General features: G+C 68.9%; 108 protein-coding genes (2 of these 108 cut by a window edge). 59 read left to right on the top strand and 49 right to left on the bottom strand.

Annotated elements, in window-relative coordinates:
* Positions 1-1,708: the 3' portion of an ATP-dependent chaperone ClpB gene (gene clpB, locus NQK81_RS24490; RefSeq protein ID WP_126736116.1), read on the top strand. 890 nt of this gene lie to the left of the window's left edge; 1,708 of the gene's 2,598 nt are visible here — the last part of the coding sequence; its start codon lies beyond the left edge, outside the window; it ends in the stop codon at positions 1,706-1,708.
* A 505-nt stretch (positions 1,709-2,213) separates the two neighbouring features.
* On the top strand, positions 2,214-2,924 hold the full coding sequence (locus NQK81_RS24485) for a TtfA family protein (RefSeq protein ID WP_126736115.1): 711 nt from the start codon (positions 2,214-2,216) through the stop codon (positions 2,922-2,924).
* 41 nt (positions 2,925-2,965) lie between these two features.
* Here the strand turns inward: NQK81_RS24485 and NQK81_RS24480 are convergent, their stop codons facing one another.
* Positions 2,966-4,099 carry a hypothetical protein gene (locus tag NQK81_RS24480; RefSeq protein ID WP_257483415.1) on the bottom strand — a complete coding sequence of 378 codons (1,134 nt, stop codon included), beginning with the start codon at positions 4,097-4,099 and terminating at the stop codon, positions 2,966-2,968.
* Between the two features lie 120 nt (positions 4,100-4,219).
* On the opposite strand from NQK81_RS24480, the gene NQK81_RS24475 reads away from it, so the two are divergent.
* Positions 4,220-4,987, top strand: a complete 768-nt coding sequence (locus NQK81_RS24475) for an SDR family NAD(P)-dependent oxidoreductase (RefSeq protein ID WP_126736113.1) — start codon at positions 4,220-4,222, stop codon at positions 4,985-4,987.
* A gap of 128 nt (positions 4,988-5,115) precedes the next feature.
* On the opposite strand, the gene NQK81_RS24470 is transcribed toward NQK81_RS24475, so the two are convergent.
* Positions 5,116-5,796, bottom strand: a complete 681-nt coding sequence (locus tag NQK81_RS24470) for an MgtC/SapB family protein (RefSeq protein ID WP_126736112.1) — start codon at positions 5,794-5,796, stop codon at positions 5,116-5,118.
* 60 nt (positions 5,797-5,856) lie between these two features.
* Here NQK81_RS24470 and NQK81_RS24465 point away from each other — a divergent pair, with 60 nt between their 5' ends.
* The 6 genes from NQK81_RS24465 (at position 5,857) to NQK81_RS24440 (ending at position 11,630) form a co-directional block, all read left to right on the top strand.
* The gene (locus tag NQK81_RS24465) at positions 5,857-6,339 is read left to right on the top strand and encodes a PepSY domain-containing protein (protein WP_257483414.1); all 483 of its coding nucleotides are present in this window, start codon (positions 5,857-5,859) and stop codon (positions 6,337-6,339) included.
* Positions 6,340-6,410: 71 nt separating this feature from the next.
* Positions 6,411-7,169, top strand: a complete 759-nt coding sequence (locus NQK81_RS24460; RefSeq protein ID WP_126736110.1) for an ABC transporter ATP-binding protein — start codon at positions 6,411-6,413, stop codon at positions 7,167-7,169.
* On the top strand, positions 7,169-9,703 hold the full coding sequence (locus NQK81_RS24455) for an FtsX-like permease family protein (RefSeq protein ID WP_257483413.1): 2,535 nt from the start codon (positions 7,169-7,171) through the stop codon (positions 9,701-9,703). Before NQK81_RS24460 ends, NQK81_RS24455 begins: the two co-directional genes overlap by 1 nt.
* A gap of 46 nt (positions 9,704-9,749) precedes the next feature.
* Positions 9,750-10,313 (top strand): orotate phosphoribosyltransferase, encoded by a 564-nt coding sequence (gene pyrE / locus NQK81_RS24450; RefSeq protein WP_016338130.1) that lies wholly within the window; start codon positions 9,750-9,752, stop codon positions 10,311-10,313.
* A gap of 256 nt (positions 10,314-10,569) precedes the next feature.
* A complete protein-coding gene (locus NQK81_RS24445; RefSeq protein ID WP_257483412.1) occupies positions 10,570-10,962 on the top strand; it encodes a DUF2784 domain-containing protein in 393 nt (130 codons plus the stop codon).
* A 14-nt stretch (positions 10,963-10,976) separates the two neighbouring features.
* Positions 10,977-11,630, top strand: coding sequence for a TrmH family RNA methyltransferase (locus NQK81_RS24440; protein WP_257483411.1), 654 nt, complete (start codon positions 10,977-10,979; stop codon positions 11,628-11,630).
* A gap of 28 nt (positions 11,631-11,658) precedes the next feature.
* Here NQK81_RS24440 and NQK81_RS24435 read toward each other — a convergent pair whose 3' ends face one another.
* The gene (locus NQK81_RS24435; RefSeq protein ID WP_257483410.1) at positions 11,659-13,794 is read right to left on the bottom strand and encodes a molybdopterin-dependent oxidoreductase; all 2,136 of its coding nucleotides are present in this window, start codon (positions 13,792-13,794) and stop codon (positions 11,659-11,661) included.
* Positions 13,795-13,867: 73 nt separating this feature from the next.
* Between NQK81_RS24435 and NQK81_RS24430 the strand changes: the two genes are divergently transcribed.
* On the top strand, positions 13,868-14,884 hold the full coding sequence (locus NQK81_RS24430; protein ID WP_257483408.1) for a glycoside hydrolase family 76 protein: 1,017 nt from the start codon (positions 13,868-13,870) through the stop codon (positions 14,882-14,884).
* 197 nt (positions 14,885-15,081) lie between these two features.
* Here the strand turns inward: NQK81_RS24430 and NQK81_RS24425 are convergent, their stop codons facing one another.
* The 3 genes from NQK81_RS24425 to NQK81_RS24415 form a co-directional block, all read right to left on the bottom strand.
* The gene (locus NQK81_RS24425) at positions 15,082-15,615 is read right to left on the bottom strand and encodes a GNAT family N-acetyltransferase (protein ID WP_257483406.1); all 534 of its coding nucleotides are present in this window, start codon (positions 15,613-15,615) and stop codon (positions 15,082-15,084) included.
* Positions 15,616-15,702: 87 nt separating this feature from the next.
* Positions 15,703-16,572, bottom strand: a complete 870-nt coding sequence (locus tag NQK81_RS24420; RefSeq protein WP_257483405.1) for a LacI family DNA-binding transcriptional regulator — start codon at positions 16,570-16,572, stop codon at positions 15,703-15,705.
* 88 nt (positions 16,573-16,660) lie between these two features.
* A complete protein-coding gene (locus NQK81_RS24415; RefSeq protein ID WP_126736104.1) occupies positions 16,661-17,695 on the bottom strand; it encodes a LacI family DNA-binding transcriptional regulator in 1,035 nt (344 codons plus the stop codon).
* Between the two features lie 112 nt (positions 17,696-17,807).
* Between NQK81_RS24415 and NQK81_RS24410 the strand changes: the two genes are divergently transcribed.
* The 7 genes from NQK81_RS24410 (at position 17,808) to NQK81_RS24380 (ending at position 23,468) form a co-directional block, all read left to right on the top strand.
* Positions 17,808-18,824, top strand: coding sequence for a substrate-binding domain-containing protein (locus NQK81_RS24410; RefSeq protein ID WP_257483403.1), 1,017 nt, complete (start codon positions 17,808-17,810; stop codon positions 18,822-18,824).
* Entirely contained in the window at positions 18,821-19,810 is a 990-nt protein-coding gene (locus NQK81_RS24405) for an ABC transporter permease (RefSeq protein ID WP_257483402.1), read from the top strand. Before NQK81_RS24410 ends, NQK81_RS24405 begins: the two co-directional genes overlap by 4 nt.
* Positions 19,807-20,613: an ATP-binding cassette domain-containing protein gene (locus NQK81_RS24400; protein ID WP_257483401.1), complete on the top strand. Its 807-nt coding sequence runs from the start codon at positions 19,807-19,809 to the stop codon at positions 20,611-20,613. The genes NQK81_RS24405 and NQK81_RS24400 overlap by 4 nt, the downstream gene beginning before the upstream one ends.
* A 6-nt stretch (positions 20,614-20,619) precedes the next feature.
* Complete coding sequence (locus NQK81_RS24395) at positions 20,620-21,483, top strand: PfkB family carbohydrate kinase (protein ID WP_257489830.1); 864 nt, start codon at positions 20,620-20,622, stop codon at positions 21,481-21,483.
* Positions 21,480-22,127 carry a nucleoside/nucleotide kinase family protein gene (locus NQK81_RS24390; RefSeq protein ID WP_126736098.1) on the top strand — a complete coding sequence of 216 codons (648 nt, stop codon included), beginning with the start codon at positions 21,480-21,482 and terminating at the stop codon, positions 22,125-22,127. Before NQK81_RS24395 ends, NQK81_RS24390 begins: the two co-directional genes overlap by 4 nt.
* The gene (locus NQK81_RS24385) at positions 22,124-22,870 is read left to right on the top strand and encodes an SDR family oxidoreductase (protein WP_257483400.1); all 747 of its coding nucleotides are present in this window, start codon (positions 22,124-22,126) and stop codon (positions 22,868-22,870) included. The genes NQK81_RS24390 and NQK81_RS24385 overlap by 4 nt, the downstream gene beginning before the upstream one ends.
* Before the next feature lie 184 nt (positions 22,871-23,054).
* Positions 23,055-23,468, top strand: coding sequence for a VOC family protein (locus NQK81_RS24380; protein ID WP_257483399.1), 414 nt, complete (start codon positions 23,055-23,057; stop codon positions 23,466-23,468).
* Here NQK81_RS24380 and NQK81_RS24375 read toward each other — a convergent pair.
* The 3 genes from NQK81_RS24375 to NQK81_RS24365 all read right to left on the bottom strand — a co-directional run bounded on the left by NQK81_RS24375 (position 23,465) and on the right by NQK81_RS24365 (position 27,310).
* Positions 23,465-24,133 carry a DedA family protein gene (locus NQK81_RS24375; protein ID WP_034312411.1) on the bottom strand — a complete coding sequence of 223 codons (669 nt, stop codon included), beginning with the start codon at positions 24,131-24,133 and terminating at the stop codon, positions 23,465-23,467. The two genes, NQK81_RS24380 and NQK81_RS24375, sit on opposite strands and share 4 nt — an antisense overlap.
* Positions 24,134-24,525: 392 nt before the next feature.
* Complete coding sequence (locus tag NQK81_RS24370) at positions 24,526-26,787, bottom strand: MFS transporter (protein ID WP_257483397.1); 2,262 nt, start codon at positions 26,785-26,787, stop codon at positions 24,526-24,528.
* 4 nt (positions 26,788-26,791) lie between these two features.
* The gene (locus NQK81_RS24365; RefSeq protein ID WP_125679560.1) at positions 26,792-27,310 is read right to left on the bottom strand and encodes a MarR family winged helix-turn-helix transcriptional regulator; all 519 of its coding nucleotides are present in this window, start codon (positions 27,308-27,310) and stop codon (positions 26,792-26,794) included.
* Positions 27,311-27,503: 193 nt separating this feature from the next.
* On the opposite strand from NQK81_RS24365, the gene NQK81_RS24360 reads away from it, so the two are divergent.
* Positions 27,504-27,926 (top strand): PPOX class F420-dependent oxidoreductase, encoded by a 423-nt coding sequence (locus tag NQK81_RS24360; RefSeq protein ID WP_257483396.1) that lies wholly within the window; start codon positions 27,504-27,506, stop codon positions 27,924-27,926.
* Between the two features lie 70 nt (positions 27,927-27,996).
* Here NQK81_RS24360 and NQK81_RS24355 read toward each other — a convergent pair whose 3' ends face one another.
* Positions 27,997-28,524 carry a TetR/AcrR family transcriptional regulator gene (locus NQK81_RS24355; protein ID WP_257483395.1) on the bottom strand — a complete coding sequence of 176 codons (528 nt, stop codon included), beginning with the start codon at positions 28,522-28,524 and terminating at the stop codon, positions 27,997-27,999.
* An 89-nt stretch (positions 28,525-28,613) separates the two neighbouring features.
* On the opposite strand from NQK81_RS24355, the gene NQK81_RS24350 reads away from it, so the two are divergent.
* Together NQK81_RS24350 and NQK81_RS24345 are read left to right on the top strand one after the other, a co-directional pair.
* Positions 28,614-30,098, top strand: coding sequence for an MFS transporter (locus tag NQK81_RS24350; protein WP_257483393.1), 1,485 nt, complete (start codon positions 28,614-28,616; stop codon positions 30,096-30,098).
* 19 nt (positions 30,099-30,117) lie between these two features.
* Positions 30,118-31,506 carry an FAD-binding oxidoreductase gene (locus tag NQK81_RS24345; protein ID WP_126736295.1) on the top strand — a complete coding sequence of 463 codons (1,389 nt, stop codon included), beginning with the start codon at positions 30,118-30,120 and terminating at the stop codon, positions 31,504-31,506.
* A gap of 218 nt (positions 31,507-31,724) precedes the next feature.
* Here the strand turns inward: NQK81_RS24345 and NQK81_RS24340 are convergent, their stop codons facing one another.
* The 4 genes from NQK81_RS24340 to NQK81_RS24325 all read right to left on the bottom strand — a co-directional run bounded on the left by NQK81_RS24340 (position 31,725) and on the right by NQK81_RS24325 (position 34,770).
* Entirely contained in the window at positions 31,725-32,447 is a 723-nt protein-coding gene (locus tag NQK81_RS24340; RefSeq protein ID WP_126736294.1) for a DedA family protein, read from the bottom strand.
* Positions 32,448-32,501: 54 nt separating this feature from the next.
* Complete coding sequence (locus NQK81_RS24335; protein WP_257483392.1) at positions 32,502-32,882, bottom strand: hypothetical protein; 381 nt, start codon at positions 32,880-32,882, stop codon at positions 32,502-32,504.
* 18 nt (positions 32,883-32,900) lie between these two features.
* Positions 32,901-34,103, bottom strand: coding sequence for an N-acetylglucosamine-6-phosphate deacetylase (nagA, locus tag NQK81_RS24330; protein ID WP_257489829.1), 1,203 nt, complete (start codon positions 34,101-34,103; stop codon positions 32,901-32,903).
* Between the two features lie 91 nt (positions 34,104-34,194).
* Positions 34,195-34,770 carry a SigE family RNA polymerase sigma factor gene (locus tag NQK81_RS24325; RefSeq protein WP_007032484.1) on the bottom strand — a complete coding sequence of 192 codons (576 nt, stop codon included), beginning with the start codon at positions 34,768-34,770 and terminating at the stop codon, positions 34,195-34,197.
* A 140-nt stretch (positions 34,771-34,910) separates the two neighbouring features.
* On the opposite strand from NQK81_RS24325, the gene NQK81_RS24320 reads away from it, so the two are divergent.
* Positions 34,911-35,195 (top strand): YciI family protein, encoded by a 285-nt coding sequence (locus tag NQK81_RS24320; RefSeq protein WP_126736292.1) that lies wholly within the window; start codon positions 34,911-34,913, stop codon positions 35,193-35,195.
* A 4-nt stretch (positions 35,196-35,199) separates the two neighbouring features.
* Here NQK81_RS24320 and NQK81_RS24315 read toward each other — a convergent pair whose 3' ends face one another.
* From NQK81_RS24315 to NQK81_RS24290, 6 genes are all read right to left on the bottom strand, one after another.
* A complete protein-coding gene (locus tag NQK81_RS24315) occupies positions 35,200-36,204 on the bottom strand; it encodes a PDR/VanB family oxidoreductase (RefSeq protein ID WP_257483391.1) in 1,005 nt (334 codons plus the stop codon).
* Positions 36,201-37,067, bottom strand: a complete 867-nt coding sequence (locus NQK81_RS24310; RefSeq protein ID WP_257483390.1) for a metal-dependent hydrolase — start codon at positions 37,065-37,067, stop codon at positions 36,201-36,203. Before NQK81_RS24310 ends, NQK81_RS24315 begins: the two co-directional genes overlap by 4 nt.
* Complete coding sequence (locus tag NQK81_RS24305) at positions 37,064-38,533, bottom strand: flavin-containing monooxygenase (RefSeq protein WP_257483389.1); 1,470 nt, start codon at positions 38,531-38,533, stop codon at positions 37,064-37,066. The genes NQK81_RS24310 and NQK81_RS24305 overlap by 4 nt, the downstream gene beginning before the upstream one ends.
* A gap of 81 nt (positions 38,534-38,614) precedes the next feature.
* Entirely contained in the window at positions 38,615-39,088 is a 474-nt protein-coding gene (locus NQK81_RS24300; RefSeq protein ID WP_192747122.1) for a pyridoxamine 5'-phosphate oxidase family protein, read from the bottom strand.
* Positions 39,089-39,092: 4 nt separating this feature from the next.
* Complete coding sequence (locus tag NQK81_RS24295; RefSeq protein WP_257483388.1) at positions 39,093-39,983, bottom strand: SDR family oxidoreductase; 891 nt, start codon at positions 39,981-39,983, stop codon at positions 39,093-39,095.
* 150 nt (positions 39,984-40,133) lie between these two features.
* On the bottom strand, positions 40,134-41,045 hold the full coding sequence (locus NQK81_RS24290) for an aldo/keto reductase (RefSeq protein ID WP_257483387.1): 912 nt from the start codon (positions 41,043-41,045) through the stop codon (positions 40,134-40,136).
* Between the two features lie 50 nt (positions 41,046-41,095).
* Between NQK81_RS24290 and NQK81_RS24285 the strand changes: the two genes are divergently transcribed.
* The 3 genes from NQK81_RS24285 to NQK81_RS24275 all read left to right on the top strand — a co-directional run bounded on the left by NQK81_RS24285 (position 41,096) and on the right by NQK81_RS24275 (position 43,428).
* Positions 41,096-41,917 carry an LLM class F420-dependent oxidoreductase gene (locus tag NQK81_RS24285; RefSeq protein WP_126736285.1) on the top strand — a complete coding sequence of 274 codons (822 nt, stop codon included), beginning with the start codon at positions 41,096-41,098 and terminating at the stop codon, positions 41,915-41,917.
* 83 nt (positions 41,918-42,000) lie between these two features.
* Positions 42,001-43,029, top strand: a complete 1,029-nt coding sequence (fbaA, locus tag NQK81_RS24280; RefSeq protein WP_034312446.1) for a class II fructose-bisphosphate aldolase — start codon at positions 42,001-42,003, stop codon at positions 43,027-43,029.
* A gap of 225 nt (positions 43,030-43,254) precedes the next feature.
* A complete protein-coding gene (locus NQK81_RS24275) occupies positions 43,255-43,428 on the top strand; it encodes a hypothetical protein (protein ID WP_257483386.1) in 174 nt (57 codons plus the stop codon).
* A gap of 3 nt (positions 43,429-43,431) precedes the next feature.
* Here NQK81_RS24275 and NQK81_RS24270 read toward each other — a convergent pair whose 3' ends face one another.
* Positions 43,432-44,649, bottom strand: a complete 1,218-nt coding sequence (locus NQK81_RS24270; protein ID WP_257483385.1) for a hypothetical protein — start codon at positions 44,647-44,649, stop codon at positions 43,432-43,434.
* Between the two features lie 232 nt (positions 44,650-44,881).
* Between NQK81_RS24270 and NQK81_RS24265 the strand changes: the two genes are divergently transcribed.
* Positions 44,882-45,289: a DUF3151 domain-containing protein gene (locus tag NQK81_RS24265; protein WP_257483384.1), complete on the top strand. Its 408-nt coding sequence runs from the start codon at positions 44,882-44,884 to the stop codon at positions 45,287-45,289.
* 344 nt (positions 45,290-45,633) lie between these two features.
* Here the strand turns inward: NQK81_RS24265 and NQK81_RS24260 are convergent, their stop codons facing one another.
* Positions 45,634-46,860: a lipase family protein gene (locus tag NQK81_RS24260; protein WP_257483383.1), complete on the bottom strand. Its 1,227-nt coding sequence runs from the start codon at positions 46,858-46,860 to the stop codon at positions 45,634-45,636.
* A gap of 134 nt (positions 46,861-46,994) precedes the next feature.
* On the opposite strand from NQK81_RS24260, the gene NQK81_RS24255 reads away from it, so the two are divergent.
* Positions 46,995-47,576 carry a TetR/AcrR family transcriptional regulator gene (locus tag NQK81_RS24255; RefSeq protein ID WP_192742638.1) on the top strand — a complete coding sequence of 194 codons (582 nt, stop codon included), beginning with the start codon at positions 46,995-46,997 and terminating at the stop codon, positions 47,574-47,576.
* On the opposite strand, the gene NQK81_RS24250 is transcribed toward NQK81_RS24255, so the two are convergent.
* From NQK81_RS24250 to NQK81_RS24240, 3 genes are all read right to left on the bottom strand, one after another.
* Positions 47,573-48,883 carry a GGDEF domain-containing protein gene (locus NQK81_RS24250; protein WP_257483382.1) on the bottom strand — a complete coding sequence of 437 codons (1,311 nt, stop codon included), beginning with the start codon at positions 48,881-48,883 and terminating at the stop codon, positions 47,573-47,575. The genes NQK81_RS24255 and NQK81_RS24250 overlap by 4 nt on opposite strands.
* 202 nt (positions 48,884-49,085) lie before the next feature.
* Complete coding sequence (locus NQK81_RS24245) at positions 49,086-50,339, bottom strand: MFS transporter (protein ID WP_126736278.1); 1,254 nt, start codon at positions 50,337-50,339, stop codon at positions 49,086-49,088.
* Between the two features lie 435 nt (positions 50,340-50,774).
* Complete coding sequence (locus NQK81_RS24240; protein ID WP_257483381.1) at positions 50,775-51,896, bottom strand: LLM class flavin-dependent oxidoreductase; 1,122 nt, start codon at positions 51,894-51,896, stop codon at positions 50,775-50,777.
* A 123-nt stretch (positions 51,897-52,019) separates the two neighbouring features.
* Between NQK81_RS24240 and NQK81_RS24235 the strand changes: the two genes are divergently transcribed.
* Positions 52,020-53,918, top strand: a complete 1,899-nt coding sequence (locus NQK81_RS24235) for an FAD/NAD(P)-binding protein (RefSeq protein WP_257483380.1) — start codon at positions 52,020-52,022, stop codon at positions 53,916-53,918.
* A 100-nt stretch (positions 53,919-54,018) separates the two neighbouring features.
* On the opposite strand, the gene NQK81_RS24230 is transcribed toward NQK81_RS24235, so the two are convergent.
* The 7 genes from NQK81_RS24230 to NQK81_RS24200 form a co-directional block, all read right to left on the bottom strand.
* The gene (locus NQK81_RS24230) at positions 54,019-55,071 is read right to left on the bottom strand and encodes an LLM class flavin-dependent oxidoreductase (protein WP_257483379.1); all 1,053 of its coding nucleotides are present in this window, start codon (positions 55,069-55,071) and stop codon (positions 54,019-54,021) included.
* Positions 55,068-56,645, bottom strand: a complete 1,578-nt coding sequence (locus NQK81_RS24225) for a dipeptide ABC transporter ATP-binding protein (RefSeq protein WP_257483378.1) — start codon at positions 56,643-56,645, stop codon at positions 55,068-55,070. The genes NQK81_RS24230 and NQK81_RS24225 overlap by 4 nt, the downstream gene beginning before the upstream one ends.
* Positions 56,642-57,457 carry an ABC transporter permease gene (locus NQK81_RS24220; protein WP_126736275.1) on the bottom strand — a complete coding sequence of 272 codons (816 nt, stop codon included), beginning with the start codon at positions 57,455-57,457 and terminating at the stop codon, positions 56,642-56,644. The genes NQK81_RS24225 and NQK81_RS24220 overlap by 4 nt, the downstream gene beginning before the upstream one ends.
* Positions 57,450-58,400 carry an ABC transporter permease gene (locus tag NQK81_RS24215; RefSeq protein WP_257483377.1) on the bottom strand — a complete coding sequence of 317 codons (951 nt, stop codon included), beginning with the start codon at positions 58,398-58,400 and terminating at the stop codon, positions 57,450-57,452. Before NQK81_RS24215 ends, NQK81_RS24220 begins: the two co-directional genes overlap by 8 nt.
* Complete coding sequence (locus NQK81_RS24210) at positions 58,397-60,004, bottom strand: ABC transporter substrate-binding protein (protein ID WP_257483376.1); 1,608 nt, start codon at positions 60,002-60,004, stop codon at positions 58,397-58,399. The genes NQK81_RS24215 and NQK81_RS24210 overlap by 4 nt, the downstream gene beginning before the upstream one ends.
* 207 nt (positions 60,005-60,211) lie before the next feature.
* Positions 60,212-60,850 carry a GmrSD restriction endonuclease domain-containing protein gene (locus NQK81_RS24205; RefSeq protein WP_126736272.1) on the bottom strand — a complete coding sequence of 213 codons (639 nt, stop codon included), beginning with the start codon at positions 60,848-60,850 and terminating at the stop codon, positions 60,212-60,214.
* Between the two features lie 197 nt (positions 60,851-61,047).
* On the bottom strand, positions 61,048-61,728 hold the full coding sequence (locus NQK81_RS24200) for a hypothetical protein (protein ID WP_257483375.1): 681 nt from the start codon (positions 61,726-61,728) through the stop codon (positions 61,048-61,050).
* 54 nt (positions 61,729-61,782) lie between these two features.
* Between NQK81_RS24200 and NQK81_RS24195 the strand changes: the two genes are divergently transcribed.
* Positions 61,783-63,069 (top strand): adenylosuccinate synthase, encoded by a 1,287-nt coding sequence (locus NQK81_RS24195; RefSeq protein WP_126736271.1) that lies wholly within the window; start codon positions 61,783-61,785, stop codon positions 63,067-63,069.
* 47 nt (positions 63,070-63,116) lie between these two features.
* Here the strand turns inward: NQK81_RS24195 and NQK81_RS24190 are convergent, their stop codons facing one another.
* Positions 63,117-63,611: an OsmC family protein gene (locus NQK81_RS24190; protein ID WP_126736270.1), complete on the bottom strand. Its 495-nt coding sequence runs from the start codon at positions 63,609-63,611 to the stop codon at positions 63,117-63,119.
* A 122-nt stretch (positions 63,612-63,733) separates the two neighbouring features.
* Between NQK81_RS24190 and NQK81_RS24185 the strand changes: the two genes are divergently transcribed.
* Both NQK81_RS24185 and NQK81_RS24180 read left to right on the top strand, forming a co-directional pair.
* Positions 63,734-64,669, top strand: a complete 936-nt coding sequence (locus tag NQK81_RS24185; protein WP_257483374.1) for an LLM class F420-dependent oxidoreductase — start codon at positions 63,734-63,736, stop codon at positions 64,667-64,669.
* 142 nt (positions 64,670-64,811) lie between these two features.
* A complete protein-coding gene (locus NQK81_RS24180; protein WP_257483373.1) occupies positions 64,812-66,032 on the top strand; it encodes an MFS transporter in 1,221 nt (406 codons plus the stop codon).
* Here the strand turns inward: NQK81_RS24180 and NQK81_RS24175 are convergent.
* Positions 66,016-67,554 (bottom strand): amino acid permease, encoded by a 1,539-nt coding sequence (locus NQK81_RS24175; protein WP_257483372.1) that lies wholly within the window; start codon positions 67,552-67,554, stop codon positions 66,016-66,018. The genes NQK81_RS24180 and NQK81_RS24175 overlap by 17 nt on opposite strands.
* A gap of 422 nt (positions 67,555-67,976) precedes the next feature.
* Complete coding sequence (locus NQK81_RS24170) at positions 67,977-69,095, bottom strand: glycerophosphodiester phosphodiesterase (protein WP_257483371.1); 1,119 nt, start codon at positions 69,093-69,095, stop codon at positions 67,977-67,979.
* Between the two features lie 176 nt (positions 69,096-69,271).
* Here NQK81_RS24170 and purD point away from each other — a divergent pair, with 176 nt between their 5' ends.
* From purD to NQK81_RS24135, 7 genes are all read left to right on the top strand, one after another.
* Positions 69,272-70,534: a phosphoribosylamine--glycine ligase gene (gene purD, locus NQK81_RS24165; RefSeq protein WP_257483370.1), complete on the top strand. Its 1,263-nt coding sequence runs from the start codon at positions 69,272-69,274 to the stop codon at positions 70,532-70,534.
* 134 nt (positions 70,535-70,668) lie between these two features.
* Positions 70,669-71,055, top strand: a complete 387-nt coding sequence (locus NQK81_RS24160) for a PE domain-containing protein (RefSeq protein ID WP_257483369.1) — start codon at positions 70,669-70,671, stop codon at positions 71,053-71,055.
* Positions 71,006-71,647: a DUF3558 domain-containing protein gene (locus NQK81_RS24155; RefSeq protein ID WP_257483368.1), complete on the top strand. Its 642-nt coding sequence runs from the start codon at positions 71,006-71,008 to the stop codon at positions 71,645-71,647. Before NQK81_RS24160 ends, NQK81_RS24155 begins: the two co-directional genes overlap by 50 nt.
* Positions 71,648-71,657: 10 nt before the next feature.
* Positions 71,658-73,316, top strand: coding sequence for a hypothetical protein (locus NQK81_RS24150; RefSeq protein ID WP_257483367.1), 1,659 nt, complete (start codon positions 71,658-71,660; stop codon positions 73,314-73,316).
* 4 nt (positions 73,317-73,320) lie between these two features.
* On the top strand, positions 73,321-74,091 hold the full coding sequence (locus tag NQK81_RS24145) for an ESX secretion-associated protein EspG (protein WP_257483366.1): 771 nt from the start codon (positions 73,321-73,323) through the stop codon (positions 74,089-74,091).
* Positions 74,092-74,239: 148 nt separating this feature from the next.
* Positions 74,240-74,551, top strand: a complete 312-nt coding sequence (locus NQK81_RS24140; RefSeq protein ID WP_185927309.1) for a hypothetical protein — start codon at positions 74,240-74,242, stop codon at positions 74,549-74,551.
* A 44-nt stretch (positions 74,552-74,595) separates the two neighbouring features.
* Positions 74,596-75,717, top strand: coding sequence for a transglycosylase SLT domain-containing protein (locus NQK81_RS24135; protein WP_126736261.1), 1,122 nt, complete (start codon positions 74,596-74,598; stop codon positions 75,715-75,717).
* Between the two features lie 426 nt (positions 75,718-76,143).
* Here NQK81_RS24135 and NQK81_RS24130 read toward each other — a convergent pair whose 3' ends face one another.
* On the bottom strand, positions 76,144-77,328 hold the full coding sequence (locus NQK81_RS24130) for an FAD-dependent monooxygenase (protein ID WP_257483365.1): 1,185 nt from the start codon (positions 77,326-77,328) through the stop codon (positions 76,144-76,146).
* 160 nt (positions 77,329-77,488) lie between these two features.
* Between NQK81_RS24130 and NQK81_RS24125 the strand changes: the two genes are divergently transcribed.
* The 3 genes from NQK81_RS24125 (at position 77,489) to NQK81_RS24115 (ending at position 79,857) form a co-directional block, all read left to right on the top strand.
* Complete coding sequence (locus tag NQK81_RS24125) at positions 77,489-78,391, top strand: TetR/AcrR family transcriptional regulator C-terminal domain-containing protein (RefSeq protein WP_257483364.1); 903 nt, start codon at positions 77,489-77,491, stop codon at positions 78,389-78,391.
* 10 nt (positions 78,392-78,401) lie between these two features.
* A complete protein-coding gene (locus NQK81_RS24120; RefSeq protein WP_257483363.1) occupies positions 78,402-79,586 on the top strand; it encodes a pyridoxal phosphate-dependent aminotransferase in 1,185 nt (394 codons plus the stop codon).
* A gap of 85 nt (positions 79,587-79,671) precedes the next feature.
* Positions 79,672-79,857, top strand: coding sequence for a hypothetical protein (locus tag NQK81_RS24115; protein ID WP_007032516.1), 186 nt, complete (start codon positions 79,672-79,674; stop codon positions 79,855-79,857).
* Here NQK81_RS24115 and NQK81_RS24110 read toward each other — a convergent pair.
* The 3 genes from NQK81_RS24110 to NQK81_RS24100 form a co-directional block, all read right to left on the bottom strand.
* Positions 79,854-80,675 carry an SAM-dependent methyltransferase gene (locus tag NQK81_RS24110; protein ID WP_257483362.1) on the bottom strand — a complete coding sequence of 274 codons (822 nt, stop codon included), beginning with the start codon at positions 80,673-80,675 and terminating at the stop codon, positions 79,854-79,856. The two genes, NQK81_RS24115 and NQK81_RS24110, sit on opposite strands and share 4 nt — an antisense overlap.
* Before the next feature lie 89 nt (positions 80,676-80,764).
* The gene (locus tag NQK81_RS24105; protein ID WP_257483361.1) at positions 80,765-81,355 is read right to left on the bottom strand and encodes an HAD family hydrolase; all 591 of its coding nucleotides are present in this window, start codon (positions 81,353-81,355) and stop codon (positions 80,765-80,767) included.
* Positions 81,356-81,357: 2 nt separating this feature from the next.
* Complete coding sequence (locus NQK81_RS24100) at positions 81,358-82,386, bottom strand: threonine aldolase family protein (RefSeq protein WP_257483360.1); 1,029 nt, start codon at positions 82,384-82,386, stop codon at positions 81,358-81,360.
* Between the two features lie 135 nt (positions 82,387-82,521).
* On the opposite strand from NQK81_RS24100, the gene NQK81_RS24095 reads away from it, so the two are divergent.
* From NQK81_RS24095 to NQK81_RS24050, 10 genes are all read left to right on the top strand, one after another.
* On the top strand, positions 82,522-83,040 hold the full coding sequence (locus NQK81_RS24095) for a SigE family RNA polymerase sigma factor (protein ID WP_257483359.1): 519 nt from the start codon (positions 82,522-82,524) through the stop codon (positions 83,038-83,040).
* Positions 83,027-83,731 carry a hypothetical protein gene (locus NQK81_RS24090; protein ID WP_257483358.1) on the top strand — a complete coding sequence of 235 codons (705 nt, stop codon included), beginning with the start codon at positions 83,027-83,029 and terminating at the stop codon, positions 83,729-83,731. Before NQK81_RS24095 ends, NQK81_RS24090 begins: the two co-directional genes overlap by 14 nt.
* Positions 83,732-83,754: 23 nt before the next feature.
* Positions 83,755-84,348: a TetR/AcrR family transcriptional regulator gene (locus NQK81_RS24085; RefSeq protein ID WP_126736253.1), complete on the top strand. Its 594-nt coding sequence runs from the start codon at positions 83,755-83,757 to the stop codon at positions 84,346-84,348.
* A 20-nt stretch (positions 84,349-84,368) separates the two neighbouring features.
* Complete coding sequence (purB, locus tag NQK81_RS24080) at positions 84,369-85,799, top strand: adenylosuccinate lyase (RefSeq protein WP_257483357.1); 1,431 nt, start codon at positions 84,369-84,371, stop codon at positions 85,797-85,799.
* A 219-nt stretch (positions 85,800-86,018) separates the two neighbouring features.
* Positions 86,019-86,846, top strand: a complete 828-nt coding sequence (locus NQK81_RS24075; protein WP_257483356.1) for a substrate-binding periplasmic protein — start codon at positions 86,019-86,021, stop codon at positions 86,844-86,846.
* Positions 86,847-86,851: 5 nt separating this feature from the next.
* Entirely contained in the window at positions 86,852-87,625 is a 774-nt protein-coding gene (locus NQK81_RS24070) for an ABC transporter substrate-binding protein (protein WP_257483355.1), read from the top strand.
* Between the two features lie 8 nt (positions 87,626-87,633).
* A complete protein-coding gene (locus NQK81_RS24065) occupies positions 87,634-88,416 on the top strand; it encodes an ABC transporter substrate-binding protein (protein WP_257483354.1) in 783 nt (260 codons plus the stop codon).
* Positions 88,417-89,175 (top strand): amino acid ABC transporter permease, encoded by a 759-nt coding sequence (locus tag NQK81_RS24060; RefSeq protein WP_016338057.1) that lies wholly within the window; start codon positions 88,417-88,419, stop codon positions 89,173-89,175. It begins immediately after the preceding gene.
* On the top strand, positions 89,172-89,912 hold the full coding sequence (locus tag NQK81_RS24055) for an amino acid ABC transporter ATP-binding protein (protein ID WP_037334665.1): 741 nt from the start codon (positions 89,172-89,174) through the stop codon (positions 89,910-89,912). The genes NQK81_RS24060 and NQK81_RS24055 overlap by 4 nt, the downstream gene beginning before the upstream one ends.
* A 325-nt stretch (positions 89,913-90,237) precedes the next feature.
* Positions 90,238-91,125, top strand: a complete 888-nt coding sequence (locus tag NQK81_RS24050; protein ID WP_257483353.1) for an MOSC domain-containing protein — start codon at positions 90,238-90,240, stop codon at positions 91,123-91,125.
* On the opposite strand, the gene NQK81_RS24045 is transcribed toward NQK81_RS24050, so the two are convergent.
* Positions 91,008-91,814 (bottom strand): SAM hydrolase/SAM-dependent halogenase family protein, encoded by an 807-nt coding sequence (locus tag NQK81_RS24045; RefSeq protein WP_257483352.1) that lies wholly within the window; start codon positions 91,812-91,814, stop codon positions 91,008-91,010. The two genes, NQK81_RS24050 and NQK81_RS24045, sit on opposite strands and share 118 nt — an antisense overlap.
* Before the next feature lie 35 nt (positions 91,815-91,849).
* On the opposite strand from NQK81_RS24045, the gene NQK81_RS24040 reads away from it, so the two are divergent.
* From NQK81_RS24040 to NQK81_RS24025, 4 genes are all read left to right on the top strand, one after another.
* On the top strand, positions 91,850-92,731 hold the full coding sequence (locus tag NQK81_RS24040; RefSeq protein ID WP_257483351.1) for a phosphoribosylaminoimidazolesuccinocarboxamide synthase: 882 nt from the start codon (positions 91,850-91,852) through the stop codon (positions 92,729-92,731).
* 58 nt (positions 92,732-92,789) lie between these two features.
* Entirely contained in the window at positions 92,790-93,497 is a 708-nt protein-coding gene (locus NQK81_RS24035; RefSeq protein WP_257483350.1) for a DUF2334 domain-containing protein, read from the top strand.
* Positions 93,494-94,225 carry a TetR/AcrR family transcriptional regulator gene (locus tag NQK81_RS24030; protein ID WP_257483349.1) on the top strand — a complete coding sequence of 244 codons (732 nt, stop codon included), beginning with the start codon at positions 93,494-93,496 and terminating at the stop codon, positions 94,223-94,225. The genes NQK81_RS24035 and NQK81_RS24030 overlap by 4 nt, the downstream gene beginning before the upstream one ends.
* A gap of 70 nt (positions 94,226-94,295) precedes the next feature.
* Positions 94,296-95,471: a DUF418 domain-containing protein gene (locus NQK81_RS24025; protein ID WP_257483348.1), complete on the top strand. Its 1,176-nt coding sequence runs from the start codon at positions 94,296-94,298 to the stop codon at positions 95,469-95,471.
* A gap of 143 nt (positions 95,472-95,614) precedes the next feature.
* Here the strand turns inward: NQK81_RS24025 and NQK81_RS24020 are convergent, their stop codons facing one another.
* Both NQK81_RS24020 and NQK81_RS24015 read right to left on the bottom strand, forming a co-directional pair.
* A complete protein-coding gene (locus NQK81_RS24020; RefSeq protein WP_257483347.1) occupies positions 95,615-96,250 on the bottom strand; it encodes an MBL fold metallo-hydrolase in 636 nt (211 codons plus the stop codon).
* A 33-nt stretch (positions 96,251-96,283) separates the two neighbouring features.
* Complete coding sequence (locus NQK81_RS24015) at positions 96,284-97,228, bottom strand: DUF5937 family protein (RefSeq protein ID WP_257483346.1); 945 nt, start codon at positions 97,226-97,228, stop codon at positions 96,284-96,286.
* Between the two features lie 61 nt (positions 97,229-97,289).
* Between NQK81_RS24015 and NQK81_RS24010 the strand changes: the two genes are divergently transcribed.
* Together NQK81_RS24010 and NQK81_RS24005 are read left to right on the top strand one after the other, a co-directional pair.
* A complete protein-coding gene (locus NQK81_RS24010; protein ID WP_257483345.1) occupies positions 97,290-98,432 on the top strand; it encodes an MFS transporter in 1,143 nt (380 codons plus the stop codon).
* Positions 98,433-98,465: 33 nt separating this feature from the next.
* Positions 98,466-99,968, top strand: a complete 1,503-nt coding sequence (locus tag NQK81_RS24005) for an aldehyde dehydrogenase family protein (protein WP_257483344.1) — start codon at positions 98,466-98,468, stop codon at positions 99,966-99,968.
* Between the two features lie 52 nt (positions 99,969-100,020).
* Here NQK81_RS24005 and NQK81_RS24000 read toward each other — a convergent pair whose 3' ends face one another.
* A complete protein-coding gene (locus NQK81_RS24000) occupies positions 100,021-101,601 on the bottom strand; it encodes a GMC family oxidoreductase (RefSeq protein ID WP_126736239.1) in 1,581 nt (526 codons plus the stop codon).
* Positions 101,602-101,702: 101 nt separating this feature from the next.
* Complete coding sequence (locus tag NQK81_RS23995) at positions 101,703-102,476, bottom strand: hypothetical protein (protein WP_257483343.1); 774 nt, start codon at positions 102,474-102,476, stop codon at positions 101,703-101,705.
* Between the two features lie 66 nt (positions 102,477-102,542).
* Here NQK81_RS23995 and purS point away from each other — a divergent pair, with 66 nt between their 5' ends.
* The gene (gene purS / locus NQK81_RS23990) at positions 102,543-102,782 is read left to right on the top strand and encodes a phosphoribosylformylglycinamidine synthase subunit PurS (protein WP_257483342.1); all 240 of its coding nucleotides are present in this window, start codon (positions 102,543-102,545) and stop codon (positions 102,780-102,782) included.
* A complete protein-coding gene (gene purQ / locus NQK81_RS23985) occupies positions 102,779-103,456 on the top strand; it encodes a phosphoribosylformylglycinamidine synthase subunit PurQ (RefSeq protein ID WP_257483341.1) in 678 nt (225 codons plus the stop codon). Before purS ends, purQ begins: the two co-directional genes overlap by 4 nt.
* 48 nt (positions 103,457-103,504) lie before the next feature.
* Here the strand turns inward: purQ and NQK81_RS23980 are convergent, their stop codons facing one another.
* Both NQK81_RS23980 and NQK81_RS23975 read right to left on the bottom strand, forming a co-directional pair.
* Positions 103,505-105,232, bottom strand: a complete 1,728-nt coding sequence (locus tag NQK81_RS23980) for an ABC transporter ATP-binding protein (RefSeq protein ID WP_257483340.1) — start codon at positions 105,230-105,232, stop codon at positions 103,505-103,507.
* Positions 105,229-106,854 carry an ABC transporter ATP-binding protein gene (locus NQK81_RS23975; protein WP_257483339.1) on the bottom strand — a complete coding sequence of 542 codons (1,626 nt, stop codon included), beginning with the start codon at positions 106,852-106,854 and terminating at the stop codon, positions 105,229-105,231. The genes NQK81_RS23980 and NQK81_RS23975 overlap by 4 nt, the downstream gene beginning before the upstream one ends.
* Before the next feature lie 119 nt (positions 106,855-106,973).
* Here NQK81_RS23975 and purL point away from each other — a divergent pair, with 119 nt between their 5' ends.
* On the top strand, positions 106,974-109,256 hold the full coding sequence (purL, locus tag NQK81_RS23970) for a phosphoribosylformylglycinamidine synthase subunit PurL (RefSeq protein ID WP_257483338.1): 2,283 nt from the start codon (positions 106,974-106,976) through the stop codon (positions 109,254-109,256).
* Positions 109,257-109,462: 206 nt separating this feature from the next.
* Here purL and NQK81_RS23965 read toward each other — a convergent pair whose 3' ends face one another.
* The 3 genes in view from NQK81_RS23965 to NQK81_RS23955 are tightly spaced (at most 4 nt apart) and all read right to left on the bottom strand, a layout consistent with a single transcriptional unit that may run on beyond the window.
* The gene (locus tag NQK81_RS23965) at positions 109,463-110,311 is read right to left on the bottom strand and encodes a hypothetical protein (protein WP_257483337.1); all 849 of its coding nucleotides are present in this window, start codon (positions 110,309-110,311) and stop codon (positions 109,463-109,465) included.
* Positions 110,311-111,414 carry a pentapeptide repeat-containing protein gene (locus NQK81_RS23960; RefSeq protein ID WP_257483336.1) on the bottom strand — a complete coding sequence of 368 codons (1,104 nt, stop codon included), beginning with the start codon at positions 111,412-111,414 and terminating at the stop codon, positions 110,311-110,313. The genes NQK81_RS23965 and NQK81_RS23960 overlap by 1 nt, the downstream gene beginning before the upstream one ends.
* 4 nt (positions 111,415-111,418) lie before the next feature.
* Positions 111,419-112,221 carry the 3' portion of a flagellar basal body-associated FliL family protein gene (locus NQK81_RS23955; RefSeq protein ID WP_126736232.1) on the bottom strand. Its footprint extends 13 nt past the window's final position, so the window shows 803 of its 816 coding nt (coding positions 14-816); the start codon falls outside the window, past its right edge; the stop codon is at positions 111,419-111,421.

The following is a 112,221-nucleotide window of genomic DNA, read 5'->3' as shown; positions in this document are numbered from 1 at the left end:
CGGCAACATGATCAAGCCGATGCTCGCCCGCGGTGAGCTGCGGATGGTCGGCGCGACCACGCTCGACGAGTACCGCCAGCACATCGAGAAGGACGCCGCGCTGGAGCGGCGCTTCCAGCAGGTGCTGGTCGGCGAACCGTCCACTGAGGACACCATCGGCATCCTGCGCGGGCTCAAGGAGCGGTACGAGGTGCACCACGGTGTGCGCATCACCGACGCCGCGCTGGTCGCCGCCGCGACCCTGTCCGATCGCTACATCACCGCCCGGTTCCTGCCGGACAAGGCGATCGACCTGGTCGACGAGGCCGCGTCGAAGCTCCGCATGGAGATCGACTCGCGGCCGGTCGAGATCGACGAGGTCGAGCGCGCCGTGCGGCGGATGGAGATCGAGGAGATGGCGTTGTCCAAAGAGGACGACGCCGCCTCCAAGGAACGCCTTGCCGCGCTGCGCTCGGAGCTGGCCGAGAAGCGGGAGACGCTGACGGCGCTGACCGCGCGCTGGCAGAACGAAAAGGGCTCGATCGAACGCGTCCGCGAACTTCAGGAGCAGCTGGAGCAGCTGCGCGGCGAGTCCGAACGCGCCGAACGCGACGGTGATCTCGGCAAGGCCGCCGAACTCCGCTACGGCCGGATTCCCGCGCTGGAGAAGGAGTTCGAGGCCGCGACCGCGGCCAGCGAGGTCAGCCAGCAGAACGTCATGCTCAAGGAAGAGGTCGGCGCGGACGACGTCGCCGACGTGGTCAGCGCGTGGACCGGCATCCCGGCCGGGCGGCTGCTGGAAGGCGAGACGGGCAAGCTGCTCCGGATGGAGGAGGAGCTCGGCAAGCGGGTCGTCGGGCAGAAGGAGGCCGTGCAGGTCGTCTCGGACGCGGTGCGCCGCACCCGGGCGGGCGTCGCCGACCCCGACCGGCCGACCGGTTCGTTCCTGTTCCTCGGCCCGACCGGTGTCGGCAAGACCGAGCTGGCGAAGGCGCTGGCCGAGTTCCTGTTCGACGACGAGCGCGCGATGCTGCGGATCGACATGAGCGAGTACGCCGAGAAGCATTCGGTGGCGCGCCTGGTCGGGGCGCCTCCGGGCTACGTCGGCTACGACCAGGGCGGCCAGCTGACCGAGTCGGTGCGCAGGCGGCCGTATTCGGTGGTGCTGCTGGACGAGGTCGAGAAGGCGCACCCGGACGTGTTCGACGTGCTGCTTCAGGTGCTCGACGACGGGCGCCTCACCGACGGCCAGGGCCGCACGGTCGACTTCCGCAACACGATCCTGGTGCTGACGTCGAACCTGGGCTCGCAGGCCATCGCCGACCCGTCGCTCGACGAGCGTCAGCGCAACGACGCGGTGATGTCGGTGGTGCAGCGGCAGTTCAAACCGGAGTTCCTGAACCGGCTGGACGACATCGTGGTCTTCCACGCGCTGGGCACCGACGAGCTGACGTCCATTGTGGACATCCAGATCGAGCGGCTCGCCACGCGGCTGTCGCGGCGCCGCCTGACGCTGGAGGTCACCGACGGGGCCCGCGAGTGGCTCGCGCTGAACGGCTTCGACCCGATCTACGGCGCACGGCCGCTGCGGCGGCTGGTGCAGTCGGCGATCGGCGACAAGCTGGCGAAACAGCTGCTGGCCGGTGAGATCCGGGACGGCGACACGGTCCGGGTGGACATCCCGGCCCAGGAGGCGTCGGAGGCGCTGACGGTCACGCGGGTGGACTGAGTCCTCGTGAGTGGGGCCGGGATCACCTGGCCCGGCCGCGGCCGACGTTGCGAAAGCCACTTTCGCAACCTTCAACGTTGCGAAAGTGGCTTTCGCAACGCGGCGGGGCGCGTCGCCCAGCAGGACCCCGCAGTACATGAAGGCCCCCTTCTTTGCGCCAGGCGCAAAGAAGGGGGCCTTCATGTACTCGGGTGAGCAAGGACGGATGGACGACACGCCGCGGTCAGGGTTCCAGCCGCGAGTCGTCCGTCCGTCACGCGAGTCGTCCATCCCCGCACGCGTGTCGTCCGCCCGATCACGCGAGTCGTCCATCCCCGCACGCGTGTCGTCCGTCCGGTCACGCGTGCGCGGAGGAACGGACCGTTCCCAGCCTTGGCGACACGGCGATTTGTCGACCTTTCACCGCGTCTTTCGTGGTCTTTCCCGGGCGCGGCACCGAAAGGGGTGGCGCGACACGGCGCCCGGCGGTCACATCCGGTGAGGGCAGGGGGATACCCTGACCGGCGTGGGTATTCCGGCGTGGATCTGGTTCGTCATCGCCGCCGTCGCCTTGGTGGCGGGGCTGGCGCTGCTCGCGGCCGACCGGGCGAAGGAGGGCTCGCGCAATCGCGAGCGCATGCGCTGGGCCGAGCTGCGCGGCTGGCAGTTCGTCGAAGAGGACGAACGGTTGCCGCGGCAGTGGTCCAACGGCGCGATCGGGTACTTCGGTGCCCAGCTGGCGGTCAACGTCGTCGCCGGGTCGACCTTCACCTCCGACGGGCGGCGTCCCGTCTTCATCTTCGACATCGAGACCGAGGGCCAGATCCCGGCGGTCGTGGTCGCCGTGCGGTGCAACCGCGTGCACGAGGTGCCGCTGGAGATGTGGCTGTCCAGCGTGCCGTTCCAGCGCCAGGACATGCCCGAGATGCTCGGCCCGATCGGTCAGCGGTACGCCTTCGCGGACGACTCCGAGGGCGCCCGCAAGGTGATCACGCAGGATCTCGTCGACGCGGCGGACTCGCTCGGCGGCGACGTCGGCGTGGCGTGGCTGGAGAACGAGTGGGTGCTCGCGAGCGTCGCCCCGAACGCCGGGCCGTCGCGGCTCGAGCGGCTGCTGCGCGACCTCGGCGAGATCGCCGACATCGTGGACCCGTTCGACGAGGAGTACGACAACGCCTCGACCCCTGGCCGCCACTGGCAGGCCGAGGCCGCCGACGACATCGAGCCCGGAAATTAGTCAGCCTGGCCTTTGAGGGTGGCGGTGGGGCGGGGTCCGGGCTAGGCCGGTTCGAGCTCCAGCGGGAGCGCCCCGGCGAGGAAACCGGTGTGCGCCGGCTGGCCGAGCAGGGTCAGGTCGAGCGTCCCGGACTGCGTCAGCTGCCCTGCCTGTGCGGGATCGGCGGTCGGCAGGACCCCGCGCACGGTGGACGTCGAGGTGCCGCGGACGGACGCGACGTCACCGATACCGAGGTCGCCGCTGATCGTGTGCGAACCCGAGCCGGTGAATCCGGCGCCGTGCTGCGCCAGATTCACGTCCTGATCGGTGGTGACCAGCCCGGTCGACGGGCCGATGGTGCCGCCGAGGGCGTGCTCCTGGCCGTAACCCGCGCCCGAGCCGACGCCGAGCGGCAGGACCCCGCTGAACCGGCCGTTGCCGTGCTGCGCCGAAGTCGACCCGACGGCGGCGAAATCGCCGACGTCGACCGCGTGCCCGGACGACCGCCCGGCCTCCAGCACGCCGCCGAGGTCACCGGAGAAACCGCCGTCGAGCCGAAGAGCCCGGTCGAGCGTGCCGCCGGTGTGCTGTTCGGACTCGTTGATGACGCCGACCCCGGGCAGCGGGCGAACGGCGTGATAGGTCCCCTCGGCCACGCGAAGGGCGCGGCTGTCCTCGGACACAAGGGTCGGGACGCCGGTGCGCGGGTCGAGCGCGACCTCGGTCAGGCGTGCACCGGTCCGTTCGAGCTCGGTCTCGTTCCCGGCGACGACGCTGCCGTAGCGGTCGACCTTCACCGCTTCCCGCTGGCCCTGCTTGACGGCCTCGGACGTCTTCGCCGCGGCGAGGGCGCCGACCTTGTCCGGACCGGCCGTGACCCGGTCGCGGGTCTCGATGGTCTCGCTCACCGAGCGGCGGATGTCCGCGATGGCCTTCGCGTCGCCGACGTCCTTGCTGAAGACGTTCCGTTCGGTGTTGGTCAAGAAGCCGCGAAAGACGGTCGTGTCGTCTTCGCTGGTGAAGCCGACTCCGCGATCCAGGCTGCCTTCGCGCTGGTGATCGAGAGGAAGCGGGATCGACGGATCGGTCTGGGTGGCGAGCGCGGTGGCCGGGCCGGCGAACAACAGCGCCAGCGGCGCCGCGCCGACCGCGACTTTGGGCAGGTAGCTCGGCTTTCGCCTGCTGTGCTTCCCCATGGGGGCGGACGATACTTCCCGACTCCGGCGGTTGCACGTCAAATCCCCACGGTGGGTGACCCCCACGCCTGTCCCAGCCGAGCGTCTTCCCCGGACCCGACCGAGGAGTAGGTTCCCGATATGACACAGACCGCCCTGATCACCGGCGCCACCGCCGGCATCGGCGCGCAGTTCGCGCGCAGGCTCGCCGACGAGGGCTACGACCTCGTGCTCGTCGCCCGCGACGTCGACCGGCTGGAGGGTTTCGCCGCGGAACTGGTCGAGGCGCACGGCGTCGACGTCGTGGTCCTGCCCGCCGATCTGTCCGAAGTGGACGGACGGACCCTTGTCGAGGACCGCCTGGCCGAAGCGCCGGTGGACCTGCTGGTGAACAACGCGGGCTTCGGGCTCAACGGCGATTTCTGGACCATCCCGCCGGACGCGCTGCAGCGTCAGCTGGACGTCAACGTCACCGCCGTCCTGCGGCTGACCCGCGCGGCGCTGCCGGGGATGATCGACCGCGGCGAGGGCGCGATCATCAACGTCAGCTCGGTCGCCGGCTTCTTCAGCGGCCGCGGTTCGACGTACACGGCCAGCAAGAACTGGGTCACCTCGTTCACCGAGGGCATCGCCGCCTCGCTGCCGGACGGCGTCCGCATGATGGCACTCTGCCCCGGGTTCACCAGCACCGAGTTCCACGAGCGGGCCGGACTGGACAAGCCGGGCCCGAAGGCGTTCTGGCTCGGCGTCGAACAGGTCGTGGACGAGGCGCTCGCGGATCTGCGCCGCGGCAAAGTGATCTCGGTGCCCAGCCTGCAGTACAAGGTGCTCGTCGCGGTCGGCGGGCTGCTGCCGAGGGCGGTGCTGCGCAAGCTCGGCGGCGGTTTCGGCGGCAAGGGCCGCACCTGATCGTCGTCGGCGGTTTCGACGTTGCGAAAGCCACTTTCGCAAAGTTGAAGGTTGCCAAAGTGGCTTTCGCGACCTGCTGCCTTGCCTCGACACGACAGTGCCTGATTGGGCCGCCTACCGGGCGCCGCCTAATCGTCGTCGGCGGTTTCGATCGACCGAACGCCGTCGGTCGCGGCGAGCACGGTGGGCGCGGCGGCGTGATCGGGTCCGGTGAGGTCGAGCGACACCGTCACCTCACCGTCGCGGTCGTCGGTGATCCGCAGGGACGTGATCGACCATCGGCGGCTCGTGCACAGCGCCAGCAGGTCGCGCAGGACACCCTGCCCGTCCACGTAACTCACGCGGAGCCTGGTCGTGCCCGTGCCGCCGGGCAGGTGCCCGGTCAGCCAGGTGAAACCGAGCACCACCACGAAATGCAGCGCCGTCACCACGACCGCCAGCAGCAGCAGACCGGCGCCCGCCGCCATGCCGATGGCCGCGGTCTCCCAGACGGCGGCGGCCGTGGTGAGCCCGTGGATCGCGCCCTGCCTGGTGATGATCAGCCCGGCGCCGAGGAACCCGACACCGGAGACGATCTGCGCCGCGATCCGGGACGGGTCCAGGACGATCTGCCCGCTCGTGAGGATGTCGCCGAAACCGTACTTACTGACCAAAAGGATCAACGCGGACGCGGTGCCCACGATGGTCTGGGTCCGCAGTCCGGCGCTCTTGCCCCTGAGCTGCCGTTCCAGCCCGATCGCCGCCGAAAGCGCGAACGCCGTCGTCAGCTCACCGATCTGGAGCCAGCCCTGTCCGTTCGAGACCATCACCCCACAGTGCCATCGGCCTGACGACGGTTCGAGCCCGTGCCGGGCGGGTACGCGTGGATCATGAAGTCATCACGTGTTGTCATCGCGGGAGTGCTGGCGCTGGCCGCGTGTTCCACCGAACCGGCGCCCGCCCCGGCGGCACCGGGGCCGGTCACGGCCCAGCCGGTGAAGGCGATCCAAACGGCGGCAGGCGCATTGCCCGACGGGCGGGTGTTCGACGTGGAGCCCGCGAACGACGGGTGGGAGATCAAGGTCGCGTCACACGGGCAGGAACACAAGGTGCGCGTGAGCCCGGACGGCGGCCAGGTCCTCGGCAAGCAGCAGGCCGCCAAGCCGAGCGACGACTTGGCGAAGGTCGGACAGGCGGCCGTCGACGCGGTCAAGGCGCTCCAGGCCGCGCAGCAACGTCAGCCGGGCGAACTCGACGAGCTGGAGGTCGACTACGCCGCCGACGGCACCCTCGTCTGGGAGGTCGGGCTCCGCGACGGCAAGGGGATCGAGCACGACCTCGACGTCGATGCCAGGACCGGCGCGGTCAGGTAGGGCCCGCCCTACCGGAGAGACGGACGCTCGCCCCAGGGTGCTTCCGGCCTGGGATTCCTAGTGTTTTCCCCATGAACACTGGGTGGAACGGTGACGCGGTCCGGCTCGACGGCGTCCGCAAGGAATACGGCAAGGGCGTCGTCGCTCTGGACGGGGTGACGCTGGCGTTCCCGCGCGGCGGTTTCACCGCGGTGATGGGCCCGTCGGGGTCAGGCAAGAGCACCTTCCTGCACTGCGCGGCCGGGCTGGACCGGCCGACGTCGGGGTCCGTCGTGCTCGACGGGCAGGAGCTGGCCGGGATGAGCGAGACGAAGCTGACGAAGCTGCGCCGCGACCGGGTCGGCTTCATCTTCCAGGCCTTCAACCTGCTCCCGGCACTGACCGTCGAGCAGAACGTCACGCTCCCGCAGCAGCTCGCCGGCGCCAAGCCGGACCGCCGCGTGGTCGAGGAGATGCTGGCCCGCGTCGGCCTTTCCGGCCGTCGCAAGCACCTGCCCGGCGAACTTTCCGGCGGGCAGGCGCAGCGCGTCGCGATCGCGCGGGCGCTGGTCACCCGGCCCGCGGTGGTCTTCGCCGACGAGCCGACCGGCGCGCTCGACACCCGCACCGCCGCCGAGGTCCTGGCGCTGCTGCGCGACTCGGTCCGCAGCACCGGCCAGACGGTGATCATGGTGACCCACGACCCGATGGCCGCCTCCTACGCCGACCGCGTCATCTTCCTCGCCGACGGCCGGATCGCGGACGAACTGCACGCGCCGACCGCGGACGTCGTCGCCGAACGCATGACCCACCTGGGTGCCTGGGGCGGCTCGGTCAGGGCGGGTGCGTGATGCTGCGACTCGCCTTCCGGACCTTGCGCCTGCGCAAGGGCGGCTTCATCGGCACCTTCATCGCCGTCTTCTTCGGCGCGCTGATCGTCGCCTCCTGCGGTGGCCTGATGGAGACCGGGATCCGCAGCAACGCGGAGCCGCAGCGGCTCGCGGCCGCGCCGATCCTCGTCACCGGCGGCCAGACCTTCGCGCTGCCCAAGGAGGATCCGGCCTCCCTCGAAGCCGACGACAAGCGCAAGTTCGAAGACGCGCGTCTTCCCGAACGCGTCCGGCTCGACAACGGGCTGGTCTCCCGGCTGCGGTCCGTTCCCGGCGTCTCGAACGTCGTCGGTGAAGTGAGCTTCCCGCTCGCGGCGGGCGGGAAGCCCGGCCTCGGCCACGCTTGGGACTCCGCCGTCCTGACCCCGTATTCGCTGGCCGCGGGTGCCCCGCCGGCCGCGGGCGAGGTGGTCGTCGAATCCACGTCGGGGGCCAAGCCCGGTGACGTCGTCGAGGTCGCCGCGCGCGGCAAGACCGAAACGTTCCGCGTCGCGGGTGTGGCCGGTGCGCCGCGTTCGATCACGCAGGCCGCCGTGTTCTTCTCCGCCGCCGACGCCGCCCGGCTCTCCGGACACCCCGGCAAGGCCGACGTCATCGGCGTCTTCACCACGCCGGGCGCGGACGTCGAAGCGGTGCGGGCGAAGGTCGCCGAGGTGGCGGCCGGGGCGAACGTCCTGACCGGCATCGACCGCGGCGTCGCGGAATTCCCCGAAGCCGATTCGAGCGGCTCCAACCTGATCGTCATCGCCGCGGTGTCCGGCGGGCTTTCGGTGATGGTCGCGATGTTCGTCGTCGCCAGCACGCTGAGCCTGTCCACCCAGCAGCGTTCACGGGAACTCGCGTTGATGCGGGCGATCGGGACGACCCCGCGCCAGCTGCGGCGCATGGTGCTCGGCGAAGCGCTGGCCGTCGGCCTGCTCGCCACCGCGCTCGCCGCGGTACTGGGCCCGTTCCTCGGCGAATGGTTGTTCGGGCAGCTCGTCGAGAACGGTGTGGTGCCCGCGGTGCTGCGGTTCTACCAGGGCTGGTTGCCCGCCGTCGTCGGCGCGGGGGCCGCGATGCTCGCGGTGTTCATCGCCGCCTTCTTCGCGGGCCGCCGCGCCGGGAAGATCCGGCCGACCGAGGCGCTCGCCGAAGCCGCGGTGACCCGCCGCTGGCTGACCCCGACGCGCGTCATCGTCGCCGCGCTCTGCTTCGGCGGCGGCACCGCGCTGGCCATCGTGACCGTCGCTGTGATGACCGGCCCGATCGCGGCCAGCACCGCCGGACCCGCGGTGATCCTCTGGGCGCTCGGCGTCGCGATGATCACCCCCGGCGTCGCGAAGGTGATGACGGCGATCCTGCAGTGGCCGATGCGCCTGCTCGGCGGGATCGACGCCCGGCTCGCGGTGCTCAACACCCGGGCGGGCATCGTCCGGGCGGCGGGCGCGGTCACCCCGATCATGCTCGCCGTCGGGATCGCGACCGCGAACATCTACCTGCAGACCACCCAGCAGGAGCTGGCGAACCAGGCCTTCACCGAAGACGTCCGCGCCGACGCCGTGATCGCCTCCGCGGCCGGCGGGCTGTCCCCGGACCTCGTCCAGCGGATCCAGGCCGTGCCCGGTGTCGCCGGAGCGTCCGAGTACGTCACCAGCAGCGTGTTCCTCGAAAACCCGTACGACTCCTCCGACGAGGGGCGACCGGCGGTCGGCCTCACGGCCTCCGGGGCGGGCGCGACGACCGACACCAAGGTGGTCCAGGGCGACCTGAAGGCGCTGACCGGCATGACCGTCGCGCTCCCCGAGGTCTTCGCGAAGGACTTCGGCCGCGGCGTCGGCGACACCGTGGGCCTGCGGCTCGGGGACGGCACGCCGGTCGACGTCAAGGTCGTCGCGGTGACCGGCCAGCGCCCCGGTTTCGAGAGCCTGCTGCTCCCGGCCGGTCTCCTCGCGCCGCACACCACCGCCGGGCTCGCCCCGCAGATGCTGGTCCGCGCCGCTCCGGACGTCGACCCGGCGGCGCTCACCGACCGGCTTCGCGAGGCGACGGCCGGGCTGCCGGTGTCCGTCGGCGACCGGGCGGCGCTCGTCGCGGCGCACGACAAGGACCAGGCCGTCGGCGCGTGGGTGAACTACCTGCTGGTCGGGATGATCATCGCGTACACGGTGATTTCGGTCGCGAACACGCTCGTGATGGCGACCGTCCGGCGGCGCCGGGAGTTCGGCCTCCAGCGGCTCACCGGCTCGACCAGGGCGCAGGTGCTGCGGATGGCCGGGTACGAAGGCGGGCTCGTCGCCCTGGTCGGGATCGTGCTCGGCACCATCGTCGCGGCCGGCTCGATCGTCCCGTTCTGCCTGGTGGCGGCCGATTCCCTGCTGCCGATGGGATCCCCGCTGATCTACCTGACCATCATCGGGCTCGCCGCGGCGCTCGCGCTGGCGGCGACCCTGGTCCCGGCCTGGGCGGCGACCCGCGGCCAGGCCGTCGACGCGGCGACGGCCGGCAATGACTAGAGCTACCTTCGAAGGACCCGGCGGGCCGTGTGTAAGACTCTCGGCCGTGGCGTACCCCGGTGTTGATCAAGCGGCGAAACTCGAACTGGCGAGACTGGTCGGTGAACTGGCCGTCGTGCACGGCAAGGTGACCTTGTCCTCTGGCAAGGAAGCCGACTACTACATCGACCTCCGGCGGGCGACGCTGCATCACGCGGCCGCCCCGCTCATCGGGAAGCTGCTCCGCCAGCTCACGCACGACTGGGACTACGTCGCCGCCGGCGGCCTGACCCTCGGCGCGGACCCGGTGGCGCTGGCGATGCTGCACTCCGCGGCGACCGACGGCGTCGTGCTCGACGCGTTCGTCGTCCGGAAGGCCGTCAAGGAACACGGCATGCAGCGCCGGATCGAAGGCGTCGAGGTGCTGGGGCAGCGCGTGCTGGCCGTCGAGGACACCTCGACCACCGGCGGCAGCGTGCTCACCGCCGTCGAGGCGCTGCGCGAGGCCGGAGCGAACGTGGTCGGCGTCGCGACCGTCGTCGACAGGGACACCGGAGCGCGCGAGGCCATCGAGAAGGAAGGCCTCGAATACCGTTACATTCTGAACAAGGACGATCTCGGTCTGTCCTGACCGTTTGACGGTGCACCCGCGTCCGCGATCGACGTCGGCAGGGCGCCCTGCCACCGCGATAGCGGGGCCTTCGGCGGGCGGGTTCACGTGTTCGGTTGCTATCGGCCACGTCTTCCAGCTCCGCCTGCTGTCCTGAGAGTAAAGCCTCCCGAACGGGGCATCCTCTGTGCGAACGGAGGATGCCCCGTTTTTTCGTGAGCGTTTCTCAATACGAGAGGGGTAACGTCGCAGGTAGGGGTGTGAAAGGGGGCTTGAGGTGACGGGTTTCCTGGCGAACGTGACAGTCGCGGTGCATATTTTCGCGCTGTTGTTCATCGGATTCGGTGGTTTCCTCGCGTGGCGGTGGCCAAAGGTGATCTTCGTGCATGTGTTCTTCGCCGCATGGGGGGTCCTCGTCAACGTCTTTCCGTGGCCCTGCCCGCTGACGGCGGCGGAGAACTACTTCCGGCACCAGCAGGGTCTCGGCGATCTGCCCGGCGGCTTCAACGCCTACTACCTCTACGACACCGTGTTCCCGCGCTCGTCGCTGCCGGTCGTCGTCGTGATCGCGATGGCGACGGTGATCATCTCCTACATCGGCGCGTACCAGCGCTGGCGTCACCGCCACCACGACGGGGACGCACCGGCGCACCGCGTCAGCATGGGCTGAGTGACAATCACCGGGTGACTGAGAACGAGGCCGGCCCCACCGAATGGGTGGCGAAGGAAGAGGTCGGCGTCGGTCCGTGGGAGGGCGAGTGGCCCTCGGACGAGCGCTACGACCCCGAACTCCTGGCCAACGGTGACCGCCGCAACGTCGTCGACCCGTACCGCTACTGGCGGCGCGAGGCCATCGTGTCCGATGTGGACAGCCGTCGGCACCCGTTCCACGTGGCGATCGAGAACTTCCAGCACGACCACAACATCGGCACCGTGGTCCGGACGGCGAACGCCTTCGCCGCCGCCGCGGTGCACATCGTCGGACGGCGGCGCTGGAACCGGCGCGGTGCCATGGTCACCGACCGCTACCAGCACCTTCTCCACCATGAAGACGTCGACGGGCTGCTGACCTTCGCCGCGACGGAGGGGCTCGCCGTGGTCGCCGTCGACAACACCCCCGGCTCTCAGCCCGTCGAGACCGCCGAGCTGCCGCGCGAGTGTGTCCTGCTGTTCGGCCAGGAAGGGCCGGGTCTGTCGGCCGAGGCGCAGAAGACGGCGTCACTGGTGGTCTCGATCGCGCAGTTCGGCACGACCCGATCGATCAACGCCGGTGTCGCCGCCGGGATCGTCATGCACGCCTGGGTCCGGCAGCACGCCGACCTCTCCCAGGCCTGGTGACCTCTCGCGTCCAGAGGGCGAAATGCGGCTAGACGGGGGTCACCTCGACCGGGATCCCGTTCAGCACGGCGTTCCCCGACGGGACGTCGAGCAGGGTCTCGTCGGCGACCAGGTTCGAGTTGACCCCGGCGTGCGCGGCGGCGACCTTCGTCCGCGTTCCGTCGATGTCGTGACCCCAGCCGTGCGGCATGCTCACCACCCCTGGCCGGACGTCGGCCGTGACCTCCACCGGCGCTTCGAGCTTCCCGGCCCGCGACGTCACCGCCGCGAGCCCGCCGTCGGTCAGTCCGAGGCGGGAGGCGTCGTCCGGGTGAACCTGGACGGTGCACCGGTTCCCGCCGCGTACCAGCGGCGTCAGGTTGTGCATCCACGAGTTGTTCGAGCTCAGGTGCCGACGTCCGATCAGCAGCAGCCCGCCGTTCGGCGTCTTGTCCAGCTCCGCGCGCAGGCGTGGGACGTCCTTCGTGATCGCTTCCGGCGCCAGCTCGACCTTCCCGCTCGCGGTGGCGAGCGCCTCCGGCAGCCGCGGTTTCAGCGCCCCGAGGTCGATGCCGTGCGGGGCGGCTTCGAGGTCGGCCAGGCTCAGCCCGTACGGCCCGCCGCGCAGCATCAGGTCGATCATCCGCTCCGGTCCCGTGCGGCCTTCGGCGAGCGCCAGGTCGACGCCGGTGCGCCGCGCCGTCTCGCCCGCGACCATCGTGTCGAACGTGGCGACGTCGACGTCCGGGCCCTGGCCGGCGGCGATCCCCGCCAGCCGCAGCAGCGTCACCCACTCCTGCGGCATCTCGGTCTCCAGCGCCTGCGGTGTCCAGTTCGCGACGTTGCGGACGGCGAGCGCGTACAGCGCGACGTCGTAATGCGGCCGCTCCAGCGGTGACGGCCCGGGCAGGATGACGTCGGCGTGCCGCGTTGTCTCGTTGAGGTACACGTCGAGCGAGACCATGAAGTCCAGCTGCCGCAACGCTTCCGTGAGCCGCGCGGAGTTGGGCGTGCTCAGCGCCGGGTTGCCGCTGATGGTCACCAGCGCCCGCACCTGGCCTTCGCCGGGCGTCTCGATCTCGTCCGCGAGCGTGGCCACCGGCAGTTCGCCGAGCACCTCGGGATACCCGCGCACCCGGCTCGTCCAGCGGCCGCTGGTGAACGGCGAGGACCGGCGCGGCCGCCAGAGCGCGGGCAGCGGGAACATCACGCCGCCTTCGCGATCGAGGTTGCCGGTCAGCGTGTTGACGACGTCGACCAGCCAGCTCGCGACCGTGCCGAACGACTGCGTCGTCGTCCCCATCCGGCCGTACACCGCGGCGCGTTCGGCGTCCGCGAGTTCGAGCGCGATGCGGCGGATCTCGGCGGCGTCGATCCCGGTCGCGGGCGCGACCGCCTCCGGCGTGAAGGGCTCCGCGAGTGCTCGGACCTCGTCGACACCGTCGACATGCTCGCCGGGACGGACGCGGTTCTCCGCGAACAGGACGTTGACCAGCGCGAACAGGAACAAAGCGTCGGTGCCCGGCCGGATCGCGTGGTGCTCGTCGGCGAGCTGCGCCGTCCGGGTGCGGCGCGGGTCGAGGACGACGATCTTGCCGCCGCGCTTCTGGATCCCGCGCAGTCTCCCGCGGGTGTCCGGGGCGGTCATCAGGCTTCCGTTGGACACCAACGGGTTCGCACCGAGGATGAGCAGGTGCTCGGTGCGGTCGAGGTCGGCGACGGGAATGGTCTGCGGGTCGCCGAAGAGGTAGCCGGAGGAGAAGTGCTTCGGCATCTGGTCGACCGTGGTCGCGGTGTAGAAGTTCCTGGTGCCCAAGGCTTTGAAGAACACGCGGCCGTAGAGCACCAGCGCCGCGTTGTGCACCGTCGGGTTGCCGGAGTAGACGGCGACGGCGTTCTTGCCGTGCTCGTCGATGATGGGCCGGAGCCGCCGGTCGATCTCGGCGAACGCCTCGTCCCAGGTGACCTCGACGAACTCGCCGTCGCGTTTCACCAGCGGCGCGGTGAGCCTGTCCGGATCATGATGCAGCGCGCCGAGCGAAGCGCCCTTCGGGCAGATGTAGCCCTGGGAGAAGACGTCCTCGCGGTCCCCCTGCACGCGGGTGACCAGGCTCTTCTCGTCGATCGTCACCTCCAGCCCACAGGTGGCTTCGCAGAGCGGGCAGGTCACGTGCGCCGTGGTCATGCAGCACCTCGCGGGTTCGGGAGTCCTCCCAACATACTGAGCGGTATGTCACCGGGCAAGGGATGATGGCGCGATGACTGCTCTCGCCGACCGGGCCGCGATCGCCGAGCGCGCGATCCGCGACCGGCATCTGCGCCGCGTGTGGGGGCTGCCCGGGACCGTGCTCGGCCGGAGCGGCTGGCCGCCGTCGGCGGGACAACGCGTCCACTGGCACTGGAACTACTGGTGGCAGGCGCATCTGCTGGACACCCTCGTCGACGCCCAGCTGCGGGACCCTTCACCGGATCGGCTGAAGCTGATCGACCGGTTCGTGGTGTCCGTGCGGCTGCGCAACTTCGGCAAGTGGATCAACGACTACTACGACGACATCGCCTGGCTCGGCCTCGCGCTGCAACGCGTCGGACATCTCGGGCTGGACGTCCGCGGCGGGCTGGAGGCGATCAGTTCGCGGCTGCGCGAAGGCTGGACCGACGACGCGGGCGGCGGGATCTGGTGGCGCGTCGGCGACGACTTCAAGAACGCGCCCGCGAACGGCCCGGCCGCGATCTTCCACGCGCGCGAAGGCGCCGCCGAACATGCGCGTGGTCTGACCGGCTGGATGACCGAGCGGCTCGTCGACCCGGATTCCGGACTCGTGTGGGACGGCCTGCGGGTCGGCAGCGGCGAACTGGTCAAGCATATTTTCACGTACTGCCAAGGGGTTTACCTCGGCGCCTGCCTCGAACTGTCCGAAATGGACAGAGTCGAGCGGACGATCCACGCGGTCGCGGAACACGTCGCCCCGAACGGCGTGATCCGGGGGCAGGAAGGCGGCGACGGCGGATTGTTCGCCGGGATCCTCGCCCGGTACCTGGCGCTCGCGGCGCCGCTGCTGCCGAGCGGGATCGCGCGCGAACTGGTCATCCGGTCGGCTGACGCGTGCTGGTCCGGTGCCACCGAGACGCCGCACGGGCCGCTCTTCAGTGCCGACTGGGCGACTCCGGCGCCTTCGCTGCCGCTCGCGGGTGATGCCCCCGAACGCGACTTGTCCGTCCAGGTGAGCGCGTGGATGCTGCTGGAGGCCGCCGCGACCCTCGACGCCCGCATTTAGTCCTCTGAATGCGTCACCAGACGCCCTGAACGACCCGGTCCTGACCCCTGGGCTCGCCCCCCACGGCCGGGCGCACGTGTCGCGAAAGCCACTTTCGGGACATCAGGCGTCGCGAAAGTGGCTTTCGCGACGTCAGCGGTGGGCGGGAGCGTGACTTGGCCCGCCGATGTCTGACCGCATTTAGAGGACTGAATGCGTCACCAGACGTCGCCGGACCGCCAGTCGCAGGTGATCTCCCCGTCCAGATCCAGGGTGACCCCCACCGGCAGCACGTGGATCGACCCGTCGTCCTCCTTCGTCGCCTCGATACCCGAAGGCGTCATGGCCGACGAAGTACCGCGCCACAGCAGCCAGCCCCGCGACGCGTAGAACTCCAGCGCCTCGTCGGACGCCGAAAGCGCCCCGAGGTCGTATGCCTTCCGCAGGACCCGCTCCAGCGCGTCCATCATCGCGGCGCCGTGCCCGCGCCGCCGGTGGTCCGACCGGACGGCGACCGCCTCGATATAACCCGTGCGGAGGACCCGTCCGTCGTGCACGAGCCGTCGCTGGACCAGTGACGCGTGCCCGATCAGCTCGCCGCTCTCCCAGACGAGCGTGTGCATGCCGCCGAGCGAGTTCTCCCAGTCGTGGTCGCTGAAATCGCCGTCGAAGGCGTCGTCCAGCAGAGCGCGTGCCGCCCTCAGCACGCCTGCTTCGAGGTCGGCGGTGTGCACGGTCCACAGGTCGGTCATTCCGCCATCATCACCCGGCGGCGGGCTTCTCACCAGCGAGATCCGAAGCACTCTTCACCGCTGAGGATCAATCGGCGCTGTAGTGATTCAGCAGCCGCACGAGTGCCGGTGGATGAAGCGCGGCGCGAGCCGTACGGATTCGGGTCGTCGCTCCGGGTCGGTGATCCGGGCCAGCAGGAGTTCGACGGCCTTGCGCCCGATCTCCTCGATCGGCTGCGCCATCGTGGTGACCGCCGGGGTCACCTGTCCCGCCCACTCCATGTCGCCGTAGCCGACGATCGCGAGATCCCGCCCGATCCGGATGCCGAGCCGGTGCGCCTCGTACTGGACGCCGATCATCATCGCCTCGCTCGCCACCACGAGCGCGGTCGGCGACGGCCAGCTGTCGAGCAGCTTCGCCGTCGCGGCGGCGGCCCCGCCCGGCGTCGACTGCCCGCACGCGACCAGTTGCGACGTCCACCGGAGGCCGGAGCGGCCGAGGCCGAGGCGGTAGCCCAGCGCCCGCTCCTCGTAGGTGGTCATGTCCTCTTCGCCCGAGATGAAGCCGATCTTGCGGTGCCGCAGTCCGGCGAGGTGCCGCACGAGCGCGCACACGGCCTGGATGTTCTCGGAGCCGACCTGGTCGACGTCGTTGCGGCCGGCCATCCGGTCGACGAGCACGGTCGGCACGCCCATCCGGACCAGCCCGTTGATCACCGCTTCGTCGCCGGCCGCCGGGACGAGCAAGACCCCGTCGACGCGGTCCGCCCGCAGCGCGCGGATGACCGCGGCTTCTTCGGCGACGCTGTCTCCGGTGTCCGCGAGGGTGATCTCGCAGCCGTGACGGCGTGCGGCGCGGCGGATGGCGCGGACCAGTTCACCCGAATACGGGTTCGCGTGCATCGCCATGGCCACCCCGAACCGGTGGGTGACAGGGGTGTCCTCCCACAGGGGTAACGCCGGGGACAGTGCGGTCATCGCTCCACGCCTTCATTCGAGCTTGAATGACGGTAACGGCTGACCGAGCGTCACTCGGCGGCAAGACCGGAAAGTCTCCCAACAATCATCAATGTGAGTGAACGAGAGCGCATCCGCAGGACGCGCGATGGCGGAGCGTAGGCGGAATCCGCATCGTCTGGGCCTTGCGTGCCGGATCGTTGATCCTGGCCAGCAGCAGACGCACCGCCTGTGTGCCTATCTCCTCGATCGGCTGCGCCATCGTGGTCAGCGGCGGATCGACCAGATCGGCCCATTCGACGTCGTCGTAGACCACCACCGGCAGGTCGACGCCCGCCCGCAGCCCTCGGCGCCGAAGCTCGTGCAGCACTCCGACCATCATGGTGTCGTTGGCGACCACCAGCGCCGTCGGCGGCTCCGGCAGCGCGAGCAGCGTGCTCAGCGCGAGCGCCCCACCGGCCTGCGAGGACTGGCCGCACGCGACCAGCTCCTCCGACCAGGTCAAACCCGAGCGGCCGAGCCCCAGCCGGTAGCCGAGGATGCGCTCTTCGCTCGTGCTGAGCCCGGCGGTGCCGCTGATCATGCCGATCCGCTGATGCCCGAGCGACGCCAGATGCGCGGTCAGCGCGGACGTCGATTGGATGTTCTCCGCGCCGACCTGGTCGACGTCGGTGCGGGTGGAGAGCCGGTCGATGAGCACGGTCGGGACGTCGAGCGAGACGAGTTCACCGATCACCGATCCGTCGCCGGGCGACGGCGTGATCAGCAGCCCGTCGACCCGGCGCGAACGCAGCGTCCGCACGGTCTCGCGCTCGGTGTCGACGGTGTCGTGCGTGTCCGCGAGCAAGACCGTGTACCCGGCCAGCGCGGCTTCGCGTTCGATCGCCTGGATCAGGACGGCGAAGTACGGGTTCGCGATGAGGGAGATCGCGACGCCGATCGACCGCGTCCCGCCGGTGACCAGCGAGCGGGCGATGGCGTCGCCGGTGTAGCCGGTCTGCTCGATCGCGCGGAGGACCGCCAGCTTGGTGTCCTCGGCCACCGCCCTCGTCCCGTTGACCACGTGGGACACGGTGGTGATCGAGACGCCGGCCAGTTCGGCGATGTCGCGTTGGGTGGGGCGGGACGAGCGAGACGGCGGCATTACCAATCCTCGGGAGTCAGCTGGCAAGCGTTTGCGCAAACGCTTGCGACTGAGCATAACCCTGTCTACCTTCCGGTCCATCACGGACAGCCTTGAATCGGAGGGCATCCCCATGAGACAGCGCAGTCTCGCCGCGCTCGCCATGGCCACCGCACTCGCGGTGACCTCGGCAGGGTGCACCGTCGAACGCCACTGGGGTGGCGGATCGAACGCGGGCGGTGGTGGCAAGGCCAAGGTCGGCCTGGTCACGAAGACCGACACCAATCCCTACTTCGTGGAGCTGAGAGCGGCCGCCAAGGCCGCCGCCGAGGCGAACGGCGCGGAGTTCAGCGCGCTCGCCGGCCAGTTCGACGGCGACAACGACGGCCAGGTCCGGGCCATCGAGAACCTCATGCAGCAGGGCGCGAACACCATCCTGATCACGCCGAGTTCCTCGACCGGCGTGCTCGACGCCATCGACCGCGCCCGCAAGGCGGGGGTGCTGGTGATCGCGCTCGACACGGCGACCGAACCGGACACCGCCGTCGACGCCACCTTCGCCACGGACAACTTCGAGGCCGGACGTCAGCAGGGCGCGTACGTCAAGGCCGCGCTGGCGGGCAAGCCACCGAAGCTGTTCATGGTGGACGGCACCGCCGGGTCCACAGTGGACACCCAGCGGCACACCGGGTTCCTCAAGGGCATCGGGCTGACCGACGCGTCGCCGGAGATCAAGGGCAAGACGCCGGCGAACGGCGACCAGAGCCTCGCTCAGCAGGGCGTGGAGAACCTGTTGCAGCGCACCACCGACATCAACGCCGTCTACACGATGAACGAGCCGATGGGCCGCGGCACGTACGCCGCGCTCCAGGCCCGCGGCCTGGTGAACCAGATCGTGATGGGCTCGATCGACGGCGGCTGCGAAGGCGTCAAGAACGTGCGCGACGGCCAGTACGCCGCGACGGTCATGCAGTTCCCCAAGAAGATGGCCGAGCAGGGCGTCCTCGCCGCCGTCGAATACGCCAAGACCGGCAAGAAGCCGAGCGGGTTCGTGAACACCGGTTCCGCGGTGATCACGGACAAGCCGATCCCCGGCGTGGAAAGCCAGGACACCAAGTGGGGCCTCGAGAACTGCTGGGGGACGAAATGACCACTGCGACCCTCAAGAGCAACGAACGGCCGTCGATCGGTGAGTTCTTCCTGCGCGCGCCCGCCGTCGGGCCGGCGCTGGCCCTGCTCGTCGCGATCGTGGTGTTCTCGCTGTCGACGGACACCTTCCTCGATCTCGACAACCTTTCCCTTGTGGTGCAACAGTCCCTGGTGATCGGCACGCTCGCCCTCGGGCAGACGCTGATCATCCTGACCGCGGGCATCGATCTTGCCAACGCGGCCGCGATGGTGCTCGCGACGCTGATCATGGCGAAACTCGTGGTCGGCGGCGTCTCCGGGATCTGGGCGCTGCTGCTGGGGATCGTGGCGACCGTGGTGATCGGCATGGTCACCGGTTCGCTGGTCACCCGGATCAAACTGCCGCCGTTCATCGTCACGCTCGGCCTGCTGACCGTGCTCACCGCGGCCGCGAAACTGTTCGCGAGCGGGCAGGCCGTCCCGGTCGCCGACGAACTGCTCAAATGGCTCGGCACCCGCCGGTACCTGTTCGGCGGCATCCCGATCACCTACGGCATGACGCTCGCTTTGCTGATGTACCTGGGACTTTGGTACGCGCTCACGCGGACGCCCTGGGGCAAGCACGTCTACGCGGTCGGCAACGCGCCGGAATCCGCGCGGCTCTCCGGGATCAAGGTCAACCGCACGATCCTTTCGGTGTACATCGTCGCCGGCGTGATCGTCGGGATCGCGGCCTGGCAGGCGCTCGGCCGCGTGCCGAACGCCGACCCGAACGCCTTCCAGCTCGGCAACCTCGACTCCATCACCGCGGTGGTGCTCGGCGGCGCGAGCCTGTTCGGCGGCCGGGGTTCGGTACTCGGCACGATGATGGGCGCGCTGGTCGTCGCGGTCCTGCGGTCCGGGCTGACGCAGCTCGGAGTGGACGCGCTCTACCAGGACGTCGCCACCGGCGCCCTGCTCATCGGCGCGGTCTGCGTCGACCGGTTCGCGAGGAGGCAGCAGTCATGACGACGCCCACGTTGTCCGCTCAAGGGCTGGTCAAACGCTACGGCCGGGTCACCGCCATCGAGGGCGCCGACTTCGAGCTGTTCCCCGGTGAGGTGCTCGCCGTCGTCGGCGACAACGGCGCCGGGAAGTCGAGCCTCATCAAAGCCCTTTCGGGCGCGGTGATCCCGGACGCCGGAGAGATCAAAGTGGACGGTCAGACCGTCCACTTCAGGTCCCCTTTGGACGCTCGCCACTACGGGATCGAGACGGTGTACCAGGATCTCGCCGTCGCGCCCGCGCTCGACATCGCTTCGAACATGTTCCTCGGCCGGGAAAGGCGGCGCACGGATCTCTTCGGGCAGCTGTTCCGGAAGCTGGACACCGCGGCCATGCGGGCCGACGCGCAGCGGATCCTCGACGAACTCGGCATCAACATCAAGTCCATCACGCAACCGGTGGAGACGTTGTCCGGTGGGCAACGGCAAGGTGTCGCGGTCGCGCGGGCGGCGGCCTTCGGGACCAAGGCGGTGATCATGGACGAGCCCACCGCCGCGCTCGGCGTCGCCGAATCCGGCAAGGTGCTCGACCTGATCAACCGCATCCGCGAACGCGGCCTGCCGGTGGTGCTGATCAGCCACAACATGCCGCACGTGTTCGACATCGCCGACCGCATCCACGTGCACCGCCTCGGCAAGCGCGTCGCGGTGGTCTCGCCGAAGACGCACACCATGAACCAGGTCGTCGGCCTGCTCACGGGTGCGTTGAAGATCGGTGAGAACGGCGAGGTCGAAGAGGTCGCGTCGGCCGTCCACACAGGACTGTAGTTGAGAGTGCTGCTGGCGGGCCTGTGCACCGTCGACCAGGTTCAGCGCGTCGCCGAGATCCCGGCGCCGGGCGAGAAGGTGCGTTCGCTGTCGATGGACGTCGCCGCCGGGGGGCCGGCGACGAACGCGGCGGTGACCGTGGCCGCGCTCGGCGCCGGGGCGACGCTCCTGACGGTCGCCGGTGCGCACCCGCTGGCGGCGCTCGCGCGCGCGGACCTCGAAACGCACGGCGTCGACCTGGTCGACCTCGATCCCGGACGGCCCGACCCGCCCGCGATCAGCGCCATCGTCGTCCGTGACTCCGACGGCGAGCGCACCGTCGTCTCGCGCAACGCCCACGCTTCCTCGCGATTCGTCCTCTCGATGCGGTCCTTGCACGCGCAACTACCGCATTCAGAGGACGAAATGCCCGGGTGTGTGCTTCTCGACGGGCACCATCCGGAGGTGGCGCTGGAGGTCGCGCGCTGGGCGAAGAAGCGCGCGATACCGGTGGTGCTCGACGCCGGGAGCTGGAAGCCGGTCTTCCCCGAACTCCTCCCGCTGGTCGACATCGCGGCGTGCTCGTTGCTGTACCGCGGGGGCGACCCGCGCGAGCACGGCGTGCCGGTGGTCATCACGACCGCCGGGCCCGATCCGGTCCGCTGGTCGACGGCGGACGAATCCGGTGCCGTCCCCGTCCCGGTCGCCCGGGCGCGTGACACGCTGGGCGCGGGCGACGTGTGGCACGGGGCTTTCGCGTACGCGGTCGCCCAGGACCGAGGGGACGTCCCGGGCTGGATCGAGTTCGCCAACGAGGTGGCCGCCGAACGGGTGCGGCATGAAGGACCGAGGTCGTGGACGGCCGCGGTCGCGAAGATGGGAGAAGGATGACTGCCATGCCTCCGGTGTTCGAGGACCTGTTGAACAGGGCGCAGGCGCTGGCGAAGCCGGGACAGCGCAGCGTGCTCGGGATCGTCGGCGCCCCCGCGTCCGGCAAGACGACGCTGGCCTGGGGACTGGCGAAGGCGCTGGGCACGAGGGCCGCGGTGGTCGGGATGGACGGCTTCCACCTGGCGCAGGTGGAACTGCAGCGGCTCGGGCGGGTGGAGCGCAAGGGCGCGCCGGACACCTTCGACGCCGCCGGGTACGTACACCTGCTGCGTAGGCTCGCCGAAGGCCGCGAGACGGTCTACGCGCCCGAGTTCCGCCGGGAGATCGAAGAGCCGATCGCCGGCGCCGTCGCGGTCACGCCGGACGTCCCGCTGGTCATCACCGAGGGCAACTACCTGCTCATGCAGGACGACCCGTGGAGCGGCGTGAAGCCGATCCTCGCCGAGTCGTGGTTCCTCGCGCCGGACGAACCCGAGCGCATCGAGCGGCTCGTTTCCCGGCACCGCCGCTACGGCCGTTCCCTGGTCGAAGCGCGTCGCCGCGCGCTGGGTTCCGACCAGCGCAACGCCGATCTGATCGCGTCCACCAGCGGCCGGGCCGACCTGGTCCTCGAGAACCTCCCGCTGGTTAACTTCGCCATATGACAGGTGTTCTCATCGTCACCGGCGGCAGCAAGGGCATCGGCGCGGCGGTCTGCGAACTGGCCGCCGCGCGCGGTTACGACGTCGTCGTCAACTACGCGGGTGACGCCGAAGCGGCCGAGGACGTCGCCTCGCGCGTCCGGAAGCACGGCGTCCGGGCGATCACCCGGCGCGGTGACGTCGCGTCCGAAGAAGACGTGGTGGCCCTGTTCGACGCCGCCGTCGAGCTCGGTCCGCTCGCCGGGCTGGTCGCGAACGCGGCCATCACCGGCAACACCCCCGGCCGCTTCGACGAATATGACGTCGACGTGGTCCGTCGTGTCGTCGATGTCAACATCACGGGTGTCTTCCTGTGCGTCCGCGAGGGCATCCGACGGATGTCCACCCGGTACGGCGGTGAGGGCGGCTCGATCGTGACGCTGTCCTCCACCGCCGCGCGGACCGGTTCGCCGGGGGAATGGGTGCATTACGCGGGCACCAAGGCCGCGGTCGAAACGATGACCTACGGCGTGGCGCAAGAAGTGGCGAAAGAAGCCGTCCGGGTGAACGCCGTCGCACCAGGGATGATCCACACCGGACTGCACGCCGCGGCGGGCTTGCCCGACCGGATGGAGCGGATCGCGCCGACCATCCCGATGGGACGGGCGGGCGAACCCGGCGAAGTCGCGGAAGCCGTGCTGTGGCTGCTTTCCCCGGCCGCGTCGTACACCACCGGGACGGTGCTGACCGTCGGCGGAGGACGTTGACACCCAGGGCCACGAGGCGGTCACGAGGCGATATCGGCTCCGCGTGCGGTTCAGCCACTTTTTAACACTGTTTCCCGGCGGATATCACGATTCATGTGGGAAGTCGGCGGATCGCCTCGTGGCTCCAGGCGCCTGTGTCACCCTGGTGGCGCCCCCAAGCTCTTGATCAGGACGGTCATCCCCGATGTCCAAGCTCATGTCTGTGCACCACCTGGCACTCACCGTGACCGACGTGGACCGGAGCGTGCCGTGGTACGCCCGAGTGCTCGAACTCGAGGAGTTCACGCGTCGTGAGGACCCCGAAACGGGGCTGCGGAAGGTCGTGCTCAGGTCGCCCAGCGAGGGTTTCGCGGTGGTGCTCGTCGAGCACCAGGACACCGAGCGGCCGCGGTTCGACGAACGACGCACAGGTCTGGACCACGTGGCGTTCAAGGTCTCTTCGCGCTCGGAGCTGGCCGAATGGGAAGCGCGGCTTTCGGAATACGGCGTTTTCTACACGCCGTCGACGGGCTCCCGGACCTTGGCGGGCTCGTCGGTCATCGTGTTCCGTGACCCCGACGGGATCCAGCTGGAGATCTGGGCCGACCCCGAGGTCTAGGCAGTGCTCTCTTCGGTCTCTTCGGCGGGCCGCCGCATCTCCTGGCGGTAGCGGATCACGCCGTACGCCGTGCCCACCACGAAGAACGCGACGCTCACCCAGAGCGCGACCGTCTTCACCCACGGAAGCTGGTCCAGCAGACCGGCGCCGTAGTAGCCGAGCAGCACCAGCGTCGGCACCCAGAGCAGCCCGCCGAGCGCGGTCGCGAGCGCGAACCGGCGCGGATCCATCCGCGCGGTCCCGGCGATGAGCGGCGCGAGCGTGCGGATCCACGGGATCCAGCGCGCGGCGACGATGGCGAAGAAACCCTTGCGATCCAGGAAGGCCCTGGCGCGGTCCAGGTTGTGCCGGTTCAGCACCTTGCCGCCGCGGCGCGCGATCAGTTTCGTGCCCGTCGACCGGCCGATGTAATACCCCACCTGGTTGCCGAGGATCGCGACGAGCAGCGCGGCGGCCGACAGCAGCCACGCGTTCAGGTCGGAGCCGTGCTGCGCGAGGACGACCCCGGCCGCGAACAGCAGGGAGTCGCCGGGCAGGAAAAGGCCGATGATCAGCGCGCACTCCACGAAGATGAAGCTCAGCACGATCACCCAGACGAGCACCGGCCCGGCGGTGTCGAGCCAGCTCACGCCGATGCCCGCGGCCTCGGTGTACACCTCAGTCACGACGCGAGCCTACGTGTACTTCGCGAACCGCATGCGGCCGAACCGTGGAATCGGGGTGTCAACGGCCCGGTCACCCGCGGCGAGATGGTCGTGAGTGGCGCTTCGGGTCAGGACAAAGGGGTGTCTTGGGTACCTACTGAATGTGGCGGCCAGGTGGACTACACGATCGTCACCAGCCTCACCAGTCACGGCTGCTGCGCGTGAAGGCCCCCTTCCCTCGGCTCAGCCGAGGAAACTCGACCTTCACTCCTACCCCAAGTACATGAAGGCCCCCTTCCTTGTACTGCAGGGGCGACCAACCCGACCCAGGCCGCACCGCCGCCCCACCCGCGCGATGAAGGGGCCTTTCCTCGCGAAATTCGCGAGAAAAGGCCCCTTCGCAGCGCTTGTGACTAGTGCTCGACAAGCTCGTCGAGCGCCTGGTCGTAACTCAGCCGGACGTCGTGTTCGGCCTGCTCACCGCCCAGGAGATCGACCCGGCTGGTCGCCGGCGGATAGCCGCTGGCGATCACCGTGTAGGTCCCGGCGGGCAGGTCGCTGACCGTGTAGTTGCCCTCCGCGTCGGTCCTCGCCACGGCGGCGACGCCACCCGAGGAATCGAGCACGGTGATCCGCGCGTCCGGCACCACCCGGTCGCCGTCGGTGCGGGCGACCCCGCTCAGCAGGATCGTGCTGACCAGCTCGAAGTCGTGGCGCAGCACCCCGGCCCCGGTGGCGGTCAGCGTCGCCGCGACCGGCCGGAACCAGCGGCCGCTGGCGACGAGCGTGTACCGCCCGCCCACGATGCCGGCGAACGAATAGGCGCCGTTCTCGTTCGTGTGCGTCCTGGCCACCTGATTGCCGTTGTGGTCGATCAGGGTCAGCGCCGCACCCGCGACGTTCGTGGCGTCGTCCCGGCGGACATGCCCGCTGATCTGGGCGGATCCGGCCCGGTACGCCCCGTTCCCGTTGGTCATCGCGTGCTTCCCGGCCTCGACGGGCGCGGTCACGACCGTCTTCTCCGACGCCGTTTCGACAGGCGCGTCGTCCTCTTCGAGGAGTGCTTCGCCGCCTTCGAGGGCCGAAGCCGCCGAAGGAGCGGAGCCGCCGAGAAGCGGGATCTCCTTCATGAACATCAGGACCAGCGTCGCCAGCAGCGCGACCGCGCCCGCCACGTAGAACACCGTGGTGATCGACTCGGTGAAGCCGATCAGCACCGGGGTCTTGATGGCCTCGGGCAGATTCGCGATACCGCTCGTGTTCGTGGTGAGGTCACCCAGCGCCGCGGCGCCCTCACCGGTCGGCGCGTTGCCGCCGAACGCCTTGGTGATGTTGCCCGGCAGGACGTTGAACAGGATCGTCAGGAACACCGCGACACCCGCGGTACCACCGATCTGCCGGAAGAACGTCGCCGAAGCGGTCGAGACGCCCATGTCACTGCGCGGGCCCGCGTTCTGCACCGCGATGATCAGCGTCTGCATGCAGGAACCGAGGCCGAGCCCGATGATCGCGGCCGCGACGAGCGGGTGCCACAGCGCGCTGTTGTACTCGACCTGCGCGAAGAAGAACGCGCCGCCCGCGATCAGCAGCGTGCCGATCACCGGGAACACCTTGTAGCGTCCGGTTTTGCTGGTGATCTGGCCCGAGATGATGGAGGCGCTCATGATGCCCGCCATCAGCGGGATCATCAGCAGCCCCGACTCGGTCGGCGAGAACTCCTGCACCACCTGCATGTACTGCGGGATCATCATGATCGCGCCGAACATCGCGACACCGACGATGACGCCGCCGATGATCGCCACCGTGAAGGTCGAGTTCTTGAACAGCCGCAACGGGATCAGCGCCGCGTCCTTCATCAGCTTCTCGATGAAGATGAAGGCGACCACGCCGACACCGCCGATGATGTAGCAGAGGATCGCGTTCTGCGAGCCCCAGCCCCACTTGTTGCCCTGCTCGGCGACGATCAGGAACGGGACGACGGCGACGATGAGCGCGAGCCCGCCCCACCAGTCGATCTTGTGGTCGTGGCGCTGGTGCGGCACGTTGAGCACGCGGGCGACGACGAACAGCGCGACGATCGCGATCGGCACGTTGATCAGGAACACCCAGCGCCAGCCGGCGATGTCGTAGCCGAAGACGCTGCCGAGCTTGTCGAAGTCGGCGAAGAACCCGCCGAGCACCGGGCCGAGCACGGTGGAGATACCGAACACGGCCAGGAAGTAACCCTGGTAGCGGGCGCGTTCCCGCGGCGGCACGATGTCGCCCATGATCGTCATCGCCAGCGACATCAGGCCGCCGGCGCCGAGACCCTGGATCGCACGGAACGCGGCCAGCTCGTACATCGACGTCGCGAAGGCCGAGGCGACCGAGCCGATCAGGAAGATCGAGATTGCGGCGATGTAGAACGGCTTGCGCCCGTAGATGTCGGACAGCTTGCCGTAGATCGGCGTGACGATCGTCGAGGTGATCAGGTAGGCCGTGGTGATCCAGGCCTGCAGGTCGAACCCGTTGAGGTCGTTGGCGATCCGGACGATCGAGGTGCCGACGATGGTCTGGTCGAGCGCGGCGAGGAACATGCCCGACATCAGGCCGATCAGGATCGTGACGATCTGACGGTGACTGAGCCGGGGACCATCTTCTTGGATGGCTGGCGGACTTTCTACTGCGGAACTCATTGCTTCAGGCCCCCTTGGCCTTCGACGCCGACGCGGGGTCGGCGAACTGTGGAGATGTTTTTTCGAGGTCGTCGTTCAGCCGGTGGAACAGCGAGTTGAGGGTCTTCCGGTCTTCGTCGGACCAGTCACCGAGCACCTCGGCGAGCCACTGGTTCCGTTGCTTGCGGTTCTCCTCGAACACCCGATGCCCCTCGGCGGTCGGTGCGAGCAGGCAGGCACGGCCGTCTTCGGGGTCGGCCAGGCGCTCGACCAGCCCGTGCTGGACGAGCGAGCTCGACTGCCTGCTGATGGTCGAGATCTCGGAGTGCAGGAACTCGGCGAGTTTGCTGGTCCGCTGGGGGCCGACGTGGATGAGGCAGAAGAGGATCGCGTACGCGGCCCGCTCGATACCGTCCGGTCCCTGCTTGGACACCTGGGACTTCGCCCGGTTGACCAGGCGCACGAGCCGCACGAGCTCGTGCCCGAGGGTGTCGGCCAGATCGAGGTCGGCCTTCGACCTGGTGCCGGGTGTCGTGGGTGTCATGGTGGTCTCTCTCGCCGGTTGCTTGGTCACTGCAACTAGTTGCCTAGAGCAAGGATGTTCCTCCCAGGGCTCGCCTCGCAAGGAGAAAGTGACGTTGTGTGTCCGATGACACTTTAGTTGCCGCATGCAAGCACATTTATTCGTGCATGTTTGTCCGATTCGCCCTGAGCTGCACTTTTGCTTTGATGGAGGCATGACCGACTCCGCGCTCTACGCGATCCTCGCCGCCCGCAACTTCGGCACCCTCGCCACCATCAAGCGGGACGGCAGGCCTCAGTTGTCCACCGTCAACTACCTCTACGACGCGGACGCCGGCGCGATCCTGATCTCGATCACCGCTCCGCGCGCCAAGACCAAGAACCTCCAGCGCGACCCGCGGGCGACGTTCCACGTGTCGACCGAGAGCGGCGACGGCTACGTCGTCGTCGAAGGGACGGCGGTGCTCACGCCGGCCGCCGCTTCGCGCGACGACGCGACCGTCGACGCGCTCGTGGACCACTACCGGCGGGCGCGGGGCGAGCACCCGGACTGGGACGAGTTCCGCGACGCCATGGTCGCCGACCAGCGTGTTCTGCTCACCATCCCGATCGAGCGCGTCTACGGGATCCAGATGTAGGTCTCCCGCGTTTCGTCCTCTGGATGCGGTCCTTGCGCGTGCGACTACCGCATTCAGAGGACCGAACGCGTCAGCGCTGGATGCGGGCCTTGATCTCGTCGATCCGGTCGAGCAGGGGGCTCGCGTCTTCCCGGCCGAGCGCCGCCCGCAGGTAGAGGCCGTCGCCCACCAGGATGATCAGTTCGGCGGCCAGCGGGTCGTCGACGTGCTCGCTGATCAGGTCGTGGAGCTTCTGGTTGTAGACCTGGACGACCTCGGCGACCCTCGGTTCGTTGAGCATGATCCGGATCGTCGCCATGGTCGTGCGGTGCAGCGCCTTGCGCTCGGTGACGTCGGTGATCGCCGTCCGCAGGTACCAGGAAACGACGCCTTCGGGTGCCTTCCGTGCCTCTTCGAGATCCGCTTCCGACAACGTGGCGAGACGCTCCATCAGGCCTTCCACCAGGGATTCCTTGGAGCCGAAGTGGTAGAGCAGGCCACCCTTCGAGACCCCGGCGTGCGCGGCGACGGCGTCGAGGGTGACCCCGCCGGGGCCTTGCTCGATGAGGATCTCCTCGTACGAGTCGAGGATGCGTTCCTTCGCGGTGGGCTTCGCCATATCAGTTGACTATACCGTCTGGACGGTTTACCTTCGCATCAGGCGGTAACTGTACCGTCCAGACGGTTTAGTCAGAAGGAGAGTGCGCCATGGCGAGGCGCAAGCAGTGGTGGGCGTTGGCGGTACTGGTACTTCCGGTGCTGCTGATCAGCGTGGACATGACGGTGCTCGGGTTCGCGCTGCCGTTCCTGTCCGAGGATCTGGCGCCCACCGGTGCGGAGCAGTTGTGGATCGTCGACATCTACTCGTTCATGCTGGCGGGCCTGCTGGTCCTGATGGGCACGCTCGGTGACCGCATCGGCCGCCGCAAGCTGCTGCTCATGGGCGCCGCGGCGTTCGGTGCCGCGTCGGTGCTCGCCGCCTTCTCGACCAGCGCGTTCATGCTGATCATCGCCAGGGCGCTGCTCGGTGTCGGTGGCGCGACGCTGATGCCGTCGACGCTGTCGCTGATCCGCAGCATCTTCGTCGACCCCAAACAGCGCCGGATCGCGATCGCGGTGTGGAGCGCCGGGTTCTCCGGCGGGATGGCGGTCGGGCCGGTGCTCGGCGGCTGGCTGCTGGAGCACTTCTGGTGGGGTTCGGTCTTCCTCATCAACGTCCCGGTGATGCTGGTGCTGCTGATCGTCGGACCGTTCGTGCTGCCGGAGGCGCGTGACCCGAAGCCGGGTCGCTTCGACCCGATGTCGGCGCTGCTGTCGCTGGCCGCGATGCTGCCGGTGGTCTACGGCATCAAGCTGGTCGCCGAACACGGCTTCACCTGGAAGGCCGCGGTCAGCGTCGTGATCGGGCTCGCGCTCGGTGTCGTGTTCGTCCGCAGGCAGAACAGCCTCGACGAGCCGATGCTCGACCTGAAGCTGTTCGCGAACCGGGCCTTCAGCGGCTCCGTCGTGACGAACATGCTCGGCGTGTTCGCCATGGTCGGCCTGCTGTTCCTGGTGCCGCAGTACCTGCAGCTGGTGCTCGGGCTGACCCCGGTCGTCGCCGCGCTGTGGATGCTCCCCGCGACGGTCGCCGGTGTCGCCGGCGCGCTCCTCGCGGCCTGGCTCGCGAAGCGGATCCGGGTTTCGCTGCTGGTCAGCGGTGGTCTGCTGGTCGCGGCGGTCGGCTTCCTCGCGCTGACCCAGGTGTCGTCCGGCGGCGGGCTCGCCTACGTCGTGGTGTCGTTCACGCTGCTCGGCGGTGGTGTGGCCCTGTCGGAGACGCTGACGAACGACCTGGTCATCTCGGCCGCGCCGGCCGAACGCGCCGGGGCCGCTTCGGCGATCTCCGAGACCGGGTTCGAGCTGGGCGGCGCGCTCGGCACAGCCATCCTCGGCAGTGTCGCGACCGCGGTCTACCGGTCCGGCCTGCCGGAAGGGACGGCCGAATCCGCCCGGGACACGCTCGGCGGCGCGGTCGCGACGGCGCAGCAGCTCGACCCTGCCGCGGGGCAGACGCTCCTGGAATCGGCCCGCGAAGCCTTCACTCAGGGGGTGCACGTCACCGCATGGGCAGGCGTGGCCGTGCTCGTCTATACAGGTGTTCAGGCCTTTGTTCTGCTAGATCGGAAAAAAAATTCCGCAGTGCGGAGCTGATCCGGCCTACGATGAGGGTATGAACAACCATGCCCTGCTCACCCGGCTCCGCGAGCATCTCGGCGACGCCGCGGTGCTCACCGACACCGACGTCACGGATGCCTACTCGCGCGACATGATGCCGCTGGCCGACAGCGGCAAACCCCTCGCGGTGGTGCTGCCGTCCGACGTGGAGGGTGTGCAGGCCGTGGTCAAGGCCTGCGCGGAGTTCAAGGTGCCGATCGTGCCCCGCGGCGCCGGCAGTGGTCTGTCCGGCGCCGCGAACGCGATCGACGGCTGTGTCGTGCTGGTGCTGACGAAACTCGACCAGATCGTCGAAATCGACGAAGGCAACCGGCTCGCCGTCGTGCAGCCCGGCGTGGTGAACCTCGATTTCCGCAACGCGGTGGAGAAGCACGGCCTGTTCTATCCGCCGGACCCGTCGAGCTACGACTGGTGCACCATCGGCGGGAACCTGTCCACCAACGCGGGCGGTCTGTGTTGCGTGAAGTACGGCGTCACCACGGATTCCGTGCTGGGCTTGGAAGTCGTGCTCGCCGACGGCTCGGTGCTGAAGACCGGGCGCCGCACGGTGAAGGGTGTCGCGGGCTACGACCTCGCGCGGCTCTTCGTCGGCAGTGAGGGCACGCTCGGCGTGATCACGCAGGCGACCGTCGCGCTGAAACCGTTGCCACAGCTGCCCGCCACGCTCGTCGCCGCCTTCAACAGCACGGAGGCGGCGGGCGAGGCCGTCGCGCGAGTCGTGCGCGAGGGTCTGGTGCCGTCGCTCATGGAGATCATGGACGCGACGTCCATCAAGGCGGCCGAGGCCTACCTCAAGACCGACCTCGGCACGAGTTCGGACTGCAAGGCCTTGCTGCTCGCGCAATCCGACTCCGGCGGCGAGGTCGCCCGCCGGGAACTCGCGGTGCTGGAACAGATCTGCGTCGACTGCGGCGCGGATCTGGCGTACGCCACCGAAGATCTCGAAGAGGGCAAGATGCTGCTGCAGGCGCGGCGGGTCGTGCTCACCGCGCTGGAGATGTACGGCGTCTGGCTGACCGACGACGTCTGCGTGCCGCGCACGCGGATCGCCGAACTGATCGCCGGCTGCGAGCGGATCAGCGAAGAAGTGGGCCTGCGGATCGCCGTCGTCGGCCACGCCGGTGACGGCAACATGCACCCGACCATCGTTTACGCGCAGGACTCCGAGGAGGAGTTCGCCCGCGCGCGGATCGCCTTCGACGCGATCCTCGACGTGGCCCTGTCGCTGGGCGGGACGGTCACCGGCGAGCACGGCATCGGCCGGATCAAACGCGAGTGGCTCGCCAAGGAGATCGGGGAGGTCGGCATCCAGGTGCACCGGCAGATCAAGCGGGCGCTGGACCCGGAGAACCTCTTCAACCCGGGCTCGATGTTCTCCCTCTGAAGCTCGTGAGGGCGAAGTGTCGGCTCATGACCACCGCCTGGCCGACCTCTCGCGCTCTCCATCCCGCTGACGTTGCGAAAGCCACTTTCCCAACCTTCAACGTTGCGAAAGTGGCTTTCGCGACGTTGCCACCTCCGCCGCTCCCGCCGAAGTACATGAAGGCCCCCTTCCTTGCGTTAGGCGCAAGGAAGGGGGCCTTCATGTACTTCGCGTGAGGGTCAGTCGCGCACGCGCGGGATCTGCTGCGTGACGTCCTCGGCGGTGTCGGCGACGAGGCCGGTCGCGGTGTTCGCGTGTTTCTTCTCGCGCCGCGACTTCAGGTACTCGATCACGATCGGCACCACGGACACCAGCACGATCAGGATGAAGATCGCGTCCACGTTGTCGCGGATGAACGCGACGCCGCCGAGCAGGTGGCCGAGCGCGGTGATCCCCGCGGCCCACAGGATGCCGCCGATGACGGTGTAGACGAAGTACTTCTTCGGGTCCATCTTGCCGATACCGGCGATCCAGGTGATGAACGTCCGCACGAACGGCACGAACCGCGCCAGCACGACCGCCTTCGGCCCGTGCTTCTCCAGGAAGGCGTGGGTCTGGTCCACGTACTTCTGGTTGAAGAACTTCGAGTCCGGCTTGCGGAACAGCCAGGGCCCGATCTTCCAGCCGAGGCCGTAGCCGACCGCGTTGCCGATCAGCGCGGCGACGGTGACCAGGACGCACACCAGCCACAGCGGCGCCTCGATCGAGCCGTTCGCGATGAACAGGCCCGCGGTGAACAGGAGTGAGTCACCGGGCAGCACCGGGAAGATGCTGCTCTCGATGAAGATGATCAAGCAGAGGATGGTGACGACCGGTACGGTCAGTCCGCTGAGCAGGTGCTGCGGGTCCAGCCACTCGGGCAGGAGCCCCATCGTCGTCACGGTGTTCTGCGCCAGGATCACACCAAAACGGTACAGGGTGACGCTGAGTGCCCTGACCCGGCGGGAGAGGGCGGCTCAGATCAGCGTGAGCAGCCCGATCACCGAGCCTGCCGCGAGCCCCAGCAGGACGGCCAGCAACAGCACCCAGTACGCGGGCAAGGGCGGGCTGCTCGGCGAAGGTTCCGGAGGCGGCGTCGGGCGCTCCGCCAGCCTGGCCGTTTCCGCGTCCTCCAGCGCGACGCGCTCCCGTTCGAGCGAGTCGGCACTGGCGCCGGACAGCAGCCCGTACTGCAGCGGCAGCTCGTGTTCTCCGGGAGCCCCGGCGTTACTCTCGGTGTCCGTTTCGGCCGGTTTGTCCGTGGTCGTCTCGGAGGCCCGCTCCGCCGAAGGGGCGAAGACGGCTTGAGCGCGCAGGGCGTCGGCTAGGAGCTTCTCCGGGTCCTTGGGCTCGCTCATCCGGGACTCCTTTCGCCGCTACCCGTCGCTGACCGACACACCGCCTTCGACCGCCCCGCTCAGCGGAGCCGTGGCGCTCAATGTAGCCGCAGCGTCGTCCTTGACCCATTCGCCCTGACGAAGCACCTTGACCGGCCGGAGGTCGCGGTCGAGCACGACGACGTCGGCCGCGAGCCCGGCGCGCAGCGAGCCGGTCCGGTCGGCGATGCCGAGCAGTTCGGCGGGGCGCCCGGAGGTCGCGCGGACGGCGTCGAGCAGGTCGATACCCGCGCCGCGGACCAGGTTGCGGAAGGCCGCGTCCATGGTCAGCGTGCTGCCCGCCAGCGAACCGTTGCCCGCCAGGGTGGCGACACCGTCGCGGACGTCGACCTCGAGGCGGCCGAGGATGTAGCTGCCGTCGGCGGCGTCGGTGGCCGACATGGCGTCGGTGATGAGCACCGTCCGGCCCTTGCCCGCGTGGTGCGCGGCCAGCCGCAGCACGGTCGGGTGCACGTGGACGAGGTCGCAGATCAGCTCGACGGTGATGCGCTCGTCGTCGAGGAGTGCGCCGATCGGGCCGGGTTCGCGGTGGTGGAGAGGCCGCATGGCGTTGAAGAGGTGGGTCGCGACGGAGGCGCCCGCGTCGATCGCGGGGATGATCTGGTCCTCGACGCCGTCGGTGTGCCCGATGGCGGCGATGACGCCCGATTCGGCCAGTTGGCGGACCGCCTTGATCCCGCCGTGCAGTTCGGGGGCGAGGGTGACCATCCGGATGTCGCCGCGGCCCGCGCCGAGGAGCGCGTTGACCGTCGCCGTGTCCGGCTCGATCAGCGTCGCCGGATCGTGCGCCCCGCAGCGCGCCTTCGAGATGAAGGGTCCTTCAAGGTGAATTCCGGCAAGTTCACCCTCTTGGACCAGCTCGCGCAGGGCCGAGATCTGGTCCCTGAGCACCGGGATGGGGTCCGAGACCAGACTGCCGAGCATGGTCGTGGTCCCGTGCCGCCGATGCGCGCGGACCGCGCGGAGCAGCTCCTCGGGGTTCGAGCTGGAAAACGATCCGCCCCCGCCGCCGTGGCAGTGGGTGTCGACGAAGCCGGGCACGACCAGGCATCCGTCGACGTCGACGCGATCGATGTCCGGGGGTGTCCCGGAACCGACTTGGACGATCTTGCCGGCGGCGATAGCCAGCCAGCCGTCGTCGAGTACACGGTCCGGGGCGACGACCCGGCCGCCCACGATCACGAAATCTCCGGCGCCTCTCACGCCCCCCAGCATATATTGGTCTGGACCAAGCATGGCGGCACAACCCAGCGGTCGAGATGAAGGCCGGGCATCAGTTCGGTGACTGCATCGCTTTCTGCAGTGCTTCGAGCGCCCGGCTGGCGGTTGACTTAACGGTACCTTTCGAAATCCCGGCGGCCTCCGAGATTTCGGCCTCACTCAGCCCACCGTAGTAACGGAGGACCAGAACCTCGCGCTGGCGAGGGGGCAGTTTGGACAAAGCGCTCACCACGGCCTGATGTTCACTCGACAGCATGGCGAGGCTTTCGGCCGAACGCGCGTTGACGGCGTGCGGTGCGACGTACTCGCGCGCGGTCTTGCGGCGGCGCAGCACACTGCGTGATCCGTTGACCACGGCGGTGCGCAGATATCCGACGGCCGCGGCGGCGTCGCGCAGGCGTCCCCAGTTGCGGTGCAGCCCGGTGAAGGCCTCCTGGACGACGTCCTCGGCGGTCGCGGGTTCGTCCACGAGCAGGATGGCCAGCCGGACGAGCCGCATCCGGTGCTGGCGGTAGAGATCCTCAAGGGTCAGCGGTGCCGCAGGCGGCGGTGGCGTGACCGGTCCGTCCATGGTGCGCAGATGGCCGAGGGTCGCCTCGACACTGCGTTCCGCATTGCCCTCGAGCATGTACCCCTACCTGTTCATTTACCCCTTTGAAGCACAACCTGTGCATGACGCTCGATCAGCGTATCGGGTGGGGCGGGAGTCCTGCCTGATCGGACCCTGAGAAGCTGGGGCGTCCGTTCGGAGCGACCTTGGAGATGTCGATGGCCTGGTTCCTGGTGGAGATCACGTACGTGCAGGAGAAGCTGGCGGATGTGCGCCCCCGGCACCGGGAATTCCTGTCCGCCCTCGCCGACCAGGGCGTCGTCGCGCTCGGCGGCCCGCTGGGCGACGGCTCCGGCGGTATCTCGATGTACCAGGCGGCGGACGAGGCGGCGCTGCTGGAGATCATCGACAAGGATCCGTACCACCTCGAAGGTGTCGTCGCGAAGCGGACCGTGCGCGAGTTCAAGCCCGTGATCGGCTCCTGGATCCCCAAGGAAGCCTGACGACTCAGAGATCGAGGGTGACCGGCTCGCGTTCGACGCAGACCCGGACGCGGTCGCCGGTCACCGTCGGCAGTTCGCACGTCCCGCAGAACCCCTGACGGCACGAATACGCGATACCGGGCACGGTTTCGCGCAGGACGTCGAGCGCCGACCGGTCGGCGGGGACGTCCAAAACCCTGCCGCTGCGGGCCAGTTCGACACGGAACGGCTTGCCGCCGACGATCGGCGGCGTCGAGAACCGTTCGAAGAACACCGGCCCCGAACTCCGCAGCGCGGCGTCGGTCCGGACACCGACGATCATCGGAACCGGGCCGCAGCAATAGATCGGCGCGCCTTCCGGGGCCCCTTCGAGGAGTTCCGCGCCGGAGGCGGGGATTCCGTAATCCGTGTCCGGGCGAATCCAGACGCGGTCGGAGAATCCGGACAATTCCTCCAGGAACGGCATCGAGGCCTCGTCGCGGCCGGTGTAGACCAGCCGCCAGTCCGCGCCCGCCGCGGCGGCCTGCCGCACCATCGGCAGGATCGGCGTGATCCCGATACCGCCCGCGATGAACAGATACGCCGGGCTCGCGACGAACGGGAACGCGTTGCGCGGGCCGCGTCCCGTGATCCGGGCACCCTTCTTCAACGCGTGCACCGCCGTCGATCCCTCGCCGAGCAAACGGACACCGACGCGGTAGGCCGAGCGGTCGTCCGGATCGCCGCACAGGGAGTACTGACGGACCAGGCCCGGCCGCGGCGAGAGATCGATGTGCGCGCCGGGCCGCCACCGAGGCAGCGGCTCGCCGCGTTCGTGCACCAGCCGCAGGACGGCGACGCCGTCCGCCTGGGCGCGGAGGTCGTCGACGACCAGCGGGAGGTCACGGTCGACGGCGACCACAGGCGGACGGCGACGGCCGCTCACCCCGCTGAGCTTGCGGTACAGCGCGACGACACCGGTCAGCGACGCCATCGCGCGGTCGGTGCGCCCGCTGCCGTCGAGCCGCAGGGGCCGCGGCGGCGTCTTCATCGTGGTTCGTCGGCGGCCAAAGCGGCCGGGGAGCTCGCGAGGTACGCGACGGCCTGATCGGTGTTGCCGGTTTCGGTGGGGTGATAGGACTTCCGGAAGTACGGCCGGATCTCGCGCCGCAGCTGCCTGCCCGAAGGCAGAAGCCCGAGCTTCGCCACGCGCAGATAGGTCCGGAAACTCGTCTTGCCCGGCCGCGTCGGATCGTTCTTCATGAGGAACCTGGTGCCCCGCAAGAAAACCCAGGCGAGCACCGGCGTCACCACGAGCATGCTGCGTACGCGGCGGGTGTAGCGGCCGTCGAGATGCATGAACAGATCGAAGGCGACAGAGCGGTGCTCGACCTCTTCGGCGCCGTGCCAGCGCAGGAGATCCAGCATCGTCAGGTCGGCGCCGGCCTTGTCGAGCGCTTCGGCGTCGAGGATCCACTGGCCGAGGAACGCGGTGTAGTGCTCGATGGCGGCGACGATGGCGAGCCGTTCGATCAGCCATTCCTCGCGCCGTTTGGCGGAAAGGTCGCGGTCGCCGAGCAGGCGGCGGAACATCCACTCCATCTGCGCGATGTACGGGCGCACGTGGACGCCCGCCGCTTCGAGGTGTGCCGCGGCGCCGTCGTGCGCCTCGGCGTGCATGGCCTCCTGGCCGATGAAGCCGAGGACGTCCTCCTTGAGCCGCTCGTCGCGGATCAGCGGCACGGCCTGCTTGAACACCTCGACGAACCAGCGCTCGCCCTCCGGCAGCGCCAGATGCAGCACGTTGATCGTGTGCGTCGCCTGCGGTTCACCGGGGATCCAGTGCATCGGCAGCGACGCCCAGTCGAATTCGACGTCGCGAGCGTGCAGGACGATCTGCTCGTGGTCCGTCACGAAGACCTCCCGCTGAGTTCGTAGTCGCTCGGGTCGACCTTGCGGGTTTCGAGCCAGTAGCGCCAGGTGAAGCCCGGCCAGATCGTCCGGTTGACGCCCTTCGCGTCGAGGTACCAGCTCTTGCAGCCGCCCTGGGTCCACACGCCCTTGACGAGTTTGTCCTGGATCTCGCGCTGGAACTTGTCCTGCACACCGGCGCGGACGTCGAGCGCGGCGGCACCACGCGAGTCGGCGAGTTTGATGGCGTCGACTACGTAGCGCGCCTGCGACTCGATCATGAAGACGACGGAGTTGTGGCCCAGCGCGGTGTTCGGGCCGAGCAGGAAGAACAGGTTGGGGAAACCGGAGACGGTGATGCCCTTGTGCGTGTGCATCCCCTCGGTCGCCCATTCCTTGGCGAGGTCGCGGCCGTCGACCCCGGTGATGTCCAGGTATTCCAAGGCATCCGTGACCTTGAACCCGGTGCCGTAGATGATCGCGTCGACCTCGTGCTCGACGCCGTTCCCGTCGACGACACTGTGCGCCTTGACTTCCCGCACACCTTCGGTGTTGACGTCCACATTGGACCGGTTGATCGCCGGGTAGTAGTCGTTGGAGATCAGCACCCGCTTGCAGCCCATGGTGTAGTCCGGGGTGACCTTCTTGCGCAGCTTCGGATCCTTGATGGCCTTGCCGATGTGGCGTTTCGCGATCACCTCGCCGGCCTTCATGATCGCGGGATGGCCGTTGAAGCCGACGGCGCGCACTTCGAGGAACCAGTACAACGCGTTGCGGTAAAGCCGTTGCACGCCGGGAATCCGGCGGAACGCGGTCTTGGCCCAGCCGGGCATGGCGTGGTCGGGTTTCGGCATGATCCACGGCGGCGTGCGCTGGAACAGCGTCAGCTCGTCGACCTCGGGGGCGATCTTCGGGACGAACTGGATCGCGCTGGCGCCGGTGCCGACCACGGCGACCTTCTTGCCGCGCAGGTCGTACTCGTGGTTCCACTGCGCGGAATGCCAGGTCTGGCCCTTGAACTTCTCGATCCCGGGCAGCTGGGGCACCTGCGGGATGTGCAGGCCGCCGACGCCCGAGACCAGGAACTGCGCCTCGAACTCACCCGATTTGGTGTGCACGTGCCAGCGGCGCTCTGTCTCGTCCCAGGTCGCGCCGGTGAGCTCGACGCCGAAGCGGATCTTGCGCCGCAGCCGGTACTTGTCGGTGACGTCCTTGAGGTACTGGAAGATCTCGGGGGCGGGCGAGAACGACCGCGACCAGTCCGGGTTCTGCTCGTACGAGAACGAGTACATGTGGGACTGCACGTCGCAGGCGCAGCCGGGGTACGAGTTGTCGCGCCACGTACCGCCGACTTCGTCCGCCTTCTCCAGGATCACGTAGTCCGAGATCCCGGCCTTTTCGAGCTGGATGGCCTGGCCGAGCCCGGAGAACCCGGTGCCCACGATCACGACCTTGAATCGCTCGGTCATCTGGCAATCCTCCACTTCGAGGCGTTCGTGCCCAGATGACGTTACCTCAAGTAACAGTTACTTGCTAGTACTACCTACCCGTCAGTATGCGCCGCCGAGCTTCGTGTGATCCCAGCTCACGATCTTGGTCGGCCGGAAGATCAGCCCGATCCGCTTCGGGGCCTGCTTGCCGATGAACCCCGACAGCTCGTCGGGCACGGGGTCTCCGGGCTTCGCGCCCGCGTACCGCTGCATGAGGCTGATCCCCATCTGGGTGACCGCGGCCGTGTCGGTGACGATCTCGACGTCGGCTTCTAGGGAGACCCCGCGCAACTTCTCGTAGCTCTCGCCGTCCTCGATGAGCACGGTCGCGCGGGGGTCGCGCTCCAGGTTCTTCGCCTTCTGGGATGTGCCATAAGTCCAGGTCGCGACGCCGGACTCGTGCGGGTAGTACCAGAGGGGCGCCAGATGCGGGCGGCCGTTCGGACCGATCGTCGCGACGTTGATGACCTTCTGCTCGTCGAGGTAGGCGGCGAGTTCGTCCGGTGACATGCGGATCTGGTCGCGACGGGACATACGGTTACCCCTTTTTCGTGGCGGCCCGGCCTGCCTGACCGGTTATTGAAGATTCGTACGCGCCGCGCTGCTCGATGTCCACGAGTGCGGCGGCGTCGGCCTTCTTGATCCGGCCCTTCGCGCCGATCTCGATGATCGGCGGCAGGAACGCGCGGATCAGCTTCAAGCCGCCGACCCAGCGGGGGACGTGCACGGTACGGGCGCGTTTGTTGACCCCGGCCTGCAGGTGGTCGAGCGCGACCGACAGCGGGTAGGTCTTGCCGAGCAGGCCGGGCATGCCGGCGCGGAGCTTGCCGAAGACGGGGTGCTGGTCGGCGCTCTCGACGAGGTCGGTGCGGATCCAGGTCGGGTGCGCGACGCCGACCTTCACGCCGAGGTGGGCGACTTCGGCGCGGAAGCTGTTGCAGAACGCCTCGACGCCCGCCTTCGCGGCGGCGTAGTTCGCCATGCCCGGCGCGTGCGTGATCGCGGCCAGCGAGGAGATCGCGAGCAGGTAGCCCTTGCGGTCGATGACATGCGGAAGGGTGACGCGGAAGGTGCGCCAGACGCCGAGGAGGTCGACCTCGATGACCTTCTCGAAGGCGGCCGGATCCACCGACCGGACGAAACCGGAGGTCGCGATGCCGGCGTTCGCGATGACGATGTCGATCCCGCCGAAGTGCTCGACGACGCCCGCGGTGGCCCGCTCGAGGTCGTCCCAGCTGGTGACGTCGGCTTCCCAGGCGTGCGCGCTGGGGCCGATCTTGTCGGCGACCGCCTGCTGTTCCTTGGCTTCGATGCCGACCAAGGCGACCTTCGCGCCCTGCGCGGCCAGGCGCTCGGCGAGCCCCGCGCCGATGCCCCTCGCGGCGCCGGTGATCAGGACGACCTTGCCGTTCACGCTGTTCTTGGCCACGTTGCCTCCTCGTCCGAGCCCTAAGGCTTTCGGACGGTACCTCAACCTACCCGGAGTAAGCTACCCGCAAGTAAGTCCGCGCTTCGTCCTCTCGATGCGGTAGTTCGTGGTGCCGACTACCGCATCGAGAGGACTGAACGCGGGAGGTGGTCAGCGCGAGGCGGCGCTGAGGGCGTCGACCTCCTCGGAGGTGAGCGAGAGGTCGGCGGCGGGCAGGAGGTCGTTCAGCTGCTCGACCGAGCGGGCGCTCGCGATGGGCGCGGTGACGGTCGGCTGCGCGAACAGCCAGGCGAGGGAAACGGCCGCGACCGGGACGCCGCGGGAGGCCGCGACCTCGTCGAGCGCCGCGAGCACCCGCTCGCCGCGTTCGTCCAAATAGGACGATGCGCGAGCGGCGCGCGGGCTGTCGCCGAGTTCGTCCTTCGACCGGTACTTCCCGGCCAGGAATCCCTTGGCCAGCGAGAAATACGGCAGGACGGTCAGGCCTTCGCGGGCGACCGTCGGAGCCAGGTCCTGCTCGTAGTCCCGCTCGACGAGGTTGTAGTGCGGCTGCAGTGCGACGAACTTCGCCAGCCCCTCACGGTCCGAAATGGACAGTGCCTCGGTGAGTCGTTCCGCCGAGTAGTTCGACGCCGCGACGTAGCGGACCTTGCCCGCGCGCACGAGCGCGTCGAAGGCCCGCAGCGTCTCCTCGATCGGGGTGTCCGGATCGTCGATGTGCGCGTAGTAGAGGTCGATGTGGTCGATCCCGAGCCGCCGGAGCGAGTCTTCGGCCGCCGCCGCGATGTTCGCCGCCGACAGGCCTTTCCGCTCCTCCCACATACCGGTCTTGGTCGCGATGACGACGTCGTCGCGGCGGCCGCGTCTGCTCAGCCACTCGCCGATGATCGTCTCGGAACCGCCTGCCGAATAGAGGTCGGCCGTGTCGATGAAGTTGCCGCCCGCCGCCGTGTAGGCGTCGAGGACGGCGAAGGACTGCTCCTGGTCCGCGGTCCAGCCGAAGACGTTCCCGCCGAGGTTGATCCCACGGACGTCGAGGTCGGTGTTCCCGAGTTTCGCCATACCCCGAACTTAAGGGAAGACATCGCCCGCCCGGTGTGTTGGCTCGAAGCATGGGAATCGAACTCGGCAGGATCGGCATCTGGCAGCACGAATCCGTCTTCACCCCGGAGATCGCCCGTGAGCTGGAGGAGCTCGGCTACGGCGCGATCTGGCTCGGTGGCTCGCCGGACGGCGACCTCGTGAAGGCGGAGGAGCTGCTCGACGCGACGAAGACGATCAAGGTCGCCACCGGCATCGTCAACATCTGGAAGGACGACGCGGCCACGGTCGCCGAGTCGTACAAGCGCATCGAGGCGAAGCACCCGGGCCGCTTCCTGCTCGGCATCGGCGCCGGGCACCGCGAGCACACCGCGGAGTTCAAGAAGCCGTACGCGGCGCTGGTCGAGTACCTCGACGCTCTCGACGCCGCCGGGGTGCCCGTCGAAGGCCGCGCGCTCGCGGCGCTCGGCCCGAAGGTGATCAAACTCGCAGGCGACCGCACGGCGGGCGCCCACCCGTACCTGATGACGCCCGAGCACACGCGCCAGGCGCGCGAAATCCTCGGGGAGGGGCCGCTGCTCGCGCCCGAACAGAAGGTCGTCCTCGAGACCGACCCGGCGAAGGCCCGCGAGATCGGGCGGGGCACCGTCAAGTTCTACCTCGGTCTCGTCAACTACACGAACTCCCTGCGGAAACTCGGTTTCACCGACGAGGACCTGGCGGGCGAGGGCAGCGACAAGCTGGTCGACGCGCTGGCCGTGCACGGCGACGCCGAGACGGTCGCCCGCGGCGTCACCGCGCATATCGAAGCCGGGGCGGACCACGTCAACATCCAGGTACTGAACCAAGACCCCCTGCCGGTCTACCGGGCGCTCGCCGCGGTCCTCCTCTGACGCGACGGCTGTAGGCACCTCCCGGCCGACCTCGTACGATGCGGCCGAGAGGTGCACCAGCCTGCTTCGAGGAGGAGTAAACGATGCCCATCGCCACCCCCGAGGTCTACGCGGAGATGCTCGACCGGGCGAAGGCGAACGAATTCGCCTACCCGGCCATCAACGTGACCTCGTCGGAGACCCTGAACGCCGCCATCCGCGGGTTCGCCGAGGCGGAGAGCGACGGGATCATCCAGTTCTCCACCGGCGGCGCCGAGTTCGCGTCCGGCCAGAAGGTCAAGGACATGGTGACCGGTTCGGTCGCGCTCGCCGAGTTCGCCCAGGTCGTCGCCGCCAAGTACGACGTCAACGTCGCGCTGCACACCGACCACTGCCCGAAGGACAAGCTCGACGGCTTCGTCCGCCCGCTGATCGAGATCTCGGCGGAGCGGGTCAAGAACGGCCAGCACCCGCTGTTCCAGAGCCACATGTGGGACGGCTCCGCGATCGACCTCGACGAGAACCTCGAGATCGCGCAGGAGCTGCTCGCCAAGGCCGCGGCCGCGAACATCATCCTCGAGGTCGAGATCGGCGTCGTCGGCGGCGAGGAGGACGGCGTCGAAGCCGAGATCAACGAGAAGCTGTACACCGCCGAGGGCGACTTCCTGAAGACGATCGACGCGCTCGGCTCCGGCGAGAACGGCCGCTACCTGCTGGCCGCGACCTTCGGCAACGTGCACGGCGTCTACAAGCCCGGCAACGTGAAGCTGCGCCCGGACGTGCTCAAGGGCGGCCAGGAGGCGGCGGCGAAGAAGCTCGGCCTCGCGGCCGGTTCGAAGCCGTTCGAGCTGGTGTTCCACGGCGGTTCCGGCTCGCTGCCGGAGGAGATCCGCGAGGCGGTGTCGTACGGCGTCGTGAAGATGAACGTCGACACCGACACGCAGTACGCCTTCACCCGGCCCATCGCGGACCACTTCTTCAAGAACTACGACGGCGTCCTGAAGATCGACGGCGAGGTCGGCAACAAGAAGGTCTACGACCCGCGTAGCTACCTGAAGGCCGCCGAGGCCGGCATGGCCGCGCGCGTCGTCGAGGCCGCTCAGTCGCTGGGCTCGGCGGGCAAGAAGCTCTGACCAGTACGCATTTAGTCCGCTAAATGCGGAAGTACGTGAAGGCCCCCTTCACTGCGCTAGACGCAGTGAAGGGGGCCTTCACGTACTCGGAGCGGGAGTCCCGGCCAGTGGTTTCAAGATCAGCAAAATGTCGGTCACTTGCACTGTGGAATGTCGGTTCACCCGGTCGTGAAATGTCGGTCGAGGATACTGTGAGATGTACACGAACCGACCTATCGAGGAGCTATGGCGACCGCGGCGGACTTCCGCGGCCTCGCCCAGCTAAGAGACCTTCTCGGTGATCAGTTCACGCAGGGCATCGTCCTGCACACCGGAAGCCAGGGCGCCATCAGCTTCGGTGATCGGCTGATGGCGCTCCCGCTCGCTTCGTTGTGGCAGGCCGGGCAGGATCAGGATTGAGCCTCAGGCGGCCGGAAGCGTCGTCTTCTCGCGGCGCTTCTCCAGCAGCGAGTTCATCGCCCGCGTCCCCGGACCGGCGGCGGCCCACAGCACGCCGACACCGACCAGGCAGACCGCGGCCGTCCAGTAGGCCACCGGCGGCGCCGACTCCGTCCGCGCGTCACCGAGGATCCACGGCCGGAACTGCGACTGCACCCACAGCATCCCGTAGCCGAACGCCGTCACCAGCAGCGCGCCCGCGCCCGCCGTCAGCAGCGGATGACCCCGGCCGATGCGGAACGCCAGGTCGACGGCGAGGCCGACGGCCAGCAGGTAGAACGGCACGGTCGAGATCGGGAACCCCATCCCGAGCAGCAGCGGCCACATCACCAGCCGGTACGCGAGGTAGGCGGCGGCGACCGTCGTCCCGGCCCAGCGGAAGCCGGTGGTGTGCCGCGCCAGCGCGAAGATCAGCGCCATCACGCCGATACCCCACAGCGGGTAGACCCAGTCGTCGATCGGCATCGTGAAGTACTCGACGGCCACCCGGTCGACCGGATGCCCGATCTGGCCGGCGGCGAAGTTCAGCAGCTCGGGCTCGGCCTCGGGCGCGCCGCGCTCCCAGGCGCGCAGGCCGAGGATGCCGTACTCCTGCTGACCGTTCGGGAAGAACGTGTTCTCCAGGAAGAACGCCCACAGTCCGATCAGGACCCCGGTGCGCAGGCGGCCGGGCTTGGCGTACTTCAGCCAGCCCATGATCACGCCTGCCTGCATGATGCCCGTTCCGATGTAGAGCATCATGTGCGACGGGCTCCACGCGGTCAGGTCGAGACCGTTGACGCGGTGGTTGATGACGTCCAGCGGCGCCGCGATGAGGAACACCACGAGCCCGGCCTGCATCAGCCGCAGGGACCGCCGGTCGGCGCCCATCCCGGTGTAGCTGTGGATCGCCACCAGCACCATGATGATCACCGTGCCGACGGTGTTGATCAGGTGCGGCGGGGCGAGGTCGTCGCGAAGCCACATGAAATGCCACGACATGTCCCACGACGAGCCCACCAGTTTGAAGGCGAACGCCGCCAGCCACATCGAGTAGCAGAAGTTCAGGACCCAGTCCGGCGTCGCCTGTCCCGGCGCGCCGCGGTGCCAGTGGAGCTTGAAGAACAGCCGCGTCTTCGCGATCGGGCTGCGGGGGATGACACCCGGCGAAAGGTCCCCGGTCACTTCTGTCGCCTTTGTCATACGGGCCATCCTCCCTGCTCCAGATCACGGGACGGGCATTCGGGGTCGAAAATCGGGGTTCACCCGTAGGGGTGGCGGATTTGCGGTCGGCGTGCGAAGCAGGGCAAGGTGTGCCGCCATGATGCCGAAACGACTCGTCGCGGCGGTCCTCGTCGCCGCTCTGGTGCTGGCCGGTGGGGGCATTCTCGGGAGCCTGTTCTTCTAGCCACACGCGGTCGGCACAATGGCCCGTATGACGAACCTCCTCGGCCCCCAGCCGACGCATCTCCCCGAGCACACCGCCGCGCAGGCGGCGCTGGACGCCGGGACCGATCCGGCCGCCGTCGCCGCCGAGCACCCCGACTACAGCGAGGCGTGGGCCGCCCTCGCCGAGAAGGCGCTCGAAGCCGGCGAGACCGTCGCCGCGTACGCGTACGCCCGCACCGGTTACCACCGCGGCCTCGACCAGCTTCGCCGCGCGGGCTGGAAGGGACACGGTCCGGTGCCGTGGTCGCACCGCCCGAACCAGGGTTTCCTGCGTTCCCTCGCCGTCCTCGGCAAGGCCGCCGGCAAGATCGGCGAGACCGAGGAGTACGACCGCTGCAAGACCTTCCTCGCCGACTCGGACCCCGCCGCCGCGGGAGCCACCGGCCTCAAGTGACCTCGTGAGTGGTAAGGACGGCTGGAACCGTCCTTACCACTCACGAGCTAGAACCCACTCGGTAGTGCGGTTTCTGCCGGGTGCTGGGCTTGGCCGGGGGTTGCGAAAGCCACTTTCGCAACCTTCAACGTTGCGAAAGTGGCTTTCGCAACGTTGGCTGTAGCCGGGCATCGTCCTGGTGACCATGTCGCGAAAGCCACTTTCGAGACGTCTGGTGTCCCGAAAGTGGCTTTCGCGACACCGGCTCCAGACCCCCACAGACCGCGCCCGGGGTCAACGGCGGCCGGAAGCCAGTAGGTATCCAAGACACCCTTGGCTAGAACCGTCCTTACCACTCACGAGCCCTAGAACAGCCCGCAGTTCCCCACGGCCGGTAGCCCCGCGAAGCGTCCCTCAAGCCAAGCGAAAGCCTCCGGGAAAGCCCGGATCGCCCCGCCGACGTGCGTCGGAACCAGCGAAGTCGAGAACTGCACCTTCGCGCCCTTCGCACACCACGAGCGCGCCATGGTCCGCCCCTGCGCGTAGGGGACGATGTCGTCGAGCGCACTGTGGACGACCAGCGTCGGCGCGCCCGGCTTCCGCGCTCCGATGAGCTGCTCGCCGACTCGCGTCTTGAACGGCTCTTCGCCGAGGTACGCGGTCAGCGGCCTGCCGTCCTTCGTCAGGTCCTTCGACTGCGTGAACGCGTGTCCGAAGATCGCGTCCCCGGTGCACTCCTGCTTGACCTTCTCGAACGCTTCGACGCCCTTCGCGTTCAGCAGGGACGGGATGTTCAGCTCCGGGTACGCCGCGTCCATGCTGACCAGCGTGAATCCGAGGAACCCGAAGGCGTAGTGCCCGTCGATGTTCTTGCCGACCTCGGCCAGATCGGCCGGGACGGCGCCCGCGTACGAGCCCTTCAGCTTGAGCTCGGGCGCGTACGACGGCTGGAGTTCGGCGGCCGACGCCGACGCCCCGCCGCCTTGCGAGTAGCCCGCGGTCGCGACCGGGCCGTTGTCCGGCAGGTTCGCTTCGGGCAGGCGCTGCGCCGCGCGGATCGAGTCGAGGACGGCGTTGCCCTCGGCGACGCGGTTGACGTACGTGTGGACGCCCGGGGTGCCGAGGCCCTCGTAGTCGGTGACGACGACGCCGTAGCCGCGAAGCAGCAGCCCGGCGATGAAGGGCCCTTCGTACTCCATGCCCGCCGCGAGGGCTTTCGACGGCGCGCACTGGTCGCCGACACCCTGCGTCCCGGCCGCGTAGCCGATGACCGGCCGTTCGCCCGCGCCGGTCCACGCCTTCTTCGGGGTGAGGACGGTGCCGGTCACGGCGTTGGCCTTGCCGTGGGTGTCGGTGCTGCGGTACATGATCCGCCGCACGTCGGCGTCGGCCTTGATGAGTTTCACGGGATCGACGTAGAAGGTGGACGGTTCGTGCCGGATGATGTCGCCGGGAGCACCCGCGGGCAGTGGCGACGGGGGATCGTAGAAGGACGGGGCGGCCGTGGCCTGGGGTGCCCCGAAGGTCAGCAGGGCCGCGATGGTGGCCGCTGAGACGGCGGCGGAAACACCGAGCCGGGATCCTGGACGCATGCTTGCTCCTCGTTGAGCACAAACATTTTCGACAGACGTGTCGAAAAAGAGAGTCAGTGAGGTGGCGCACAATGTCAAGCCCGGCGCCGCGAGGGAGACCCCGAAAACTCCCGATCGGCGAGCAACGCGCGCGGGTGCTGAGTTCGGCCGCCGGCGTCTTCGCGGTGCACGGCGCGCAGGCCGCGACGATCGAGCAGATCGCCCGGCGCGCGGGCGTGTCCCGGCAGGCCGTCTACGAGCAGTTCGGCGATCGCACGACGTTGTTCACGCAAGTCGTCGCGGACATCGAGGAGCGCGCCTTCGAGGCGATCGGCGCGCCCGCCCTCGATCTCTCGCAGCCCGAGCTGCGGTCCTGGGCGCGCGCCAACTACGCCAACATGTTCGCCTTCGTCGCGGCGAATCCCGACGCCTTCCCAGTCCTGCGCGAGGCGGAGCGCATGGGCGACCCGGCCCTCACCCGGCTTCGCGAAAGGCTCGCGGGCGTCTACACCGAGGCCAGCCGTCAGCGCTGGGCACGCCACGGCGTCGACTCCGGCCGCGCGGACAAGGCCCTGGTCACGCTGTTCTTCGCGATGACCGAGGCGCTCGTCCAGGCGAGCTGGGACGGTGAGCCGCCCGACGCGGACGCGCTCATCGACCTGCTCACCGAATTCACCGTCGGCGGCGTCGTCCGGCTTCGGACCGCGGCCGCCGACGTGATGGAAAGACTGCGCTAAGCGGCGACGGGCTCCAGCGCTTCTTCGGTGACCGACGCCAGATCCGGTGACGAGACGACGCGGTTGCGGCCGTTGCGTTTCGCCGCGTAGACCGACGCGTCGGCCGAGGCCATGACCTCGTCGATGGTCCGGCCGTCCAGCGGGTACGTCGCGACGCCGACCGACGCCGTCCGCTGTTCGATGACCACGGGGTTGCCCTCGTTGTCCTGGGTCCTGATGACCATCTCGCTGATCCGCTGCCGGATGCGCTCGGCGACCGCGACGGACTCGTGCTTCGACGACGAGGTCAGCAGCACGACGAACTCCTCGCCGCCGAACCGCCCGGCGAGGTCCTGCGTCCGCGTTTCGGCCTTCACCAGTGCCGCGACGCCCTTGAGCACGTCGTCGCCCGCGAGGTGGCCGTACGTGTCGTTGATGCTCTTGAAGTGGTCGAGGTCGATCATCAGCGCGCCGAACTGGCCGTTCTCGCGCTCGGCGCGGGCGACCTCACGGACGGCGCCCTGCTGCCAGGTCGTGGCGTTGAGCAGCTGGGTCTTCTGGTCGGTGGTCGCGAGCTCTTCCAGCTGCTTGATCAGCACCGAGCGCTGCAGCAGGTACAGCGGCAGGAAGACGAGCAGCACCAGCACCGGCTGATGCGGCAGGACGGCGAGCACGAGCGCGCCGATGCAGACCGTCGAGGCTTCGAGGATGTTGTCGTCCCAAGAGCCGAGGAGCGTCTGGACGGTCGCCTTCTTGGGCGCCGCGAAGTACAGGCCGGTGCCGGTGAAGACGGCGTTCATCAGGAAGAAGACGAGACTCGCGGCGCAGATCGCCGTGACCGACGCCGTGTCCGCGCCGACCACCTGGACGGCCGCCCAGGCGGCGAACGCGGTCAGCGTCATGGATGTGGCGTTCGCCACAGTTCGGTGGGGATTGACCGTGTGAAGGCCTGCCCAGCTGCGGTATCCGAGGTGAAGATAGATCACGGTCACGAGAAGCGCGGTCAACTGCGGCGGAAGTAGAATCGCGCCGGGCAGGACCCAGACCGAGGTCATGTTGATATGCGGGGTGACGCTCATGCTGCGGCGCTGGCGCTCGATCCGGCGGGTCGCCTCGGTGTGCGCGATGGCGAGCCCGGCGAGCAGGAAACACAGCAGGACCTGCGAAGACGTGATGGCGATGGATGCGGCGAAGACCCCCGTCAGTGCCAGCATCGTCGCGACGGACAGCCCGGTGTAGGCGATCCAATGCTTAGGCCGCTTCCACAGCTCCCACGCGCCTACCGTGAGAGCCGAACGATGTCCAGCACGTTCCTCCGATGTGATCATCTTTCCCCCTGACTCTTGCGTCATTCTCCGAAACCCCCTACTTACGGACAGCTTCTACCGACTTGCGGGCTGTCGACAAGCTCCCTAGGTGTGTACTTTTCTCTGAGAGGTCGAGGGAAAGGTGCCAGCGATGGCCGGTAGGGATCAGTGAACTGGGGCGCGCGCCAGACGTCCGCGCGATCGGGCCGGCGCGTGGAACACCTCAATGTTCTGCGCGCGCGGCGTCTTTTTCCTGCCACCGTTCCGGGTCGCGGCTGAGGGTCCGGAACCAGCTCAACGCGAGCGGGATGGTCAGCACCAATCCCGCAAGCCCGAAGACGCCGACGGTCGACTGAGGGCCGACCTGGTCCGCCAGGATGCCGCCGATCAGGGGACTCACCCCCATCGTCGTGGTCAGTCCGGTGTTCGACAGCCCCATCACCTGTGCCCGGCTCTCGTCCGGCACGGCCAGCGTCAGCGACGCGGTCGCCTGCATCAGTGCCACCGTGCCGAAGCCTCCGCAGAGCACGAACAGCGCGATCGACGCCCACGGCCCCGGCTGCAGGAAGCACAGCAGCAGCGGGATCGCCGTCAGCGCGGAAAGCGGCCCGATCAGTTTCGGTCTGACGTGTGCAGGCACCCAGCGCGAATAGATGAACGCGCCGATCACGCTGCCGATCGGGTCGGCGGCCAGCAGCAGGCCGATGACCTCGGGCCCGCCGCCCGACGAGGCGACGTACGGCGCCGCGATGCCCTCGTAGACCGGCAGCAGGCCCATCAGCCAGGTGAACAGCAACAGCGAGCGCAGCCCTGAGCTGGCGAAGACGATCTTCCCGCCAGAGCCGATCGACGCGAAGAACGACTTGCGTTTCTCGCCGGTCGCCGCGGCAGGCCGCGACTTCAGCCCGAACCGGACGAACAGCGCCGAGATCACGAAGGTGACGGCGTCCAGCGCGAGGGCGATATGGGGTTCCAGCGCGGTCAGCAGGAGACCGCCGCCGGCGAATCCGGCCAGCTGCGCCGATTGGACGGTCATGCTGCGGATCGCCATGCCGACGACGAACCGGTCGCCTTCGAGGATCTGCGGCAGCAGGGCCAGCTGGGCCGCCTTGAACGGCGGATTCAGCAGCGAGACCGCGCCGACGAGGACGCACAGCACCCAGAACGGCATCACCGGGATCGCGACCAGCGCGATCAGCAGTGCCCGTAACAGGTCGACGACCACCATCACGGTCCGCCGGGGGAACCGGTCCGCGAAGCCGGTGAGGAAGATGCCGCCGAGCAGCGACGGGGCGTAGGTCAGCGCGTAGGTGAGACCGGTCAGGGTCGCGGAGCGGGTTTCGGTGAAGACGAGGACGGAGAGGGCGACCCTGGCGAGTTGATCACCGAAGATCGAGAACAGCTCGGCGAACCAGAGCGAACGGAACTCGGCTACACCGAACACCTCTCGGTAAGTGACCCGTCCGGCCGAAGCCATGCTGCCCCCAATAGGGTCCTTATTACGCGACAAACTCGTGACCGAGAGTAACGCGGTCACGAGCTCGTCACGAAGCGTCATTCGTTCACGTAAGTGTCTCCTGACTGTTGGTGATTGGCTAGGTTCTTTCGCCGGGTTTCTGGAGTTGGAGATCTTTTTCGTGGATGAACGACCGGTCGCGAAGATGTCCCGCTGGCCGGTCCCTCGGCTCGGACCTGCGGCTTTCGGTGTTTTTGGGGTTTTCGCCGGGAAAATCCGCGCGGCGACGCGTCACCCGGCCCGGGGATGCGACGCGCCGTGCGTCCTCCGGGGCGCCTGTGTTCGCAGGGAGCGCGAACGCCTTTCGACTCCGCTCCGCGACCGTGAGGTCCATCGGGCGGCATCGACGCGGTCCGCTGAATGGCTGACCGATGCGCCATTCGGTGGAGTGACGGCTCAGCCGTCGACCGCGAGCACTTCGCGGGCCGAAGCCGCGTCCCGTTTGGCGACCTCTTCGCGCACGATCGGGATGACGTGGCGGCCGAAGTCGATCGTGTCGCCCAGCATGTCGTAGCCGCGCGCGGAGAGGATGTCGACGCCGAGGTCGTAGTAGTCGAGCAAGGCCTGCGCGACGGTTTCGGGCGTGCCGACCAGCGCGTTGGAGTTCCCGGCGCCGCCGGTCGCGGCCGCCGTCGGGGTCCACAGTGCCCGGTCGAACCGTTCCCCTTCGGCGGCGACCGCGAGGAGCCGCTGCGAGCCGGTGTTCTCCGGGTTCGTGAGCGAATGCCGCCGGGTCAGCTGCTTGCCCCCGCTCGTCCGCTTCTTGATGGCGTCGACCGTGCGGTAGGCCTTCTCCCAGGCGAGTTCCTCGGTCGGCGCGATGATCGGGCGGAAGGCGACCTGGATCCGCGGTACGTCCGTCCGCCCGGCGGCCTTCGCCGCGGCCTTGACCGACTCGATCTGCTCGGCCGTCTGCGCGAGGGGCTCGCCCCACAGGCAGAAGATGTCCGCCTCGGCCCCGCCCGCCGCGTACGCCGCCGGAGACGAGCCGCCGAACGAGACTCCCGGGCGCGGTTGTTGCACAGGCCGGACGTCGAGGACGAAGTCGGCGAAGCGGTAGTGCTCGCCTTCGTGGTCGAAGGGCTCTTCGGACGTCCAGGCCCGCTTCACGATCTGGATGTACTCACGCGTGCGTGAGTAGCGCTCGTCCTTGGTGAGGTAGTCGCCTTCGCGCTGCTGTTCGTGGTCGCTGCCGCCGGTGATGAAATGCACCGTGAGCCTTCCGCCGGAAAGCTGGTCCAGCGTGGCGAACGTTTTCGCCGCGAAGGTCGGGTACGAGACGTTCGGCCGGTGCGCCAGCAGGATCTGGAGCTTATCGAGCTTCGACGCGACGTACGCGGCCGCCTGCGCCGGATCCGGCCCGCTGGAGCCGTACGCGAACAACACCCGGTCCCAGCCGAAGTCCTCGTGCGCCCGGGCGAGGCGCAGCGTGTAGTCCTTGTCGAAGACGCCGCCCGATCGCGGATGGGTCTCCGAACCGTCGTTGGTGCCTCCGATACCCAGGAATTCGACCGGCATCGCACGTTCCTCTCGTCCGTGTCCCCCTGCTCGACGAGTACGCGCCGGTTCTCCGCCGTGGCAACGGGTTCCGCTCCTTGAGAACCCGCACACCGCCCGGAATCCCGGCGTAGCTTCGGCTTCGTGGGTACCGCAGAACTTCCCTACGTGCTCGCGGTGGTCGGCGCCGGTCCACGTGGGGTGGGCGTGCTCGAACGGCTCGGCGCCAACGCCGCCGAACTGCTCGGCGGACGACGGCTGGTGGTGCATCTCGTCGATCCCTTCCCCGCCGGGGCGGGGCGGGTCTGGCGGTACGAACAGTCTCCGTTGCTGCGTATGAACTCCATGCCCGAGGACGTCACGGTGTTCACCGACGACACCGTGCGGATCGACGGCCCGGTCAGGCCGGGCCCGTCACTGATCGAGTGGGCGCGGCTGGTCCGCTCGGGCGAACTCGACGCCGAGGTGGACGACAGTCTGAGCGCCGAACTCGAAGCACTGCAAAGAGATCACTTCCCGACGAGGCGGCTGCAGAGCGCGTACCTCGCGTGGTTCCACCGCAAGGTACGCGCCGAACTTCCCGCCGGAATCGAGGTCGTCGAGCACCGGACCCGCGCGGTGCGGCTCGAAGACGGCGAGCCGCAGTCGCTCTGGCTGGAAGGCCGCGCGGAACCCCTGGAGGTGAACGCCGTTCTGTTCACCGTCGGGCATCTCGACGCCGAACCGCCCGAACGGGAGGCCGGACTCGCGGATTTCGCCGCGCGCCACGACCTCGCCTACTATCCGGCCGGTTACACCGCCGACGTCGACTACTCGGCGATCGAGCCGGGGGAAACCGTGCTGGTGCGCGGATTCGGCCTCGCCTTCGTCGATCTGATGCTGCTGCTGACCGAAGGCCGTGGTGGCCGGTTCGAAGAGCAGGCGTGCGGCGGGCTGAAGTATCACCCGTCCGGCGCCGAGCCCGTGTTGCACGTCGGATCACGTCGCGGGGTGCCGTACCACGCGAAGATCGGCTACCGGTTGCGCGGGAAACCGTTGCAGCTGCCCAAGTTCTTCGACGCTTACGCCATCGAAAAGCTGTGCGCCGTGCCCGGGCGGATCGACTTCCGCCGCGACGTCTGGCCGCTGATCTCGAAGGAGATCGCGTGGGCCTACTACAGCGAGCTGTTCACCGCTCACCCCGAGCGGGTGCGCATGGATTTCGCCGTTTTCGCCGACGCGTTCGCGGACGCCGCACCTGGCGAACTCGACGAGCTGGTGGCGCGCGCGGTTCCGGGCGTGGACGACCGGCTCGATCTGGAGCACCTGGACCGGCCGATGGCGGGAGCTCGGTTCGGCAGCGCCGAGGAGTACGGCAAGGAGCTGCGCGAGTACGTCGAAGCGGACTTGAGCCGGCGGGCGGACCCCGGGTACAGCGCGGATCTCGGCGCGTTCACGGCACTGTTGTCCGTGATGGGGCAGCTTCCCGCGCTGGTGCAGACGGGACGGCTCGACGCGGTCTCTCAACTGTCCGATTTGGACGGTTGGTTCCTCGGCTTCTTCTCCTATTTCGCCAGCGGCCCGCCTCCACGACGGCTCGAAGAACTGCTCGCACTCCAGGAAGCCGGTCTCGTTTCCTTCCTTGGCGCCGAAACGCGGGTGTCGGCGGACGAGGAACGCCGGACCTTCGTCGCTTCCGGCGCGAGCTTCCCCGGCGAGACCGAGGCGCGCACACTCGTCGAGGCGCGGCTGCCCGAGCCGAGTATCACCAGGGCGTCCGATGTCCTTTTGCGACAGTTGCACGCCAGTGGCGCGCTCGGCGAGGAGGCCGTCGTCGACACGGTGACCGGCGACAGGCTGCTCGCCGGCCGGATCCACACCCGCGTCTCCGACGGCCGGATGCTCGACGGTGCGGGCCGTCCGCATCCGCGCCGGTTCGCGCTCGGACCGCATACGTCGGCGCGGTCGGCCGGGGCGTTCACCCGGCCGCGGACGAACGCGCTCCCGTTCCGGCAGAACGACGTCGTCGCGCGGGAGATCCTGAAGCTGGTCGCGGAGGCGTAACTCGCGTGATCAGAGCCGTAACTCACGTGATTGGAGACGTAACTCGGGTGTGCCGCGTCTGATCACGCGAGTTACGCCTTCAATCACGCGAGTTACGTCTCTAATCACGCGAGTGCTGGCTTTCCCAGACCCGCGAGGGCAGTTCCTTCCGCACGATCGGGACGACGTCGGAGGCGAAGAGCTCCAGGACGTCCCGCGCTTCCCCGGAGGTCAGCCCGTCGACCGACACCGCCTGCACCTCGTGCCCGAACGACGCGTGGTAGTCGCCGATCTTGTCGATCACCTGCTCCGGGCTCCCGACCAGCGCGGAACCTCCGGTGATCTTGTCCTCCAACGTGGTGAACTCGGACTTGTTGTGCTGATACGCGGGTGTCTTCATCAGCGCCTCGAAGTACGGCCGGTAGCCGTCCAGCGCCTCCTGCGAGGTCTTGGCGACGTACAGCCCGCCCGCGCCCGAACCGACGAGCGCGTCCGCCGGGTCGTGGCCGTACTCCGCCCATCGCCGCCGGTAGTGGTCGATCAGGTCGGCGTACTTCTTCTTGGGGTGGAAGCCGTTCGCGGTGAACAGCGGATCGCCGAACTTCGCCGCCAGCTCGGTCGACTCGGTGCTCGACGCGCTCCCGTGCCAGATCCGCGGCCGCGCGTGGAACGGCCGCGGCTGGGTCGTGACGCCGGTCAGCGGCGAGCGGAACTCGCCATCCCAGGTCACTCCTTCCTCCAGGAACAGCCTGCGCAGCAGGGCGAACTTCTCCGCCTGGTACTCCCACTGCCGCTCCTCTTCGAGACCGAACAACGGGAAGTGCCGGGGATCGTTGCCCTTACCGATCATGAGCTCCAGCCGTCCGCCGGAAAGCTGGTCGAGCGTCGCGTAGTCCTCGGCGACGCGCACCGGGTCGAGCACGCTGATCACGGTCAGCGTGGTCAGCAGCCGGACGCGCCGGGTGCGTTCGGCCACCGCGGCCAGGATCACCGGCGGCGCCGAGGACAGAAACGGCTCGCCGTGCCGCTCGCCGACGCCGTACGCGTCGAAGCCGAGCTCTTCGGCGAAGATCGCTTCGTCGACGACTCGGCGAAGGCGCTCATGCTGGCTCGGTGTCGCCCCGGTTTCGGGGTCGGGATGGTTGGCGACCAGGGAGAAGAGCCCGAACTTCATCGTGTCTCCAGGGGTTTCCGGCCGGGGATGGCGGCGAGCAGTTCCCGCGTGTAGTCCGCGGACGGCCGTTCGAGGACGTCCCGGGCGGGGCCGAGTTCGACCAGTTCGCCGCCGCGCAGCACGCCGACGGTGTCCGCGATCTGCCGGACCACGGCGAGATCGTGCGAGATGAACAGGTACGTCAGGCCGAGCTCGTCCTGGAGATCGGCGAGCAGCCGCAGGATCTGCGCCTGTACCGAGACGTCCAGCGCGGACACGGGTTCGTCGGCGACGATCAGCTCCGGGCGCAGCGCGAGCGCCCGCGCGATCGCCGCGCGTTGCCGTTGCCCGCCGGACAGTTCGGCGGGTTTGCGCTTCAGCACCGAAGACGGCAGGGCGACCTGGTCGACCAGCTCCGCCGCCCGTGCCCGGCGTTCCGCCTTCGTGCCGACGCCGAAGGCCCGCAGCGGCTCGGAGATGACGTCCTCGATGCTGAACTTCGGGTTCAGCGACGCGTACGGGTTCTGGTACACGAGCTGGAACCGGCGCCGCAGCCGTCGCAGCTCCTCGCCGCGCAGCGCGGTGATGTCCTCGCCGTCGAACTCGACGACGCCGTCCGTCGGCGTCTCCAGTCGCAGGATCATCCGCGCGGTGGTCGACTTGCCCGAACCGGACTCGCCGACCAGCGCGAGCGTCCGGCCGCGGGCGATGTCGAACGAGACGCCGTCCACGGCGCGGACGGCCCCGAAGGTCTTGCCGAGATCGCGGACCGACACCAGGACGTCGGACGACGGTGGCTTCGGGTCCCGCAACGGGGTGTCGGACAGGCTCGGCGCGGCGGCGAGCAGATCTCGCGTGTACTTCTGGGTGGGCGCCGCGAGGATCTCACCGGTCGTCCCTTCCTCGACCACGGCCCCTTGGGACAGCACCACGATCCGCGACGCCCGGTCGGACGCGACGCCGAGGTCGTGGGTGATCAGCAGGACGGCGGTGCCCGCGTCGGCGGCGAGTTCTTCGAGATGGTCGAGGATCTGCCGTTGCACGGTGACGTCGAGCGCGCTCGTCGGCTCGTCGGCGATGATGAGTTTCGGCCGTCCGGCGAGCGCGGCGGCGATCAGCGCCCGCTGACGCAGCCCGCCGGACAACTCGTGCGGATACTGCCGTGCCCGCGTCTCCGGGTCGGCGATCCCGGCCTTGCGCAGCAGTTTCACCGCCTCGGCGCCGGCGTCGCGTTTGCCGGCGAGGCCGTGGATGAGCAGCACCTCCGCGACCTGATCACCGATCCGGTGCACGGGATTGAGCGACACCGTCGGATCCTGGGGGACCAGCGCGATCTCGCGACCGCGCACCGAACGCCAGGCGCGGTCGGAGAGTTTCGTGAGATCACGGCCGTCGAAGGTGATCTCGCCGCGGTCGATCCGCCCGCCGCGCGGCAGCAGCCCGATGGCCGCGTGCGCCGTCGTGCTCTTGCCGGATCCGGACTCGCCGACCACGGCGACAATTTGTCCCTTGTGGACGGAGAGCGAGACGCCGTCCACGGCGGGCACGGATTTGTAGGAAACCGCGAGATCGCGGATGGTCAGCAGTTCGCTCACCGCACGTCTCCTTCGATCGCTCTGGACAGCCGGTTCGCGGACAGCACCACGGCGGCGACGGTGAGCCCGGGGAAGGTCGTCATCCACCAGGCGGTGGCGAGGAAGCCGCGGCCGCCCGCCACCAGCGAGCCCCATTCCGGCGTCGGCGGGGTGGCGCCGTAGCCGAGGAAGCTCAGCGCGCTCACCTCCAGCACCGCCGTGCCGAAGGTGAGTGTCGCGAGCGCGAGCACCGGGCCGAGCGCGTTGGGCAGCACGTGCCGTCCGAGCACCCCGGTCCAGCGCACGCCGCCCGCGCGGGCGGCCTCGACGAACACGCCACTGCGGACACGCAGCACCTCGGCGCGCATCAGGCGGGCGAACTGCGCGAGGTTCGCGACCCCGACCGCGATCGCGACGTTGGTCGTGCCGAAACCGAGCGCGGTGACCAGCGCCAGCGACAACAGGATGGACGGGATCGCCAGCAGGACGTCGACGCAGCGCATGATCGCCGAATCGAGCGCGCCGCCCCGGAATCCGGCGAGCAGGCCGAGCGCGGAACCGGCGGCGAGCGCGACGACGACGGCAATCACGGTCGCCTGCAACGAAAGCGCGGCACCGTGCACCACCCGCGCGAAGATGTCCCGCCCGGTTTCGTCGGTGCCGAAGAGGTGTCCGAGCGACGGACCCCGCATCTTCTCCGCGGGGACGCCGGCGAGCGGGTCCTGCCCGGTGAAGAGGCCGGGGGCGACCGCCGCCAGCAGGGCGAACGCGAGGACGGCGATCGCGATGATCAGGCCCGGCTTCCGCCGGGTGCGCACGAGAACGTCAGGCATCGGCGGTCTCCCGGTGTCGGATCCGCGGGTCGAGCAGGGGATAGACGAGGTCGACGAGCAGGTTGATCACGACGAACACCAGCGCGGCGAGCACGATCACCGCCTGTACCACCGGGATGTCCTGCGCGGTGACCGCCGACGACGTCACGCGGCCGAGGCCGTCACGGGAGAACACGGTCTCGGTGATCACCGAACCCGCGATCAGGTTTCCCGCGACCACTCCGGCGATGGTCAGTGTCGGCACCGCCGCGTTGCGCAGTAAGTGTCCGAAGTGGACCCTCGCCCGGCTCGCTCCCTTCGCCAGCGCGATCTCGGCGTACGGCTCGGCGAGCTGCGTGCGGAGGCTCTTCGCCAGCACCTGCCCGATGATCGCGCCGGTCGGGATGGCGAGCGTGATCGCGGGCAGGATCAGCGACTCGAAGCCGTTCGAGCCCAGCGCGGGCAGCAGCTTGAGCTGGAAGGAGAAGAACTGGATGAGCAGCAGCCCGACCCAGAACGGCGGCAGTGAGATCCCCAGCGGCGGCAACGCGAGCAGGAGGTTGCCCAGCCAGCGGTGCCGGGTGAGGGTGCCTGCGAACGCGATTCCGCCGCCGAACAGGATCGCGAGCACCAGGGCGAAGCCGGTCACCGCGAGGGTCGGCGGAAGTGCCGAGACGACCATGTTCGTGGCGTCGTCCCCGGTGGCGATCGAGCGGCCGAAGTCGCCCTGCGCCGCCGCGACCAGCCGCTTTCCGTACTGCAGCGGCAACGGATCGTCGAGTCCGTACTCCGCCTTCGCGGCGGCCAGTTGTTCCGGCGTGACCGAAAGACCGGCCTCGCCTCCGCCGAGCTTCGCGCTGACCGCGTCACCCGGCAGGAGGTAGAGGATCACGAAGGAGACGGTGAACGCGGCCCAGAGGACGAAGACCGCCTGCAGGACCCGCCGGAGTAGATATCGCCTCACGAGCCGGACACCCAGGCGTCGAACAGCTGAAGCCGCGACGACGCTTCGAAGCCGACGCCGTGCGCGTTCGGCCCGTGCGCCAGCACCTGCGTCAGCTCGAACACCGGCGCCGAGTAGCCGTGCTCGATGATCGCGCGCTGCGCCTCCTCGGCGGCGGGCTTCCGCTTCGCCGGGTCCACAGTGGACGACTGGGCGTCGAGCGGCGCGTCGACCGGGTTCTCCGCGGGCAGCTTGCTGCGGTTGTTCGCCTTGGTGGAGAACAGGTTGCGCAGGATGTCCGGATCGGCGCGGGTGGTGTTGTACCAGAGGTACTCGTAGTTCCCGCTCTGCGTGATCTGCACGCTCTCGGCCGTCGTGCGCTGTTCGATCTGGAGGTCGAAGCCGATCTTCCGCAGCTGCTGCTGGACGAGTTCGAGCACGCTCTTGTTCTGGTTGAACACCAGGGAGAAGACGACCTTCGCGGTCAGCCGCTGCCCGTTCTTGGTGCGGATGCCGTCGGGGCCGGGCAGCCAGCCCGCGCTTTCCAGCAGCGCCGTCGCGCCGGCCGGATCGTAGGCGAGCAGTGGCGAAAGGTCGGTGTAGAACGGCGTCGCCGAGCCGAGGATGCTGGTGGCCGGCTTGTAGTTCGGCGTCAGCACGGTGTTCGTGACCTCGGGCCGGTTGATGCCCTTGACCACCGCCTGGCGGACCTTCTCGTCGGTGAGCACGCCCTTGGTGACGTTGGCGTGCAGGTTGAACACGACGCCGGGGTTCGGCCGGGTGGGCTCGGTGAAGCCGTTGCCGGTGAACTGCGGTTCGTCGACCGGCTGGACGTCGGTGATGGCGTCGAGCTGCGCGGACGCGAGGCTTCCGGTGCGCACACCGGGTTCCGGCACGATCTTGTACGCGATCTTGTCGAGGTACGCCTCACCCTGGTGCTTGAACAGTGACGACCCCCAGCCGTAGCCCTTCCGTTTGGCGAGAACGATCTCTTGGTTCTGCTTCAGGCTCTCGAAAACGAACGGTCCGGAGCCGATCAGGCCGTCGCCCTGGCAACGCTGGTCGGCGGTCTTCCGGTACGCGGCGGGCGCGAGGACGCCGAGCGACATCGTCGAGCTGGCCTGCAGGAACTGTGCGCTGGGAACGGAGAACTCGATCTTGACCGTCTTCGGGTCGACGACCGTCGTTCCCTTGTACACGGCCAGATAGCCCGAGCCGAGCTGCGATTTCGGGCCGAGCGCCTTGATCGCGTCGAAGCTCGTCTTGACCGCGGCCGCGTCGACCGGGCTGCCGTCGGAGAAGGTCGCACCGTCACGCAGGTGGAAGGTGAACGCGGTCGAATCCGCGTTGCTCTCCCACTTTTCGGCCAGCCACGGCTTGATCTCGCCGGTGGCCGGATCCTGGTCGGTCAGCGAATCGACCAGCTGGCGGCCGACGTTCAGCGAAGCGTTGGTGCCGACCTGTTGCGGATCGATGCAGTCCGGGCTGGACGAGATCCCGAGGCGCAGCGTGCCACCGGGTTTGGGCGGCCCGGCGTCGGCGCCCGTCGAGCCGCCCGCGGAGGAGCAGGCGGTGACGACAAGTGCGGTGAGCGCGAGTAAGGATGTGGCGGCGGTACGGGACACCGGGTGGCCTCCAGCGGGGAACGGAGCGCGTTTTCTCTTGCGCTGACCCGATTCACGCTAATCACGCCCTTGAGGCCCGCCCACATACTGAGCCCGGCTCCCAGCCCGCGAAACGTCCCACGTTTCCGCTTGACAGCACCGAATGCGCGTGAAGGCCCCCTTCACGCGGCTGAGCCGAGGGAAGGGGGCCTTCACGCGGGAACGGATCTAGCAGCGGTTGAGCATGTCCGTCAGCGCGGTCTTCTCCGCGGACTTGATGCTCAGCTTGTACTTGTACTTCACCGTGGTCCACATCTTCGCGTAGGTGCACCAGTAGCCGACCGTCGGCGGCTTCCAGGCGTCCGGCGACTTGTCGCCCTTCTCCTGGTTGACGTTGTCGGTGACGGCGATCAGCTGCGGCGAGCTGAGGTCGTTCGCGAACGCCTGCCGCTGCGCGGTGGTCCACGACGAGGCGCCGGTGCGCCACGCGGCGGCCAGCGGGACGACGTGGTCGATGTCCACATCGGACGCCGCACGCCAGGTGGCGCCGTCGTACGGGCTGAACCAGCTGCCGGAGACGGCGGCGCAACTGCTGTCCTGCTGGACGTTCGTCCCGTCCCGCTTCAGCACGACCTCACGCGTGTTGCAGCTGTTGCCCTGGTCGGACCAGTGCGGGAACTTGTCGCGGCTGTACCCGGTCGACGAACCGTCCGGCTTGACGGTCAGCGCGGCGAGCTGGGTCTTGGCGGTGTCGGCCGACGGGATGCCCGGGGGCGTCGCTTCGGCGACGCCGACCACACCCGCCGAGACGATCGCCGAAACGGCGAGAACGGTGAAGGAGCGACGAACAGCAAGCGCAGTTGGCATATTGCTGCCTCCGTGTCAGGTTTGGGGACCTGGTCACCTTGCGGTACGGATATGGCCCACGCAACACCATCGGATGACACTCTGCTGGCTATTCGTGAACGGAGGGTGTCACGAGCAGGTAGGACAGGGTGTCCGTCGCCGAAAAATCTTCGGAAAGTCCAGCTGAAGGTTCTGAGCCGAACGGGCTAGTCGTGTCGCTACTCGAGCCCGCGGACCAGCCGGAGGTCCTCCGTGTGCCGGTACCAGGTCCACCGGCTCATGGCGCGCGGATGGGCGACACCGTCGAGGCTCGGCCGGGTGGGGATGCAGCCGAGCTGGAACGCCCGCGCGTAATGCGTCGAAGGCCGCTTGAACAGCGTCCCCTTCGTGACCCGGACCATGAGCCCAGGGCCGCTCGCGTCCGGCTCGACCTCGATCGAGCGCGCGGGCCCGCGCAGCACGGTGTGCTCGTCGCAGTAGGCCACCCCGCGGATCATCCCGATCGTCCCGCGCCCGACCAGCACCCCGCCGGTGTCGTCGCGGATCAGCGGCACCGGGTCGACTTCGCCACGGAGGGCGAGCGAGAGGGCACGCAGCGGCTGCGTCGGCAGGCTCCAGATGCGGGCGACGTCGGAATCCGGCGACGACGGCACGAAGCCGAGCGACACGCCCGAGAGCTGTTCTTTTCGTAACAGCCGCAGCGCGACGGCCGCGAGGTCCGCGTCGGTGCCCGCGACCACCAGATGATCGTGTTCCCCCAGCAAGGGGTCGATATCCGCCTTGCCGGGACGGCTCGGGACACGCACCATTTCGACGTCGTCGATCTCCGGGAGTGTGGGCTCGCCCTCGGGACAGACCACCACTATTCCGCGCACCCGAAGGCCCTCCGTTACGCTCATGCACCGGCATTTACCAGCGCCAAACCACAAGTCGCCGAACACCTGGAGTGTCACATGCCGGCCATCGTGCTGATCGGGGCCCAATGGGGGGACGAGGGCAAGGGCAAGGCCACCGACCTGCTCGGCGACCGCGTCCAGTGGATCGTGCGTTACCAAGGCGGTAACAACGCGGGCCACACCGTAGTCCTTCCCGACGGGCAGAACTTCGCCCTCCACCTCATCCCGTCCGGGATCCTCACGCCGGGCGTCACCAACGTCATCGGCAACGGTGTCGTCATCGACCCGGGTGTGCTGCTCGACGAGCTCGCCGGGCTGGAGGAACGCGACGTCGACACCAGCAAGCTGCTGATCTCCGCCGACGCGCATTTGATCATGCCGTACCACGTGGCGATCGATAAAGTCACCGAGCGTTACCTCGGCAGCCGCAAGATCGGCACCACCGGCCGCGGCATCGGCCCCTGCTACCAGGACAAGATCGCGCGCGTCGGCGTCCGCGTGCAGGACCTGCTCGACGAGAAGATCTTCCGGCAGAAGGTCGAATCGGCACTGGAGTTCAAGAACCAGGTGCTGGTCAAGGTCTACAACCGCAAGGCGCTCGACGCGGACCAGGTCGCCGACGAGGTGCTGGCCGCGGGCGAGAAGTTCGCGCACCGCATCGCCGACACGCGTCTCCAGCTCAACCAAGCCCTCGAACGCGGTGAGACCGTGCTGCTCGAAGGCTCGCAGGGCACCCTGCTCGACGTCGACCACGGCACCTACCCGTTCGTGACGTCGTCGAACCCGACCTCCGGCGGCGCGAGCGCGGGTTCGGGTATCGGCCCCGGCAAGATCGACACCGTGCTGGGCATCCTCAAGGCCTACACCACGCGTGTCGGCTCCGGCCCGTTCCCGACCGAGCTGGACGACGAATCCGGCGAGTACCTGCGCAAACAGGGCGGCGAATTCGGCGTCACCACCGGCCGCTCGCGGCGCACCGGCTGGTTCGACGCGGTCATCGCGCGCTACGCGGTGCGGGTCAACGGCATCACCGACTACTTCCTCACCAAGCTGGACGTGCTGTCCGGCCTGGAGAAGGTGCCGGTGTGCGTCGGCTACGAGGTCGACGGGTTCCGGACGTACGACATGCCGATGACGCAGACGGACGTGCACCACGCGCTGCCGATCTACGAAGAGCTGCCGGGCTGGTTCGAGGACATCTCGGGCTGCCGCACCTTCGAGGAGCTGCCCGCGAACGCGCGGGCCTACGTCGAGCGGCTCGAAGAGCTTTCGGGCGCGCGGATTTCGGCGATCGGCGTCGGGCCGGGCCGCGAGCAGACCATCGTTCGCCACGAGTTCGTCTGACCTCGTGAGTGGCTAGGACGGTTAGAACCGCCCTAGCCACTCACGACTCAGGCGAGCGAGGTCTTCACCGGCGTCGGGTTCCGGAACAGGTCGAGCACCGGGCAGTGCTCGTCCACCTGCCGCTTCAGGTCCTCGTAGGCCTCCGCCCCCGCGGGCCCGCTCAGCTCGACCGAAACGCGCACATCGCCGAAGCCCGGCCGGGTCTCCGAGAACCCGAAGAACCCGTGCAGGTCGATGTCGCCGTCCACGGTCACCTTCACGCCTTCGAGCGGCACGCCGAGCTTCGCCGCCCAGAACTGGTACGTGATCACCTGGCACGAGCCCAGCGCGGCGAGCGCGTATTCGACCGGGTTCGCCGCGGTGTCGGTGCCGCCGAGCGCGGCGGGTTCGTCGACGGTGAACGCGTGATCGCGAACCCGCACGTCGACCTGCGTCGCGGTGCCGGGGTTCAGCGCGTTGGCCACGCTGAACGAGACGGCGGCGTTGCGCGGGTCGGCGTCGACGGCGGTCTTGGTTCCTTCGATGACATCGGTCAGCGACATCGGGTCACTCCAGGATCGAGGTGTCGGACGCCGCCAAGGGTGGGCCAACAGCGGAAACCGCGCGCGTGATCTCAGTCCGTGAAAAGCGAAATATCCTTTGGACAGCGTCGTTGGCGTTGAACATGACCATCGGAGTGGCACTCCCGTCCGGGGACACCGCGGACGCAGTCAACATCGTCGACGAACTCATCACGCAGACCCGGCAGGCCGCCGACGCGGGCCTGACGTCCGTCTGGTTCTCCCAGCAGATGGAGCACGACGCGATCACCGTCGCCGCCCTCGCGGGCCGCGCCGTCCCGGGGATCACCGTCGGGACCGGAGTCGTCCCGATCTACCCACGGCATCCCTTGCTCATCACCGGTCTCGCGCAGACGGCGCAGGCCGCCACCGGGGGCCGGTTCGTCCTCGGTCTCGGAACCGGCGCGAAGAACTGGCTCGAACCGGCGTACGGCGTCGAGTACCCGTCGCCGATCAAGCACCTTCGCGAGTACCTCACGATCCTCCGGCAGGTGTTCGACGGCGGCGAAGTCGACTTCCAGGGCGAGACGGTCCAGGCGCACGCCGAGGGCTTCGCGGCTTCGCTGTCCGTCGCGGGTTCTTCGGACATCCCGGTGATCATCGCGGCGATGGGACGGCAGGCGCTGCGCGTCACCGGCGAACTCGCCGACGGCACGATCCCGTTCCTTGCCGGGCCGAAGGCCCTTTCCGGGCTGATCGTCCCGGAGATCACCAAGGCCGCAGCCGGCCGCCCGGCGCCGCGGATCATCGCGATGGCCCCGGTCGTCGTGACCGACGATCCCGATGCCGTCCGTGCCCAGGTCGACCGGCAGTACGCGTTCTTCCGCGACATCCCGTCCTACCGCGCGGTCTTCGACCACCAGGGCGTGGACTCCGCCGGTGAACTGGTGATCGCCGGCGACGAGGAGACCGTCGCGGCCGAGATCCGGCGGTACTTCGACGCCGGTGCGACCGAGGTCGTCGCGACGCAGAGCGGCATCCGGAACAGCGAAGAGCGGCTGCGCACCTGGAGCGTCCTCGGGGACCTCGCCAAGCGCTGAACCCGCATGTCAGGAAAGGGGCGTTCAGGACATTCATCGTCCTGAACGCCCCTTTCATGACTTCGACAGGCCCAGTGGCCTTGCTCACAGCGTTCGTATTGTGCATACTCGTGCGCATTGCGAACACAGCTGGAGGTCTTCCATGTCCACTGCCGCGGCCCGTTCGTGGGTGGTCCCACTCGCCTGGACGGCGGTCCTGCTCGACGGATTCGACCTGGTCGTCCTGGGTACCGTGCTGCCGTCGCTGCTCCGTGACCACGTCTGGGGCCTGACCCCCGGCACGGCGTCGGTGATCTCGACGTTCGGCCTGATCGGCATGATGATCGGCGCGATGGCGATCGGCACGATCACCGACGTCATCGGCCGCCGCAAGGCGCTGATCATCGCGGTCACGGCCTTCTCCGCGTTCACCGCGCTCTGCGCGATATCGCCGTCGGCGTTCGTCTTCGGTCTGCTGCGTTTCCTCGCCGGGCTGGGCCTCGGCGGCTGTCTGCCGACGGCGATCGCGCTGGTCACCGAGTACGCCCGCAAGGGAAAGGGCGGCAGCGCGACGACCACGGTGATGACCGGCTACCACGTCGGCGCGGTGCTCACGGCCCTGCTCGGCATCTGGCTGATCCAGCCGCTCGGCTGGCGCGCGATGTTCATCGCGGGGGCGCTGCCCGCGCTCGTGCTGGTACCGCTGATGATCAAGTACCTGCCCGAATCGGAGTCCTTCGAGCGGGCGCGGGAGACGCAGGAGAAGTCGGCGACCCAGGTCGTCGGCGGGCTGTTCCGCGGCGGGCTCCTGCGCGCCACCATCGCGTTCTGGGTGACGTCGTTCATGGGGCTGCTGCTGGTCTACGGGCTCAACACCTGGCTGCCGGAGATCATGCGCCAGGCCGGGTACCCGCTGGGCGCGGCGCTCGGGCTGCTGCTCACGCTGAACCTCGGTGGTGTCGTCGGTTTGCTCGTCGCGGGCCGGGTGGCGGACAAGGTCGGTGTGCGGCCCGCGGTGATCTTCTGGTTCCTCGGCGCGGCCGTGTTCTTGGCCCTGTTGAGCGTGAAGCTGCCCGCCGTCGGCCTGTACGCGGCCGTGTTCCTCACCGGCGGTTTCGTGTTCAGCGCGCAGGTGCTCGTGTACGCCTACATCGGCAAGACGTACCCGGATGCCATGCGCGCCACCGGGATCGGCTGGGCGGCGGGGGTCGGCCGGGTCGGCGCGATCAGCGGCCCGATCCTCGGCGGCGCGCTGCTGAGCGCCGGAATCGCGTACCCGTGGGGTTTCTACGCCTTCGCCGGAGTCGGGGCGCTGGGAGCGGCCGCGGTGACCGTGGTCCGGGCAGGCCGCTCCCAGGAGAACGCCGCTACCCCAGTTCCTTGAGTTCCCTTTCCACCGCGGCGAGTTCTTCCTCGGAACCCTGCACCTTCGGGCCCGTGAACCACTTGCGGGCCGAGGCGAACCACCACACCGCCGCACCACCGAGTACGACGAGGAAGGCGATGGGCGTGTAGTTGAAGCTGTCGATGGTGACCGGTGATCCCTGCGGGAGCATGAAGAGCACGAAGATGAAGCACACCCACACGGTCGCGATGGTCCCGACGAGCTTGCCCCAGCGGCCGAGGTTCCACGGCCCTGGTTCGAAATCGTCGCCCTTGCGCACCCGCAGGAACACCGGGATCACGTAGGCCACGTAAAGGCCGACGACGGCGATCGAGGTCACCGCCGCGTAGGCGGTCGCGCTCCACAGGTACGGCAGGGCGAGCAGGAGCGCGCCGCCCGCGGCCAGCCACACCGCGTTGGTCGGCGTCTGGGTGCGCTTGTTGATGCGGTGCCAGAACTTCGAACCCGGGATCGCGCCGTCGCGGGCGAACGCGTAGATCATCCGGGAGTTCGCGGTCACCGACGCCATCCCGCAGAACAACTGTGCGCCGATGCAGATCAGCAACAGGAACTTGCCGGTCGTCGCGCCGGTCGCGTCGATGAAGATCTGCGCGGGCGGCACCCCGGTTTCGGAGCCGACGGCGCCTTCGTAGTCCTGGATGGCGAAGGTGATGCCGATCAGCAGGATCCAGCCGGCGACCAGGGAGACAAGGATCGAGTTGATGATCCCGCGCGGCCCGGCCTTCGCCGCGTTCTTGGTCTCCTCGGTCATATGGGCCGAGGCGTCGTACCCGGTGAGCGTGTACTGCGCGAGCAGGAGACCCAGTAGGAAGACGTAGACAGGCGACGCCCAGCCGGTGTTGTTCACGAACTCGCCGAAGACGAACGACGCGTCCTGGTGTTTCTCGGGAACGATGACCAGCACCCCGACGATGACCAGCACGCCCGCCAGATGCCACCACACGCTGATGCTGTTCAGCAGCGCGACGATCTTGACGCCGAAGGTGTTCAGCAGCCCGTGGATCACCAGGATGATCGCCAGCAGCAGGATCGTGTTGCCCGGTGTCGCCTCGAACCCGAACTGCAGATCGAGGAAGGCGTTGAGGAACAGCGCCGCGCCGAAGTCGATCCCCGCGGTGACGGCGATCTGCCCGATGAGGTTGAACCAGCCGGTGAACCACGACCACGCCGCGCCGTTGCGCGGGGCGAGCTTCGCCGCCCAGTAGTAGAGGCCGCCCGCGGTCGGGTAGCTGGAGCAGACCTCGGCCATGCCCAGCCCGACCAGGATGACGAACAGGCCGACCAGCGGCCAGCCCCAGATCATCGCGGCGGGCCCGCCGGTCTTCATACCGAACCCGTAGAGGGTCAGGCAGCCGGAGAGGATCGAGATGATCGTGAAGGAGACGGCGAAGTTGGAGAAGGCCGACATCGTGCGCCGGAGTTCCTGCGCGTAGCCGAGCTGGTGGAGCCGGGCACTGTCTTCGTCGGCGGGTTCTGCGGCCTGCTTGTCAGAGACATCCATCGGGCACCCACTTCAAAGGTATGCGGACAGACCATTGAGATCCGCCGAAATTAGGCCCGTCGACCTGCGCATGTCAAGGTCCCGTCAAGACCTGGTTGGTCGTGAGCGGCGATTCGGGTGCTCTTAAGCGGTGCGTGACACCCGCAATCAGTCGTCGAGGACCGCGCCTTCGCCTGGTGTGGTCACTCGGCGTGGCAGGCGAGCATTACCTTGGGTGAGGGGTGTGTGGAAAAAGAGACGTTCAACGTCCCTGTTTCCACACACCCCGACGCGGTGACCGGACCTGTCACGCGGGCATTGTGTGGATTTCTGGTCATCCAACGCACTGAAATCCACACGGTCGGCGCCCTCACCCCAAGTACATGAAGGCCCCCTTCCTTACGTCCAGCGCAAGGAAGGGGGCCTTCATGTACTTCAAGGAATCAGCGCCCCCGGAACGCCTTCACGGCCTCCAGCGCGGTGTCGGGGTGGTCCGAGAAGTACCCGTCGACACCCGCCTTGAGGAACGCCTCCTGCTCGGCGAACGTGTTGCCGTACTCGGCGAGGTTCGCCGACGAGCGCAGGCTCTGCGGGAGGAAGTTGTTCTCGTTGCGGAACGTGTACGGCCCGACCTTCAGCCCGGCCTGGTGCGCGTCGGCGACGAGCCTGGTCGGCTGCCCCAGCGCGCCGTTCACCACCGGGATGACCTGCGCCTTCTCCGGGCCCAGGTAGTCCGCGTACTTCGAGATCTCCTTCAGGCCCGCCGGCGTCACGAGGTCGGCGTACGTCCGCGGGTCACCCTTCGCGACGAAGTCGGCCGGAGCGCCGGTCGCCGAAGTCAGCTGCAGCAGCGGCACCCGCACCTGCCGCGAGAGCGCGATCAGGTTCGACACCTCGAACGACTGGATGATCACCGGCGCCTTCGGGTGGTTGAGCCCGTTGCGCTTGATCAGCTCGACCAGCTTCGGCTCGGTCGGGTTCTTGATCGACGAGAAGTAGGTCGAGTGCTTGATCTCCGGGTACGTCCCCAGTTCGCGGCGCAGTTCGCGGCCGAGCCGGCGCGTCAGGTCGAGCACCTCCTGGTAGGTGGCGATCTGGTAGCGGCCGTCGTAGATCTTGTTGTTCGGCCGCAGCTGCGGGATCCGCTCGGTCGCGCGCAGGGTCTTCAGCTCGGCGAGCGTGAAGTCCTCGGTGAACCAGCCGGTGTACGACGTGCCGTCGATGACCTTCGTCGTCTTCCGGTTCGCGAACTCGGGGTGCTTCGCGACGTCGGTGGTCCCGCCGATCTCGTTCTCGTGCCGGGCGACGAGCTGGCCGTCCTTGGTCGGCACGAGGTCGACGTCGACCCAGTCGACGCCCTGGCGGTAGGCGAGCTCATACGAGGCGAGCGTGTGCTCCGGCCGGTAGCCGGGGGCGCCGCGGTGTCCGACGATCACCGGACCATCGTGACCCTTCGCCAGCGCCGACACATCTTGGGCGCTCGGCTCGGCGGCGCCCGCCAGCCCTGTGACGCTGAGTACGGCGAGTCCGGACAGGGCGAGCACGCCCAGGCGCTTTCGCATGGTGGGGAACCTCTTTCGCTTGAACTCGGGGTACCGCGCAACCCTTGACGCAGGAGGCGTCCGCCCGGCGAAGACGGACCGGCGGAGCGCTGACCGCCGGGTGAACGCCGGATGGAACCACCCGCTCGAGGACGGCGACGTCTCTGTAGCTCACCGGCCCGGTTACCCTGTGCGTCGTGCGCGTACTGGTAATCGGGTCCGGCGCCCGTGAGCATGCACTCGTCCTCGCGGTCGCGGAAGACCCTTCCGTCACCGCACTGGCCTGTGCCCCGGGCAACGCCGGCACCGCCGCGGTGGCCGAACAACTCGGCGTGGACGCGGCGGACCCCGAGTCCGTCTCCGCCCTCGCCAAGCAGTGGCAGGCGGACCTCGTCGTGGTCGGTCCCGAGGTCCCGCTGGTGGCCGGAGTCGCCGACGCGGTCCGGAAGGCGGGCATCGCCTGCTTCGGCCCGTCCGCGTCCGCGGCAAGGATCGAGGGCTCGAAGGCGTTCGCGAAGGACGTCATGGCGGCCGCGAAGGTGCCGACGGCGCATTGCGAGGTCGTCGACAACCCCGCCCGTCTCGACGCCGCTCTCGGCCGCTTCGGCCCCACCTGGGTGGTCAAGGACGACGGGCTCGCCGCGGGCAAGGGCGTCGTGGTCACCACGGACGTCGACGTCGCGCGCAAGCACGCCCTGATGCTGCTCGACGGCGGGCACCCGGTGCTCCTGGAGTCCTTCCTCGACGGCCCGGAGGCCTCCCTCTTCTGCTTCGTCGACGGCCGCACGGTCGTCCCGTTGCTGCCCGCGCAGGACTTCAAGCGCGTCGGCGACGGCGACGCGGGCCCGAACACCGGCGGCATGGGGGCGTACGCGCCGTTGCCGTGGGCGCCGAAGGACCTGGTCGACGACGTCGTCGCCCGCATCGTGCAGCCCGTGGTCGACGAGCTCGACAACCGCGGCGCCACCTTCTCCGGCCTGCTCTACGCCGGGCTCGCGCTGACTTCCGAGGGCCCGCAGGTCATCGAGTTCAACTGCCGGTTCGGCGACCCGGAGACCCAGGTCGTCCTGGCGCTGCTGCGCAGCCCGCTCGGCAAGGTCCTGCACGCAACGGCGACCGGCGGACTCGCCGAACTGCCGCCGCTGGAGTGGGACTCCGGCGCGGCGGTCACCGTCGTGCTCGCCGCGGACGGCTACCCCGGCAAGCCGAGGACCGGCGACGTCATCACCGGTGGCGAGCTCGAAGGCGTACTCCACGCCGGCACCCGCCGCCGCGACGACGGTGCCGTGGTCTCCTCCGGCGGCCGCGTGCTGTCGGTGGTCGGCACCGGCAAGAACCTGAAGGCCGCCCGCAAGGCCGCCTACGCGACGGTCGAGAAGGTCCACCTGGCCGGCTCCCACCACCGCACCGACATCGCCCTGCTCGCCGCCAAGGGAGAGATCGCCACCCCGGTCTCGTGAATTCCCGGCGGAACCGCCCGGGCGACCGCTGCGTCTAACCCGGTATTTCCTGAGAAGCTTAGGCGCTCGATACATCGGCGTTGGTAGCCTCGACAGGGCGAACGGTCACCGTGCGTGTTTCCAAGGGGTGGGGAATGGCAGCATCGAGCAAGATCCAGGACCTCACGTCGGCGGTCCCGACGCCACCGTCGGTGGCCGACATCAGAGTCGACCCGTCGAAGCTGCTCGAAGTGGCGAAGATCGTCGAAGAGCAGGTCGACGCTCTGCAGGACAAGCTCATGACACGGCTGGACCAGCTGCGTATCGACACGCCGGCCAACGACACCGTGAGCGTGCACGCGACCAGCGTCTGGAACGAGCTCGTGGCCGACGGCGACCAGTCGTACGCCGCGCAGGTCCGGGCGTACGTGGCCGGTCTCCGTGGCCTGGTCAGCCAGCTCCGCACGGCGGCCAAGGAGTACAAGACCAGTGATGCGGACAAGGCCGCCGCGTTCGGGGACCGTGGTGTACACCGGGCGTAGGCCTCGTGTGCTGGTGACCGGCGGGGTGCTCACCCTCGTGCTGGCCGGATGCGCCACGGACACGGGCGGGCAGGCGTTCCCCGACGAACCGGCGCTGGCCTCGGTCACGCAGGGCGCCAAAGCGTCGGCGTTGCCCGCCAGACCCGCCGAACTGAGCCTGCAGGGCGTCGATCCGTGCGCGCTGTTCACCGATCCGCAGCTCGACCAGCTCAAGATCAACAGCAAACCGCGCGCGGCCGCGGAACCGATCGACGGCCCGACCTGTGTCCTCGACGCGGACGCCGCGCAGCCCTTCCACAGCTACTACGTCCGCACGATCACCGCGGACGTCGAAGAATGGTTCACCGGCAAGCGCCGCAAGAACAGCATGACGACGGAACCGACGGCGGTCGGCGGGTTCCCCGCCATCAAGAACCACCGTGACGCCGGCACACCGGGCGATTGCGAAACGCTCGTCGGGGTCGCTCAGGGACAGACGCTGGCGGTGCGGGCGGTCACCGTCACCGCCGGCGCGTTCACCATGCCGCAGCTGTGCGAGATGTCCGCACAGGCGGCCGATTCGGCTTTGCAGACCTTGAAAGCACGCAACTAGGGAGGGCGGCGTGAACGTTTCCGACCTCGCGGGCAGGCTCCGCGATCTTCGGTTCGACGGCTACACCGACACCGGGATCGCGACCGAGATCGAACGCTTCCGCAGCGGTGACGGCACCGGAAGCATCGGTATCGCCGTCGACGCGTTGAAATCCGTCGCGGGCGCGCTCGCCGACACCGACAAGACGCTGCGTGACGAGCTGGGCAAGCTCGGCGTGGAATGGCAGAGCGAGGCCGGTGGTGCCGCCGGTCAGGTGTTCACCGAGCAGGCGGGCTTCTCCCAGGACGCGAACTCGAAGGTCTCGCACTCCGCGGAGATGATCTTCGCCCAGGGTGAGGCCTTCAACCGGACGCTGCACAAGCTCCCGGATCCGGAAGTGGTCCGGAAGGGCGCCGGCGGCCTGACCGTCGGTGACGTCCTGCTGAGCCTCATCGGGTTCGAGACCGACCACGCCAAAACCGTCAGCGCCGCGAACAACGCGCGGGCGCAGGCGCAGGAGGCGTTGAACGACTACGCGAAGACGAGCGGCGAGAACCTGCTGTCGACCGGCACGCTGGCCGACCCGCAGGCGATGAACCTGACCCAGACCACGACGGCCGCCGGAGCGGGCGGCGGTTCCGCGACGCTCGACCTGGCGGGCACGGCCACGGACCTGACCCCGGACGGCAGCGTGCGGCCCGCGTCGGCCGCCGTCGAATCGAAGTACGTGCCGCCGGTCGCGCAGCCCGTCAGCAACCCGAAGGCGCCGTCCTACGACGCGCCGACCCCGGCCTACGGCGTCGCCATGGGCGGCGGGACGGCCCGCAAGACCGGTGCGTCGGCGCCGAACGCCGGGGCCACGGCTCCCGCGGCCGCCGCGCCGACGGTGCCGTCCGGCACGTCGAAGCCCGCTCCCGCGCCGGGTGCCGGCTGGGTGACGCCGAACCGCCCATCCCCGCAGCCCGAACAGGGCAGGCCGTCCTATCCGGTCGCCGGTTCGCCGCCGTTCGCTCCGCCGGGCGCGCCGAACATCCCGAACATCCCGAACGTGCCGCCGGGTCAGTCCACCGGCAGCGCGCCGCCGAACAGCACCACCTCGGCGCAGCCGGCTGGCAAGTCGTTCGGCACCGGTCCCGGTATCGACAGCGCTGTCGGAAAGGGCCCCGGCTCCAGCTCGGGTCCTGGTGTCTTCGGCAACGTCGGCGGTGGCGCGGGTGGCGACCAGGCGCTCGGCAAGGGCCGCTCCGTCGGCTCCGGACCGCAGGCGCCGATGGCCCCCGGCAACGAATCCGGCCGCGGTTTCCCCGCCGTCCCGAAGATCACCGGACCGGCCGCGGGTGACCTGGGCGCCGGTGCCGCGGCGCTCGGCGCCGGTGTCGCCGGCGGTGCGCTCAGTGGCGACCGGGAACGCGACCGTCGTCCCCGTCAGGAAGGCGGCGGCGTGAAGCCGACCCGCCAGCTCCCGATCGGTGAGCTTCCCGAAGAGGAGGCCATGCGGCGCTCGGAGAAGATCGGCGCGAAGCAGCCGAAGCCCGAGTCGAAGTTCATGGAGCGCGCGGCCACCCAGGACGTCGAGGAGGACGCGGAGCACATCAGGCGTTACGGCGTCGACGACAAGGATCTGTTCACCGACGAGCGGCTGGTGTCGCCGGACGTGATCGGCGACCACGGCAACCGGGAAGCGCGCTGAACCTGTGCCGAACGACAACGGCAGCCTGGTGCTGTCCGCACTCGAGTTCGAGATGCTCTGGGAAGCCGAACGGCTGCCCCGTCGTCATGCCGCACTCGACGTGCCGAGCCCCGGAACGACCCACACGGAGCGGGCGGCGCTGATCGAAGAAGCCTGGGAATCCCTGCGCGCGCGAGGTCTCGCGCGGGGACACCAGGCGTCGGGCGAGCTGGTCGACATGCTGAACCTGTTCGCGCACCCCCGGATCGCGATCGACGTCTGGGTGTGGACCGATCGCGAGATCAAGGGCCAGGCGGTGAGCGTCGGCAACCAGGCGCTGCTCGGCGTGATCGACTCCGGCCAGGTCTGGCTGATCCCCGCCAGGGAGAGCTCCCTCGCCGAAGCCGCGGTCTCGGTCGCGGGTGATCTCGGTCCCGGCGTCGGCCAGTCGATCAGCGTCCCGCACGACGTCCTCGTCCAGGCCGACGCCGCCGCCCGCGGCGACGCGAAGGCTCTGGTAACCGCGCTGGAAGATCTGGACGTGCCCCTCTGGCAGGCCCAGGAGGTGGCGGGCATGCTCCTCGGCCAGGAGGCGCGGGGCCAGTTCGGTGTCGAGCGCGCCGGCCGCGACGGCCGTCCCCGGCGCGCGGACAGCGTGGTCGCCTTCTACGACACGGACGCGGGGCGGTACCTGTTCCAGGTCGCGCGGAACCGGGACGGGCGGGATTGGGCGACCATCACCCCGGCCGACAACCAGTTGCTGGCGACCAGGATCCGGGAAGTCGCCGATTTCTGATTCGCCCGATTATCGGCGGGGTGGAAGTTGGCGTGGATACGCACCCGGCCAACCGCGGAGGTCTTAAAGTAGGCGCCGGGAACCGTCCTGACCGGCCGCGCGTCTGATCGGGCGGATACGAGTTTTTCCGTGAAGGGGATGACGAACCGTGCCTGTGTACGACCCGGATTCCATGGGGATCGCCGCCGGTCAGGTGGAGAAGCTCAAGGACGAGTTCGAGAAGACGAAAAAAGGCGTCACCGGGATGGATGACGAGAAGGAATCCCCCTTCGGCGGAGTGGACGAGCACGGCGACGCGCACGGCGCGGTCGGCAAGTTCAAACAGGGCGTCCACAACGAATTCGATTCGGCCGGTCAGCTCATGGAGGCCACGGCCTTCGTGCTGCGAAAGGCGGCGGGCCTGATCAAGGAGACCGAAGCGGTCCACGTGGACAACCTGAAGGTGCACGGGGAACTGTGACGACTCGCCAGGCCTGGGGGCCGAAGACCAAGGGGGCTTGAGCAGTGGCTTTGAACGGTGTCGGCGCCGGCACGCCGGACGGCTGGGACGGACTGACCCAGAAGGCCGAGCAGATCGGCAAGGTCAACCTCGCCGCCATTCAGAACGCTTCGAGGCAGTTCAAGACGGCCGCCGACAACGCGGGCGACCACAGCGCGGCGTTGAAAACGTCGACCGAAGCGTTGAACGGCGGCGTCTGGGCCGGACCCGCCGCGGAGGCCTTCTTCGAGTACGTCAAGTCGATCACGAAGGCCGGGAAGAACGTCGAGGAGCAGCTGGGCAAGGTCGTCGACGACCTCGATCGCGTCCACACCGATCTCGGCAACATCAAGATGCAGGTGAAGGGTGTCTACGAAGACGCCGAAGCCGCGGTCAACAAAAGGAACACCCAGGCGGAGGCGGACAAGAACGCGGCGATCACGGCCGCCGCGCAGGCCGAGAAGGATCACAAGCCGGCGCCGAGCCCTTCGGCCGACGAGATCATCCAGAAGGCCAAGACCGACATCAACAAGATCGCCAGCGACGCCGACACCCGGGTCAAGGGCCTGCTCGACCAGGCCAACCAGATGATCCAGAAGTCCCAAGAGCTGATGAAGAAGGACATCCAGGGCGGCTACTCCACCGTCCCGATGCCCGGCAAGGACGGCTCCGTCCCGAAGCGCACCGGCGGTCTCCACGCCGGTGGTGGCGGCGGTGGAGGAGGCGGCGGCGGTGGCGGTGGGGGCGGCGGCCTCGGCCCGAGCGGCGGCCCGCCCTCGACGACGCCGCCGGGCAACGTCCAGCAATGGATCCAAGAGGCCATCAAAATCCTGCAGGCCAACGGGATCCCGGTGACCGAGGCGGATATCCAGAAGATCTGGACGATCATCGAGAAGGAGTCCGGCGGCAACCCCAACGCCATCAACAACTGGGACTCCAACGCGGCGAAGGGCACGCCGTCCAAGGGGCTGATGCAGTGCATCGACCCGACCTTCAACGCGCACAAGCTTCCCGGGCACGACGACATCTACAACCCGGTGGACAACATCATCGCGGGTGTCCGGTACACGTTCTCGCGGTACGGCGGCTTCGAGGGGCACCCGGGCCTGAAGTCCATGGCCGGTGGCGGCGGTTACCAGGGCTACTAACGGCCTCGTGAGTGGCAGGGACGGTTAGAACCGTCCCTGCCACTCACGAGCCCTGGCCCGGCCCCGGCCGCCACACGTGACCCAATGGCCGCCACGCGTGATCCGCCGGACGACACGCGTGACTGGATGGACGCCACGCGTGATCCGATGGACGCCACACTCGCGGCCGTATCGCGCCGCGTGCCGTCCGGCGGATCACACGTGCCGTCCGGCCAAGCACGCGTGCCGTCCGGCCAGTCACTCGTGCCGTCCGTCCAATCACGCGTGTCGTCCGTCCAATCACGCATGTCGTCCATTCCGTCACGGGTGTCGGCCCGCCAGTCACGCGCGACCCTGGTGGTCGTGTCGCGAAAGCCACTTTCGGGACATCAGGCGTCGCGAAAGTGGCTTTCGCGACATGCCTCCGGAGCTCGACACCCCGAGCGGTCAGTAATCCTTCAGCACCAGGCCGTTCGCCGCCTCCGTCAGCGGCCGCATGGCCGCCTTCATCACCCGGTCGCGGAACGGCAGATAAGGCAGCAGCCGCATCGACTGGATCTGCTTCCACTGCCGGAACCGCGTCTGCTTCTTCTGGTTCAGCGAAGCCAGCGCCTGGTTCCGGAGGATGAACGGCCGCATTTCCCTTTCGTACGAAGCGAAAGCGGCGCGGTGGTCGCTGGAGGCAGCCAGTGAGCCCGCGAGCACATAGGCGCCGACGAGCGCCAAACTGGTGCCCTGTCCCGAAAGTGGCGAAGGCCCGTAGCCCGCGTCACCGACGAGTGCGACGCGGCCGTCGGTGAACCGGTCCATCCGGATCTGGGTCATGGAATCGAAGTACAGCTCGCTCGACGCCATTTCCTGGAGCAATCGCGGGATTTCCCAGCCCTGCGCCGAGAATCGGTCCGCGATCAGCTTCCGTTGCTGCTCGACGTCATGGCGGTCGAAGTCGAGTTCCGGCGACTGGAAGCCGAGCATCGCCCGCGCCTCCGTGTTCTTTCGCGCGCTGTACAGCCCGGCGAGCTTCCCCGGGGTCATGTGGAAGATCTGCCAGCGGTCCAGATCGAGGAAGTTCGGCACGGTGAACACCGCGAGATAGGTGTCCAGGTAGTGCGAAAACTGTTTCTCCGCCCCGAAAACCAGCGATCGCACGGCCGAATGCTGCCCGTCCGCGCCGACGACGAGGTCGAAGTCCCGCGCCTCGCCGCGAGCGAAGGTGACCCGGACACCGTCGGTCTGCTGCGCGATTCCGGTGATCCAGTCTCCGTAGACGTACTCGACACCCTCCTGGGCGACCGAGGTCAGCGTGTCGGTGAGGTCGTCCCGCAGGATCTCGACGTCCTCGCTGTCGGTGAGCCCGCCGGTCAGCGTGTGGTCGGTGACCTTTACGAGGGTCTTCCCCTCGCCGTTCACGAACGACATCCCGCGCATGTCCGTACTCAACTCCCGGAGCCGCCCGAGCACCCCCATCCGGTCGACGACGCCGAGCGCCGTGCCCCGGATGTCGACCGCGTGCCCGCCGACGCGGGGCGCGGGGGCCCGCTCGACGACCGTCGGCGCGAAACCGTGCCGCCGCAGCCAGTACGCCAGCGTCGTGCCGGCGATTCCCGCTCCCGAAATCAGGACCTTCCGCATGTCCACTCCCTGTGTACGGTGTTTTGAAGCACTGCGTACAACGTATGGACACTGCGTCGAACCCCCAGGAAAAGTGGCAGAGAGTCCTCAGTGCACTAGTGCGATCCAGCTAGTGCGCCCGATAAACTGCCGTCAGGTGCACTATGGCAAGGAGCCGACCATGACCGAGCCGCCCTACCTGCGGATCGCCGCCGAGATCCGCCACCGGATCACCTCCGGTGAGCTGCGCGAGGGCGACAAGGTCCCGTCGACGCGCCGGATCATCGCCGAATGGGGCGTCGCGATGGCGACCGCGACGAAGGTCCTCGCCACGCTCAAACGGGACGGCCTGGTCGTCGCCAAACCCGGCGCGGGCACGGTCGTCGCGAGCCGCACCCGGAAGCCCGCGCCGAGAACCGAGGCGGAGCTGTCACGCGAGCGGGTGGTGAAGGCGGCGATCCGGATCGCCGACGCCGAGGGCATCCGCGCGCTCTCGATGCGCCGCGTCGCCTCCGGCCTCGGCGTCGCGACGATGGCGCTTTATCGTCATGTCACCGCCAAGGAGGAGCTGATCCTCGAAATGGCGGACATGGCGCTCGGCGAAATCCGTTTCCCGCCCGAACCGCCGCCCGGCTGGCGGGCCCAGCTGGAGCTGATGGCGAGGGCGCAATGGGCCCTGTTCCGGCGGCATCCCTGGCTCGCGCAGGCGCTCTCGATCACCCGCCCGCAGCCGCTGCCGAACCTGCTCGCCCACGCGGACTGGGCGACCCGCGCGCTCGACGGCCACGGCCTCCCGCCGTCGACGATCATGTACGCGCACATCACGATCTTCAACCACGTCCGCGGCATCGCCCTCAGTTTCGAGGCCGAAGCCGACACCGAATCCGGGACGGCGGTCTCGGCCGACGCCTGGCTGGCGGAACACGAGCCGATCCTCTGGGACCTGGTGTCCGGCGGTCGTTTCCCGAATTTCGCCGGTGTCGTCTCGCGAGCCCCGTTCGACTACGACCTCGACACGCTCTTCGAGTTCGGGCTCCAACGACTCCTCGACGGCTACGCGGTTCTCCTCGCGAAGGCGAGTTAGCCTCACCCACATGTCTTTCCCAGGTCCCGCCGCACGTTCCGCCGTCCCGCCGTTCCACGTCATGGACGTCCTTTCGGCCGCGCAGGCGCGCCAACGCAGCCACGGGGACCTGGTCCCGCTGCTCGCGGGGCAGCCGTCCGCGCCGGCGCCGCGACCGGTCCTCGAAGCCGCGCAGCGGGCGTTGAAGGGCCACAACCTCGGCTACACCGAGCAGCTCGGCATCCCGGAACTGCGCGAGGCCGTCGCGGAGCACTACAACCGCACGTACCCGGTCGACGTGAGCCCGCAGGACGTCATCATGACGACCGGTTCCTCCGGCGGCTTCCTGCTCTCGTTCCTCAGTGCCTTCGAGGCGGGAGACCGGGTCGCGATGGCGCGTCCCGGCTATCCGGCCTACCGGAACCTGCTGAAGGTGCTCGGCTGCGAGGTCGTCGAGTTCGCCACCGGGCCCGAGACGAACTTCCAGCCCACCGTCGCCCGGCTGGACGAGCTGGGGCCGATCAAGGGACTCATCGTGGCCAGCCCGAGCAATCCCACCGGCACCGTCCTGCCACCGGGTGAACTGGCTGCGATCAGCGGCTGGTGCGCGTCACACGGCGTGCAGCTGATCAGCGACGAGATCTACCACGGGATCTCCTACGGCGCCGGGCTCGATTGCGCCTGGCAGTACGGCGACGAGGCGCTCGTCCTCGGCTCGTTCTCGAAGTACTTCGCCATGACCGGTTGGCGGCTCGGCTGGATGCTGGCGCCCCAGCGGCTGCATCGCGCGATCGACGTCCTGACCGGCAACTTCACCATCTGCCCGCCCGCGGTCTCCCAGCACGCCGCGGTCGCCGCGTTCACCCCGGAGTCGTACGCGGAGGCCGACGGCCACGTCGAGCGCTACAAGGCCAACCGCGACGTGCTCTTCGCCGGCCTCAAGGGCATCGGCATCGACAAGCTCGCGCCGGCCGAAGGCGCCTTCTACGCCTACGCCGACGTTTCCGCGTACACGAACGACAGCCTCAGCTGGTGCCAGCGGCTCCTCGCCGACACCGGTGTCGCGATCGCTCCCGGGATCGACTTCGACCCGGTCGACGGCGGAAGGTTCGTGCGGTTCTCCTTCGCGGGCTCCCGCGAGGACATCGACGAAGGGGTCCGCCGGCTCGGAGACTGGCTCGGTCAGGGGGAACCCGGAAATCACCCTGAACGTTAGCCGGAAAGAAGGCGCTCACGACTCCCGCCTGACAACCTGGACTCACCGGGCCCGCATGGGCACGGCGAGGCAATCGGAGGATGCCATGTTCTGGAAGATCGTCGGCGGGCTGATCCTGGCTTGGGTGGCCTTCATGGTGCTCGGATCCGTGCTCGGTTTTCTCGTGAAGGCTGTCTTTTGGATCGCCGTCATCGGTGGTGCGGTCTTCCTGGGCACGGCCGCGTACGGCGCCATCAAGGGCAAGGGCACCCCGAAGCAGCTTCGCCGTTAAGGCTTACGCGCCACCCCGCCGAGCGACGTGAAGTTCACGGGCGAAAGCGGGGTGAAGCGCGGGCCGTCCGGCCACCACAGGTGCGGATACGTCAGGCCCGGCTCCATGAGATCGAGTCCCTCGAAGAAGGACTCGATCTCTTCGCGCGTCCGGTACAGCGTGTCCAGCCCTGTGCCGTTGAAGCGCTTCTCGAGTGCGGTCGCGACGTCGGCCGCTTCGGTGCCGTCGGCAGGATTGTGCTGGTGCAGGAGCGCGACGAACGAGCCCGGCGCCAGCGCGTCGACGTAGGCGCGGACGATCTTCCGCGCCTCGTCGAGATCCTGGATGTGGTGGACGATCGCGCACAGGATCAGCCCGACCGGCCGGTCGAATTCCAGCCGGTGGGTGCGGGCGAGCTCCTCGATGACCTCGGCCGGTTCGGTCAGGTCGGCGGCGGTCATATGCGCGAAGTCGTTCGCCGCCAGCAGCGCGCGGCCGTGCGCCTGCACCACCGGATCCCGGTCGACGTAGACGACCTGGGCCTCGGGGTTGTACCGCTGCGCGACCTGGTGCGTGTTGTCCATGGTCGGGAAGCCGGAGCCGAGGTCGAGGAACTGGTCGATGCCTTCGCGGTCGGTCAGGTAGCGCACGGTCCGGACCAGCCAGTGCCGGACCTCCTTGGCCATGGCCCGCGCGTCCGGCGAGATCTCCAGGATCTGGCGCAGCGCCACCCGGTCGGCCTCGTAGTTGTCCTGGCCGCCCATCAGTGCGTCGAAGACCCGCGCGATGCTCGGCCGGTCGAAATCGACGGGCACGAACGGGCGTCGGTCCACGGACATGGGCACCTACCGGGGGTGAATCGGTTTGGACTGGTTCAGCGTAGGTCATCCGCTTCACCGCGCGTAAGCGGATGAGCGGCGAGGGTGAATTATTCCTCCGAAGAGCCGAAGCCGGATTTCGCCGTGGTCACGCCGACCCAGCGTTCCGCCCGCATCCCGACCGCCCGTGCTCCGTCCACATTGGACTGACGGTCGTCGAAGAACAGGCAGTCGGCCGGTTCGGCGCCTAGTTCGGCGAGCAGGATCCGGTAGATCTTCGCGTCGGGCTTCATGCAGCCGAGATCGCCCGAAAAGAGCTTCACGCGGAACAGCTTCGCCCATTCCTGCTCGCGCACCCAGCGGCCGAAGGTGGACGACGCATTCGAGAGCAGCGCGAGAGCCGCGCCCGCTTCGTGCAGCCCTTCCAGCAGTTCGAGGACGTCCGGTTCGAGGTGTGTCCAGCCCTCGACGTCGATGGCGGTCAGCTCGTCGGAGAACGCCTTGTCGACCGGGACGTCCAGCGCGCGGCCGATGCTCTGCCAGTACTCGAGATCCGTGCCGCCGGAGTCGTACCGGATCCGCTCGGCCCAGTAGTGCGGCTCGAAGTCGGCGACTTCGAGTCCGAACGCCTTGGCCAGGGTCGGCAGCGCGTCGGTGTGCTCGCTGATGACGTCGCCGTAGTCGAAGACGATCCAGTTCATGTTCAGCCCCCGGTCTTGATGCGTTGAAGGGTTTCTTCGATGTCCGCCGCGGAAAGGTCCCGGTGTGCCACGAACCGGATCCGGCCCGAGCTCGGCAGCGTCAGGATCCCGAGGTCCGCCAGCCATGCCAGCCGTCCTTCGAGGTCCGGCGCGGCGACCTGCACGATGTTGGTCTCGGGAGCGTTGACCTCCCAGCCGTGCTCCGCGAGCCCGGCCGCGAGCCGTGTCGCGTTCTCGTGTGTCTCGGCGAGGTCGTCGATGCGGTCCAGGGCGACCATGCAGGCCGCGGCCAGCACGCCGCCCTGCCGGACACCGCCGCCGAGCATCTGGCGCATCCGCCGCGCCTTCTCGACGAACTCCTCGCTGCCGGCCACCACCGAGCCGACGGGCGCCCCGAGCCCCTTCGAGAAGCAGGCGGAAACGGTGTCGACGCCGACCGTGAGCGCCGCGGGCGGGATCCCCAGCGCGACCGACGCGTGCCAGATGCGGGCGCCGTCGAGGTGCACGGTCAGCCCGGCCTCCTTCGCCACCGCGACCAGCTGCGCGTGCTCGTCGGGCGGGGTGACCGCGCCGCCGGCCGTGTTGTGCGTGTTCTCCAGGCACAACAGCGGGGTGCGCAGCGCGTAGTACGGCCCGCGCGGGACGCCGATCGCGGCCGAAAGCGTTTCCGGCGTCGGACGGCCCGGCCCGGCGTCGTGCTCCAGCGGCTCCGGCATACCGCCCGCGAGCCAGGCGGCGGAACCGAGTTCGTCGGTGATCACGTGTGAGCCGCGCGGCGCGAGGAACCGGTCCCCGCGCTGGAGATGGATGCTCAGCGCGATCAGGTTGGCCATGGTCCCGCTCGGTGTCCAGAGCGCGGCGGGCATGCCGAGGAGTTTCGCGGCACGCCGTTCCAGCGCGCCGACGGTCGGATCGCCGTCGAGGACGTTGTCGCCGACCTCGGCCTTCGCCATGGCCTGGCGCATGACGTCGTCCGGCCGGGTCACGGTGTCGGAGCGGAAATCGATCTGCGGAAGGGAGCGCGAGGTCACGGTACGATCACATCACATCGACCGGCCTGCGGTGAATCTCCTCCCCGGCTGGTCCGCCGCGCCCGCTCATGCAACCGTGGACGCCCCCGGTTCCGTCCTACCCACCGACGAGGCAAGAGCGGAGACAAAACCCGCGTGAACCAGCGCGACGAACAAGAGTTCGCGGAGTACTTCGCCGCGAAGAGGGACGCCGTGCGCAGGACCGCGTACATGCTCTGCGGTGACTGGCATCGTGCGGACGACCTCGCGCAGACGGCGTTCGTCGCGCTGCACCGGAGGTGGAAGAAGATCAGAGAACGGGCGGCGACCGACGCCTACGTGCGGAAGACGCTGGTCAGGGCGGCCATCGACGAATCGAGGCGGCCGTGGCGGCGGGAGTGGCAGACCGAGGAGCTGCCCGAACCGCCGCAGGACGGCTTCGACCTCGGCGAGCAGGTCGTCACCAGGGAGGACCTGCTGGCCGCGTTGCGCGAAGTGCCCCCGAAGCAGCGGGCCGTGCTGGTGCTCAGGTTCTTCGAGGGCCTGGACGTCGGTGCGGCGGCGAAGGCGCTCGGCTGCAGCGAAGGGAACGTGAAGAGCCAGACCGCGCGCGGGCTGGCGAATCTCAGGCAGGTCATGGAGAAGGAGGAGGTGGCACGGGATGGACGAGAATGACCTGAAGGCGTTGTTCCGTGACGCCCCCGGCGACGCGCCGTCGCCGACCTTCGACACCGCCGACGTGGTCCGCGCCTCCAAACGCGCCACTGCTCGACGCCGAAACGGTATCGCGGTGGCCTGTAGTGCGGTGGTTTTGGTCTTGGCCGGAGTGGGCATGTTCGGCGTGCTCGGCGGAACCGAGCTCCAGACGGGGAGCGCGGCCAAATCCGAGAACGAAGCGGCTTCCGCCGGGCAACCCGGGGCGGCGTCCGTACGTCCTCTTGACAGCGGGGACCCCTCGAACTTCTCGAACCCGCCGCCTCAGCAGGGGGGCGACGGGCCAGAGAGGACCGGCCAGAAGACGGCCGAAGGCACCTACGGGTGCGACCAGGTGGACCGGGAGCTCGCCACCGCCCTCGCTGGCGAGCTCCCGGTCCCCGTGGATGTCGCCAAGTCGACGCCCGGCGACCTCTGTACGACGGGAGCCAGGTCCGCGGGGTTCCAGGTGCCGGGCGGCACGGTCTCCGCCGCGGTCTTCCCGGCCGGTTCGGCCGTCCCGTCGCTGCCCACCGGGGCGGCTGAAGCACGCCGGACCACCGCCAAGGGGTCGCTCGTGGTCGTGGTGAGCCTCGGTGACGGCTCTGGCAGGCCGGCGCTCCCGGACTCCGACGTCGACAGGCTGGTCGGCGTCCTCGCCGCCCGCTACTAGCCGAGCTGGCAAAATAGCCCGGCATGACCGCAGCAGCGACCACACCGAAGGGTGAGCGACGCCGGGCCGAACTCATCGAGGCCGCCGCGTCGTTGCTGGCCGAGGGTGGGTTCGACGCCGTGCGGCATCGTGCGGTCGCCGAACGCGCGGGGCTGCCGCTGGCGTCGACGACGTACTACTTCGACTCGCTCGAAGAGCTGGTCACCGCCGCGGTGGAGCATCACGCGAAGGTGGAGTTGGAGACCGGGCGGCGACGCCTCGACGAGCTGGCGACCCGCAACCGCGGCGTCGAGGCCACCGTCGACCTGGTGCTCGACATGCTCCTCGGCCCGCTTCGCCCGGATCGCGAGGCAGACGCCGAAGCGGTCCTACTGCGCTACGAACGTCTCGTCGGGACGGGCCGCCGCCCGTACCTTCGGCCCCTGATGCGGACGCTGTCCGCGCAGCTGTACGAACTGCTCCACGAGATCTTCGCGCGCTCCGGCACGCCTGTGGACAGCACCGAACTGGAGCGGTTGGTCGCCCTGGTCGACGGCGCCGTGGTCAACGCGCTGATCGAGGTCGACCCGGAGCCGCGGGCCGCCGCCGCCCGGATGCTGCAGGCCGCCCTCGCCTAGCGCCCGGTTAGTCTGGCCGCGTGACGGACAAGCCCCGCATCCCCAACGTGCTCGCCGGCCGCTACGCCTCGCCTGAGCTGGTCGAACTCTGGTCCCCGGAACGCAAGGTCGTGCTGGAGCGCGAGCTCTGGCTCGCCGTGCTCCGCGCGCAGGCCGACCTCGGCGTCGAGGTGGGCGAAGGTGTCGTCGCCGACTACGAACGCGTGCTGGAGCAGGTCGACCTCGACTCGATCGCCGCCCGCGAGCGGGTCACCCGGCACGACGTGAAGGCCCGTATCGAGGAGTTCAACGCGCTCGCCGGCCACGAGCACGTCCACAAGGGCATGACGTCGCGGGACCTCACCGAGAACGTCGAGCAGCTGCAGATTCTCCGCTCCCTGGAGCTGATGCGGAGCCGCGTCGGCGCGGTGCTCGCCCGGCTGGCCGCGATCGCGGTCGAGCACTCCGACACGGTGATGGCGGGCCGTTCGCACAACGTCGCAGCGCAGGCCACGACGCTGGGCAAGCGCTTCGCCACCGCCGCGGACGAACTGCTGGTCGCCTTCGACCGGCTCGAAAACCTCATCGGCCGCTACCCGCTGCGCGGGATCAAGGGCCCGGTCGGCACCGCGCAGGACATGCTCGACCTGCTCGGCGACGAGTCCACTTTGGACGAACTGGAGTCGCGGGTCGCCGCCCACCTCGGCTTCGAGAACGTGTTCACCAGCGTCGGCCAGGTGTACCCGCGTTCGCTCGACTTCGACGTGCTGTCCACCGTCGTCCAGCTCGCGGCCGCCCCGTCGAGCCTCGCGAAGACGATCCGCCTGATGGCGGGACACGAGCTGGTCACCGAAGGCTTCAAGCCGGGACAGGTCGGCTCGTCGGCCATGCCGCACAAGATGAACACCCGTTCGTGCGAGCGCGTCAACGGGCTCGCCGTCGTGTTGCGCGGCTACCTGTCGATGATCGGCGAGCTCGCCGGCGACCAGTGGAACGAAGGCGACGTGTCCGACTCCGTCGTCCGCCGGGTCGCGCTGCCCGACGCGTTCTTCGCGCTCGACGGCCTGCTGGAGACGTTCCTCACGGTGCTGGCTGAGTTCGGCGCCTTCCCGGCGGTCATCGGACGTGAGCTCGATCGCTATCTGCCGTTCCTCGCGACCACCAAGGTGCTCATGGCCTCGGTCCGCGCGGGCGTCGGGCGTGAAACCGCTCACGAGGCGATCAAGGAGAACGCCGTCGGCGTCGCGCTCGCGATGCGGGAGCAGGGGCTCGCGGAGAACGACCTCCTCGACCGGCTCGCCGCCGACGAGCGCATCCCGCTCGACCGCGGTGAGCTGGACAAACTCCTCGCCGACCGGATCTCGTTCACCGGTGTCGCGCCGCGTCAGGTGGCCGCGATCGCGTCCCGCGTCGAGGGCATCCTGGAGCGTTTCCCGGAAGCGGCGAACTACTCGCCGGCACCGATCCTCTGACCGCGCGTGAAGGCCCCCTTCCCTCGGCTCAGCCGAGGGAAGGGGGCCTTCACGCGCGTTGTGAGCAGCCCCACCACGGGGTGTTCACAGAGTGAGACGAAGTTACTCGATCGGGCGAAATGCCTAATCTCGATCGCTGAACCCGGAGCGCCAGGCCGCCCATGAGGCGGCCTGGCGTGTTTGTATCGCGCCTTGCGCGCCGAACCCACGGAAGAAGCGATGAGATCCACGCTGTCGAAAATCGTCGCCGTCGTCACGGCCGGAGCGGCCACCTTCGCCCTCGCCGCCTGCGGCTCCGGTGACGCGGGCGCGAGCGGCCAGAAGCTGCGGGTCGGCACCCTGACCGACGCGCCGCCGTCCATCTACCTGGAGAACGGCACCTTCACCGGCTACGACAACGAACTGCTGCGCGACATCGCGAAGCGCGAGGGCTTCGAGGTCGAGTTCGTCGGCACCGAATTCGCCGGCCTGCTCGCCGCCGTCGCCACCAACAAGTTCGACATCGGCAGCTCCACGATCTCCACCACCGAGGCCCGCAAGAAGACCGTCGCGTTCAGCAACGGCTACAGCACCGGGTTCACCTCGATCATCACCAAGAAGGGCGCGGGTCTCAAGGACGTCGCCGCCTTCACCGGCAAGCGGCTCGGCGTCGTGCAGGCGTCGGTGCAGGACGACTTCGCGACCGGCAAGGTGCCCGGCGCCAACGTCGTCCGGTTCCCCGACTACAACGCCGGTTTCGCGCAGCTGAAGGGCGGCAGCCTCGACGGCTGGGTCGTGCCGAAGGACATCGGGCAGAAGTACATCGACCAGAACCCGGATCTGCAGCTGGAGTTCGGCTACACCGTCGAGACGAAGGACACGCCGTCCGCGTTCGCCGTCCGCAAGGACAACAAGGAACTGCTGAAGAAGCTCAACGACGGCCTCGCGAAGGCCGTGGCGGACGGCACCGTCGCCCGCCTGCACGCTCAGTTCTTCAAGACCGAGCCGCTGCCCAAGGAACTCGAACAGGGCGGCCCCGGCCTGCCCGTCCAGAACGCGGGGGTCTGAAAACCATGAAGAAAACCTTGCTCGCCACGCTGGCCGCCGGGCTCGTCGCCGTGCTCGCCGCCTGCGGTGGTGGCGAATCCGCCACCGAGAAGACCCTGCGCGTCGGGACGCTGAGTGACGCGCCGCCGAACATCTATGTCGAGAACGGCAACTACACCGGCTTCGACAACGAGCTGCTGAAGGCCATCGCCGCCAAGCAGAACCTGAAGCTCGAATTCGCTTCGACCGACTTCTCCTCGCTGCTCGGCCAGGTCGCGAACAACCAGTTCGACATCGGCAGCTCGGCCATCGCCCAGACCGACGAGCGCAAGAAGAACGTCGACTTCTCCAGCCCGTACAACTTCGAGGTCATGAGCATCCAGACCAAGGACGGCTCGCCGATCACCGAGGAGAAGGGCCTGTCCGGCAAGCGGGTCGCGGTCATCCAGGCGACCGTCGGCGACAAGTGGCTCACCTCGACGGTGCCCGACGCGCAGGCCGTGCGCTTCCCGGGATACGCGCCGGCGCTGGCCGCGCTGAAGAGCGGCGCCGTCGACGCGTACATCCTCGACCAGGCGATCGCCGAGACGAACGTCAAGGAGAGCACCGACGCGAAGCTCAAGGTCGTCAAGTCCTTCACGACCGACGTGCCCCACGGCTTCGCGGTGAAGAAGGGCAACACCGAGCTGCTCACCAAGATCAACGAGGGCCTGAAGCAGGTCATCGCCGACGGCACCTGGGTCAAGCTGCACGAGAAGTTCCTGCCGACGGCCCCGGTCCCGGACCAGTTCAAGGCGTGAGGATCACGATGAAGAAGTCACTCGCCGCCGTCGTCGGTGCAGCCCTCGTGGCGGTGCTGGCGGCGTGCGGCGGCGGCGATGGCGCGAGCGGCGACACGCTGCGCGTCGGTACGCTCAGCGACTCGAAACCCAACGCCTATCAGGAAAACGGCGTGTTCACCGGGTTCGACAACGAGCTGCTGAAGGCCATCGCCGCGCACCAGAACCTGAAACTCGAGTTCGTCTCCACGGAGTTCTCGACCCTGCTGAGCCAGGTCGCGAACGGCAAGTTCGACATCGGCAGTTCGGGGATCTCGCAGACCGACGAACGCCGCAAGACCGTCGACTTCTCGGCGCCGTACAACTACCAGTCGCTCGGTATCGAGGCCCGCGAGGGCACCGGTATCACCGACGAGAACTCCTTGGCCGGTAAGCGGATCGGGGTCGTGCAGGGCACGGTGTCGGACAGCTGGCTGGCGGCCAACGCGCCCGCCGCGCAGGCCGTGAAGTTCCCGCAGGACGCCGCGACGCTGGCCGCGCTCAAATCGGGCGCGATCGACGGCGCGATCTTCGACCAGGCGACCGCCGAGGACTACGCGGCGAAGAACCCGGACGCGAAGCTCAAGGTGGTCAAGGCGATCACCACGACCATCCCGCACGGCTTCGCGGTCAAGAAGGGCAACACCGAGCTGGCTGGCAAGATCAACGCCGGGCTCAAGGCGGTCATCGCCGACGGCACATGGGAAAGGGTGCACCAGCGGTTCGAGCCGAACGCGCCGGTGCCCGCGGAGTTCAAGGCCGGGCAGAAGTAAGTGGACGATTTCCTCAACACCTTCCTGAACTGGGAGTACATCTGGGAGGTCTTCCCGGACCTCCTCGGGACCGGCCTGCTGAACACGCTGATCCTGTCGGTGTTCTCGGCGCTGATCGGCACCGTGCTCGGCATGCTGCTGGCCACCATGGGCCTGTCCAGCAAGGCGTGGCTGCGCTGGCCCGCCCGGGTGTACACCGACATCTTCCGCGGCCTGCCCGCGATCCTGACCATCCTGGTGATCGGGCAGGGCGGCGGGATCCTCATCCCGTCGCTGTCGCGGAATCCGTACCCGCTGGGCATTCTCGCGCTGAGCCTGATCGCCGCCGCCTACATCGGCGAGATCTTCCGCGCCGGTATCCAGAGTGTCGAAAAAGGACAGATGGAGGCCAGCCGCGCGCTGGGCATGAGCTACACCAAGGCGATGACGCTCGTCGTCATCCCGCAGGGTGTGCGGCGTGTGCTGCCCGCGCTGGTTAACCAGTTCATCGCGCTGGTCAAGGACTCCAGCCTGGTGTACTTCCTCGGCTTCCTCGCCGAGCAGCGCGACCTGTTCCGCATCGGGCAGGACCTCGCGGCGAACACCGGGAACCTGTCGCCGCTGGTCGCGGCGGGCGCGGTGTACCTGGTGATCACCGTGCCGCTGACGCATCTGGTCAACTACATCGACAAGAAGCTGCGCACCGGCAAGAAGATCCGGGTCGACGACGAGGGCGGCGAGCCGGAACTCCTGAACACCGGAAAGGTGCCGATGCCATGACCGCCGCCGTACGTTCATCGAGCGTCGAACTCCGCGACATCCACGTCTCCTTCGGCACCCTCGAAGTGCTGAAGGGCGTGAACCTCAAGGTCGAGAAGGGCCGTACGACCTGCATCATCGGCCCGTCCGGCTCCGGCAAGTCGACGCTGCTGCGCTGTGTGAACCGGTTGCAGGAGCCGGACTCGGGCGACCTGCTGCTGGGCGGCGAGAGCGTCATCTCGTCCGACCCGGACGCGCTGCGCCAGCGGGTCGGGATGGTGTTCCAGCACTTCAACCTGTTCGGGCACCGCAGTGTGCTGGACAACATCACGCTGCCGCTGCGCAGCGTCCGCAAGCTCGGCAAGGAGGAGGCGGCGGAGATCGCGCACGCCCGCCTCGCCGAGGTCGGCCTCGCCGACAAGGCGCCGTACCGGCCGAGCGCGCTCTCGGGCGGGCAGCAGCAGCGGGTCGCGATCGCGCGGGCGCTCGCCATGGAGCCCGAGGTCATGCTGTTCGACGAGGCGACCAGCGCGCTGGACCCGGAGCTGGTCAAAGGCGTCCTCACCCTGATGGCGGGGCTGGCCGAACGCGGGCTGACGCTGCTCGTGGTCACCCACGAGATGGGTTTCGCGCGCGGCGTCGCCGACGAGGTCGCGTTCATGGACGACGGGAAGATCGTCGAACAGGGCGCTCCGGAGGCGATCTTCGACGCTCCGCGGAGCGAGCGTTTGCAGCGATTCCTATCTCAGGTGTTGTAGGGCGCCGCCGTTGCCCCGGGCCCGATCTGTGGGGTCTGTGGGGCCTGGAGCCGGTGTCGCGAAAGCCACTTTCGGGACATCAGAGGTCTCGAAAGTGGCTTTCGCGACATGATCACCAGGCCTGGCCGCGGCCAATGTTGCGAAAGCCACTTTCGCAACGTTGAAGGTTGCGAAAGTGGCTTTCGCAACCCCCGGCCAAGCCTGAGCACCCGGCGGTACCGAGCGCCTCGGGTTCTCGTGAGTGGCGATTCGGGTTCTAACCCGAATCGCCACTCACGACCACCTGTACCGACCGACTCCCGGCCGGACTCGTTAACCTGCGGTCATGGCGAGAGTGGCGAAACTGGTCTATTACCCGGTCAAAGGCTGCGCCGGGACGGCGGTCGAAACGGCCGACGTCACCCCGGCGGGGCTGAGGTTCGACCGTGCCTGGATGGTCGTCTCCCCGGAGGGCGAGTTCCGCAGCCAGCGCAAGCATCCGGTGATGGCCGCCATCCGGGCCGAGGTGGCCGACGACGGCGCCCGCCTGCGGCTCGCCGCTCCCGGCGTCGAAGATCTCCTGGTCGAGACGGTCACGGACGGGCCGCGGCACCCCGCCGCGACGTTCACCTGGCAGGGCAAGGGCGTCCATCAGGGTGTCGAGGCCGCCGAGTGGTTCTCCACCGTGCTGGGCCTCCCGTCGGTCTTCGTCGGGCTCGCGCCGGAGCACGAGCGCGTCACCAACGGCGAGATCCCCGGCACCGCGGCCTTCGCCGACGCGCACGCGATCCTGCTGACCTCGGAGTCCTCTTTGGACGGTCTGAACGAGCGGATCGCGTCGCGTGGCGCGGAGGCCGTGCCGATGGATCGCTTCCGGCCCAACATCGTCGTCTCGGGCTGGCCGGAGCCCCACCGCGAGGACGACGTCCGCTCGCTCACCGCCGGCGGTCTCGAACTCGGGTACGCCAAGGTCTGCATCCGCTGCACGGTGCCGATGGTCGACCAGGAGACCGGTGAGAAGGCCGGTCCCGAGCCGATCCGCTCGCTCGCCGACTACCGCCGCGAGCCCGAGGGCGGCGTCTCGTTCGGGATCAAGATGGCGGTGACCGGCCCGGGTCAGGTGTCCGTCGGCGACGAGGTGATCGTGCACTCCTGGGCGGGCCCCAGCCGGAGCACCTCCGACGCCGAACCGCCGTTCACGGCGACCGCGAGCCGTCCCGCGGAATCGGTGTAGAGCACGTTCCGGCCCGGCGGCACCGTGCCGAAGGTGTCGCCGACCAGCGCTTTCACCAGGACGTGTTCGCTGCTGACGGAGACCGTGCCCGCCAGCCCGGCCAGTTCGAGGTCGGCGGGGCTCGCGGCCAGCTGGACGTTGCCGAAGTGGTCGACCGTGAGCACTTCGGCCACCAGCTTGCCGGGGAACACCGCCACGAACGGATCCGGCAGGCGCACGAGGTCGTCGACGGGCGGCCCGAACTCCTCGGGGGCGACGCCGAGCGCGAGATGCGCCGCCGCGGGGGCGAAGACGTCGCGTCCGTGGAAGGTCGACGACGTCACCGGAAGGCGGTACTCCGGGGCCGCGAGTTCGTACGCCGCTATCACCCCGGTGAGTGTTTCGGCGGCGGGAATGAGAAGTCCGTTGTCCGGGCCGACGAGCATTCCGCGGTCGGTGACCACCACGACACCGCGCCGAGCGGTGCCGACGCCGGGGTCCACGACGGCGAGATGGACCGACTCCGGCAGATACGGCACGGTCTGGGCGAGTACCTCGGCGCCGGTCCTGACCTGCTGCGGAGGGATCTCGTGGCTCACGTCGATCACCCGTACGGACGGCGCGATCCGCGCGATCACACCGTGGCACGCGGCCACGAAACCGTCTCTCAGCCCGTAGTCGGTCGTGAACGAAACGCAGTGGATCGGCATGATCAGCCATCATCCTTGATCGCTAGGGTGCAGCCGTGACGACGCTCGAATACCCGAAGATCGCCGCCGGCAAGGTCCGTGAGCTCTACGCCGTCGATGACGAGCATCTGCTGCTCGTCACTTCGGATCGGATCTCCGCCTACGACGTCGTCTTCGACACGCCCATCCCGGACAAGGGTCGGGTACTCACCGCGATGAGCGTGTTCTGGTTCTCCCTGCTCTCCGATGTCCTCCCCAACCACCTGGTCTCCTACGAAGACGAACGCATCCCCGCCGAGGTCCGCGGCCGCGCGCTGCTGGTGCGGCGGCTGGCGATGCTGCCGCTCGAAGCCGTCGCCCGCGGGTACCTCACCGGTACCGGTCTCGCCGATTATCGCGCGTGCGGCAGGGTTTGCGGGGTCGAACTCCCCCCTGGCCTGTCCGAGTCGTCCCGGCTCCCCGAACCGATCTTCACCCCCGCGACCAAGGCCGACCGCGGCTCGCACGACCAGAACATCGCCTTCGACGACGTCGTCGGGCAACTCGGCCGCGAACGGGCCGAGGAGGTCCGCGAGGCGACGCTGGCGGTGTACCGCCGCGGCGCGGAGTTCGCCGCCGAACGCGGCATCCTGCTCGCTGACACGAAGCTCGAATTCGGCATCGACCGTCAGGGGAACCTCGTGCTGGCCGACGAAGTCCTGACCCCGGATTCCTCGCGCTACTGGCCCGCCGGCGGTTACGCGCCGGACAGCCCGCAGCCGTCGTACGACAAGCAGCCGCTGCGGGACTGGCTCACCAGCCCCGCGTCCGGCTGGCACCGCCGGGACAGACCGGAGTCGCCACCCCTGCCCGAGGACATCGTCGCCGCCACACGGGCGAGGTACATCGAGTCCTACGAACGCATCACCGGCCGGTCGTTGCAGGATTGGCCCGCCTGACCTGCGGAGTTCACTCCGACGTCAGGCGAGCGCAAGCCCAGGCTGGCTCACTGGTGGGGTGGATGCACGTTTGCTGGTTTCCCTGTCCGGCGTGACCACCCGGACGTTGCACCGCTGTGCCGATCTCGCGGCCGAACTCGACCGGCGCAGGGTCCCGCTGTCGGTGCTCTACGCCGCTCGCACCGGCGAGGGCCCCGTGACCGAGTGGGTCCGGACGCGCCGCACCCATGGCGACTCCGTCCTCCTGCACGGCTACGACCACCAGGTCCCGCCCACCCATCGCGCCGTCTACCTGGGAAAACGTGCCGAGTTCGCGGCGCTTCCCGCGCACGAGGCGCGGCTGCGGCTGATCGCGGCGAAGGCCGCGCTCGACGCCAACGGCATGGCCGTCGACGGCTTCGCGCCGCCGCGCTGGATCGCCTCGGAGGGCACCGTGCAGGCCTTGCGCGAGCACGGTTTCACCCTGTGCGCGGACCTGGTCTCGGTGCGGGATCTGGTGTCCGGAGAGGTCCAGCGCGCCAGGGTCCAGGAATTCGGCGGGCCGTCGCACCGCACGGAGACCGTCCGGTGTTTCGCGCTGGTGCTGGCCGCCGCCAGGGCCGCGCGCCGAGGCGGGCTCGTCCGGCTCGGCATCGACGCCGCGGATCTCGCCCGGCCGGGGCTGCGGCAGGCGTTCCTCGACGCCGTCGACGTCTCGCTGGAGAACCGCGCTTTCGGAACCACGTACGGCTCGCTCTCGCGAACGCGGGTTAAATTGTCGGGATGACCGACGAGGGTGGCGCACCGGCGACGCTGATGCGGCTCTGGCGGCAAGCGGAGCGCCCGACGCGCGGCAGGCCGTCCGTGCTCGACATCGACAGGGTCGTGGCGGCCGCGGTAGAGCTCGCCGATCGCGAAGGCGTCGCGAACGTGACGCTGGCGAGCGTGGCGAAGGATCTCGGCGTCACGAAGATGTCCCTGTACCGCCACATCGGTTCGAAGGCGGAACTGCTGGAGCTGATGGCCGATTTCGCCATCGGCGATCCGCCGCCGGTGGAGCAGGCCGGTGACTGGCGGGCCGAGCTGACCACGCTGGCCGAGGCCAACCGCGATGTCCTGATGAAGCACCCGTGGCTGGTCGAGCTGCCGCTCACCGGCCCGCCGGCCGGGCCGCACGCGGTCGCGTGGATGGACGCGATCCTGCGGACGCTGCGCGACACCGGCCTCGACTGGGGCACCAAGGGTGGGATCCTGGTGCTGATCGGCGGCTATGTCCGCCTCGCCTGCGCGCAGGCCATCCAGCTCGCCGAGGGCAGGAAAGGCAGTGAGCTGAGCCAGGCTCAGGCCGAACGGGCCTACGGCAAAGGCCTGGCCGAGCTGATCGACCCCGAGCGTTTCCCCGATGCCGCGGGCTTCCTGACCTCGGGGCTCGGCGACTCCGAACAGGACTCCGACTTCGACTTTGGTCTCGGCGTCGTGCTCGACGGCATCGCCGCTCTCGTCGACGCAGGCTGACAAGTACCCCTTCCGTCTTTAGTATCCATCGGATATTAATTAGTGTACGTTGGATACTAAAGGGGGCTTCATGACATCGACACCGACGAGCGAGCGGGTGCTCGCTCCGGATCTGGCCAGGGGTTTCGCGCTCCTGCTCGTCGCGCTGGCGCATACCGCGAGCATCTTCCTCGGGAACGCGCCGGGCGTCGACCAGACGCCGGAAGGCCTGGAACGGCCGTACTTCGTGATCCTGTTCGTGTTCGTCCACGCGTGCGCGCTGCCTCTGTTCGGCATGATGCTCGGCTACGGCATCGTGCAGTTCGCCAACCGCCAGGAGGCGCTGGGGCAGCCGTGGACGCGGACGCGTGGCATCCTGCTCCGCCGTCACGCGTGGCTGCTGGTCTTCGGCGCCGTCGACGGGGTGCTGTTCTTCTCCGGTGACGTGCTCGGCGCGTACGGCGTGATCGGCGTGGTGTTCACCCTGCTGCTTTTGAGGCGCGGCAAGGGTTTCTATCGGATTCCGGTGCTGTACCTCGGGTTCGGCGTCTGCTATTTGGCCGTGCTGATGTACCTGGTGCTCACCGGCGGCTCCGGGAGCGCGCCGGTCCCGTCCGTCGAGGACGTGTCGTCACTGGCGCCGACGTATGGCGACGCCGTGCGCGAGCGGCTCACGGAATGGCCGATGAGCACGGCGATCCTGCTGTCGTCGATCCTCTTCGTCTGGGTGGGTGCCTGGGCCGCGAAGAAGCGCGTCCTGGAGGAGCCGAATCGAAAACTGCTCCTCTTCGGTGTGTTCGGCGGTTTCGGCGTCGCGATCGCGGGTGCGTTGCCGATGGGCCTTTTCGCCGGCGACTACGTCGGCTTCGACGAAGAAACCGCCGCTCTGGCGAAGCTGATGTACGAAGGCGCTGGTCTGTTCGGCGCGATCGGCTACGTCAGTCTGTTCGGCCTCATCGGCATGGCGGTCGGCGAGAAGCGCCGCGGCGTCGTGGTCACCGCGATCTCGGCGCTCGGCCAGCGCACGCTGAGCGCGTACCTGTTCCAGTCGGTGGCGTGGCTGATCCTGGCGCCGCCGTTCATGCTGGGGCTGGCCGGGCAGACGTTCGTGGCCGCGGCGTGCGGGCTCGGCGTGTGGCTGGTGACGGTCGTCGTCGCGTACCTGATGCACCGGCGGTCGTATCGGGGACCGGCGGAGATTTTGGTGCGGAAACTGGCTTACCGGACCCCGGAGACTGTGTCGCGAAAGCCACTTTCGCGACGCTAGATGTCCCGAAAGTGGCTTTCGCGACGCTGGCGGGCTCGCCGTTCCGGTGACCGGACGGCAAGAGGCGTTGCGAAAGCCACTTTCGCAACCTTCAACGTTGCGAAAGTGGCTTTCGCAACGCACTACGCTCGCCGCGCCTACCGCTAGAGCTTCACCGGCTCCCCGACATCGAGCACCTTCACCTCGGTGCCCTCCGGCGCGAGATTCGTGAACAGGCCGTAGTGCATCTGCGGCCGCGCGAGGACGGCTTCGTGGATCGGGACGGCGAGGCGCGGCGACACCGCACGCAGGTAGTCGACGGCTTCGCCGGCCTTCAGCCACGGGGCGCCCGTGGGCAGGCCGAGGATGTCGATCTTCTGTTCCGGCACGAAGAACGAGTCGCCCGGGTGGTAGAAGGCGCCGTGGTCGACGACGTAGCCGACGTTCGGGATCACCGGGATCTCCTCGTGGATCACCGCATGCTCGCCGCCGACGACGTCAACGCTGCTGGAGCCGATTTCGAGGGCGTCGCCGGGGTTCGCGATCTGGAACTCGGCGCCGATCTTCCCCACCGCTTCGGCGGAACCCGGGTCGACGATCAGCCGCACGCCGGGGTTGGCCTCCAGTAGCGAGGGCAGCCTGTCCGCGTCGAGGTGGTCGAAATGCTGGTGCGTGATCAGGATGGCGTCCAGTTCGCGTTCGCCCTCGAAGCCCGCCGAGAAGGTGCCGGGGTCGATCAGGATCCGCGCGCCCTCGGTCTCCAGAAGGGTGCAAGCGTGTCCAAAGTGGACAATACGCATCGGTGTTCTCCTTCGCGGTAGCTCGATTCCAGCCTATGCCCGCAGCAGGGCGTCGCCAAGTTCGGTGCGCCGGTAGCGGACTTCGCGGCCGCGCCGCCGGGTTTCGAGCAGGCCGGCCGCACGCATCGCGGTCAGATGCCGCGAGACCGTCGGCGCCGAGAAGCCCAGCCTGCGGGCCAGTTCGGTGGTGCTCGCGGGTTCGTTGAGCGTCGTGAGCAGCGCGGCCTTCGTCCGGCCGAGTACGCCGGTCAGCGCGCCGGGCGGACGTTCGGGATCCGACCAGAGTTCGGCCACCCCGCGCGCCGGGTACAGCAGCGAAGGCTGCCACGGCTCCATCGTGATCACCCCGACCGAAGGCCAGGCGAAAACGCCGGGGATCAACAAGAGCCCGCGCCGGTCGAGGTGGACGCGGCCGCGTTCCTTCATTTCGATCACCAGGACGTCGTCGACGAGCCGCACGCGCGGGTGGATGTCCTCCAGTACCAGCGCGATACCGCCGGCGGCCAGGCGCCGCGAGCGTTCCTCGATGTCGGCGACCAGGAATCGGCGCATCCGGGGCCAGTGCGGCTCGACCAGCTCGGTCCAGGCGATCTCCATCTGGCTCGCCAGCAGATCCCTTGCCTCGGCGGGATCTTCCGGCAGGCCGCTCAGGTCGGCGTCCACTTTGGACAGCTCGTGCGCGACCTGCTCCGGTGCCGTACGGCGGATCTCGGCGAGCTGGGCGGACGCCGTGGTCTCCGGGCCGCTCGGCGGCGGGCTGAGGAAATCGGTGATGTAGTGCCGCGCGCTCATCACCTTGGCGAAGCCGTCGATGGGCAGGTCCGGCAGTTTCGCGGCGGCCTCGCGCAGCCACGGCAGGTGGCTCGGGTGCCCGCGCCGTCCGAGCAGCGTCTGCATCGCGCCCATGGTCTCGTCGAGCGGGGAGATGCCGAAACGGACGCGGTTCGCGCTTTCGGCGGTCAGGACCAGCTCGATCATCGGATTAGGCTATGTCCTAATCAATAGTCCTGGCCAGCTTGGGTTCGGCAGTGTTCGTGCCATGACGTTGCTGCGTAATTCCGGGTATTGGCGCTGGTCGGCGGGGGTGCAGCTGAACCGGCTGCCCGGCATGATGGCGCCGCTGGCCTTCACCGTGCTGACCACCGCGACCACCGGTTCGTATCGGCTCGGCGGGATCATGATGGCCGTTTTCGTCGCCGCCGAGATGGTCGGCGCCGTGCCGACGGGACGGCTGCTCGACCGCGTCGGCCCCGCGCGGGGGCTCGTCGTGCTGCTTCCGCTGGTCGCCGCGGGACTGTTCCTGCTGGCCGCGGTCGCTTCCGCCGGAGGCCCGGACTGGGTGCTGCTCGCGCTGGCGATCCCGCCGGGGCTGGTCGCGGGCGGGCTGAACGGCGGTTTCCGGACGCTGCTCGCCGCGACGGTGACCGAAGAGGAGCTGCCGAGGGCGGTTTCGGTGGACGCGATGATCCTCGAAGGCGTGATCGTCGGCGGTCCGCTGCTGGTGGCGCTCCTGGCGACGTCCGGCCCGGTCGTCCCGATCCTCGCGATGGCCGTCGTCGCCCTGCTCGCGGCGCTGCTCGTACCGCGGCGGACCGTCCGGCGAGATCCACAAAGGACGGTCGAACGCCGGCCGATCCCGGTCGCCGCCTGTGTGCCCTGGCTGGCGGGGTTGTTCACCGTCGGACTCCTGCTGTCGACCATCGAGGTCGGATTGCTGCCGCTCGTCCTGCGCCTCGGCGCGCCCGAATCGGCGACGGCCATCGTCATCGTGGTGCTGTGCGGGGCCAGTATCGCCGGGAGCGCGCTGTACGCGGCGAGGGGGAAGGAAGGCGATCCGCGGCTGTTCCTCGCCGGTTTCGTGCTCGGCGGGATCGTGGTTTCGGCGGGCTTCGGCTGGGCCGGGCTGCTCGGCGGGGTCGCGCTGATCGGGCTCTGCACCGGCCCGCTGATGGCCGTCTCGTCGGTCAACCTGCAGAAGCTGCTGCCGGAACGCCGCCGGTCGGAGGGCTTCTCGCTGGCCTTCACCGTGCAGGCTTCGGGCTTCGGCCTGGGTTCGCTGGCGATCGGGATCCTGCCGGTCTGGCTGGCCCCGCTGCTCGGTGTCCTTGCGGCCCTCGTCTCCTGTGCGATGCTGGTGGCACGCCCCAGGCGAGCTATTGGCACGCCGTCAGTAACGTCGTAGCCTGGGCTTTGAGCCGAGACACGGGAGAAGTCGATGACCGCAGTCCAGCCGAAGCCGACCGCGCACAGCGTGGGGGAGACCTTCGATTCCCTCAGCCCGGCGACCGACGAGGTCGTCGGTACCTACCCGGTGCACAGCAAGGAGGACGTCCGCGCCGCCATCGCCCGCGCGAAGGACGCCGCCGAATGGTGGGCCGGGCTCGGCTACGACGGTCGCGCCGAACGCCTGCGCCGCTGGAAGGGCGTCATCACCCGCAGGCTGCCGCAGCTGTGCCAGGTCGTGCGCGACGAGACCGGGAAGCCGATCGCCGACGCGCAGCTGGAGAGCGTGCTGGCCATCGAGCACATCGCCTGGGCGGGCAAGCACGCGCGCAAGATCCTCGGCAAGCAGCGCCGCGCGGCCGGGCTGATGATGTCGAACCAGGCGGCGACGGTCGAGTACCAGCCGCTCGGCGTCGTGGGCGTGATCGGCCCGTGGAACTACCCCGTGTTCACGCCGCTCGGCTCCATCGCGTACGCCCTCGCCGCCGGCAACACCGTCGTCTTCAAGCCGAGCGAGTACACGCCCGGCGTCGGGAAATGGCTGGTCGACGCCTTCAACGAGGTCGTCCCGGAGTGGCCGGTGCTGCAGCTGATCACCGGCTTCGGCGAGACCGGCGCATCGCTCGTCACGGGAGGCGTCGACAAGATCGCCTTCACCGGTTCGACCGGCACGGGCAAGAAGATCATGGCCGCGGCCGCCGAGACGCTGACCCCGGTGATCATCGAGGCGGGCGGCAAGGACGCCGTCCTGGTCGACGCGGACGCCGATCTCGAAGCCGCCGCCGACGCGACCGTCTGGGGCGCGTTCTCCAACTCGGGCCAGACCTGTATCGGCGTCGAGCGCGTGTACGTCCACGAGCGCGTGCACGACGAGTTCGTCGCGAAGGTCGTCGAGAAGTCGAAGGACGTGCGAGCCGGCTCGGACGCGGCCGCGCAGTACGGCCCGGTGACGATGCCTTCGCAGCTCTCGGTGATCAAGCGCCACATCGCCGACGCCATCGAGCGCGGCGGTAAGGCGCTGGTCGGCGGCGTCGACGCGGTCGGTGACCGCTACGTGCAGCCGACGGTGCTCGTCGACGTGCCCGAGGACTCCGTGGCGGTCCAGGAGGAGACGTTCGGCCCGACCGTCACCATCGCCAAGGTCCGCGACATGGACGAGGCCGTCGAGAAGGCCAACGACACGAAGTACGGCCTCGGTTCGACCGTGTTCTCGAAGTCGCGCGGCCTCGAACTCGCCGGACGGCTGCGCACCGGCATGACGTCGATCAACGCGCCGCTTTCCTTCGCCGGTATCGCTTCGCTGCCGTTCGGCGGCGTCGGCGACTCGGGCTTCGGCCGGATCCACGGCCCGGAAGGCCTGCGCGAGTTCGCCCGCCCGAAGGCCGTCGCGCGGCAGCGGTTCACCGCGCCGATCGTGCTGACGTCGTTCTCCCGCAAGGAAAAGACGGACGCCCTGGTCGCGAAGCTGATCACGGTGCTGCACGGGAAGCGCTAAGACCCTCGTGAGTGGTAAGGACGGTTAGAACCGTCCTTACCACTCACGAGTGCTACTTGCCCCGGATGAGGTCCGCGGCCTTCTCCGCCACCATGATCGTCGGCGCGTTCGTGTTCCCGCGCGGCACCACCGGCATCACCGACGCGTCGACCACGCGCAGCCCGTCCACCCCGCGCACCTTCAGCGACGGATCGACGACGGCGTTCTCGCCCGTCCCCATCGAGCAGGTCCCGACGGGGTGGTACAGCGTCTGCGTCTTCTCGCGCACGTAGTCGGCCAGTTCATCGTCGGTCAGGTCGTGCCGCTCCGGCAGGAACGGCTTGTCCAGATACCGCGCCAGCGGGCCGGACTTCCCGATCTCCACCAGGGCGCGCATCCCGGCGAGCATCTTCTCCATGTCCACGGACTCCGCGTAGTACGCCGGGTCGATTTCCGGCTTCCACAACGGATTCGACGACTTCAGCCGCAGGCGCCCCCGGCTCGCGACGTCCACCAGGGTCGCCGCCGAAGTGAAGCCCGGCACCGTCGGCTCGCGCATCCCGTTGTCGTAGAACAACGTCGGCGCGACGTGGATTTGCATGTCCGGCGGCGAGACACCGTCCGCGGCCGGGAAGAACGCGCCCGCCTCGCCGATGTTCGAAGCCAGCGGACCGCGCTTGGTGAGCTGGTAACGCACCAGGCCGCCGGGCGTCGCCGCGTCCACGAGGTCGGTGGTGCCCCGCGTCGACCAGATGATCCCGCAGGCGGGGTGGTCGTGCAGGTTGTCGCCGACCCCGGGCAGCGCGGCGACGACGTCGATCCCGTGCTCACGCAGGTGTTCCGCCGGGCCGACCCCGGACAGCATCAGCAGTTGCGGCGAGTTCACCGCGCCGCCGCTCAGCAGGACCTCCGTCGACGCACGCACCGTCGTCTCGGTGCCTTTGTCCAAATAGGACACACCGACGGCGCGGGTGCCTTCGAAGACGACGCGGGTGGCCTGCGCGTTGGTCCGCACGGTGAGGTTCGGGCGCGCCAGCGCGGGCCGCAGGTACGCGTCGGCCGTCGACCAGCGGCGGCCCTTCTTGCACGTCACCTGGTAGACGCCGGCGCCTTCCTGTGACTCGCCGTTGAAGTCGTCGGTGCGTTTGAGGCCCCAGGCGACCGCGGAATCCACCCAGGCGAGGGACAGTTCGTGCGTGAAGCGCCGGTCCTCGACGTTCAACGGGCCGTCGGTACCGTGCAGCGGTCCGCCGAGCCGCTGGTTGCCCTCCGCCCGTTTGAAGTACGGCAGGACGTCGTCGAAACCCCAGCCCTCGGCGCCGTGCCCGTCGCGCCAGCCGTCGTAGTCGGCGCGGTTGCCGCGGATGTAGATCATCGCGTTGATCGACGAACAGCCGCCGAGCGTCTTCCCGCGCGGCCAGTACAGCGTCTTGCCGGTGTGCTTCTGCTCGACCGTCTCGTAGTTCCAGTCCCATTTGGTCTTGAACAGACCGGGGAACGCGGCGGGGATGTGGATCTCGTCGGCGTCGTCCTCACCGCCCGCCTCGAGCAGGAGCACCCGCGCCGACGGATCCTCGCTCAGCCGGTTCGCCAGTACGCATCCCGCGCTGCCCGCGCCGACGATCACGTAGTCGAAGGAGTCCTGATCGGCCACGGTGCCTCCTGCTGCTCGCCCGGTGTTGACGCCCCGCCAATGGCTCATCTTGGCCCAGCGCCGCGCTCCGAGCATCCCCCAGACGAAGGATCGGTGCGAGCTCAGTCGGAGTCGGGTGAAAAAGAGGCCACGCAGGGGCCGCCCTCGGCGTCGTCTTCGGTCTCGATCCGGCCGGGGTTCCGGACGCCGTCGACCTCGCCGGTGAGGTGCAGGATCGTCTGCTTCGCGGTGGTCAGCACGTCGGCGGTGTCGACGGTGTACCTGCCCTCGCCGTGGATGATCTGCTGCACGCCGTCGCGCGTCGTGTCGGGCACCTTCTCGCACAGCACGGACAGCGCCGCCGGGATGTCGCGCGCGTTGATCGCGTCGACGAACTTGTTCCCCGCCTCTTCGCCGGTCTTGACGTCGGGCCGCGGCGACGGCTTCGTCTCGATACCCGGAAGCGGCTCGGGCTCGCCGCCGATCTTGGCGTCGCGCACGCACCAGCCGCCCTCGCCGGGGATCATCGCGATCCCGACGGTCTGCCCGCCTGCGTTGAGCGTGGCCGAATACTCCTGCGGCGCACGCTGGCGCGCGGGCGTGCTCAGCTGTGCGCCGTCGGTGGCGGCCATGACCTGTTCGAAGCTGTAGGACCGCTTCGAGCGGATCGGGCACCAGAGCTGGCTGAGCCGATCTTCGGCGACGCCGTTCACGAACGACTGGCTCAGCTGCTCCGGCGTCGCGCGCGAGGTGGTGTCGGCCTTGGCCTTGAAGAAGCCCGGCGTCACGAACCCGGTGAACGCGACACCGCCCGCGATCAGGACGAAGACCAGCACCAGCGTGATCCAGAGCCCGGTCTTCGGCTTCTTCGGCGGCGCGTACTGCCCGTAGGTCATGCGGCAACCGTAGTGAAGTAGGCTCGGGCGGTACCCACGACCTGCGTGAATAAGGAGCAGCCTGCCGTGGCCCGAGTCGTCGTCGACGTCATGCCCAAGCCCGAAATCCTCGACCCGCAGGGCCAAGCCGCGCTCGGCGCGGCCGGTCGTCTCGGCTTCACCGGGATCACCGAGATCCGTCAGGGCAAGCACTTCGAGATCGAGGTCGACGACGCCGTCGACGACGCGACGCTCGAAAAGATCGCCGAGGGTTTCCTCGCGAACCCCGTCATCGAGCAGTGGACCATCAAGCGGGTGGACGCGTGAGCGCCCGCATCGGGGTCATCACCTTCCCCGGCACGCTCGACGACGGTGACGCGGCCCGCGCGGTCCGCTACGCCGACGCCGAAGCCGTGCCGCTGTGGCACGCGGACGAGGACCTGAAGGGCGTCGACGCGGTAGTCGTCCCCGGTGGTTTCTCGTACGGCGACTACCTGCGCGCCGGCGTCATCGCCCGGTTCGCGCCGGTGATGTCGTCGGTGATCGAGGCCGCCCACAAGGGCATGCCGGTGCTCGGCATCTGCAACGGCTTCCAGATCCTGTGCGAGGCCGGGCTGCTGCCGGGCGCGATGATCCGCAACGCGGGCCTGCACTTCATCTGCCGTGACCAGTGGCTGCGCGTCGAGAACAACGACACGGCGTGGACCACCCGGTACGACAAGGACGCCGAGATCCTCATCCCGATGAAGAACATCGACGGCTGCTTCGTCGCCGACCAGGCCACGCTCGACGAGCTGGAGGGCGAGGGCCGCGTGGTGTTCCGCTACGTCGGCGGCAACCCGAACGGCTCGCGCAACGACATCGCCGGGATCCGCAGCGAGAACGGCCGCGTCGTCGGGCTCATGCCGCACCCGGAGCACGCCATCGACGCTCTCACCGGGCCGTCCGACGACGGCCTCGGCATGTTCTACAGCGCCGTGGACGCCCTCGTCTCCGCCTGACCCAAGTGTCATGAAAGGGTCGTTCAGGAACGACCCTTTCATGACATCTCAGGAGGCGGCGGCCACCAGGGCGGAGTAGGGGCCTCCGGCGGCCAGCAGCTCCGCGTGCGAGCCCAGCTCGGTCACCCGGCCGCCCTCGATGACGGCGACCCGGTCGGCCGCGGCCGCGGTGTGCAGCCGGTGCGCGATCGCGATCACCGTGCGCCCTTCGAGCACCGCGCTCAACGACCGCTCCAGCTCTCGCGCCGAACCCGTGTCCAGCAGCGACGTCGCCTCGTCCAGCACCAGCGTGTGCGGGTCGGCCAGCACCACCCGCGCCAGCGCGAGCTGCTGCGCCATCGCCGCCGGGACGGCGACCGCCCCGGCCCCGACCTTCGTGTCCAGCCCGTCCGGCAGGCCCGCCACCCACTCCGAAGCGCCGACCGAGGCCAGCGCCTCCAGCAGCCGTTCGTCGGTCCAATCACCGGCGGGCAGGGTCAGGTTGTCCCGCAGCGTTCCCGCGAAGACGTGCTGCTCCTGGGTCAGCAGCAGGACCTCGCCGCGCAGGACGTCGTCCGGCAGCGTCGACACCTCGGCGCCGCCGATCCGCACGGAACCTGAGGTCGGCGCCGACATCCCGGCCAGCAGCCGCCCGAGGGTCGACTTGCCTGCCCCGGACGGTCCGACGATCGCCAGCCGCTCACCGGCGGGCACCCGCAGGTCGATCCCGTGCAGCACCTCCCGGTCGGCGTTGTAGCCGAAGCGCACGTCGCGGACCTCGATGTCCTGGCCGCGCGGGGTCTCCGTGACCGTCTCCGAAGCAGGAGCGGGCCGCACGCCCAGCAGCCGTCGCAGCGACGCACCGGCGACCTGCATGTCCGCGAGCCAGAACAGCGCCTCGTTCAGCGGACCGGTCATGACCTGCGAGTACAGCAGCATCGCGGTGATCGTGCCGAGCCCTTCCCAGCCGTTCGAGTAGGCGAGCAGGCCCAGCCCGAGCATCACCGGCACCGGCAGCACGTAGCTGATCTCCAGCGACGGGATCCACCGCATCTGCAGCGCCCGGATCTTGCGTTCGCCCAGCATCGACGCGTCGAGACCGTCGTGCCCGGTCCGGATCCGGCGGCCGGTCAGGCTTAGCGCCTCCGCCGTCCGCGCGCCCTCCGCGGTCTCGTGCGTGGTGGACTGCAGCTCGGACCACTTGTCCAGCATCCGCCGCATCACGTCGGGGATCCGCCGCTGGTACCAGATGTTCACCGGCACCAGCAGCGGCAGCGCGACAAGCAGGCCCAGCGCCAGGAACGGCGACGTGATCACCATCGCCACCACCGTGAACACCACTGTGACGGCGGCGATCAGGATCTCCGGCGCGCCGTGGCGCACCGCGTGGTCGATCCGGCTGACGTCGGTGGTCGCACGGCTGAGCAGGTCACCGGTGCCCGCCGCTTCGACCGTGCCGAGCGGCAGGTCCAGCGCGTTCCCGACGAATTCCTCGCGGTTGAGCGCCAGGATCCGCTCACCGAACACCCGTGCGCGCAGCCGCGCCAGTCCCTTGAACCAGGCCTGCGCGCCCAGCACGACCACGAACGCGACCGCGAGCCAGGTGATCGTGGTGGTCGTCGTACCGTCGACGACCTCGTCCACCAGCGCGCCAAGCAGCCTCGGCCCGGCCAGCCCGATCGCGGTCGCGACACAGAACAGCCCGAGCATCACGGAGAACTCGCGCTTGTTGGCGCGCGCGGTCTCCTTGATCCAACGTCTGACGTCCTTCTTGTCTGCCAGCGGCAGCTTCTTCATGCCGGTACTTTCGAATCGATGACCACATCGGCCACATGTGTCCACAAAGGACTCTGGCTGAACACGACGGTGGTCTTGCCGCGCCGCAGCTTCGCGACGCGTTCGGTTATGCGGGCTTCGGTATGCGCGTCGACGGCCGAGGTCGGCTCGTCGAGCAGCAGGACGTCGGCGTCGGTCGCCAGCGCGCGGGCCAGGTTCAGCCGCTGCCGCTGACCACCGGAAACCTCACGTCCGCGTTCGCCGATCACCTCGTCGACGCCGTTGGGCAGCGCGTCCACGATGTCCTCGGCGTCCGCCGCGTACAGCGCTTCGGTGATCTCGACGTCGCCGGGCTCGGCGGGGGTGACCTGCTCGCGCAGCACACCGGAGAACCAGATGTCCTGGTTGTGCGCGAACACGACCCGCCGCCGCAGCTCGTCGAGGGCGACCCGGTCCACCGGAACCCCGCCGACGAGCGCGGGTTCACTCGGATCGGTGAACCGCGCCATCCGCGAAGCCACCGCTTCGGCGTCGGCCCCGACGTCGATGACGGTCAGCTTCCCGGCCTCGACCTTGATCCCGGACGTCTCGTCGTACAGATCCAGCGGGCCTTCCGGCAGCGGCACCGGGTGCTCCGGCTCGGCCAGCGTGCGTTCGGTGGACAGCAGTTTGCACACCTTCCGCGCCGAAACCAGCGCCGCGCTCAGCACGCCCGCGAACTCCGTCGCCGTCGTCACCGGGATCACCAGGAACACCGAGATGCCGTAGAACGTGATCAGCTCGCCGACGCGGATGGTGCCGTTCATCGTCGCCTGCGCGCCCAGCCAGGTGATGGCCACCGTGACCAGTCCCGGCAGCGCGACCTCCGCGGCCGCGAGCCACGCTTCGCTGCGTCCGACCTGGACACCGGCCGCGCGGACCTTCTGGCTGGAGCGACGGAAGCGGTCGAGGAACTGCTTCTCACCGCCGACACCGCGAAGGATCCGCAGGCCGGAGACGATATCCGCGGCCAGCGCGTTGACCTCGGTCTTCTCCTCGCGCTGTTTCGTCTGGCGCTTCTCCAGTGGCTTCAGCAGCGGTCCGATGCCCACCACCGCCAGCGGGACACCGATCAGCGCGACCATGCCGAGCAGCGGCGACGTCGTCAGCAGCGCCGTCGCGCAGACGACGAACGCGATCAGCGAACCGAAGGCCCGCCCGAGTACCTCGAAGGAGTCACCGATCGGGTTGATGTCGCTGGTGGTGATCGCGACCACGTCACCCGTGGTGGTCGTGTCGCGCAGATTCGCGCCCAGCTTCGCCGCGTGTTCGGTGGCGAGGCGCTGCGTCACCCCGGCGCCGTGGATCCAGCAGCCGTAGGACGCGAAGTGCTGCACCGTGCCCGCGATCGTCTGCGCGATGCCGAGCCCGGCGGCCGCGAGCCCCCACAGCCAGACGGAATCGCCGTCGCCGCGGCCGATCGCGTCGATGCCCCGGCCGATCGCGACCGGCAGCAGGGCGATCGGAAGCGACCACAGCGCACCGCTGATCGCCGAGACGGCGAGCAGTCCCGGACGCGCGAGCATCATCCTGACCAGGTACCGCCAGGCGGTCGGCTTGGCGGGCAGGCGTAGTCGCGGAAGCGGATATGTGGCGGAAAGCACGATTGCCGACGGTAAGCGGATCACCGTCGCGGGCGCGACCGATTTATGCGTGGGCGACCGCGAGGTGAACAACCCCCTCGCCTATTCTCAAGGCCGTGGCGAACCCTGAGGTTGACACCGTGACCAGCACCGTTGACACCACTCAACGCGCCGAGGCGACCCCCGAACTGACCCAGCCGTACGTCGAGCTCGGCCTCGCCGACGACGAGTACGCCCGGATCAGGGAGATCCTCGGCCGCCGTCCGACCGACGCCGAACTGGCGATGTATTCGGTGATGTGGAGCGAGCACTGCTCGTACAAGTCCTCGAAGAAGCACCTGCGCTACTTCGGCGAGACCGCCACTCCCGAGATGAAGGAGAAGATGCTCGCCGGCATCGGCGAGAACGCGGGCGTCGTCGACATCGGCGAGGGCTGGGCGGTCACCTTCAAGGTCGAGAGCCACAACCACCCGTCCTACGTCGAGCCGTACCAGGGCGCCGCGACCGGCGTCGGCGGCATCGTGCGCGACATCATGGCGATGGGCGCGCGCCCGCTCGCGGTGGCGGACGCGCTGCGCTTCGGCCCGGCGGACGCCCCCGACACCCGCCGCGTGCTGCCCGGTGTGGTCGCCGGTGTCGGCGGCTACGGCAACTGCCTCGGCCTGCCGAACATCGGCGGCGAGCTGGTGTTCGACCCGAGCTACTCCGGTAACCCGCTGGTCAACGCCCTGTGCGTCGGCGCGATGCGCGTCGAGGACCTCCACCTCGCCTTCGCCTCCGGCAAGGGCAACAAGATCATCCTGTTCGGCGCGCGCACCGGCCTCGACGGCATCGGCGGCGTCTCCGTCCTCGCGAGCGACACCTTCTCGGGTGACGAAAGCTCGGGCGGCCGCAAGAAGCTGCCCAGCGTCCAGGTCGGCGACCCGTTCACCGAGAAGGTGCTCATCGAGTGCTGTCTCGAACTGTTCGCCCAGAAGCTCGTCGTCGGTATCCAGGATCTCGGCGGCGCCGGGCTTTCCTGCGCGACGTCGGAGCTCGCGGCCGCCGGTGACGGCGGTATGCACATCTACCTAGACCGGGTTCCGTTGCGCGCCACCGGGATGACCCCGGCGGAGGTGCTGTCCAGCGAGTCGCAGGAGCGCATGTGCGCGGTCGTCTCGCCGGAGAACGTCGAGGCGTTCATGAAGGTCTGCGAGAAGTGGGACGTCATCGCCACCGACATCGGCGAGGTCACCGACGGCGAGCACCTGGTCATCACCTGGAACGACGAGGTCGTCGTCGACGTCCCGGCGCACACCGTGGCGCACCAGGGCCCGGTGTACGACCGTCCGATCCAGCGACCGTCGGAACAGGACGCCCTGCAGGCCGATACCTCGGCCAAGCTGCCGCGTCCGTCCACTTCGGACGAACTGCGCGCCGACATCCTCAAGCTGATCTCGTCGCCGAACCAGGCGTCGAAGGAATGGGTGACCTCCCAGTACGACCGCTACGTGCGCGGCAACACCGTGCTCGCGCAGCCGTCGGACTCCGGTGTCATCCGGATCGACGAGTCCACCGGCCGCGGCGTCGCCGTCTCGACGGACTGCAACAGCAAGTTCGTCTACCTCGACCCGTACGAGGGCGCGAAGCTCGCGCTGGCCGAGGCGTACCGCAACGTCGCCACCAGCGGCGCGAAGCCGGTCGCGGTGTCGGACTGCCTGAACTTCGGCGCACCGACCGACCCGGGTGTGATGTGGCAGTTCGAGCAGGCCGTGCACGGTCTCGCCGACGGTTGCGTCGAACTCGGCATCCCGGTCACCGGCGGCAACGTCAGCTTCTTCAACCAGACCGGTGACACGGCCATCCTGCCGACCCCGGTGGTCGGCGTGCTCGGCGTGATCGACGACGTCACCCGCCGCATCCCCACCGGGATCGGCGCCGAGGCCGGGGAAACCCTGCTGCTGCTGGGCGAGACGCACGACGAGCTGGACGGTTCCGCCTGGGCGCGCGAACTGCACGGCCACCTCGGCGGCCGCCCGCCCCGCGTGGATCTGGCGCGCGAGAAGCTGCTCGCCGACATCCTCATCGCCGGTTCGCGCGACGGCATGATCTCCGCCGCGCACGACATCTCCGACGGCGGCCTGATCCAGACGCTCGTCGAGACCGTCCTCATCGGACAGTGCGGTGCCCGTGTCTTCCTCGACGCGGAGCAGGACCCGTTCGTGCAGCTGTTCTCGGAGTCCGCGGGCCGGGTGCTGGTCGCCGTGCCGCGCACCGAGGAACTGCGGTTCACCGAGATGCTGACCGCGCGCGGCCTGCCGTGGCGCAAGACCGGCGTCGTGGACCCGGAGTCGGGCTCGCTCGAACTCCAGGGCATCACGGAGTTCACGCTGGACGAGCTTCGGGAGACCTGGGAGCGCACGCTCCCCGCGCTGTTCGACTGAGCTGAAGGGCCGCGTTCGCCCTCCGGAAGTACATGAAGGCCCCCTTCCTTGCGCCAGGCGCAAGGAAGGGGGCCTTCATGTACTGGAAATGGGGCTCTGCGCGCCCGCAGCCTGAGGTCTGCCCGGTTCACCTGTCGCGAAAGCCACTTTCGGGACATCAGACGTCGCGAAAGTGGCTTTCGCGACGTCTGATGGGTCGTGAGTGGCTACCCCTCAGCGGCAGGCAGAACCGAACCCGGCGGAAACTTCGTACCCTCCAGCGAAGGCGCCTCCTCGAAGGTCGCCACACTCAAGTCGACCGGCGCCTCGACGACCAGGCCGTCCAGCGCCACCTTCCGCTCGAACCTCGCCCTCGTGACCTCGAACCTGCCGCGGATGGTCGCGTTCTCCAACAGGAACTTCCCGGACAGCTGAGCGTCGGTGAGGTCGAGATAGGACAGCACCTCGCAGCGGTCCGCGCCGAACCAGCCGACCCGCCTGCCGAGCAGCCCCAGCTTGTCGAGCCGGGCGTCGCTGAGGTTGAGCGAAAGTGTCGGCCCGGTGGTCCCGGCGTGGGGCAGGATGTCGCGGATCAGCCGCTCGGCCGTGCGCCGGACCAGCCGTTCGCGTTCCGCGGCCGCCTCGTCGGCCGGTTCCCACGTGCGATCTCGGTCGAAACTCGGGTGCTCGAACGGTCGCCGCAGGTAGGCGCACAACACGTCCAGCACCGTTTGCCGGTACTCCGGACGCGTCCTGGCGAGCCCGGCGAGCGAATGCATCGCCCCGATCCGGACCTGATCGGCTTCGTTGCCCAGGAGCTCGATCGACTTGGCGAAGCGTTCGTCGGAGATCCGGCTGCGCTCGATCTCGTGCCGGTCCTCTTCGGTACGCCGTCGCCGGTCGTTGAGCCAGAGCCCGTAGAGCGCGGCGATCGCCCCGCCCGCCAGCGCGCCGGTCTTGAGCGCGTCGCCGCGGCTGGTCGCGCGATCCGTGAGCAGCCAGGCGGTGACCCCGACGAGCACCACGACCGAGGACAGCAACGTCCACAGCAGCGGCGAGGAAAGCAGGCGCCTCATCAGTCCTTCACCGTGAGCCGGGCGCGGCCGTCCGGCAGGGTCTCGACGGCCCAGCCGGACGGGAGTTCGTGATCCCTCGCCGGCTCCACCGACGTGTTGTACAGCGACACCGTGCCGGGCGGCTTCCGGAAGGTCAGGTCCCCGAAGCCCTCGAACCGGGCGCGACGCAGATCGAGCGTGCCCTTGAACTCCGCGTCGGCGAAGACGGCGTCCTTCGCGAAAACGCTGTCCTTGAAGGAGGTCTCGCCCGCGAACACGGTGTCGCGGAACTCGACGTCCTCGGAGAACCGGACCCCGCTGAACCACGCCCGCTGTTCGAACTTGGCGTCACTGCACCGGAAGAAGCCGATGCGCTTCTCCTTTTCGGTGCCCGCGCCAGTCAGGTACACCGGTCCGAGGAAAACACAGCCGGACAGGTTGGTGCTGCTGTACAAACCCGCGTAGCGGAGCAACAGCTTGCCGACCTTCCGCTCCGAAAGATCGAAGTACTCCAGTACCGCGCCGGTCAGGTCGAGGTCGTACGCGTTGCCCTCGGAATCCGCGGCGGGCAGCAGTTCCCCGATCAGCCGTTGCGCGGTCTGCCGGACCTGGAGTTCCTGTTCCTGCTCCGCGGAGCCCGCTTCCGGCGCGGTGTTCCCGTCCCGTTTCGCCGTGTCCTTGTACCGCGGATGCTTGAACGGCCGCCGCAGGTACGAGCACAGGATGTCCAGCACGGTCTGCTTGTAGATCTCGCGGCCGCGAGCCAGACCCGCCAGCGCGTGCAGTGCCCCGACCCGCACCTGGTCGGCCTCGTGACCGAGCAGTTCGACGGCCTTCGCGAACCGTTCGTCCGAGATCCGGTCCCGGTCCTGGTCTGCCCGCCGCAGCTCGAGTTCCTGGCGCTGCCGTTCGACCTCCTGGCGTCGCTCCTCGACCCGGCGCCGCCTGTCGTTGAGCCACAACGCGTACAACGCGACGATGGCGCCCCCGGCGATGCCGCCGGTCTTCAGCGCCTCGCTGCGGCTGGTCGCCGGATCCGTCAGCAACCAGCCGCCGACCGCGAGCAGCAGGACGAGCGAGACGACGAAGGTCCAGAGCAGCGGGGAGCGGAGAAACCGCTTCATCCGCTCAGAATACGAAGAAGTTGCGGACGCAGAAGGACTTGTCCGGGTTGTCGTCCGAGGAGATCCCCGATCCGCTCACCTTCTTGCCCTTGACCGTGCCCTCGATGTCACCGGTGATGAACCCGTCACCGATACCGGAGGTCGAGGTGACCTCCAGCTGCGACGGCGCCGGGGCCATGATGTCGATCGAGTCGCCCATGGTCGCTTTCATGTCCGCGCACACCAGCGCCAGCGCGCCGGCCTTGTCCCCGGCGCTCACCTTGGCCAGGAAGTCCTTCAGGTTCTGGATGCCCTTCGGGTTCCCCTCGGAGCCCGTGCCACCGCTTTCGGTGCTCCGCGGGCTGCTGCTCCTCGGCGAGCTCGACTTCGGGCTGCTCTTCGGCGCGGAGGTCGGCGCCTGCTCGGACGACGACGCGGGCGGCGGCGCGGCCGTGTTGTTCCCCTCGTCCTTGCTGAGCAGGAAGCCCGGCGCGACGAACCCGGTGACGCCGAACGCGATCAGCACCACCAGGCCGATCACGATCCCGATGATCAGGCCGGTCTTGCTCTTCGGCGGCGGCGCGGGCGGGCCGCCGAAGCCCTGCTGGTAGCCCTGGTTGTTCGGGTCCCAGCCCTGCTGGGGCTGCTGCGGGTACTGCTGTGTCGGGTCCCAGCCCTGCTGCGGCTGCTGCTGGTACTGCTGCGTCTGGTCCCAGCCCTGCTGCTGACCGTATTGCTGCGGCTGACCGTACTGCTGGGTCTGGTCCCAGCCACCCTGGTGCGGCTGCTGTCCCTGGGGATCCTGGCCATAGGGCTGGCCTGGCTGGG

It is taken from the genome of Amycolatopsis roodepoortensis (assembly GCF_024628825.1).
Taxonomy (GTDB): domain Bacteria; phylum Actinomycetota; class Actinomycetes; order Mycobacteriales; family Pseudonocardiaceae; genus Amycolatopsis; species Amycolatopsis roodepoortensis.
This window is presented reverse-complemented; position numbering and strand designations above follow the sequence as displayed.

Excerpts from the sequence above, each read along its gene's own strand:
- NQK81_RS24480 (WP_257483415.1), bottom strand. The coding sequence starts at position 4,099 with ATGGGGAAGCACAGCAGGCGAAAGCCGAGCTACCTGCCCAAAGTCGCG.
- NQK81_RS24475 (WP_126736113.1), top strand. The coding sequence starts at position 4,220 with ATGACACAGACCGCCCTGATCACCGGCGCCACCGCCGGCATCGGCGCG.
- NQK81_RS24465 (WP_257483414.1), top strand. The coding sequence starts at position 5,857 with ATGAAGTCATCACGTGTTGTCATCGCGGGAGTGCTGGCGCTGGCCGCG.
- NQK81_RS24460 (WP_126736110.1), top strand. The coding sequence starts at position 6,411 with ATGAACACTGGGTGGAACGGTGACGCGGTCCGGCTCGACGGCGTCCGC.
- NQK81_RS24455 (WP_257483413.1), top strand. The coding sequence starts at position 7,169 with ATGCTGCGACTCGCCTTCCGGACCTTGCGCCTGCGCAAGGGCGGCTTC.
- NQK81_RS24435 (WP_257483410.1), bottom strand. The coding sequence starts at position 13,794 with ATGACCACGGCGCACGTGACCTGCCCGCTCTGCGAAGCCACCTGTGGG.
- NQK81_RS24430 (WP_257483408.1), top strand. The coding sequence starts at position 13,868 with ATGACTGCTCTCGCCGACCGGGCCGCGATCGCCGAGCGCGCGATCCGC.
- NQK81_RS24425 (WP_257483406.1), bottom strand. The coding sequence starts at position 15,615 with ATGACCGACCTGTGGACCGTGCACACCGCCGACCTCGAAGCAGGCGTG.
- NQK81_RS24420 (WP_257483405.1), bottom strand. The coding sequence starts at position 16,572 with ATGACCGCACTGTCCCCGGCGTTACCCCTGTGGGAGGACACCCCTGTC.
- NQK81_RS24415 (WP_126736104.1), bottom strand. The coding sequence starts at position 17,695 with ATGCCGCCGTCTCGCTCGTCCCGCCCCACCCAACGCGACATCGCCGAA.
- NQK81_RS24410 (WP_257483403.1), top strand. The coding sequence starts at position 17,808 with ATGAGACAGCGCAGTCTCGCCGCGCTCGCCATGGCCACCGCACTCGCG.
- NQK81_RS24405 (WP_257483402.1), top strand. The coding sequence starts at position 18,821 with ATGACCACTGCGACCCTCAAGAGCAACGAACGGCCGTCGATCGGTGAG.
- NQK81_RS24400 (WP_257483401.1), top strand. The coding sequence starts at position 19,807 with ATGACGACGCCCACGTTGTCCGCTCAAGGGCTGGTCAAACGCTACGGC.
- NQK81_RS24390 (WP_126736098.1), top strand. The coding sequence starts at position 21,480 with ATGACTGCCATGCCTCCGGTGTTCGAGGACCTGTTGAACAGGGCGCAG.
- NQK81_RS24385 (WP_257483400.1), top strand. The coding sequence starts at position 22,124 with ATGACAGGTGTTCTCATCGTCACCGGCGGCAGCAAGGGCATCGGCGCG.
- NQK81_RS24380 (WP_257483399.1), top strand. The coding sequence starts at position 23,055 with ATGTCCAAGCTCATGTCTGTGCACCACCTGGCACTCACCGTGACCGAC.
- NQK81_RS24370 (WP_257483397.1), bottom strand. The coding sequence starts at position 26,787 with ATGAGTTCCGCAGTAGAAAGTCCGCCAGCCATCCAAGAAGATGGTCCC.
- NQK81_RS24365 (WP_125679560.1), bottom strand. The coding sequence starts at position 27,310 with ATGACACCCACGACACCCGGCACCAGGTCGAAGGCCGACCTCGATCTG.
- NQK81_RS24360 (WP_257483396.1), top strand. The coding sequence starts at position 27,504 with ATGACCGACTCCGCGCTCTACGCGATCCTCGCCGCCCGCAACTTCGGC.
- NQK81_RS24355 (WP_257483395.1), bottom strand. The coding sequence starts at position 28,524 with ATGGCGAAGCCCACCGCGAAGGAACGCATCCTCGACTCGTACGAGGAG.
- NQK81_RS24350 (WP_257483393.1), top strand. The coding sequence starts at position 28,614 with ATGGCGAGGCGCAAGCAGTGGTGGGCGTTGGCGGTACTGGTACTTCCG.
- NQK81_RS24345 (WP_126736295.1), top strand. The coding sequence starts at position 30,118 with ATGAACAACCATGCCCTGCTCACCCGGCTCCGCGAGCATCTCGGCGAC.
- NQK81_RS24335 (WP_257483392.1), bottom strand. The coding sequence starts at position 32,882 with ATGAGCGAGCCCAAGGACCCGGAGAAGCTCCTAGCCGACGCCCTGCGC.
- NQK81_RS24325 (WP_007032484.1), bottom strand. The coding sequence starts at position 34,770 with ATGCTCGAGGGCAATGCGGAACGCAGTGTCGAGGCGACCCTCGGCCAT.
- NQK81_RS24320 (WP_126736292.1), top strand. The coding sequence starts at position 34,911 with ATGGCCTGGTTCCTGGTGGAGATCACGTACGTGCAGGAGAAGCTGGCG.
- NQK81_RS24315 (WP_257483391.1), bottom strand. The coding sequence starts at position 36,204 with ATGAAGACGCCGCCGCGGCCCCTGCGGCTCGACGGCAGCGGGCGCACC.
- NQK81_RS24305 (WP_257483389.1), bottom strand. The coding sequence starts at position 38,533 with ATGACCGAGCGATTCAAGGTCGTGATCGTGGGCACCGGGTTCTCCGGG.
- NQK81_RS24300 (WP_192747122.1), bottom strand. The coding sequence starts at position 39,088 with ATGTCCCGTCGCGACCAGATCCGCATGTCACCGGACGAACTCGCCGCC.
- NQK81_RS24290 (WP_257483387.1), bottom strand. The coding sequence starts at position 41,045 with ATGGCGAAACTCGGGAACACCGACCTCGACGTCCGTGGGATCAACCTC.
- NQK81_RS24285 (WP_126736285.1), top strand. The coding sequence starts at position 41,096 with ATGGGAATCGAACTCGGCAGGATCGGCATCTGGCAGCACGAATCCGTC.
- fbaA (WP_034312446.1), top strand. The coding sequence starts at position 42,001 with ATGCCCATCGCCACCCCCGAGGTCTACGCGGAGATGCTCGACCGGGCG.
- NQK81_RS24275 (WP_257483386.1), top strand. The coding sequence starts at position 43,255 with ATGGCGACCGCGGCGGACTTCCGCGGCCTCGCCCAGCTAAGAGACCTT.
- NQK81_RS24270 (WP_257483385.1), bottom strand. The coding sequence starts at position 44,649 with ATGACAAAGGCGACAGAAGTGACCGGGGACCTTTCGCCGGGTGTCATC.
- NQK81_RS24265 (WP_257483384.1), top strand. The coding sequence starts at position 44,882 with ATGACGAACCTCCTCGGCCCCCAGCCGACGCATCTCCCCGAGCACACC.
- NQK81_RS24260 (WP_257483383.1), bottom strand. The coding sequence starts at position 46,860 with ATGCGTCCAGGATCCCGGCTCGGTGTTTCCGCCGCCGTCTCAGCGGCC.
- NQK81_RS24250 (WP_257483382.1), bottom strand. The coding sequence starts at position 48,883 with ATGATCACATCGGAGGAACGTGCTGGACATCGTTCGGCTCTCACGGTA.
- NQK81_RS24245 (WP_126736278.1), bottom strand. The coding sequence starts at position 50,339 with ATGGCTTCGGCCGGACGGGTCACTTACCGAGAGGTGTTCGGTGTAGCC.
- NQK81_RS24240 (WP_257483381.1), bottom strand. The coding sequence starts at position 51,896 with ATGCCGGTCGAATTCCTGGGTATCGGAGGCACCAACGACGGTTCGGAG.
- NQK81_RS24230 (WP_257483379.1), bottom strand. The coding sequence starts at position 55,071 with ATGAAGTTCGGGCTCTTCTCCCTGGTCGCCAACCATCCCGACCCCGAA.
- NQK81_RS24220 (WP_126736275.1), bottom strand. The coding sequence starts at position 57,457 with ATGCCTGACGTTCTCGTGCGCACCCGGCGGAAGCCGGGCCTGATCATC.
- NQK81_RS24205 (WP_126736272.1), bottom strand. The coding sequence starts at position 60,850 with ATGCCAACTGCGCTTGCTGTTCGTCGCTCCTTCACCGTTCTCGCCGTT.
- NQK81_RS24200 (WP_257483375.1), bottom strand. The coding sequence starts at position 61,728 with ATGAGCGTAACGGAGGGCCTTCGGGTGCGCGGAATAGTGGTGGTCTGT.
- NQK81_RS24195 (WP_126736271.1), top strand. The coding sequence starts at position 61,783 with ATGCCGGCCATCGTGCTGATCGGGGCCCAATGGGGGGACGAGGGCAAG.
- NQK81_RS24190 (WP_126736270.1), bottom strand. The coding sequence starts at position 63,611 with ATGTCGCTGACCGATGTCATCGAAGGAACCAAGACCGCCGTCGACGCC.
- NQK81_RS24185 (WP_257483374.1), top strand. The coding sequence starts at position 63,734 with ATGACCATCGGAGTGGCACTCCCGTCCGGGGACACCGCGGACGCAGTC.
- NQK81_RS24180 (WP_257483373.1), top strand. The coding sequence starts at position 64,812 with ATGTCCACTGCCGCGGCCCGTTCGTGGGTGGTCCCACTCGCCTGGACG.
- NQK81_RS24175 (WP_257483372.1), bottom strand. The coding sequence starts at position 67,554 with ATGGATGTCTCTGACAAGCAGGCCGCAGAACCCGCCGACGAAGACAGT.
- NQK81_RS24170 (WP_257483371.1), bottom strand. The coding sequence starts at position 69,095 with ATGCGAAAGCGCCTGGGCGTGCTCGCCCTGTCCGGACTCGCCGTACTC.
- NQK81_RS24160 (WP_257483369.1), top strand. The coding sequence starts at position 70,669 with ATGGCAGCATCGAGCAAGATCCAGGACCTCACGTCGGCGGTCCCGACG.
- NQK81_RS24155 (WP_257483368.1), top strand. The coding sequence starts at position 71,006 with ATGCGGACAAGGCCGCCGCGTTCGGGGACCGTGGTGTACACCGGGCGT.
- NQK81_RS24130 (WP_257483365.1), bottom strand. The coding sequence starts at position 77,328 with ATGCGGAAGGTCCTGATTTCGGGAGCGGGAATCGCCGGCACGACGCTG.
- NQK81_RS24125 (WP_257483364.1), top strand. The coding sequence starts at position 77,489 with ATGACCGAGCCGCCCTACCTGCGGATCGCCGCCGAGATCCGCCACCGG.
- NQK81_RS24120 (WP_257483363.1), top strand. The coding sequence starts at position 78,402 with ATGTCTTTCCCAGGTCCCGCCGCACGTTCCGCCGTCCCGCCGTTCCAC.
- NQK81_RS24115 (WP_007032516.1), top strand. The coding sequence starts at position 79,672 with ATGTTCTGGAAGATCGTCGGCGGGCTGATCCTGGCTTGGGTGGCCTTC.
- NQK81_RS24110 (WP_257483362.1), bottom strand. The coding sequence starts at position 80,675 with ATGTCCGTGGACCGACGCCCGTTCGTGCCCGTCGATTTCGACCGGCCG.
- NQK81_RS24105 (WP_257483361.1), bottom strand. The coding sequence starts at position 81,355 with ATGAACTGGATCGTCTTCGACTACGGCGACGTCATCAGCGAGCACACC.
- NQK81_RS24090 (WP_257483358.1), top strand. The coding sequence starts at position 83,027 with ATGGACGAGAATGACCTGAAGGCGTTGTTCCGTGACGCCCCCGGCGAC.
- NQK81_RS24085 (WP_126736253.1), top strand. The coding sequence starts at position 83,755 with ATGACCGCAGCAGCGACCACACCGAAGGGTGAGCGACGCCGGGCCGAA.
- NQK81_RS24075 (WP_257483356.1), top strand. The coding sequence starts at position 86,019 with ATGAGATCCACGCTGTCGAAAATCGTCGCCGTCGTCACGGCCGGAGCG.
- NQK81_RS24070 (WP_257483355.1), top strand. The coding sequence starts at position 86,852 with ATGAAGAAAACCTTGCTCGCCACGCTGGCCGCCGGGCTCGTCGCCGTG.
- NQK81_RS24065 (WP_257483354.1), top strand. The coding sequence starts at position 87,634 with ATGAAGAAGTCACTCGCCGCCGTCGTCGGTGCAGCCCTCGTGGCGGTG.
- NQK81_RS24055 (WP_037334665.1), top strand. The coding sequence starts at position 89,172 with ATGACCGCCGCCGTACGTTCATCGAGCGTCGAACTCCGCGACATCCAC.
- NQK81_RS24050 (WP_257483353.1), top strand. The coding sequence starts at position 90,238 with ATGGCGAGAGTGGCGAAACTGGTCTATTACCCGGTCAAAGGCTGCGCC.
- NQK81_RS24045 (WP_257483352.1), bottom strand. The coding sequence starts at position 91,814 with ATGCCGATCCACTGCGTTTCGTTCACGACCGACTACGGGCTGAGAGAC.
- NQK81_RS24030 (WP_257483349.1), top strand. The coding sequence starts at position 93,494 with ATGACCGACGAGGGTGGCGCACCGGCGACGCTGATGCGGCTCTGGCGG.
- NQK81_RS24025 (WP_257483348.1), top strand. The coding sequence starts at position 94,296 with ATGACATCGACACCGACGAGCGAGCGGGTGCTCGCTCCGGATCTGGCC.
- NQK81_RS24020 (WP_257483347.1), bottom strand. The coding sequence starts at position 96,250 with ATGCGTATTGTCCACTTTGGACACGCTTGCACCCTTCTGGAGACCGAG.
- NQK81_RS24015 (WP_257483346.1), bottom strand. The coding sequence starts at position 97,228 with ATGATCGAGCTGGTCCTGACCGCCGAAAGCGCGAACCGCGTCCGTTTC.
- NQK81_RS24010 (WP_257483345.1), top strand. The coding sequence starts at position 97,290 with ATGACGTTGCTGCGTAATTCCGGGTATTGGCGCTGGTCGGCGGGGGTG.
- NQK81_RS24005 (WP_257483344.1), top strand. The coding sequence starts at position 98,466 with ATGACCGCAGTCCAGCCGAAGCCGACCGCGCACAGCGTGGGGGAGACC.
- NQK81_RS23995 (WP_257483343.1), bottom strand. The coding sequence starts at position 102,476 with ATGACCTACGGGCAGTACGCGCCGCCGAAGAAGCCGAAGACCGGGCTC.
- NQK81_RS23980 (WP_257483340.1), bottom strand. The coding sequence starts at position 105,232 with ATGAAGAAGCTGCCGCTGGCAGACAAGAAGGACGTCAGACGTTGGATC.
- NQK81_RS23965 (WP_257483337.1), bottom strand. The coding sequence starts at position 110,311 with ATGAGGCGCCTGCTTTCCTCGCCGCTGCTGTGGACGTTGCTGTCCTCG.
- NQK81_RS23960 (WP_257483336.1), bottom strand. The coding sequence starts at position 111,414 with ATGAAGCGGTTTCTCCGCTCCCCGCTGCTCTGGACCTTCGTCGTCTCG.